This is a genomic window from Streptomyces sp. NPDC046727, assembly GCF_040645635.1.
In the GTDB taxonomy this organism is placed as follows: Bacteria; Actinomycetota; Actinomycetes; order Streptomycetales; family Streptomycetaceae; genus Streptomyces.
In genome coordinates, this window is sequence record NZ_JBEYYR010000012.1 from 57,672 (window position 1) to 170,095 (window position 112,424).

The 112,424-nt window shown below is 72.5% G+C and carries 106 protein-coding genes, 6 tRNA genes and 2 pseudogenes (2 of these 114 cut by a window edge); 75 read left to right on the forward strand and 39 right to left on the reverse strand.

Annotation, left to right across the window (positions count from 1 at the left end):
• The 3 genes in view from ABZ937_RS17180 to ABZ937_RS17190 are tightly spaced (at most 29 nt apart) and all read left to right on the forward strand, a layout consistent with a single transcriptional unit that may run on beyond the window.
• A protein-coding gene (locus ABZ937_RS17180; protein ID WP_361692464.1) for a DUF742 domain-containing protein crosses the window boundary here: on the forward strand, positions 1-209 show its final stretch. It extends 217 nt beyond the left edge of the window; the window shows 209 of its 426 coding nt (coding positions 218-426); its start codon lies off the left edge, out of view; it ends in the stop codon at positions 207-209.
• Positions 190-810 carry an ATP/GTP-binding protein gene (locus tag ABZ937_RS17185; protein WP_361692467.1) on the forward strand — a complete coding sequence of 207 codons (621 nt, stop codon included), beginning with the start codon at positions 190-192 and terminating at the stop codon, positions 808-810. Before ABZ937_RS17180 ends, ABZ937_RS17185 begins: the two co-directional genes overlap by 20 nt.
• 29 nt (positions 811-839) lie before the next feature.
• Positions 840-2,339, forward strand: coding sequence for a cytochrome P450 (locus ABZ937_RS17190; protein WP_361692470.1), 1,500 nt, complete (start codon positions 840-842; stop codon positions 2,337-2,339).
• 19 nt (positions 2,340-2,358) lie between these two features.
• Here the strand turns inward: ABZ937_RS17190 and ABZ937_RS17195 are convergent, their stop codons facing one another.
• Positions 2,359-3,330, reverse strand: a complete 972-nt coding sequence (locus ABZ937_RS17195) for an RluA family pseudouridine synthase (RefSeq protein ID WP_361692473.1) — start codon at positions 3,328-3,330, stop codon at positions 2,359-2,361.
• An 86-nt stretch (positions 3,331-3,416) separates the two neighbouring features.
• Here ABZ937_RS17195 and ABZ937_RS17200 point away from each other — a divergent pair, with 86 nt between their 5' ends.
• Positions 3,417-3,998, forward strand: coding sequence for a GNAT family N-acetyltransferase (locus ABZ937_RS17200; protein WP_361692476.1), 582 nt, complete (start codon positions 3,417-3,419; stop codon positions 3,996-3,998).
• A 978-nt stretch (positions 3,999-4,976) separates the two neighbouring features.
• Here the strand turns inward: ABZ937_RS17200 and ABZ937_RS17205 are convergent.
• Entirely contained in the window at positions 4,977-5,828 is an 852-nt protein-coding gene (locus ABZ937_RS17205) for a siderophore-interacting protein (protein WP_361692479.1), read from the reverse strand.
• 114 nt (positions 5,829-5,942) lie between these two features.
• Positions 5,943-6,863: a 5'-3' exonuclease gene (locus ABZ937_RS17210; RefSeq protein ID WP_361692482.1), complete on the reverse strand. Its 921-nt coding sequence runs from the start codon at positions 6,861-6,863 to the stop codon at positions 5,943-5,945.
• Between the two features lie 154 nt (positions 6,864-7,017).
• On the opposite strand from ABZ937_RS17210, the gene ABZ937_RS17215 reads away from it, so the two are divergent.
• The 4 genes from ABZ937_RS17215 (at position 7,018) to ABZ937_RS17230 (ending at position 11,576) form a co-directional block, all read left to right on the forward strand.
• On the forward strand, positions 7,018-8,091 hold the full coding sequence (locus ABZ937_RS17215; protein ID WP_361692485.1) for a glycine betaine/L-proline ABC transporter ATP-binding protein: 1,074 nt from the start codon (positions 7,018-7,020) through the stop codon (positions 8,089-8,091).
• Complete coding sequence (locus ABZ937_RS17220) at positions 8,084-9,898, forward strand: ABC transporter permease/substrate binding protein (protein ID WP_361692488.1); 1,815 nt, start codon at positions 8,084-8,086, stop codon at positions 9,896-9,898. The genes ABZ937_RS17215 and ABZ937_RS17220 overlap by 8 nt, the downstream gene beginning before the upstream one ends.
• 384 nt (positions 9,899-10,282) lie before the next feature.
• Positions 10,283-10,855, forward strand: a complete 573-nt coding sequence (locus ABZ937_RS17225; protein ID WP_361692491.1) for an XRE family transcriptional regulator — start codon at positions 10,283-10,285, stop codon at positions 10,853-10,855.
• Between the two features lies 1 nt (position 10,856).
• Positions 10,857-11,576: a helical backbone metal receptor gene (locus ABZ937_RS17230; protein WP_361692494.1), complete on the forward strand. Its 720-nt coding sequence runs from the start codon at positions 10,857-10,859 to the stop codon at positions 11,574-11,576.
• On the opposite strand, the gene ABZ937_RS17235 is transcribed toward ABZ937_RS17230, so the two are convergent.
• A complete protein-coding gene (locus tag ABZ937_RS17235) occupies positions 11,488-12,645 on the reverse strand; it encodes a TDT family transporter (protein ID WP_361692497.1) in 1,158 nt (385 codons plus the stop codon). The two genes, ABZ937_RS17230 and ABZ937_RS17235, sit on opposite strands and share 89 nt — an antisense overlap.
• Before the next feature lie 70 nt (positions 12,646-12,715).
• On the opposite strand from ABZ937_RS17235, the gene ABZ937_RS17240 reads away from it, so the two are divergent.
• Positions 12,716-13,639: a LysR family transcriptional regulator gene (locus ABZ937_RS17240; protein ID WP_361692500.1), complete on the forward strand. Its 924-nt coding sequence runs from the start codon at positions 12,716-12,718 to the stop codon at positions 13,637-13,639.
• Between the two features lie 73 nt (positions 13,640-13,712).
• Positions 13,713-14,666 carry an aminoglycoside phosphotransferase family protein gene (locus tag ABZ937_RS17245; RefSeq protein WP_361692503.1) on the forward strand — a complete coding sequence of 318 codons (954 nt, stop codon included), beginning with the start codon at positions 13,713-13,715 and terminating at the stop codon, positions 14,664-14,666.
• On the opposite strand, the gene ABZ937_RS17250 is transcribed toward ABZ937_RS17245, so the two are convergent.
• Together ABZ937_RS17250 and ABZ937_RS17255 are read right to left on the reverse strand one after the other, a co-directional pair.
• Positions 14,650-15,336 (reverse strand): gamma-glutamyl-gamma-aminobutyrate hydrolase family protein, encoded by a 687-nt coding sequence (locus tag ABZ937_RS17250; protein WP_361692506.1) that lies wholly within the window; start codon positions 15,334-15,336, stop codon positions 14,650-14,652. The genes ABZ937_RS17245 and ABZ937_RS17250 overlap by 17 nt on opposite strands.
• Positions 15,337-15,445: 109 nt before the next feature.
• Entirely contained in the window at positions 15,446-16,183 is a 738-nt protein-coding gene (locus ABZ937_RS17255) for an FCD domain-containing protein (RefSeq protein WP_361692509.1), read from the reverse strand.
• A 95-nt stretch (positions 16,184-16,278) separates the two neighbouring features.
• On the opposite strand from ABZ937_RS17255, the gene ABZ937_RS17260 reads away from it, so the two are divergent.
• From ABZ937_RS17260 to ABZ937_RS17270, 3 genes are read left to right on the forward strand one after another with little or no spacing between them, the layout of a single operon-like run.
• Positions 16,279-17,643, forward strand: a complete 1,365-nt coding sequence (locus ABZ937_RS17260; protein WP_361692512.1) for a glutamine synthetase family protein — start codon at positions 16,279-16,281, stop codon at positions 17,641-17,643.
• Between the two features lie 8 nt (positions 17,644-17,651).
• Positions 17,652-19,025, forward strand: a complete 1,374-nt coding sequence (locus ABZ937_RS17265) for an aldehyde dehydrogenase family protein (RefSeq protein WP_361692515.1) — start codon at positions 17,652-17,654, stop codon at positions 19,023-19,025.
• Positions 19,022-19,804 (forward strand): 3-oxoacyl-ACP reductase, encoded by a 783-nt coding sequence (locus tag ABZ937_RS17270; RefSeq protein WP_361692518.1) that lies wholly within the window; start codon positions 19,022-19,024, stop codon positions 19,802-19,804. The genes ABZ937_RS17265 and ABZ937_RS17270 overlap by 4 nt, the downstream gene beginning before the upstream one ends.
• Positions 19,805-19,811: 7 nt before the next feature.
• Here ABZ937_RS17270 and ABZ937_RS17275 read toward each other — a convergent pair whose 3' ends face one another.
• The gene (locus ABZ937_RS17275) at positions 19,812-21,014 is read right to left on the reverse strand and encodes an amino acid deaminase/aldolase (protein ID WP_361692521.1); all 1,203 of its coding nucleotides are present in this window, start codon (positions 21,012-21,014) and stop codon (positions 19,812-19,814) included.
• A gap of 1,486 nt (positions 21,015-22,500) precedes the next feature.
• Between ABZ937_RS17275 and ABZ937_RS17280 the strand changes: the two genes are divergently transcribed.
• Together ABZ937_RS17280 and mycP are read left to right on the forward strand one after the other, a co-directional pair.
• Positions 22,501-23,439, forward strand: coding sequence for a hypothetical protein (locus ABZ937_RS17280; RefSeq protein ID WP_361692524.1), 939 nt, complete (start codon positions 22,501-22,503; stop codon positions 23,437-23,439).
• Positions 23,436-24,602 (forward strand): type VII secretion-associated serine protease mycosin, encoded by a 1,167-nt coding sequence (gene mycP / locus ABZ937_RS17285; RefSeq protein ID WP_361692527.1) that lies wholly within the window; start codon positions 23,436-23,438, stop codon positions 24,600-24,602. Before ABZ937_RS17280 ends, mycP begins: the two co-directional genes overlap by 4 nt.
• 345 nt (positions 24,603-24,947) lie before the next feature.
• On the opposite strand, the gene ABZ937_RS17290 is transcribed toward mycP, so the two are convergent.
• The gene (locus tag ABZ937_RS17290; RefSeq protein ID WP_361692530.1) at positions 24,948-25,895 is read right to left on the reverse strand and encodes a serine hydrolase; all 948 of its coding nucleotides are present in this window, start codon (positions 25,893-25,895) and stop codon (positions 24,948-24,950) included.
• Between the two features lie 129 nt (positions 25,896-26,024).
• On the opposite strand from ABZ937_RS17290, the gene ABZ937_RS17295 reads away from it, so the two are divergent.
• Entirely contained in the window at positions 26,025-26,756 is a 732-nt protein-coding gene (locus ABZ937_RS17295; RefSeq protein ID WP_361692533.1) for an SseB family protein, read from the forward strand.
• A gap of 1 nt (position 26,757) precedes the next feature.
• Here ABZ937_RS17295 and ABZ937_RS17300 read toward each other — a convergent pair whose 3' ends face one another.
• Positions 26,758-27,114 carry a DUF1844 domain-containing protein gene (locus tag ABZ937_RS17300; RefSeq protein WP_361692536.1) on the reverse strand — a complete coding sequence of 119 codons (357 nt, stop codon included), beginning with the start codon at positions 27,112-27,114 and terminating at the stop codon, positions 26,758-26,760.
• A gap of 373 nt (positions 27,115-27,487) precedes the next feature.
• On the opposite strand from ABZ937_RS17300, the gene infC reads away from it, so the two are divergent.
• The 10 genes from infC to ABZ937_RS17350 all read left to right on the forward strand — a co-directional run bounded on the left by infC (position 27,488) and on the right by ABZ937_RS17350 (position 38,463).
• Positions 27,488-28,150, forward strand: coding sequence for a translation initiation factor IF-3 (gene infC / locus ABZ937_RS17305; protein ID WP_041667362.1), 663 nt, complete (start codon positions 27,488-27,490; stop codon positions 28,148-28,150).
• A 112-nt stretch (positions 28,151-28,262) separates the two neighbouring features.
• Positions 28,263-28,457, forward strand: coding sequence for a 50S ribosomal protein L35 (gene rpmI / locus ABZ937_RS17310; protein ID WP_004933563.1), 195 nt, complete (start codon positions 28,263-28,265; stop codon positions 28,455-28,457).
• A 109-nt stretch (positions 28,458-28,566) separates the two neighbouring features.
• A complete protein-coding gene (gene rplT / locus ABZ937_RS17315; RefSeq protein ID WP_006141703.1) occupies positions 28,567-28,950 on the forward strand; it encodes a 50S ribosomal protein L20 in 384 nt (127 codons plus the stop codon).
• Positions 28,951-29,157: 207 nt separating this feature from the next.
• The gene (locus ABZ937_RS17320) at positions 29,158-30,021 is read left to right on the forward strand and encodes an RNA methyltransferase (RefSeq protein ID WP_361692539.1); all 864 of its coding nucleotides are present in this window, start codon (positions 29,158-29,160) and stop codon (positions 30,019-30,021) included.
• A gap of 44 nt (positions 30,022-30,065) precedes the next feature.
• Entirely contained in the window at positions 30,066-31,199 is a 1,134-nt protein-coding gene (locus tag ABZ937_RS17325) for an ATP-binding protein (protein ID WP_361692542.1), read from the forward strand.
• A gap of 146 nt (positions 31,200-31,345) precedes the next feature.
• Positions 31,346-32,467: a phenylalanine--tRNA ligase subunit alpha gene (gene pheS, locus ABZ937_RS17330; RefSeq protein WP_361692545.1), complete on the forward strand. Its 1,122-nt coding sequence runs from the start codon at positions 31,346-31,348 to the stop codon at positions 32,465-32,467.
• Positions 32,467-34,980, forward strand: coding sequence for a phenylalanine--tRNA ligase subunit beta (gene pheT / locus ABZ937_RS17335; protein ID WP_361692548.1), 2,514 nt, complete (start codon positions 32,467-32,469; stop codon positions 34,978-34,980). The genes pheS and pheT overlap by 1 nt, the downstream gene beginning before the upstream one ends.
• Positions 34,981-35,255: 275 nt before the next feature.
• The gene (locus ABZ937_RS17340; protein WP_361692551.1) at positions 35,256-36,332 is read left to right on the forward strand and encodes a PP2C family protein-serine/threonine phosphatase; all 1,077 of its coding nucleotides are present in this window, start codon (positions 35,256-35,258) and stop codon (positions 36,330-36,332) included.
• A gap of 188 nt (positions 36,333-36,520) precedes the next feature.
• Positions 36,521-37,861 carry a transcriptional regulator gene (locus tag ABZ937_RS17345; RefSeq protein ID WP_361692554.1) on the forward strand — a complete coding sequence of 447 codons (1,341 nt, stop codon included), beginning with the start codon at positions 36,521-36,523 and terminating at the stop codon, positions 37,859-37,861.
• Positions 37,862-37,926: 65 nt separating this feature from the next.
• Positions 37,927-38,463: an NUDIX hydrolase gene (locus tag ABZ937_RS17350; RefSeq protein ID WP_189397287.1), complete on the forward strand. Its 537-nt coding sequence runs from the start codon at positions 37,927-37,929 to the stop codon at positions 38,461-38,463.
• Here the strand turns inward: ABZ937_RS17350 and ABZ937_RS17355 are convergent.
• Together ABZ937_RS17355 and ABZ937_RS17360 are read right to left on the reverse strand one after the other, a co-directional pair.
• Positions 38,460-38,720, reverse strand: coding sequence for a hypothetical protein (locus ABZ937_RS17355; protein ID WP_361692557.1), 261 nt, complete (start codon positions 38,718-38,720; stop codon positions 38,460-38,462). The genes ABZ937_RS17350 and ABZ937_RS17355 overlap by 4 nt on opposite strands.
• A gap of 194 nt (positions 38,721-38,914) precedes the next feature.
• Entirely contained in the window at positions 38,915-39,790 is an 876-nt protein-coding gene (locus ABZ937_RS17360) for a 3-hydroxybutyryl-CoA dehydrogenase (RefSeq protein ID WP_361692560.1), read from the reverse strand.
• Positions 39,791-39,955: 165 nt separating this feature from the next.
• Between ABZ937_RS17360 and ABZ937_RS17365 the strand changes: the two genes are divergently transcribed.
• Entirely contained in the window at positions 39,956-41,317 is a 1,362-nt protein-coding gene (locus ABZ937_RS17365) for a family 10 glycosylhydrolase (protein ID WP_361692563.1), read from the forward strand.
• Here ABZ937_RS17365 and ABZ937_RS17370 read toward each other — a convergent pair whose 3' ends face one another.
• Both ABZ937_RS17370 and ABZ937_RS17375 read right to left on the reverse strand, forming a co-directional pair.
• Positions 41,318-41,515 carry a DUF1918 domain-containing protein gene (locus ABZ937_RS17370; protein WP_361692566.1) on the reverse strand — a complete coding sequence of 66 codons (198 nt, stop codon included), beginning with the start codon at positions 41,513-41,515 and terminating at the stop codon, positions 41,318-41,320.
• Between the two features lie 19 nt (positions 41,516-41,534).
• Positions 41,535-42,446: a DMT family transporter gene (locus tag ABZ937_RS17375; RefSeq protein WP_361692569.1), complete on the reverse strand. Its 912-nt coding sequence runs from the start codon at positions 42,444-42,446 to the stop codon at positions 41,535-41,537.
• On the opposite strand from ABZ937_RS17375, the gene ABZ937_RS17380 reads away from it, so the two are divergent.
• From ABZ937_RS17380 to ABZ937_RS17390, 3 genes are all read left to right on the forward strand, one after another.
• The gene (locus tag ABZ937_RS17380) at positions 42,445-43,911 is read left to right on the forward strand and encodes a PLP-dependent aminotransferase family protein (RefSeq protein ID WP_361692572.1); all 1,467 of its coding nucleotides are present in this window, start codon (positions 42,445-42,447) and stop codon (positions 43,909-43,911) included. The two genes, ABZ937_RS17375 and ABZ937_RS17380, sit on opposite strands and share 2 nt — an antisense overlap.
• A 10-nt stretch (positions 43,912-43,921) precedes the next feature.
• The gene (locus ABZ937_RS17385; protein WP_361692575.1) at positions 43,922-44,359 is read left to right on the forward strand and encodes a GNAT family N-acetyltransferase; all 438 of its coding nucleotides are present in this window, start codon (positions 43,922-43,924) and stop codon (positions 44,357-44,359) included.
• Between the two features lie 73 nt (positions 44,360-44,432).
• Complete coding sequence (locus ABZ937_RS17390) at positions 44,433-45,026, forward strand: histidine phosphatase family protein (protein ID WP_361692578.1); 594 nt, start codon at positions 44,433-44,435, stop codon at positions 45,024-45,026.
• On the opposite strand, the gene ABZ937_RS17395 is transcribed toward ABZ937_RS17390, so the two are convergent.
• Positions 45,008-45,454, reverse strand: coding sequence for a DUF6314 family protein (locus ABZ937_RS17395; protein ID WP_361692879.1), 447 nt, complete (start codon positions 45,452-45,454; stop codon positions 45,008-45,010). The genes ABZ937_RS17390 and ABZ937_RS17395 overlap by 19 nt on opposite strands.
• Before the next feature lie 109 nt (positions 45,455-45,563).
• On the opposite strand from ABZ937_RS17395, the gene ABZ937_RS17400 reads away from it, so the two are divergent.
• Positions 45,564-48,044 (forward strand): alpha-L-arabinofuranosidase C-terminal domain-containing protein, encoded by a 2,481-nt coding sequence (locus ABZ937_RS17400; protein ID WP_361692581.1) that lies wholly within the window; start codon positions 45,564-45,566, stop codon positions 48,042-48,044.
• On the opposite strand, the gene ABZ937_RS17405 is transcribed toward ABZ937_RS17400, so the two are convergent.
• Positions 48,031-48,471, reverse strand: a complete 441-nt coding sequence (locus tag ABZ937_RS17405) for a carboxymuconolactone decarboxylase family protein (protein WP_361692584.1) — start codon at positions 48,469-48,471, stop codon at positions 48,031-48,033. The genes ABZ937_RS17400 and ABZ937_RS17405 overlap by 14 nt on opposite strands.
• A 279-nt stretch (positions 48,472-48,750) precedes the next feature.
• Between ABZ937_RS17405 and ABZ937_RS17410 the strand changes: the two genes are divergently transcribed.
• The 10 genes from ABZ937_RS17410 (at position 48,751) to ABZ937_RS17455 (ending at position 59,019) form a co-directional block, all read left to right on the forward strand.
• Entirely contained in the window at positions 48,751-51,324 is a 2,574-nt protein-coding gene (locus ABZ937_RS17410; protein WP_361692587.1) for a YfhO family protein, read from the forward strand.
• A gap of 22 nt (positions 51,325-51,346) precedes the next feature.
• Positions 51,347-52,297, forward strand: coding sequence for a glycosyltransferase family 2 protein (locus ABZ937_RS17415; protein ID WP_361692590.1), 951 nt, complete (start codon positions 51,347-51,349; stop codon positions 52,295-52,297).
• Positions 52,297-52,683, forward strand: a complete 387-nt coding sequence (locus tag ABZ937_RS17420) for a GtrA family protein (protein ID WP_361692593.1) — start codon at positions 52,297-52,299, stop codon at positions 52,681-52,683. Before ABZ937_RS17415 ends, ABZ937_RS17420 begins: the two co-directional genes overlap by 1 nt.
• Before the next feature lie 45 nt (positions 52,684-52,728).
• Positions 52,729-53,757, forward strand: a complete 1,029-nt coding sequence (gene argC, locus ABZ937_RS17425) for an N-acetyl-gamma-glutamyl-phosphate reductase (RefSeq protein ID WP_361692596.1) — start codon at positions 52,729-52,731, stop codon at positions 53,755-53,757.
• Complete coding sequence (argJ, locus tag ABZ937_RS17430) at positions 53,754-54,905, forward strand: bifunctional glutamate N-acetyltransferase/amino-acid acetyltransferase ArgJ (RefSeq protein WP_361692599.1); 1,152 nt, start codon at positions 53,754-53,756, stop codon at positions 54,903-54,905. The genes argC and argJ overlap by 4 nt, the downstream gene beginning before the upstream one ends.
• Positions 54,902-55,807 carry an acetylglutamate kinase gene (gene argB / locus ABZ937_RS17435; RefSeq protein WP_361692602.1) on the forward strand — a complete coding sequence of 302 codons (906 nt, stop codon included), beginning with the start codon at positions 54,902-54,904 and terminating at the stop codon, positions 55,805-55,807. The genes argJ and argB overlap by 4 nt, the downstream gene beginning before the upstream one ends.
• The gene (locus ABZ937_RS17440; protein WP_361692605.1) at positions 55,804-57,009 is read left to right on the forward strand and encodes an acetylornithine transaminase; all 1,206 of its coding nucleotides are present in this window, start codon (positions 55,804-55,806) and stop codon (positions 57,007-57,009) included. The genes argB and ABZ937_RS17440 overlap by 4 nt, the downstream gene beginning before the upstream one ends.
• Before the next feature lie 7 nt (positions 57,010-57,016).
• Positions 57,017-57,562, forward strand: coding sequence for an arginine repressor (locus tag ABZ937_RS17445; protein ID WP_361692608.1), 546 nt, complete (start codon positions 57,017-57,019; stop codon positions 57,560-57,562).
• A gap of 109 nt (positions 57,563-57,671) precedes the next feature.
• On the forward strand, positions 57,672-58,259 hold the full coding sequence (locus ABZ937_RS17450) for a sigma-70 family RNA polymerase sigma factor (protein WP_361692611.1): 588 nt from the start codon (positions 57,672-57,674) through the stop codon (positions 58,257-58,259).
• Positions 58,249-59,019 (forward strand): hypothetical protein, encoded by a 771-nt coding sequence (locus ABZ937_RS17455; protein WP_361692614.1) that lies wholly within the window; start codon positions 58,249-58,251, stop codon positions 59,017-59,019. The genes ABZ937_RS17450 and ABZ937_RS17455 overlap by 11 nt, the downstream gene beginning before the upstream one ends.
• Here ABZ937_RS17455 and ABZ937_RS17460 read toward each other — a convergent pair.
• The 9 genes from ABZ937_RS17460 to ABZ937_RS17500 form a co-directional block, all read right to left on the reverse strand.
• Entirely contained in the window at positions 59,003-59,929 is a 927-nt protein-coding gene (locus ABZ937_RS17460; RefSeq protein WP_361692617.1) for a serine/threonine-protein kinase, read from the reverse strand. The two genes, ABZ937_RS17455 and ABZ937_RS17460, sit on opposite strands and share 17 nt — an antisense overlap.
• A complete protein-coding gene (locus tag ABZ937_RS17465) occupies positions 59,926-61,740 on the reverse strand; it encodes an ABC transporter ATP-binding protein (RefSeq protein WP_361692620.1) in 1,815 nt (604 codons plus the stop codon). The genes ABZ937_RS17460 and ABZ937_RS17465 overlap by 4 nt, the downstream gene beginning before the upstream one ends.
• 90 nt (positions 61,741-61,830) lie before the next feature.
• Entirely contained in the window at positions 61,831-62,010 is a 180-nt protein-coding gene (locus ABZ937_RS17470; protein ID WP_361692623.1) for a hypothetical protein, read from the reverse strand.
• 140 nt (positions 62,011-62,150) lie between these two features.
• Positions 62,151-62,942, reverse strand: a complete 792-nt coding sequence (locus ABZ937_RS17475; protein WP_361692881.1) for an FAD:protein FMN transferase — start codon at positions 62,940-62,942, stop codon at positions 62,151-62,153.
• Positions 62,943-62,946: 4 nt separating this feature from the next.
• Positions 62,947-63,717, reverse strand: a complete 771-nt coding sequence (locus ABZ937_RS17480) for an FMN-binding protein (protein ID WP_361692626.1) — start codon at positions 63,715-63,717, stop codon at positions 62,947-62,949.
• Positions 63,718-63,733: 16 nt separating this feature from the next.
• Positions 63,734-65,116, reverse strand: a complete 1,383-nt coding sequence (locus ABZ937_RS17485) for a ferredoxin reductase family protein (protein WP_361692629.1) — start codon at positions 65,114-65,116, stop codon at positions 63,734-63,736.
• Positions 65,117-65,267: 151 nt separating this feature from the next.
• Positions 65,268-65,972, reverse strand: coding sequence for a L,D-transpeptidase family protein (locus tag ABZ937_RS17490; RefSeq protein ID WP_361692632.1), 705 nt, complete (start codon positions 65,970-65,972; stop codon positions 65,268-65,270).
• A gap of 3 nt (positions 65,973-65,975) precedes the next feature.
• Positions 65,976-66,563: a pyridoxamine 5'-phosphate oxidase family protein gene (locus tag ABZ937_RS17495; protein ID WP_361692635.1), complete on the reverse strand. Its 588-nt coding sequence runs from the start codon at positions 66,561-66,563 to the stop codon at positions 65,976-65,978.
• A gap of 102 nt (positions 66,564-66,665) precedes the next feature.
• Complete coding sequence (locus ABZ937_RS17500; RefSeq protein WP_361692637.1) at positions 66,666-67,514, reverse strand: hypothetical protein; 849 nt, start codon at positions 67,512-67,514, stop codon at positions 66,666-66,668.
• A 213-nt stretch (positions 67,515-67,727) separates the two neighbouring features.
• On the opposite strand from ABZ937_RS17500, the gene ABZ937_RS17505 reads away from it, so the two are divergent.
• The 5 genes from ABZ937_RS17505 to ABZ937_RS17525 all read left to right on the forward strand — a co-directional run bounded on the left by ABZ937_RS17505 (position 67,728) and on the right by ABZ937_RS17525 (position 73,740).
• Positions 67,728-68,921, forward strand: a complete 1,194-nt coding sequence (locus tag ABZ937_RS17505; protein WP_361692640.1) for an argininosuccinate synthase — start codon at positions 67,728-67,730, stop codon at positions 68,919-68,921.
• Positions 68,922-69,022: 101 nt separating this feature from the next.
• On the forward strand, positions 69,023-70,456 hold the full coding sequence (gene argH, locus ABZ937_RS17510) for an argininosuccinate lyase (protein ID WP_361692643.1): 1,434 nt from the start codon (positions 69,023-69,025) through the stop codon (positions 70,454-70,456).
• A 160-nt stretch (positions 70,457-70,616) separates the two neighbouring features.
• A complete protein-coding gene (locus tag ABZ937_RS17515; protein ID WP_361692646.1) occupies positions 70,617-71,588 on the forward strand; it encodes an aldo/keto reductase in 972 nt (323 codons plus the stop codon).
• An 80-nt stretch (positions 71,589-71,668) separates the two neighbouring features.
• Positions 71,669-72,220: a helix-turn-helix domain-containing protein gene (locus ABZ937_RS17520; protein ID WP_361692649.1), complete on the forward strand. Its 552-nt coding sequence runs from the start codon at positions 71,669-71,671 to the stop codon at positions 72,218-72,220.
• Positions 72,217-73,740 (forward strand): MFS transporter, encoded by a 1,524-nt coding sequence (locus ABZ937_RS17525; protein ID WP_361692652.1) that lies wholly within the window; start codon positions 72,217-72,219, stop codon positions 73,738-73,740. The genes ABZ937_RS17520 and ABZ937_RS17525 overlap by 4 nt, the downstream gene beginning before the upstream one ends.
• 32 nt (positions 73,741-73,772) lie before the next feature.
• Here the strand turns inward: ABZ937_RS17525 and ABZ937_RS17530 are convergent, their stop codons facing one another.
• Positions 73,773-75,419 (reverse strand): multicopper oxidase family protein, encoded by a 1,647-nt coding sequence (locus ABZ937_RS17530; protein WP_361692655.1) that lies wholly within the window; start codon positions 75,417-75,419, stop codon positions 73,773-73,775.
• Between the two features lie 124 nt (positions 75,420-75,543).
• Entirely contained in the window at positions 75,544-76,233 is a 690-nt protein-coding gene (locus ABZ937_RS17535; RefSeq protein ID WP_361692658.1) for a lysophospholipid acyltransferase family protein, read from the reverse strand.
• A 330-nt stretch (positions 76,234-76,563) separates the two neighbouring features.
• On the opposite strand from ABZ937_RS17535, the gene ABZ937_RS17540 reads away from it, so the two are divergent.
• The 3 genes from ABZ937_RS17540 (at position 76,564) to ABZ937_RS17550 (ending at position 78,892) form a co-directional block, all read left to right on the forward strand.
• Positions 76,564-77,739 carry a glycerophosphodiester phosphodiesterase gene (locus ABZ937_RS17540; RefSeq protein WP_361692661.1) on the forward strand — a complete coding sequence of 392 codons (1,176 nt, stop codon included), beginning with the start codon at positions 76,564-76,566 and terminating at the stop codon, positions 77,737-77,739.
• Positions 77,740-77,842: 103 nt separating this feature from the next.
• Positions 77,843-78,349 carry a sigma-70 family RNA polymerase sigma factor gene (locus ABZ937_RS17545; RefSeq protein WP_361692664.1) on the forward strand — a complete coding sequence of 169 codons (507 nt, stop codon included), beginning with the start codon at positions 77,843-77,845 and terminating at the stop codon, positions 78,347-78,349.
• 45 nt (positions 78,350-78,394) lie between these two features.
• A complete protein-coding gene (locus tag ABZ937_RS17550) occupies positions 78,395-78,892 on the forward strand; it encodes a GNAT family N-acetyltransferase (protein WP_361692667.1) in 498 nt (165 codons plus the stop codon).
• A 71-nt stretch (positions 78,893-78,963) separates the two neighbouring features.
• Here the strand turns inward: ABZ937_RS17550 and ABZ937_RS17555 are convergent, their stop codons facing one another.
• Both ABZ937_RS17555 and ABZ937_RS17560 read right to left on the reverse strand, forming a co-directional pair.
• The gene (locus ABZ937_RS17555; protein WP_361692670.1) at positions 78,964-79,404 is read right to left on the reverse strand and encodes a hypothetical protein; all 441 of its coding nucleotides are present in this window, start codon (positions 79,402-79,404) and stop codon (positions 78,964-78,966) included.
• Positions 79,385-79,744: a hypothetical protein gene (locus ABZ937_RS17560; RefSeq protein ID WP_361692673.1), complete on the reverse strand. Its 360-nt coding sequence runs from the start codon at positions 79,742-79,744 to the stop codon at positions 79,385-79,387. Before ABZ937_RS17560 ends, ABZ937_RS17555 begins: the two co-directional genes overlap by 20 nt.
• 69 nt (positions 79,745-79,813) lie before the next feature.
• On the opposite strand from ABZ937_RS17560, the gene ABZ937_RS17565 reads away from it, so the two are divergent.
• The 10 genes from ABZ937_RS17565 to ABZ937_RS17610 all read left to right on the forward strand — a co-directional run bounded on the left by ABZ937_RS17565 (position 79,814) and on the right by ABZ937_RS17610 (position 93,170).
• Positions 79,814-80,464 (forward strand): HAD family hydrolase, encoded by a 651-nt coding sequence (locus ABZ937_RS17565; protein ID WP_361692676.1) that lies wholly within the window; start codon positions 79,814-79,816, stop codon positions 80,462-80,464.
• A gap of 287 nt (positions 80,465-80,751) precedes the next feature.
• Positions 80,752-81,852, forward strand: a complete 1,101-nt coding sequence (locus tag ABZ937_RS17570; RefSeq protein WP_361692679.1) for an ATP-binding cassette domain-containing protein — start codon at positions 80,752-80,754, stop codon at positions 81,850-81,852.
• Complete coding sequence (locus tag ABZ937_RS17575) at positions 81,849-82,592, forward strand: methionine ABC transporter permease (protein ID WP_361692682.1); 744 nt, start codon at positions 81,849-81,851, stop codon at positions 82,590-82,592. Before ABZ937_RS17570 ends, ABZ937_RS17575 begins: the two co-directional genes overlap by 4 nt.
• Before the next feature lie 67 nt (positions 82,593-82,659).
• Entirely contained in the window at positions 82,660-83,490 is an 831-nt protein-coding gene (locus ABZ937_RS17580) for a MetQ/NlpA family ABC transporter substrate-binding protein (RefSeq protein ID WP_361692685.1), read from the forward strand.
• 22 nt (positions 83,491-83,512) lie between these two features.
• Positions 83,513-84,337, forward strand: coding sequence for a MetQ/NlpA family ABC transporter substrate-binding protein (locus ABZ937_RS17585; RefSeq protein WP_361692688.1), 825 nt, complete (start codon positions 83,513-83,515; stop codon positions 84,335-84,337).
• Between the two features lie 161 nt (positions 84,338-84,498).
• Entirely contained in the window at positions 84,499-85,137 is a 639-nt protein-coding gene (locus ABZ937_RS17590) for a GNAT family N-acetyltransferase (protein ID WP_361692692.1), read from the forward strand.
• Positions 85,138-85,226: 89 nt separating this feature from the next.
• Complete coding sequence (gene cbiE, locus ABZ937_RS17595) at positions 85,227-86,447, forward strand: precorrin-6y C5,15-methyltransferase (decarboxylating) subunit CbiE (RefSeq protein WP_361692695.1); 1,221 nt, start codon at positions 85,227-85,229, stop codon at positions 86,445-86,447.
• Between the two features lie 344 nt (positions 86,448-86,791).
• Positions 86,792-90,889 carry a nicotinate-nucleotide--dimethylbenzimidazole phosphoribosyltransferase gene (gene cobT / locus ABZ937_RS17600; protein WP_361692698.1) on the forward strand — a complete coding sequence of 1,366 codons (4,098 nt, stop codon included), beginning with the start codon at positions 86,792-86,794 and terminating at the stop codon, positions 90,887-90,889.
• A 141-nt stretch (positions 90,890-91,030) separates the two neighbouring features.
• Entirely contained in the window at positions 91,031-92,263 is a 1,233-nt protein-coding gene (gene cobA / locus ABZ937_RS17605) for a uroporphyrinogen-III C-methyltransferase (RefSeq protein ID WP_361692701.1), read from the forward strand.
• An 88-nt stretch (positions 92,264-92,351) separates the two neighbouring features.
• Positions 92,352-93,170: an RNA methyltransferase gene (locus ABZ937_RS17610; RefSeq protein ID WP_361692704.1), complete on the forward strand. Its 819-nt coding sequence runs from the start codon at positions 92,352-92,354 to the stop codon at positions 93,168-93,170.
• Positions 93,171-93,204: 34 nt separating this feature from the next.
• Here the strand turns inward: ABZ937_RS17610 and ABZ937_RS17615 are convergent, their stop codons facing one another.
• A complete protein-coding gene (locus ABZ937_RS17615) occupies positions 93,205-94,662 on the reverse strand; it encodes a serine/threonine-protein kinase (RefSeq protein WP_361692707.1) in 1,458 nt (485 codons plus the stop codon).
• Positions 94,663-95,266: 604 nt separating this feature from the next.
• Here ABZ937_RS17615 and ABZ937_RS17620 point away from each other — a divergent pair.
• The 3 genes from ABZ937_RS17620 to ABZ937_RS17630 all read left to right on the forward strand — a co-directional run bounded on the left by ABZ937_RS17620 (position 95,267) and on the right by ABZ937_RS17630 (position 97,064).
• Positions 95,267-95,443: a hypothetical protein gene (locus ABZ937_RS17620; protein ID WP_014671580.1), complete on the forward strand. Its 177-nt coding sequence runs from the start codon at positions 95,267-95,269 to the stop codon at positions 95,441-95,443.
• A gap of 269 nt (positions 95,444-95,712) precedes the next feature.
• Complete coding sequence (locus ABZ937_RS17625; RefSeq protein ID WP_361692711.1) at positions 95,713-96,684, forward strand: aminoglycoside phosphotransferase family protein; 972 nt, start codon at positions 95,713-95,715, stop codon at positions 96,682-96,684.
• Positions 96,685-96,764: 80 nt separating this feature from the next.
• Positions 96,765-97,064, forward strand: a complete 300-nt coding sequence (locus ABZ937_RS17630) for a zf-TFIIB domain-containing protein (protein ID WP_361692714.1) — start codon at positions 96,765-96,767, stop codon at positions 97,062-97,064.
• Between the two features lie 52 nt (positions 97,065-97,116).
• Here the strand turns inward: ABZ937_RS17630 and ABZ937_RS17635 are convergent.
• The 5 genes from ABZ937_RS17635 to ABZ937_RS17655 all read right to left on the reverse strand — a co-directional run bounded on the left by ABZ937_RS17635 (position 97,117) and on the right by ABZ937_RS17655 (position 97,586).
• Positions 97,117-97,188, reverse strand: a tRNA-Val gene (locus ABZ937_RS17635).
• A 29-nt stretch (positions 97,189-97,217) separates the two neighbouring features.
• A tRNA-Val gene (locus ABZ937_RS17640) sits at positions 97,218-97,289 on the reverse strand.
• Positions 97,290-97,328: 39 nt separating this feature from the next.
• Positions 97,329-97,400 (reverse strand) — tRNA-Val (locus tag ABZ937_RS17645).
• Between the two features lies 1 nt (position 97,401).
• Positions 97,402-97,475 (reverse strand) — tRNA-Cys (locus ABZ937_RS17650).
• Between the two features lie 38 nt (positions 97,476-97,513).
• A tRNA-Gly gene (locus ABZ937_RS17655) sits at positions 97,514-97,586 on the reverse strand.
• 178 nt (positions 97,587-97,764) lie between these two features.
• On the opposite strand from ABZ937_RS17655, the gene ABZ937_RS17660 reads away from it, so the two are divergent.
• The 4 genes and pseudogenes from ABZ937_RS17660 to ABZ937_RS17675 all read left to right on the forward strand — a co-directional run.
• Positions 97,765-98,808 (forward strand): chorismate-binding protein, encoded by a 1,044-nt coding sequence (locus ABZ937_RS17660; protein ID WP_361692717.1) that lies wholly within the window; start codon positions 97,765-97,767, stop codon positions 98,806-98,808.
• Positions 98,805-99,626 (forward strand): aminodeoxychorismate lyase, encoded by an 822-nt coding sequence (locus ABZ937_RS17665; protein ID WP_361692720.1) that lies wholly within the window; start codon positions 98,805-98,807, stop codon positions 99,624-99,626. The genes ABZ937_RS17660 and ABZ937_RS17665 overlap by 4 nt, the downstream gene beginning before the upstream one ends.
• 73 nt (positions 99,627-99,699) lie before the next feature.
• On the forward strand, positions 99,700-100,524 hold the full coding sequence (locus tag ABZ937_RS17670; protein WP_361692723.1) for a GNAT family N-acetyltransferase: 825 nt from the start codon (positions 99,700-99,702) through the stop codon (positions 100,522-100,524).
• A gap of 26 nt (positions 100,525-100,550) precedes the next feature.
• Positions 100,551-100,699, forward strand: a pseudogene (locus tag ABZ937_RS17675) (cation transporter); the annotation flags it as partial.
• Between the two features lie 4 nt (positions 100,700-100,703).
• Here ABZ937_RS17675 and ABZ937_RS17680 read toward each other — a convergent pair.
• A complete protein-coding gene (locus tag ABZ937_RS17680; protein ID WP_361692726.1) occupies positions 100,704-101,237 on the reverse strand; it encodes a DsbA family protein in 534 nt (177 codons plus the stop codon).
• Between the two features lie 187 nt (positions 101,238-101,424).
• Between ABZ937_RS17680 and ABZ937_RS17685 the strand changes: the two genes are divergently transcribed.
• Together ABZ937_RS17685 and ABZ937_RS17690 are read left to right on the forward strand one after the other, a co-directional pair.
• The gene (locus tag ABZ937_RS17685; RefSeq protein ID WP_361692729.1) at positions 101,425-101,883 is read left to right on the forward strand and encodes a hypothetical protein; all 459 of its coding nucleotides are present in this window, start codon (positions 101,425-101,427) and stop codon (positions 101,881-101,883) included.
• A gap of 155 nt (positions 101,884-102,038) precedes the next feature.
• Positions 102,039-102,191 (forward strand): hypothetical protein, encoded by a 153-nt coding sequence (locus ABZ937_RS17690; protein ID WP_361692733.1) that lies wholly within the window; start codon positions 102,039-102,041, stop codon positions 102,189-102,191.
• A gap of 72 nt (positions 102,192-102,263) precedes the next feature.
• Here ABZ937_RS17690 and ABZ937_RS17695 read toward each other — a convergent pair whose 3' ends face one another.
• Both ABZ937_RS17695 and ABZ937_RS17700 read right to left on the reverse strand, forming a co-directional pair.
• Entirely contained in the window at positions 102,264-102,824 is a 561-nt protein-coding gene (locus ABZ937_RS17695) for a CGNR zinc finger domain-containing protein (protein ID WP_361692736.1), read from the reverse strand.
• Positions 102,825-103,146: 322 nt separating this feature from the next.
• Complete coding sequence (locus tag ABZ937_RS17700; RefSeq protein ID WP_004002642.1) at positions 103,147-103,560, reverse strand: SsgA family sporulation/cell division regulator; 414 nt, start codon at positions 103,558-103,560, stop codon at positions 103,147-103,149.
• Between the two features lie 191 nt (positions 103,561-103,751).
• On the opposite strand from ABZ937_RS17700, the gene ABZ937_RS17705 reads away from it, so the two are divergent.
• On the forward strand, positions 103,752-104,216 hold the full coding sequence (locus tag ABZ937_RS17705; RefSeq protein ID WP_361692739.1) for a TIGR02611 family protein: 465 nt from the start codon (positions 103,752-103,754) through the stop codon (positions 104,214-104,216).
• Positions 104,217-104,301: 85 nt separating this feature from the next.
• Positions 104,302-104,373, forward strand: a tRNA-Val gene (locus ABZ937_RS17710).
• Positions 104,374-105,797: 1,424 nt separating this feature from the next.
• Here the strand turns inward: ABZ937_RS17710 and ABZ937_RS17715 are convergent.
• Together ABZ937_RS17715 and ABZ937_RS17720 are read right to left on the reverse strand one after the other, a co-directional pair.
• A pseudogene (locus ABZ937_RS17715) lies at positions 105,798-105,970 on the reverse strand (alpha/beta hydrolase); the annotation flags it as partial.
• A complete protein-coding gene (locus tag ABZ937_RS17720; RefSeq protein ID WP_361692742.1) occupies positions 105,963-106,109 on the reverse strand; it encodes a hypothetical protein in 147 nt (48 codons plus the stop codon). The gene ABZ937_RS17720 and the pseudogene ABZ937_RS17715, both read right to left, overlap by 8 nt.
• Positions 106,110-106,283: 174 nt before the next feature.
• On the opposite strand from ABZ937_RS17720, the gene ABZ937_RS17725 reads away from it, so the two are divergent.
• The 5 genes from ABZ937_RS17725 to ABZ937_RS17745 form a co-directional block, all read left to right on the forward strand.
• Positions 106,284-107,567 carry an extracellular solute-binding protein gene (locus ABZ937_RS17725; protein WP_361692745.1) on the forward strand — a complete coding sequence of 428 codons (1,284 nt, stop codon included), beginning with the start codon at positions 106,284-106,286 and terminating at the stop codon, positions 107,565-107,567.
• An 11-nt stretch (positions 107,568-107,578) separates the two neighbouring features.
• Entirely contained in the window at positions 107,579-108,538 is a 960-nt protein-coding gene (locus tag ABZ937_RS17730; RefSeq protein ID WP_361692748.1) for a sugar ABC transporter permease, read from the forward strand.
• Positions 108,535-109,407: a carbohydrate ABC transporter permease gene (locus ABZ937_RS17735; RefSeq protein ID WP_361692751.1), complete on the forward strand. Its 873-nt coding sequence runs from the start codon at positions 108,535-108,537 to the stop codon at positions 109,405-109,407. The genes ABZ937_RS17730 and ABZ937_RS17735 overlap by 4 nt, the downstream gene beginning before the upstream one ends.
• A gap of 3 nt (positions 109,408-109,410) precedes the next feature.
• Positions 109,411-110,001, forward strand: coding sequence for a hypothetical protein (locus ABZ937_RS17740; RefSeq protein WP_361692754.1), 591 nt, complete (start codon positions 109,411-109,413; stop codon positions 109,999-110,001).
• A gap of 131 nt (positions 110,002-110,132) precedes the next feature.
• On the forward strand, positions 110,133-112,424 hold the 5' portion of the coding sequence (locus tag ABZ937_RS17745; RefSeq protein ID WP_361692757.1) for a Tat pathway signal sequence domain protein. 453 nt of this gene lie beyond the right edge of the window; only the first 2,292 of its 2,745 coding nucleotides appear in the window; it begins with the start codon at positions 110,133-110,135; its stop codon lies beyond the right edge, outside the window.

Sequence of the window (112,424 nt, forward strand, 5' to 3'; positions counted from 1 at the left end):
AGGAGGCGTCAGTGCTCCGGCTCTGCCTCGCCCCGCTGTCCGTGGCCGAGCTGTCGGCCTACCTCCAGCTGCCGTTCAGCGCGATGACCGTACTGATCACCGAGCTGATCGAAGCCGAGCTGGTCCAGGCGCGCGCCCCGATCGTCCGCCAGGCGGTTCCCGACCGTTCACTCCTCGAAGCGGTGATGCATGGACTTCAAAAGCTCTGACACGATCCCCGGCCCACGCACCGAGGACCATCTGCCGCACACGGCCCAGGCCGCGGTGAAGATCGTGATCGTGGGCGGGTTCGGTGTCGGCAAGACCACCATGGTCGGCTCCGTCAGCGAGATCAGGCCGCTGACCACCGAGGAGACCATGACCCAGGCCGGCATCGGCGTGGACGACAACTACGGCTCCGAGTCCAAGACGGCCACCACCGTGGCCATGGACTTCGGCCGCATCAGCATCACCGACAGGCTGGTGCTCTACCTCTTCGGCACCCCCGGCCAGGAGCGCTTCTGGTTCCTGTGGAACGGCCTGTTCGAAGGCGCGCTCGGCGCGGTCGTACTGGTCGACACCCGGCGTCTGGAAGTCAGCTTCGACGTCATGGGGCGGCTGGAGGAGCGCGGCGTGCCCTTCGTCGTCGCCGTCAACTCCTTCCCGGACGCGCCCCGTTACCCGATCGAGGAACTGCGCACCGCGCTGGACCTGGCCCCGGACATCCCGATCATGGAGTGCGATGTGCGCCGCCGGGCCTCCAGCAAGGACGTGCTGATGACCCTCACGCGTTTCCTGCACTCCCTCGCGCTCTCCGGCGCCCTCACCTGAGTCCCCACCATCCGTTCCGGAGCGACACCGTGACGTCAGAATCCCCCTCCCTCCCCGGCACAGACCCCACGTCCGGCCCGCCGCCGGGCTGCCCGGCGCACGGCCTCGGCGCCGGGGGAGCGCAGCGGCTGTACGGCCCCGACGCCGAGGACCTCGACAGCCTCTACGAGCGCCTGCGCGAACAGCACGGCCCCATCGCCCCCGTGCTGCTCCACGACGACGTACCGATGTGGGTGGTGCTCGGCCACGCCGAGAACCTGCAGCTGGTACGCAGCCCCTCGCAGTACACCCGGGACAGCCGGCTCTGGACCCCGCTGCGGGAGGGCATGGTCAAGCCCGACCACCCGCTCATGCCGCACATCGCCTGGCAGCCCATCTGCTCGCACGCCGAGGGCGACGAGCACGAGCGGCTGCGCGACGCGGTCACCGCGGCCATGGCCACCATCGACCAGCGCAGCGTGCGCCGGCACATCGGCCGCCACACCCAGGGCCTGGTCAACGGCTTCTGCGAGCGGGGCCGGGCCGACCTGGTCTCCCAGTTCGCCGAGCATCTGCCGATGGCCGTGATGTGCGAGGTCCTCGGCATGCCCGAGGAGTACAACGACCGGATGGTGCAGGCCGCTCGGGACGCCCTCAAGGGCACCGAGACCGCCATCCAGAGCCATGCCTACGTCATGGACGCGCTCAGCCGGCTCACCACCCGGCGGCGGGACCGGCCCGACGACGACTTCACCAGTCATCTCATCACCCACCCGGCCGGACTCACCGACGACGAGGTCCGCGAACACCTGCGGCTCGTCCTCTTCGCGGCCTACGAGGCCACCGCGAACCTCCTCGCCAACGCGCTGCGCATGGTCCTCACCGAGCCGGGCTTCCGCGCCCAGCTCAACGGCGGGCAGATGACCGTGCCGGAGGCGATCGAGCAGTCCCTGTGGGACGAGCCGCCGTTCAGCACGGTCTTCGGCTACTTCGCCAAGCAGGACACCGAGCTGGCCGGCCGGCGCATCGCCAAGGGCGACGGACTGCTCTTCGCGCCCGCCCCGGGCAACGTCGACCCGCGGGTGCGGCCCGACCTGTCCGCGAGCATGCAGGGCAACCGCTCCCATCTCGCGTTCGGCGGCGGCCCGCACGAGTGCCCCGGCCAGGACATCGGCCGTGCCATCGCGGACGTCGGCGTCGACGCGCTGCTGACCCGGCTGTCCGACATCCAGCTGGACTGCGCCGAGGAGGATCTGCGCTGGCGGTCCTCCATCGCCTCCCGGCACCTGGTGTCCCTGCCGGTGCGGTTCGAACCGAAGCCGCAGCAGGACGTCGGCCTGCCGCCGCGGGCCATGCCCGTCCCGGCGCAGCGGTCCAACTGGCAGGTCGGCACCCTGAGCAGCGATCCGGCCCCGGCGCCCGAACCGCAGCCGGTGCCGGCCCGCTCGGCGCCCCTCCCGCAGGCCGTCCCACCGGCTCTGCCCGACCCGGAACCGACCCGGCCCCGGGGCCTGTGGCGCCGGCTGACGCGCTGGTGGCGAGGCGACTGACCCACCCGCCACTGGTGGTTCAGCCGTCCCCGGGGACGTCCGTCATGCCGTCGGCCCAGTCGGCGTAGGACGTCCAGGACCCCAGTCGGCGCCCGCTGACGAGCTTGTGCCGCGTGCCGGTGACCGGATCGGTGAACTCCAGGTGCCGTGCGAGCAGTTGCAGCGGGCGCCGGAAGTCACCGGCCGGCACCGGGTCGGTCACCTCGGGGTACAGCGGATCGCCGAGGATGGGCACGCCCAGCGCGGTCAGATGCACGCGCAGCTGGTGGGTCTGCCCGGTCGCCGGCGTGAGCCGGTAGCGGCCCAGCCCGGCCCGGTGCTCGATCAGCTCCACGCGGGTCTCGGCGTTCGGCTCGCCCTCCACCTCCCGGGCGGCCGGCACGCCACGCTCCTTCACGATCCGGCTGCGTACGGTCCGGGGCAGGGCGAGCGAGGGGTCGTACGGCGCGATCGCCTCGTACTCCTTGCGTACCCGCCGGTCCCGGAACAGCGTCTGGTACGCGCCGCGCTCCTCGGGCCGCACCGTGAACAGCACCAGCCCGGCGGTGAGCCGGTCCAGGCGGTGGGCCGCCGTGAGCGTCGGGATGCCCAGCTCGCTCCGGAGACGGGCCAGCGCGGTCTGCGCGACATGCGTGCCGCGCGGGGTCGTGGCCAGGAAGTGCGGCTTGTCGGCCACCACGATGTGCTCGTCCCGGTACACCACCTCCACCGGGAACGGCACCGGCACCTCGGCGGGCAGCTCGCGGTGGAACCAGACGAACATCCCCGCCCGGTACGGCGCGTCGGGCGCCACGGGCCGCCCGTCGGCGCCGACCACCAGCCCGTCGGCGAACATCGACTCGACCGTCCCGGGCCCGGCCCCCGTGAGCCGCTCCACCAGATGCTCCCGCACGGTGGCCCACGCCCCGCCGAGGGGCAGCCGTACCCGTACGGGGTCGACCCCGTGGCGCTGGGGGAGCGGGGCGGGCGGGGGCGGCGTACGGCGTCTCATCGGGGTCCAGGGTACGGGGGTGCGGGCACCCGGTGGTGGCCGAAAACGGGTGGGCGGCCGGGCGTGCGCTCGGCAGGATGTGGATCATGCCGTATCTCACCAGCCCGGTCCTGACCCCCGGCAGCCTCGCCCGTGTCCCCCAGCCCTCTCTCCCCGCCGGTGACGCCCTGCTCCTGCGCCCTTGGCGGGCCGGGGACGCGCCCGCGCTGCACGCCGCGTTCCAGGACCCGGTGATGCACCAGTGGCACATCAGGTCCTCCGACTCCGTCGAGGAGGCCGCCGGCTGGATAGCCGGGTGGCAGAAGGGGTGGGAGGGCGAGCGCGAGGCCCAGTGGGCCGTCGTGGACGACGCCACCGACGAGCTGCTGGGCCGGGTCGCGCTGCGCCAGATCCTGCTCGGGGACGGCGTCGCGGAGGTCGCCTACTGGACGGTGGCGCGGGCGCGGGGGCGGGGAGTCGCCGTGCGCGCCACGACGGCTCTGGCCGACTGGGCCTTGGAGGAGATCGGCTTCCACCGCCTGGAACTCACGCACTCCACCGCCAACGAAGCGTCCTGCCGGGTCGCCGCCAAGGCCGGCTTCGCCCTGGAGGGCACCAAGCGCAGCGCCCTCCTCCACCCGGACGGCTGGCACGACATGCACCTGCACGCGCGCGTACACACCGACTGAGCCGGCCGCCCGGCACCTACGAGAACGGCGCCGCCCTTGCCTGCCGGCGGCTGCCGTTGCTGTGCCGCCCTCGGCTTGTCCGGGCCGCCGCCGGGCCGCCCCCGGCCCGCTCAGGCCGCTGCCACTGCCGTGCCGCCCTGAGCCTGTTCGGGCCGTTGCCGCTGCTGTTGCCGTGGCGCCCTCGGTCTGTGCGGGCTGCTGCCGTTGCCGTGGCGCTCTCGGCCTGCCCGGGCCGCTGCCGGGCCGCCCGCCGCCGCGCCGTTGGACTGCTCAGGCCCCTGCCGCCGCGCCGGCCCCGGTCCGTTCAGGCCGCTGCCGTTGCTGTGCCGCCCTGAGCCAGTTCGGGCCGTTGCCGTGCTGCTGTGCCGCCTCTGCCCGCTCGGCCTGCTGGCGCCGTCGTGCTGCCCTTGGCCTGCTCGGGCCATTGCCGACGCCATGCCGCCCTCGGTCCGCTCAGGCCGCTGCTGCCGCTGCCTCTGCCCAGTCGCTCTGAGCTTCTTCGGGCTGTTGCCGCGCTGCCTCTGCCTGCCCGGGCCGCTGCCGCGCCGTTCCCCTCTCGGCCTGCCGCCGCGGCCTGCCGCCCCCGGCCGGCTCGGGCCGCCGTGCGCTGGCCCGCTCAGGCCCCTGCCGCCGCCGCGCCGAACCCGTTTCGGGCTGTTGCTGCGCTGCTGTGCCGCCCTCGGCCTGCCGCCGCCGCCGTGCCGCTGGCCTGCTCAGGCCGCTGCCGCCGCCGCGCCGCCCCCGGTCCGCTCGGGCCGCTGCCACTGCCGTGCCGGCCTGAGCTTGTTTCGGGCTGTTGCCGCGCTGCCGTGGCGCCTCTGGCCCGTTCGGGCGCCGCCGCTGTTGTGCCGCCCTCGGCCTGCCGCCGTCGTCGTCCCGCGCCCGGCCTGCTCAGGCCCCCGCCCGTCGCGCCGCCGCTGGTCCGCTCAGGCCCCTACGTCCCCGGCCGCTGCCGCCGCCGCGCCGGCCCGGGTCCGCTCAGGCCGCTGCCGCCGACGTGTTGCCCTCCTGTTCGGCCTCGATGCGGGCGTTCCAGTCGCGCTTGGCGGCCTGCCAGCCGTCCTCGTTGTGGCCGAGGCGCCAGTAGCCGGAGATCGACAGGTCCTCGCGGGGGATCTGCCGTTCGACCCGCAGCAGTCGGCGCAGCTCCTTCACGAAGCCCGCCTCGCCGTGCACGAACGCGTGCAGTCGGCCCTCGGGGAACTCCAGCCCGCGCACGGCCTCCAGCAGCGCCTCGCCGACCGGCCGGTCCCCGCGGTGCAGCCAGGTGACCCGCACCTCGGTGTCGATCTTCTGCTCCTCCTCGGGGCCGGACACCTCGACGAAGGCGTGCGCGGTGGCGCCGGCGGGCAGCGTCTCCAGGGCGCGGGCGATCGCGGGCAGCGCGCTCTCGTCACCGGCGAGCAGATGCCAGTCCGCCTCCGGGTCGGGCGCGTACGCGCCGCCGGGGCCCATGAAGCGGACCGTTTCGCCGGGCTGGGCCCGGACGGCCCACGGCCCGGCCAGGCCCTCGTCGCCGTGGACGACGAAGTCCAGGGTCAGCTCCTGCTGTGCCGGGTCCCAGGCGCGCACGGTGTACGTCCGGGTCACCGGCCACTGCTCGCGCGGGAACTCGGCGCGGATCCGCTCGATGTCGAAGGGCTCCGGGTAGGTGACACCGTCGGCGCCGAACAGCAGCTTCACGTAGTGGTCGGTGCAGCTGTCCGCGGAGAATCCGGCCAGGCCCTCGCCGCCGAGCACCACGCGCTGCATATGCGGAGACAGCCGTTCGGTGCGCACCACCTGGGCGGTATAGGGCTTGCGCGGCTTTCGTCCCGGACGCTCTGCCATCACGGCCTCCTGCGGGGGTTGGTTAGGTTTACCTAAGTTAGCATCCCACTCCGTGTCAACACCGCTTCCCCGAGCCGTCGATGAGACTCTTTTGCCGGAACATTCCCCTCAAGGTCACTCCGCGAGCGTGGTCAGCAGCCGCTCCAGGGAACCGCCGAGACCCCAGCGGCGCGCCAGCTCCTCCAGTCCCGCCGGATCGCGCGGGGCGTGCGGCAGGCCGGTGTCGACATCCGGCAGCGGCACGTCACCGGCCACCCGCACCACCTTCGGCGCGACCGCGACATACGGCCGGGCCTCGGTGAGCCGCTTGCGCTGCGACGGCGTGAGCTTCGCCCCCGGGTCGTCGACCGCCGCCATGATCCCGGCCAGGTCGCCGAACTCGGCGAGCAGCTTGGCGGCCGTCTTCTCGCCGATGCCGGCCACGCCCGGCAGGCCGTCGCTCGGGTCGCCGCGCAGCAGCGCCAGATCCGCGTACCCCCGCCCGTCGACGCCATACTTCTCGCGCAGCACCGCCTCGTCCGTCAGCTGCAGCGTGCCGACGCCCTTCAGTGGATACAGCACGCGGATCCCGCGCCCGTCGTCCACCAGCTGGTACAGGTCGCGGTCGCCGGTGACGATGTCCACCGGGCCCTTCGCATGCGCGGTGAACGTGCCGATCACGTCGTCCGCCTCGTACCCCGCGACCCCGACGCGCGCGATGCCGATCGCGTCCAGCACGTCCTCGATCACCGGCACCTGCGGTGCGAGGGTGTCCGGCACCTCCTCCTCGTCCGGCGCGCCCTCGTGCTCCTCGGCGACCCGGTGGGCCTTGTAGGTGGGGATGAGGTCCACCCGCCACTGCGGGCGCCAGTCGGCGTCCATGCAGGCCACGAGCCGGTCCGGCCGGTGGTCCCGGACCAGCCGGTCGATGAAGTCCAGCAGCCCGCGAACCGCGTTGACGGGCGTGCCGTCCGGCGCCTTCACGGAGTCCGGGACGCCGAAGTAGGCGCGGAAGTACAGCGAAGCGGTGTCGAGGAGCATCAGTCGTCCGGTCACGTTCGCATCATGCCGTACGGCACCGACAGCGCCCCTCCGCCCCGGAACGCGTTGCGTGCTGCGCATCGCCGTGAGTCCGGCCACTCGTGAGTTTGCCCCGGCTTGACCTGGGGAGGCGCGGCCTCTGTCCTGTTCCCGGAGACGAGAGGTGCGCGTGTCACCCAGGCTTGAGGCAGAGCATCTGTTCAAGGTGTTCGGAAGACGACCGGCCGAGGCGGTGGAGCGGCTGCGGCAGGGGGCCGACCGGGCGGAGCTGCGTGCCGACGGCACCACCGCCGCCGTGATCGACGCCTCCTTCCGCGTCGAGGCCGGCGAGATCTTCGTCGTCATGGGGCTGTCCGGCTCCGGCAAGTCCACCCTGCTGCGCACGCTCAACGGTCTGCTGGAGCCGACCGCGGGCAGTGTGCGCTTCGACGGGCAGGATCTGACCGACCTCACCGACCGGGCGCTGCGCGAGCTGCGCTCGAAGAAGATCAGCATGGTCTTCCAGCACTTCGCGCTGTTCCCGCACCGCAGCGTCCGCGACAACGCCGCCTACGGCCTGGAAGTGCAGGGCGTGCCCCGCGCCGAGCGCGAGCGCCGCGCCGACGAGGCGCTCGCCCTGTGCGGCCTGGCCGGCTGGGAGACGTCGTGGCCCGACGAGCTGTCCGGCGGCATGCAGCAGCGCGTCGGCCTCGCCCGTGCCCTCGCCACCGATGCCGACGTGCTGCTGATGGACGAGTCCTTCAGCGCCCTGGACCCGCTGATCCGGCGCGACATGCAGGACCAGCTGCTGGAGCTGCAGAAGACGCTGAAGAAGACCATCGTCTTCATTACCCACGACCTCAACGAGGCGATGCGGCTCGGCGACCGCATCGCCGTCATGCGCGACGGCCGCATCGTCCAGACCGGCACCGCCGAGGACATCCTGCTGCGCCCCGCGAACGACTACGTGGCCTCCTTCATCCAGGACGTCGACCGCGCGCGCGTGCTCACCGCCGCCGCCGTGATGGACACCGAGCTGCGGGGCGACGAGGCCGACTGCGGCTGCGAGACCGCGGCCCCCGACACGCCGTTCACCGAGCTGTGCGCGATCAGCGCCCGGCTGTCCCACCCGGTCGCCGTCCTGGACGAGGGCCGGGCCCTCGTCGGGGTCGTGCCCCGGCAGCGGCTGGTCGGCTTCCTCGGCGACGAGCAGAGTGAGCCGGCCGCCTGCGGCAATCCGAGGAAGGTGATCGGCCGTGCCTAGGATCCACCTCGGCGACTGGGTCGACTCCGGCGTCGCCTGGCTGGTCGACCACCTCTCCTGGCTCTTCGACGCCATCAAGGCGGTCGTGGAGGGCATGTACGACGGCATCGACGCCGTACTGGCCGCGCCCGAGCCGCTCCTCATGGCCGGCATCCTCGCCGTCGTCGCCTGGTGGCTGCGCGGCCTGCTCGCGGGTGTCCTGGCGTTCGCCGGATTCGCGCTGGTGGACTCGCTCGACCTGTGGGACCGGGCCATGTCCACGCTCGCCCTGGTCCTCGTGGCGACCGTGATCGCGCTGGTGATCTCGATCCCGCTGGGCATCCGGGCCGCCCGCTCCAAGGCGGTCAGCGCCGCCGTACGTCCGGTCCTGGACCTGCTCCAGACCATGCCGTCGATGGTGCTGCTGATCCCGGCCATGCTCTTCTTCGGCCTGGGCACCGCCGCCGGTGTCGTCGCCACCCTGATCTTCGCGCTCGCCCCCGGCGTCCGCATGACCGAGCTGGGCATCCGGCAGGTCGACGCCGACCTGGTCGAGGCCGCGGAGGCCTTCGGCACCAGCCCGCGCGACATCCTGTGGCGGGTCCAGCTGCCGCTCGCCCTGCCGACCATCATGGCCGGCGTCAACCAGGTGATCATGCTGGGCCTGTCCATGGTCGTCATCGCCGGCATGGTCGGCACCGGCGGCCTCGGCGGCGCGGTCAACGAGGCGATCGGCCGGCTCGACATCGGCTACGGCTTCGAGGCGGGCGTCGGCATCGTCGTCCTCGCCATCTACCTGGACCGCGTCACCGGCGCGCTCGGCACCCAGCTCTCCCCGCTGGGCCGCAGGGCCGCCGCGAAGGCCCCCACGCGCGCGTGGTCGTACCGTCCGCGCCCGGCCGTCGCCGTGGCCGGCGTGGCCGTCCTCGCCCTCGTCGCGGGCGGACTCGGCGTCTTCGGCCCCACCGCCGGCACCTCCGAGGCCTCCGGCACGGACGTCGGCAAGGGCAAGGAGATCAGGATCGGCTACATCCCCTGGGACGAGGGCATCGCCTCCACCTTCCTCTGGCAGGAGATCCTCCAGGAGCGCGGCTTCAAGGTCACCGCGACCCAGTACACGGCCGGCCCGCTCTACACCGGCCTCGCCACCGGCCAGCTCGACTTCCAGACCGACTCCTGGCTGCCCACCACCCACGCCGAGTACTGGGCGAAGTACGGCGAGCAGCTGGACGACCTCGGCACGTGGTACGGGCCCACCTCCCTGGAGCTGACCGTCCCCTCCTATGTGAAGAACGTGAACTCCCTGGCGGACCTCAAGGACCACGCGGACGACTTCGACGGGAAGATCATCGGCATCGAGCCCAGCGCCGGCATGATGGGCCTGCTCAAGAGCAAGGTCCTCAAGGAGTACGGCCTGGAGGGCACGTACGACGTGGTCGACGGCTCCACGCCGGCCATGCTCGCCGAGCTGAAGCGCGCCTACGCCCGCAAGCAGCCGGTCGTCGTCACCCTGTGGTCCCCGCACTGGGCCTACAGCGACTACGGCCTGAAGAAGCTCAAGGACCCCGAGGGCGCCTGGGGCAAGGGCGACGGGGTGCACACCCTGGCCCGCAAGGGCTTCGCCGCCGACAACCCGCAGGTCGGCCAGTGGCTGAAGGACTTCTCGATGACCGAGGAGCAGCTCACCGGCCTGGAGGCGCAGATCCAGAAGGCGGGCGAGGGCAAGGAGCAGGACGCCGTCCGCGCCTGGCTGCGGCAGCACCCCGGGCTGGTCGACAAGTGGGCCCCCGTCGCCAAGGACGACGCCCGCAGCCGGGCGGCCGGGTGACCTGACCGGCCCGGACCGCCTCCCGAGGGGCGGGCGCCGCCGTACGCCGCCGCGCGTCCGACGGCGCCCGCCCCTCGCGGCACGGCGCTTACGGCAAGGATCAGGCCAAACACTCTCCGTGACGAGCGATGGTCAGTGCGGCGGCACCCGGCCCAGCTGGTCGGCATATTCATCCGGCGGGGGGGCCCGGTCCCGGAGGGGTCCGCGCCCCCGGGGCACTGGCGTGAACTGTGAGGTGAGGGAGCACGGACATGTCGTGGATGTGACAGGCACGTGAAACGGTTTGCCGAACATGCGTAGGGTGCAGAGAAGTCATCAGAGGAGGAGTGCCCCGCGGCGGGCACCCGGACAGCGGCACGACGAGCGAGGGAGGGAGCCGGAGCGATGGGCGACCACAAAGAGCAGCAGCCCGTGCGGGTGGGCGCGGCCGTCCGCCGGCGCCGCCGCGCGCTGGAACTGACGCTTGCCGCCGTGGCCGAGCGCAGCGGCCTCTCCGTGCCCTTCCTCAGCCAGGTCGAGAACGACAAGGCCCGCCCGAGCCGTACGTCCCTGGAGAAGCTGGCCGACGCCCTGCGCACCACGGCCGTCGAACTCCTCGCCGCCGCCGACCCGGCGGCCAGCGTGGACGTCGTCCGCGCCGAGCCCGTCGCCGAGGGCGACTTCGACCCGCGGACCCGCTCCCTGGTGCGCGGCCACCACCAGCTGCACGCCTCCGAGTTCACCGGCGACCACGACGCCGGCCGCGAGTTCCAGCACCGCAACGACGAGTTGATGTACGTCGCCGACGGCGCGGTGGAGATAGAGGCCGAGGGGCGCGCCTACCGCCTCGGCCGCGGCGACACCCTCTACCTGACCGGCGGGGTGCGGCACCGCTGGCGGGCCACGGTCCCGGACACCCGGGTCATCGTGGTGGCGGTCGCCGAGCACATCGAGGCCGTCCAGGACCGGTCGCGCTAGCGTGCGGGTCGTCTCGCTGGTCCCGTCGCTGACCGAGGCGGTCGCGGTGACCCTGCCCGGAGTGCTGGCCGGTGCCACGGACTGGTGCGTCCGTCCGGCGGACCTGGACGTCACCCGGATCGGCGGTACGAAGAACCCGAAGGTGGACCGGATCGTCTCCCTGGCTCCCGACCTGGTGATCGCCAACGAGGAGGAGAACCGCACCGCCGACCTGGACGTCCTGCGGGCCGCGGGCCTCGACGTGCTGGTCACCGAGGTGCGGACCGTGCCGGACGCCTTCACCGAGCTGGACCGGGTGCTCACCGCGTGCGGCGCGCCGGCCCGGCCCGCGTGGCTGGCCGAGGCGGAGGCGGTCTGGGCGGCCCTGCCCGAGCCGGCGGAGCGCATGACGGCGGTCGTACCGATCTGGCGCCGGCCCTGGATGGTGCTGGGGCGGGACACCTTCGCGGGCGACGTCCTGGCCCGCCTGGGCGTGGCCCATGTGTACGCCGCCCACCCCGAGCGCTACCCCCGCGTCCCGCTGGACGAGCTGCGGGCGGCGCACCCGGACGTGGTGGTCCTGCCCGACGAGCCGTACCGCTTCACCGCGGACGACGGCCCGGAGGCGTTCCCCGGCCTGCCCTGCGCCCTGGTCAGCGGACGGCACCTGACCTGGTACGGCCCGTCCCTGACACAAGCGCCACGGGTGCTGGCCGGGGCCCTGCGAGCAGCTCGCCGCTGAGCAGGCCGCGCACGGTACCGCGGGCCGCCGCGAGCCAGGCCGCCACGAGGACGCCGTACAGACCGAGGGCCAGCGCGTCGTACACCGCGAGACCGGTGTGCCGGGCGAGGGCCGCGGTGCCGGTGACACAGGTGCCCACCGGGAAGGTGAACGCCCACCAGGCCAGCGTGAACCGCATGCCCTGCCGCCGGGCCCGCACCACGTGCGCGGTGGCGAGCCCCAGCCAGAGCAGCGCGAACCCCATGACCGGCACCCCGTACAGCACGGCGAGGATCCCGAGGCCACGGTCGTACGGGGCCGGTACCACCCCGGGAGCCTCGTCCGCGATCAGGCCGAGCGCGGTGACGGACTGCCCGAGCGGGCCGAGGACCAGGAACAGGGTCGGGGTGAGCGCGAGCGGCAGCGGCCCGGAGGTGATGACGCGGGCGAAGACCAGCGACAGCATCAGCAGCACGGCCAGCAGGCTCAGCCCGAACAGCGCGAAGCAGGCCAGCAGCAGGGTCTCCCGGGGCTGCCCCGGCGGCAGGTGCGGCACCAGCAGCGGGCCGAGCGCGGCCGACACCATGGGCGCGACCAGCGGCAGCAGCCACACCGGGGTGGCCTCGGCGGGCCGCACACGATGCCGTACGGCCATCAGGTACGGCACGGCCACGGCCGCCGCGAGCCCCACGGCCGTGCCGGCGGTGAACAGGACGGTGTCCAGGGCGACCGCCGCGCGCTCCCCGATCAGGTCCCGTCCCACGACCACGGCGCCGCCGCCCACCGCCAGCAGGGCCATGGCGAGCGCGCCGTAGAAGGGGGCCACGGCCGGGTCGAGGAGGTCGGCGCGGGCCCGGTCGCGGTGGTGGGCCCAGTGCAGGGCGCGGGCGGCCAGGAGCGTCACGAGCAGGACCAGGGAAAGCGCCCAGACGGCCACGAGGGCACCGCGCAGCCCCGGCGCGTGTCCGGGCAGCGCGGCGCCGGCCGAGCCGACGATGGCGGTGCCCATGACGGGGGTGTACCAGTTGGGGCCGAGGGTCCGGATCCGGGAGGCGCGGGGGAGGGGGAGGGGCTGGGCTGCGGTGACCATGTCTTCACAGTGCCGTCGCAGATCCCGCCTGACCAGGGAGTTCCTCTCTATGAGGGCATAAGCTGGTCTTATGAGCGAGGCGGAGGGTCGGCAGGAACGCACGGAGTCGCTGGCGCATCGGGTGCCGGACCTCGCCGCGCTGGAGCTGCTGCTCGCGGTGGCGCGGCTGGGCAGTCTCGGCGCGGCGGCGCGCGAGGTCGGCATCACCCAGCCGGCCGCCAGCAGCCGGCTGCGCTCCATGGAACGGCAGCTGGGCGTGGCCCTGGTCGACCGCTCGCCGCGCGGCTCCCGGCTCACCGACGCGGGTGCCCTGGTCACGGACTGGGCCCGCCGGGTGGTGGAGGCGGCGGCGGCCTTCGACGCGGGCGCCCAGGCACTGCGGGACCGGCGGGACTCGCGGCTCAGGGTCGCGGCGAGCATGACCATCGCCGAGTACCTGCTGCCCGGCTGGCTGCTCGCGCTGCACGCCGAGCGGCCCGACACGGCCGTCTCGCTGCTCGCGGGCAACTCGGCGAAGGTCGCGGAACTCCTGCTGGCCGGCGAGGCGGACCTCGGCTTCGTGGAGGGCCTGACCGTGCCCACGGGCCTGGACTCGGCGGTGATCGCCCACGACCGGCTGATCGTGGTGACGGCCCCCGGCCATCCGTGGGCCCGGCGCAGGCGCCCCCTCACGGCGGAGGAACTGGCGGCGACCCCGCTGATCCTCCGCGAGCGCGGCTCCGGCACCCGCCAGGTCCTGGACACGGCGCTCGGCGGCCTGTCCCGGCCGCTGATCGAGCTGTCCTCGACGACGGCGGTGAAGGCCTCCGCGGTCAGCGGGGCCGGACCCTCGGTGCTGAGCGAGCTGGCGGTGGGGGAGGAGCTGGCGATGCGGCGCCTGGTGAGCATCCCGGTGGAGGGGGTGTCCCTGCACCGCGACCTCCGCGCGGTGTGGCCGACGGGCCACCGGCCGACGGGCCCGGCACGGGAGCTGCTGTCGCTGACGCGCGGCTGACGGTTCCCCGCCGGGGGCCACGGCCGGGAAAACCCTTGGTCAAGCGGCAGTTGCTCCCGGCACCATGGCCCGCATGACCCACACCGCCCCGCCCGCCACGGGCGTCCGCACCCCTTGGGAAGACCTCCCGCGTGCCGTGCGGGACGCCGTCGGTGACGTGCTGGGCGCGCCGGTCGTCCGGGCCGAGACCCAGAGCGGCGGCTTCTCGCCCGGCGTCGCCGCCCGCGTGCGCACGGCGACCGGCGGCACCGGCTTCGTCAAGGCGGTGAGCGCCGAGACCAACCCGCACAGCCCCGGCCTGCACCGCAAGGAGGCGCGGCACGCCGCCGCGCTGCCGGCCACCGTGCCCGCGCCCCGGCTGCTCGGGTCCTACGACGACGGCACCTGGGTGGCGCTGGTCTTCGAGGAGGTGCCCGGACGCCAGCCGCACGTGCCCTGGCGGCCGGCCGAGCTGCGCCGGGTGCTCGACGCCGTCACCGTGCTCGCCCGCACCGGCACCCCGTCCCCGGTCGACGCCCCGCCCGTCGCCGAGGACCTGGCCGACGCCTTCGCCGGCTGGCGCCGGCTCCACGAGGGCGAGGCCGGTGACGTCCGGGGCAGCCTCGGCGCGTGGGTCGCCGACCGTCTGCCCGCACTCGCCGCGCTGGAGGCCGGATGGGCCGAGGGCGCCTCCGGCGACACCCTGGCCCACGGCGACCTGCGCGCGGACAACCTCCTGCTCACGGCCGACGGGGGCGTCGTCTTCGTGGACTGGCCGCACGCCCTGCGCGCCGCGCCCTGGTTCGACCTGCTGGTGCTGCTGCCGTGCGTGCGGGCACAGGGCGGACCGGATCCCGAAGAGGTCTTCACCGCCCATCCCCTGGGCCGGTCCGAGGACCCCGACGCCGTGACCGCGGCGCTGGCCGCCCTCACGGGCTACTTCCTGCGCGGCTCGCTGCAACCGGCGCCGCCGGGCCTGCCCACCCTGCGCCCCTTCCAGCGCGCCCAGGGCGAGGCCGCCCTGGCCTGGCTCAGGAAGCGGCTGTGACCAGGGCCCGCATCACCCGCTGGTCCTCGCCCATCTCCGGATGCCACTGCACGCCCAGCGCCCAGCCCCGGTCCGCCGGCAGCTCCACGGCCTCCACGGTGCCGTCCTCCGCGTGAGCCGACGGCACGAGCCCCTCGCCGAGCCGGTCCACCGCCTGGTGGTGATACGTCGGCACGGTCAGCTCCTCCGGGACGATGCCGGCGTACAGCGTCCCCGGCACCGGCTTCACCGGGTGCCCGCCGAACGCGCCGACCACCTCCCGGTGCCCGTCCAGGTGCTGGAGCAGCGTCCCGCCCAGGGCGACGTTCAGCAGCTGCATGCCCCGGCAGATGCCCAGCAGGGGCACGTCCGCCGCCAGCGCCGCGTCGATCAGCGCCAGCTCCCAGGCGTCGCGCTCCGGCGCGGGCGGCCCCGTACGGGGCGAGCGCTCGGCGTCGTACCGGGCCGGGTCGACGTCCGGGCCGCCCGCGATGACCAGCCCGTCGAGCCGGGCCACCGCGGCGGCGGCCCGCTCGGGGGCGTCCGGCGGCAGCAGGGACGCCAGTCCGCCGGCCCGCTGCACCAGCCGCGGATAGCCGGCCGGCAGCAGCACCGCCTCCAGGTCCCACACGCCCCAGCGCGCGCTGGACTCCAGATACGTGCTCACGCCGATCAGCGGCCGTTCGGTCATGCTGCCTCCCTGGACTTCAAAGGTGCTCGCTTCGAGGTGCCCGCATCAAGATGCTCGCTCGACCGGCGCCCGCTTCAAAGGTGTTCGGGGAAACCTTTACAGAGCCGACTCACGCCAGGAAGCCCCGCAGCAGGGCCGCCGTGCCCGCGCAGTGCTCGCGCATCATCTCCCGCGCCCCGTCCGCGTCCCCGTCCAGCACCGCCTCCACCAGCGCGGTGTGCTGCCGCTGGGAGTGCTCCAGGTTGCGCACCAGCAGCGGGATGCAGTCCAGCAGGTCGTTGACCGTGGCCCGGACCGCCGCGTACTGCGCGGTCAGCGACGGCGAACCGCACAGCTCGGCCAGCGTCAGGTGCAGCAGCGTGTCCGCCCGCCGGTAGTCCGCCAGCGGGGCCCCGTGGGTGCGGTCCAGCGCCTCCCGCAGCCGCTCCGCCTGCTCCGGTGCCAGTCCGTGCGCCGCGCACAGCCCGGCCGCGCCCACCTCAAGGACCTCGCGGAAGCGCAGTACGTCCTCGATGTCGACCTCGGAGATCCGGCGCCGCAGCTCGTCCTCGCCGCCCGCGTCCGGGCGCGGCAGAACAAAGGTTCCGCCGTACCGGCCGCGCCGCGCCTCCACCAGGCCCTGGTCCTGGAGCACCTTCAGCACCTCGCGCAGCGTCACCCGGCTGATCCCGAGCCGCTCGGCCAGCTCCCGCTCGGCCGGCAGCCGTTCGCCGCCCGGCACCAGGCCCAGCCGGACGATCTGCAGGATCTGCTCCAGCGCCTCCTCGAAGCCGTTGCCCGCCCGCACCGGCCGCAGCACCGGGGCGAGCCGGTCGCCCACCTCCTGCAACTCGACTTCCCGCGACATCCGCCGTACCCCCTTCCCAAGCAATGGTTCTCCGCAATACCTTATGGCTCCCGGCCCGGCCGCAAAAGCGCGATGGCGCCCAAGGAGGCTCTCCCGTGGCAGACCGCACACCCCCGCTCAGTGTCGAGGAACTGCACGCCCTCGTCGCGAGCGGTGAGATCGACACTGTCGTCCTGGCCTTCCCCGACATGCAAGGGCGGCTCCAGGGCAAGCGGTTCGCCGCCCGCTTCTTCCTCGACGAGGTCCTCCACCACGGCACCGAGGGCTGCAACTACCTGCTCGCCGTGGACACCGAGATGAACACCGTCGACGGCTACGCGATGTCCTCCTGGGAGCGCGGCTACGGCGACTTCGCCATGCACCCCGACCTCGCCACCCTGCGCCGCGTCCCCTGGCACCCCGGCACCGCGCTGCTCGTCGCCGACCTCGCCTGGAACGACGGCTCCCCGGTCGTCGCCGCGCCCCGCCAGATCCTGCGCCGCCAGCTGGAGCGGCTCGCCGCACTCGGCTACACCGCCCAGGTCGGCACCGAGCTGGAGTTCATCGTCTTCAAGGACAGCTACGAACAGGCCTGGGACGCGAACTACCGCGGCCTCACCCCGGCCAACCAGTACAACATCGACTACTCCATCCTGGGCACCGGCCGCATCGAGCCCCTGCTGCGCCGGCTGCGCAACGACATGGCCGGCGCCGGCCTCACCGTCGAGTCCGCCAAGGGCGAGTGCAACCCGGGCCAGCACGAGATCGCCTTCCGCTACGACGAGGCACTGCGGACCTGCGACCAGCACGCCCTCTACAAGACCGGCGCCAAGGAGATCGCCGCCCAGGAGGGCGTCTCGATCACCTTCATGGCCAAGTACAACGAGCGCGAGGGCAACTCCTGCCACATCCACCTCTCGCTCGCCGACGCCGACGGCACCAACGCCATGGCGGGCGACCTGGAAGGGGGCATGTCCGAGGTCATGCGGCACTTCCTCGCCGGACAGCTCGCCGCCCTGCGGGACTTCTCGTTGTTGTACGCGCCCAACATCAACTCCTACAAGCGGTTCCAGCCGGGCTCCTTCGCGCCCACCGCCGTCGCCTGGGGCCACGACAACCGCACCTGCGCCCTGCGCGTGGTCGGCCACGGCCGCTCCCTGCGCTTCGAGAACCGCCTCCCCGGCGGCGACGTCAACCCGCACCTCGCCGTCGCCGGCCTGGTCGCGGCCGGCCTGTACGGCGTCGAGCAGAAGCTCGAACTCCCCGAACCGTGCCCCGGCAACGCCTACACCGCCGGCTTCGCGCACGTCCCGACCACCCTCCGCGAGGCCGCCGACCTCTGGGAGAACAGCCCGATCGCCAAGGCCGCCTTCGGCGACGAGGTCGTGGCCCACTACCGCAACATGGCGCGCGTCGAGCTGGACGCCTTCGACGCCGCGGTCACCGACTGGGAGCTGCGCCGCTCCTTCGAACGCCTGTGAGGCATCACGTGTCCGAGCTGTACGAACTCGAAGTTCTCAACCCCGCCACGGAAGAGGTCGTCGCGACCGTGCCGGGCGCCGGCGAGCAGGACGTGGACGCCGCGGTCCGCCGGGCCGAACGGGCACAGCGGGCCTGGGCCGCCCTCGCGCCCGCCGACCGGGCCCGGCTGCTGCGCCGCTTCGCCGCCGTCGTCGACGAACACCGCGAAGAACTCGCCCGGCTGGAGGTCAGGCAGGCCGGCCACACCCTCGGCAACGCCCGCTGGGAGGCGGGCAACGTCCGCGACCTGCTGGACTACGCGGCCGGCGGAGTGGAACGCCTCGCGGGCCGGCAGATCCCGGTGCCCGGCGGCTGGAACGTCACCTTCCAGGAACCCCTGGGCGTGATCGGCGTGATCGCCCCCTGGAACTTCCCCCTGCCGATCGCCGCCTGGGGCACCGCACCGGCCCTCGCGGCCGGGAACGCCGTCGTCCTCAAGCCCGCCGAGACGACCCCGCTCACCTCCCTGCGGCTGGCCGAACTCGCACTGGAGGCCGGGCTCCCGGAACACCTCTTCCAGGTCCTGCCCGGGCGCGGTGACATCGCCGGCGACGCACTCGTACGGCACCCCGGCGTCGCCAAGATCGTCTTCACCGGCTCCACCAGGGTCGGGAAGCGCGTCATGGCGCTCTGCTCCGACCTGGTCAAGCCGGTCACCCTCGAACTCGGCGGCAAGAGCCCCAACGTCGTCTTCGCCGACGCCGACCTCAAGGCCGCCCTCGACCCCTTCTCCTTCCTCGACAACTCCGGCCAGGACTGCTGCGCCCGCACCCGCATCCTGGTCCAGGAGGCGGTGCTGGACGAGGCCCGCGAGTTCCTCGCCGACGCGCTGGCCGCCGTGGTCGTGGGCGACCCTGCCGACGAGAAGACCCAGATGGGCCCGCTGATCAGCCGTCAACAGCTGGACCGCGTACGGTCGTACGTCCCCGCCGACGCCCCCGCCCTGCGCGGCAGCGCCCCGGACGGGCCCGGCTTCTGGTTCCCGCCGACCGTCCTCACCGGGGAGCGGCCGGGCAGCGCGGCGGCCACCGAGGAGATCTTCGGCCCGGTCGCCGTCCTCCTCCCCTTCACCGACGAGGAGGACGCCGTCCGCCTCGCCAACGACACCCCCTACGGCCTCTCCGGCTCCGTCTGGACCCGGGACGTGGGCCGTGCCCTGCGCGTCTCGCAGGCCGTCCGCGCGGGCAACCTGTCCGTCAACTCCCACTCCAGCGTCCGCTACTGGACCCCGTTCGGCGGCTTCAAGCAGTCCGGCCTCGGCCGCGAACTCGGCCCCGACGCCCTGACCGCCTTCACCGAAACCAAGAACGTCTTCATCAGCACGGAGGGCCCCGCACAGTGACCGAGAACATCGTCTGCCGCCGCCTGGCCGGCCGTACCGCCGTCGTGACCGGAGCCGGCAGCGGCATCGGGCTCGCCAGCGCCCGCCGGCTCGCCTCCGAGGGCGCCCACGTCGTGTGCGCGGACGTCGACGAGGTCCGCGGCAAGGCCGCCGCCGACGAGGTCGGCGGGCTCTTCGTGAAGACCGACGTCACCGACCCCGAGCAGGTCGAGGCGCTGTTCCAGGCGGCGTACGACACCTACGGCAGCGTCGACATCGCCTTCAACAACGCCGGCATCTCCCCGCCGGACGACGACTCCATCCTGGAGACCGGCCTGGACGCCTGGAAGCGCGTCCAGGAGGTCAACCTCACCTCCGTCTACCTGTGCTGCAAGGCCGCCATCCCCTACATGCGCCGCCAGGGCAAGGGCTCCATCATCAACACCGCGTCCTTCGTGGCGCGGATGGGAGCGGCCACCTCCCAGATCTCGTACACGGCCTCCAAGGGCGGCGTCCTCGCCATGTCCCGCGAACTGGGCGTGCAGTTCGCCCGCGAGGGCATCCGGGTCAACGCCCTGTGCCCCGGCCCGGTCAACACCCCGCTGCTCCAGGAGCTGTTCGCCAAGGACCCCGAGCGGGCCGCCCGCCGTCTCGTCCACATCCCGCTCGGCCGGTTCGCCGAGGCCGAGGAGATCGCCGCCGCCGTCGCCTTCCTGGCCAGCGACGACTCCTCGTTCGTCAACGCCACGGACTTCCTGGTGGACGGCGGAATCGCGGGCGCGTACGTCACGCCCCTGTAGGGGGCGGTCAGAGGAACGTCCGGCCCTCGCCACGATAGGTGGGCACGGTCGCCGTGACCGCGTCCCCCTCGACGAGGTGCAGCTTCTCGAACCGCTCGCACAGCTCGCCCGCCTTGGCGTGCCGGAACCACACCTTGTCGCCGACGAGGAGGTCGTCGGCGGGCGAGCCGAGCAGCGGGGTCTGCACCTCCCCGGGGCCCTCCTGCGGGTCGTACGACAGTCCCTCCGGCAGGTACGGCACCGGCAGCCGGTCGCGGCCGGCGGCGCCGGAGGCCGGATAGCCGCCGCCGAGCACGGTGACGACACCCACGCCGGGCCGCCGGACCACGGGCTGCGCGAACAGGGCCGCCGGACGCCCGCTGAAGGACGTGTAGTTGTCGAAGAGCCGAGGCACGTACAGCCCCGAGCCGGCCGCGATCTCGGTCACCGCGTCCTCGGCGGCGGTGTGCTGCACGCTGCCGGTGCCGCCGCCGTTGACGAACTCCAGGTCCGGGACGACGGCCCGGACCGCCCGGACGACCGCGGCCCGCCGCTCGGCCAGCTCCCGCCGGGCGGCGGACTGCATCAGCCGGATCGCCCGCGAGCGCAGCGGCCGGCCGGCGACCGCGTCCCCGACCCCGGCGACATGCCCCTCGTACGCCATGATCCCGACCAGCCGGAAGCCCGGCCGCCGGGCCACGGCCCGGGCCAGGTCGGCGAGTTGGGCGGGCGAGTGCAGCGGCGAGCGCCGCGCCCCGACCCGCACCCGGCCGCCCAGCAGCTTCAGCGAGGTGTCCAACTCCAGGCAGACCCGGACGAGTTCGCGTCCGCCGTCACGGGCGGCGTCGATGAGATCGAGGTGCGCCGGGTCGTCGATCATCACGGTCACGGCACCGGCCAGCTTGGGATCGGCGGCCAGCTCGGCGAATCCCGTCCGGTCGGCCGAGGGGTAGGCCAGCAGGATGTCGTCGAACCCCGACCGGGCGAGCCACAGCGACTCGGCCAGGGTGTACGACATGATGCCCTGGAAACCGTCCCGGTCCAGGACCCGTTCCAGCAGGGCCCGGCAGCGCACCGACTTGCTGGCGACCCGGACGGGCTTCCCGGCGGCGCGGCGGACCAGATCGGCCGCGTTGGCGTCGAAGGCATCCAGGTCCACGATCGCGAGAGGGGCGTCGAGATGGGCGGTGGCCCGGTCGTAACGGGCCCGGTCGGCGGCAGGCGCAGTCATGACGGAAGCCTGCCAGACAGGATTACCGCAGGGTAGGGGGACGTTCCGGGCAGATGCCCCGGCCCCGTGGACTGGTTCTGTTTCTCTCCCCGACAACCCGTAGAGTGACGCGCACGTACGGCGGAAACGCACCCGGCGCTCCAGGTGAACCGGGATGCCCGTCCGGCCGTACGGGTATGCGTGCCCGGGAGAGCTTGCAGGAGCCCTCGGGCGCGGCCGAGCAGCAGGACGGCCCGCGTACGAGGAAGCGGCCCGGGCACGAGGAAACGGGGGGTGCATGAGCACGGAAGCGCGGCACGCCCCCGTCCCGCCCCGCCCCTCGTCTCCGCCGGCCCGCCCCACCGACGCCGCGGCCGAGCCGCCGCTGCGGGGCACGGTCCCGCGCCCGGCCGGCAAGGCGCCGGTCGACGACCTCGACGACGAGCCGTCGGTCTTCAGCCCGCGCGGCGTACGGCCGGCCGGCCCGACCGCGCGTGCCGAGGGCGCCGGAGCCGGTGGGACCGACCAGGGGGCGGGGGACCCCCGGCGCGCCGACCGGTCCGGAGCGGCGAACGGTCCCGTTCCGGGGCGGGTGCCGGCGTCCCGGCCCTCGGCGGTACCCGAGATCACCGATCCCGTGAGCCCACCGCCGCCCCCCGCCTCGGCCAGGTTTCCCGACGCACCGCCGGCCACGGGTCGCGCGGCCCGCAACGGCGGCGCTGGTCCGACGCGCCCCGGCGACCGATTCGCCCGACCGACGAACCCGGGGACCTCGCCGAACATGACGGTCCCGGGGAGCCAGGCGGCACCTTCAGCCCCGCCCAGGCCGGGAGCGCGGCCGGCCCCGCCGAGGCCGGGGGCATCGGCAGTCCCGTCAAGCCCTCCGGCCCCTTCTGCCCCGCCGATCCCGGCGAGCTGGCCGAAGCAGGCAGCCCCGACCTCCGACGCTTCGGCAGTCCCGGCTAGCCCGGAAGCGCCGTCAGTCCCGCGAAGCCCGGAAGCGTCGGCAGGCCCGCAGACCCCGGCGGGCCCGACAGGCCCGCTGAGCCCTTCTGCCTCTTTTGCTCCCCCTGTCTCAGCTCCTCCGCATGCCCCGGCGACCCCGCCGACCCCGGCAGCGGCGGCAGCCCCGCCGAGGCCTGCTGCGCCTCCTGCCTCTGCTCCGCCAGTCCCGTCGACCCCGCCGGCCTCGCCGAACCCGGCCGGCCGGTCATCGCAGGCAGACCCGGGAAGGGCGCCTGCCTCGTCGACCCACGAGAGGCGGGCAACGCAGGCCGCGACGGCTGTCCCGCCGAGCCCTACTGCTCCGCCGGCCCCGGCCGGCCGGGTGTCCCAGGCGGACCCGGGGAGCCCGGCAACCCCGTCAGCGCAGGCCGCCTCCGGTGGGATCGGCGCGGAGACCACCGCCCGGCTGCGGCCCGGCAGGACGTCAGGGCGGGAGGCCGTCCCGGCGGAGACGCCGTCGGAGACGACCGCGCGGCTCCGCCCGATTCGGTCTGCGGCCTCAGTGTCCTCGCCTCCGTCGGCGCCGGGTCCCGGGTCCTCCGCCGCCGTCGGCCGTACCCGTCCGGGGGCCGGTGCGCGTGCCTGGAGTCCGCTGGGGTCCGTCCATCCCGACCCGGCGTACTCCTGGAGCGCCGCGGCGGACGGCCGGCCCGTCCTGTCGTTCGTGGAACCCGAGCGCGCGTGGCCCCGGGTGGGGCCGCGTACCGTCGCCGTCGCCGCCTGTCTCGTGCTCGGTCTCGGGCTCATCGGCGGGGCCGTGACCGGGAGTTGGCTCACCGGCGACGGCGGGGACGGCGGCGCCGGGAACGCGTTCAGCACCGCCGGGACGCTCTGGCACAACGTGCCCGTGGACGACCTGTTCCCGCCCACCGTGCAGGGCACGGGCGCCGGACCCGGCGGTGCCGACCGCACCTGGACCCGGATCGCCGTGGCCCCGGACAGCGGCTGCGACCACGCCTTCGACCCGTTGCTGCACAAGGCCCTCGCCCCCGTCGGCTGCCGACGCCTGCTGCGCGCCACCTACACCGACGCCACCCAGAGCTACGTCACCACCGTCGGCCTGCTGTTCACCAAGGCCGACCCCGCCGCCATGTCCGCGCTCGCCGCCCGCTTCCGCGACGAGCACCTGGACCGGCGCGCCGACCTGATGCCCCGGCCGTACGCCGCCGCCGGCACGCCCGCCGCCGCCTTCGGCGACCGGCAGCGGGCCTCCTGGACCATCTCCGTCCTCACCGACGCCCCCGTCGTCGCCTACGCCGTCTCCGGCTGGGCCGACGGCCGCACCGTCGACGCGCCCCAGCCCACCGCGGACGCCGTCCGCTCCGGTGCCACCACGGCCCCGGCCCAGGCCGGACTCGGCAACGAGGCCCAGGGCCTGGCCGACCGCATCGAACGGCGCCTGCGCAAGACCGTCGGCACGGCCACGGAGAAGCCTTCATGAGCCGATCGAAGGCTGCCTCCGCGGTGAGCCTGCTGCTCGCCGGTGCCCTCGCCCTGCTGCCCGCCACCGCCGCCCACGCCGACGGCATCCGCGACCAGCAGTGGGCCCTGTCCGCCCTCGACCTGGACGAGGCCTGGCAGACCACCAAGGGCCGGGGCGTCACCGTCGCCGTCCTGGACACCGGTGTGGAGGCCGACCACCCCGACCTCGCCGGCAACGTCCTGACCGCCAAGGACATGATCGGCTTCGGCGCCGGACCCGGCGACCGGAACTGGGCCCGGCACGGCACCGCGATGGCCGGGATCATCGCCGGGCACGGCCACGGCCCCGGCGGCACCGACGGCGTCATGGGTGTCGCCCCCGAGGCGAAGATCCTGCCGGTCCGGGTGATCCTGGAGGACGGCGACTCCGCCCGCGCCAAGGCCCGTACCACCCGTGGCAGCGCCCTCGCCGACGGCATCCGCTGGGCCGCCGACCACGGCGCCGACGTCATCAACCTCTCCCTCGGCGACGACTCCGACTCCGCGCACCCCGAGCCGAGCGAGGACGAGGCCGTGCAGTACGCCCTGAAGAAGGGCGTGGTCGTCGTCGCCTCCGCGGGCAACGGCGGCGACAAGGGCGACCACGTCTCCTACCCGGCCGCCTACCCGGGCGTCATCGCCGCCACCGCCGTGGACAAGTACGGCACCCGCGCCGCCTTCTCCACCCGCCGCTGGTACGCGGCCGTCAGCGCGCCCGGCGTCGACGTCGTCATCGCCGACCCCGACCACAAGTACTACGCGGGCTGGGGCACGAGCGCGGCCTCCGCCTTCGTCTCCGGCGCCGCGGCGCTGATCAAGGCGGCCCACCCCGGCCTCGCCCCGGCCCAGATCAAGAAGCTCCTGGAGGACACCGCGCGGGACGCCCCGGTGGGCGGCCGGGACGACTCCCGGGGCTTCGGCATGATCGACCCGGTGGCGGCCCTGAAGGCGGCCGACCGCCTCAAGCCCCGAAGCCGCCCGGGCGCGGGCTCGTACGGCGAGAAGTACTTCGGCGCCGGACCGGACACCCCCAGGGCCACGAGCGGCGCCTCCGACTGGGCGGCCCCGCTCGCCGGCGGCGCGGGCGGGGTCCTCCTGGTGGCCGGGGTGATGCTCTGGCGGGGCCGCCGCCGGTCGGCCTGAGCCGCTACCCGGCGATGTACCCGATCTCCGGGGCGTCCGCGCAGCTGGAGATCGAAGAAGGCCCGCACGGTGGCCCGTACGGCCGCCACCGCCCGGTCGGCGGGGATCGTGCCGACCAGCAGGCGCAGCCGCTCCCGGAACGGCGGCCAGGTCGGGTCCATGACGGCCGCCGCGGCACCGCCCCGCGAGTGCCCGAGGGCGCCGGCCCGCGTGAGGTCCAGGGTCCCGCACAGCCCGCGGGGGACCGTCCGCCGCTCCGCGTCGGGGTTGCCGCCCCGGTTCAGGACGGCCGGCTGATCCAGTACGAAGCGCAGGCCGACGGCGCGCACCGCGACCGCCGCCGCATCAGCCGGTGCCGAACGCCGACACCGCCGCCCGCGCCGCCGCCTCCACCAGGGAGACCCCCTTCGCCTGCGTCGCCGTGCCGTTCGACAGCACCGCCACCAGATAGTCCGTCCCGTCCACCGTCACCCGGCCGATGCTGTTGACGATCCAGAGGCCCGTCGTACTGCGCGCCAGCCAACCGTTCTTCAGGGCCCAGGAGTTGCCCTCGGCGGCGGCCGACACCCCCCACTGCTGATCCGCCTCGACGGACTTCATCAGCGCCTGGAGGTACGTCCGAGAGGCCGCGCTCAGCTTCGAGTCCGCCCCGAACACCTGCTGGAGCAGCACCAGTTGGTCCGCCGCGGTGGTCCGGGTCAGCCCCCACAGCTCACCGTCCCCGCCCGAGGTCCCGGTCAGCCCGAAGCGCTTGTTCGCCGCGTCCAGCCCGGCCGCCCGCCCGATCGTGTGCCACAGCTCCGTCGCGGACGCGTTGTCGCTGTTGTCGATCATCTTCGTGGCGTACGCCCGCTCGGCCGCCGTCAGCCGCCGGCCCGCGTCCTGGGCCTGGAGCAACAGCGCGGCCAGGATGTCGACCTTGACGATGCTCGCCGTGTCGAAGACCGCGTCGCCGTACACGGCGCTCTCGCCCGAGTCCACTGCCAGGACCGCCGCCGACACCTTCGCGCCCGACGGCACCGTGACCTTCGCCATCGCCGCGCTCAGGCTCGCGTCCCGGTCCGGAACCGGCCCCGTCATCGATGCCTCCTCACCCGCCCCGGCCGCGGAGCCGGCCGACGGCGCCGGTGCCGACGATACGGCCGCCGTTCCCGAGTGCGCCCGCGCCCGCACACAGGCCGCGCCTCCGGCCGTGACCCCGCCCACGGCGACCACGGCGAGAGCGGCGTACAGCAGCGGACGGCGCCGGGGCGGGCGCGCACGGCGGCCACGGCGGGCTCCGGGGGACTCCATGCCCGCGATGCTCGGGGCGGCTCCTGTGCACCCCGTTGGACGGACCTGGGAGTCAGGTCAGGGAATGCCCGGATTCCTGTGAAGACTCCCGTGCGGCGGGCCGGTGACGTGCCTATAGGGTCGGTGACCGTGGCGAACAAGAACATTCCCGACCCCGGCTTCTCCGGCGACGACGGCTCCGCCGACCCCCGGCTGAGCGCCGCGCTCGCCGCCTGGGCCGAGGACCGCAGCGCCCTCGGGCCCGTCCTGGAGGCGCTCAAGGATGCCCGCCTGCTGGTCCCCGTCGTCGCCGTGCTCGGCGAGGTCGAGGAGGACGAGAACGGTCTGCGCCGCGAGAAGACCAGCGACATGGCCGTACCCACCCTGAAGGCAGGTCACCGCACCGCGCTGCCCGCCTTCACCTCCACCGACTCCCTCGCCCGCTGGGACCCCGAGGCCCGCCCGGTCGCCGTCCCCCTGCACCAGGCGCTCCAGGCCGCCGCGCACGAGAAGGCCGACACGGTCGTGCTCGACCTCGCCGGACCGGTGCCGTTCGAGCTGACGGGACAGGCGCTGCTCGCCCTCGCCGAGGGCCGTACCAGCACCGACCCGCTCGCCGACCCGGCCGTGATCGAGGCCGTCCGTACGGCGGTGGCGGCGGAGCCCGCCGTGCTGCGCGCCCACCTCGGGCCCGGGCAGGCCGACGGCACCCTGGCCCTGGTCCTCGACCCGGCCGCGCCGCCCGCCGAGACCGCCCGCGCGGTCGCCGAACGGCTGGCCGCCGACGAAACACTGCGGGCCCGCCTGGTGCGGGGCCTCGACCTGGCACTGCTGCCGGCCGGGACCACGCCCCCGGGCGAGCCCTTGTACGTGAAGGGATAGATCAGCTGTAGACGGGGCCGGTGTACTTCTCGCCGGGGCCCTGGCCCGGGTCGTCCGGGACGACCGACGCCTCGCGGAACGCCAGCTGCAGCGACTTCAGGCCGTCGCGCAGCGGCGCCGCGTGGAAGGAGCTGACCTCGGTCGCGCTCGCGTCCAGCAGACCGGCGAGCGCGCTGATCAGCTTGCGGGCCTCGTCCAGGTCCTTGTACTTCTCGCCCTCCTCGCTCAGCCCGAGCTTCACGGCGGCGGCGCTCATCAGGTTGACGGCGACCGTCACGATCACCTCGACGGCGGGGACCTCGGCGATGTCCCGGGTCATCGCGTCGAAGTCGGGGGACTCAGGAGGGGTGTCACTCATGCCCCACACGATATGCGGTGCGCGGGCAAGCCCCGGCGCAGCCCTCGGACAGCCCCCGACAGGCCCCTCCGATTAGCTCTTGACCACCGTTGCTGGTAGCCTCGTGTAACGACCGGCTGGACATGTGCCAGCCCACAAGTGGAGGCTCCGATCTCCCACCTGACCGTCCCCCGGGACGGCGGGTCACCCGGTCAGGCGGCCACCATCGTTCCGTACGGACGATGGAGTCGCCCGAAAGTGCGCCCCGCGGTCACCGCGGCGGTGTTCCGGTAGTCATTGGAGCCCCGCCTGTGATCGTCCGGGGCATTTTTTGTGCGTCGGCGCGGTTAGGTCTTACGAATAAAGACGTTACGCGGCTGTCCGCCAGACCGCCGTGTGGTGCTACCGAGGAGGATCCATCAGCGCCGAGCCCCGCATCAACGACCGGATTCGCGTTCCCGAGGTGCGACTTGTCGGTCCCAGTGGCGAGCAGGTGGGCATCGTCCCGCTGGCCAAGGCACTGGAGCTTGCGCAGGAGTACGACCTGGACCTGGTCGAGGTCGCGGCGAACGCCCGTCCGCCCGTGTGCAAGCTCATGGACTACGGGAAGTTCAAGTACGAGTCGGCCATGAAGGCCCGTGAGGCGCGCAAGAACCAGGCGCACACGGTCATCAAGGAGATGAAGCTCCGGCCGAAGATCGACCCGCACGACTATGACACCAAGAAGGGTCACGTCGTCCGGTTCCTCAAGCAGGGCGACAAGGTCAAGATCACGATCATGTTCCGTGGTCGCGAGCAGTCCCGCCCCGAGCTGGGCTACCGACTGCTGCAGCGTCTCGCGGAGGACGTCCAGGACCTCGGTTTCGTCGAGTCGAACCCGAAGCAGGACGGCCGAAACATGATCATGGTCCTCGGTCCGCACAAGAAGAAGACCGAGGCGATGGCCGAGGCCCGTCAGGCGCAGGAGGCCCGCAAGGCCGACGCGAAGGCGAACCCCGGAAAGTCGCAGAACCCTGCCGAGGCTGAGGCACCGTCCGAGGAGCCCGCCGAGGCGTGATCCCGGGGGACGCGAGTCCCCGAGGATGTAACCGAAACAAGAGCGACGCTCCACCGTGCCCGGTTTTCACGGCCGGGCACCGGAGCGCCACCGACGAGGAGATAACGGCGCTATGCCGAAGAACAAGTCGCACAGCGGTGCCAGCAAGCGCTTCAAGGTCACCGGCTCCGGCAAGGTGCTCCGCGAGCGCGCCGGCAAGCGCCACCTGCTCGAGCACAAGTCGTCCCGCGTCACGCGTCGCCTCACCGGCAACGCCGAGATGGCCCCGGGCGACGCCGCGAAGATCAAGAAGCTTCTCGGCAAGTGACGTGAGCGGCGCTCGCACCGAGCGCCGTACGTCTGGACCGGGACCCAATCGTTTCCGGGTCGTGTGAGTCTGAGTCCACTCCACGGCCCCGCTACAAGGAGTTAAAAAAGTGGCACGCGTCAAGCGGGCAGTGAACGCCCACAAGAAGCGCCGGGCGATCCTCGAGCAGGCCTCCGGCTACCGCGGTCAGCGTTCGCGCCTGTACCGCAAGGCCAAGGAGCAGGTCACCCACTCGCTGGTCTACAACTACAACGACCGCAAGAAGCGCAAGGGCGACTTCCGTCAGCTGTGGATCCAGCGCATCAACGCCGCTGCCCGCGCCAACGGCATCACCTACAACCGCTTCATCCAGGGTCTGAAGGCCGCGAACGTCGAGGTCGACCGCAAGATCCTGGCCGAGCTGGCCGTGAACGACGCGAACGCCTTCGCGGCGCTCGTCGAGGTCGCGCAGAAGGCGCTGCCGTCGGACGTCAACGCGCCCAAGGCTGCGTGACGCTGCGCTGGCTCTGAGCCGACGTTCACTGTAGGACCCGCAGGCTTCCTGGCTTGCGGGTCCTGTTGTTGCGGGGCCTCAGCCGCTGGTTCTCGGCCGCGGGTCCGTTGTGGCTCGTCGCGCCCACGCGGCGGAGCCGCATATCGACACAGCCCCGCGCTCCTTCGGGGCGCAGAAGAAGAAGACTCTCTGAAGGTGAAGAAGAGGATGGCTCCCGTCAGCCCCGAGCTGATCTCTCCCCGGTCCGCCCGTGTGTCCGCCGCTCGGCGGCTCGCCAAGCGGAACTTCCGGGGCAAGGACCGGCTGTTCCTGGCCGAGGGGCCGCAGGCCGTCAGGGAGGCCGCCGGGCACCGGAACGCGGACGGGGCCGCGACGCTCGTCGAGCTGTTCGCCACCGTCGAGGCCGCGGAGCGGTACGCCGACATCGTCCAGGAGGCCCGCGACGCGGGCGCCCGGGTGCACCTCGCCTCCGAAGAGGTCATCGCCGAGATCTCCACCACCGTCACCCCGCAGGGGCTGGTCGGGGTCTGCCGGTTCCTGGACACCCCCTTCGAGGAGATCCTCAAGAGCCGGCCCCAGCTGGTCGCCGTCCTCGCACACGTACGCGACCCCGGCAACGCCGGCACCGTGCTGCGCTGTGCCGACGCCGCCGGCGCCGAGGCCGTGATCCTCACCGACGCCTCCGTCGACCTGTACAACCCCAAGGCCGTCCGCGCCTCCGTCGGCTCGCACTTCCACCTGCCCGTCGCCGTCGGCGTCCCCGTCGAGCAGGCCGTCGCCGGGCTGAAGGCGGCCGGGGTGCGCATCCTCGCCGCCGACGGGGCCGGCGACCGCGACCTGGACGAGGAGCTGGACAAGGGCACCATGGGCGGCCCCACCGCCTGGGTGTTCGGCAACGAGGCCTGGGGGCTGCCGGAGGAGACCCGCGCCCTCGCCGACGCCGTCGTCCGCGTCCCCATCCACGGGAAGGCCGAGAGCCTGAACCTCGCCACGGCCGCCGCCGTATGTCTCTACGCGTCGGCCCGTGCGCAGCGCGCCTCCGGAGGGTGCCGCACCGTCACCGAGAGCTAGTAGGGTGACCAGCTCGGGGCCCTGCGCCGTCTGAGAGGTGGGGGATGAGTGTGGCCGGCACGAGCACCGCGCCGGAGGGACGGGACGCGCGACGCGCATCCCTGCCCGGCCAGGGCGATCCTGTGGGTCTCGACCCCGACCAGCTGCCCGACGGCCTCGTCGTCGCCGACGAGCACGGCCGCGTGACCTGCTTCAACGCCGCCGCCGCGCGTATCACCGCGGTACGGCCCGCCGACGCCCTCGGGCAGTCCCTGGAGAAGGCGCTGCCGTTGGAGGACCTGGAGGGGCGCCGCTGGTGGCAGCTCACCGACCCCTACGGCGGGCTCGCGATCCGGGTACGGCAGCCGGAGCGCAACCTGCTGCTGCCGGGCGGCCGGGAGGTGCTCGTCTCCGCCCGCTATGTGCGCGACGCGCCGCTGGGCCCGGTGCGCCGCGTGGTCGTCTCCCTGCGGGACACCGAGGCCCGCCGCCGTACCGAGCGCAGCCACGCCGAGCTGATCGCCACCGTCGCCCACGAACTGCGCTCCCCGCTGACCTCCGTGAAGGGCTTCACGGCCACCCTGCTGGCCAAGTGGGAACGCTTCACCGACGACCAGAAGCGCCTGATGCTGGAGACCGTCGACGCCGACGCCGACCGCGTCACCCGGCTCATCGCCGAGCTGCTGGACATCTCCCGGATCGACTCCGGACGGCTGGAGCTGCGCCGCCAGCCCGTCGACATCGGCGCCGCCGTCTCCCGGCACATCCAGGCCTATGTCGCCGCCGGCCAGCCCGCCGACCGCTTCCTGCTCCGCATCGAACAGCCGCTGCCCGCCCTGTGGGCCGACCCCGACAAGATCGACCAGGTGCTCAGCAACCTCATCGAAAATGCCGTGCGGCACGGCGAGGGAACCGTCACCATGGACGTCACCCCCTGCGCATCCCCGCGCGAGGGCGAAGAAACCGGCACGTCGGTCACGGTGAGCGACGAGGGGCCCGGCATCCCGGAGGAATCCATGAACCGCGTCTTCACCCGCTTCTGGCGGGGCAGCAAGCGCGGTGGCACGGGTCTCGGGCTGTACATCGTCAAGGGCATCGTGGAGGCCCATGGCGGCACGATCACGGTCGGCCGCGCCCCCGGCGCCGGCGCCGAGTTCCGATTTACCCTGCCCGTGAGCGCGCCGGCGTATCTCGCCTGAGAACGCCCGAGCCGCCCGCGGGCGCATTCGTCTGCCTCCACCCCGTTAGACTCGGCCTTTGGCACCTTTGTGTCCTTCACACGGCCACATGGCCCAGCAGTCGGTGACGGGGACCATCCGCCAGCCAATCGGAAGCACGGGAAGAGATGTCGGCACCCAATAAGTCGTACGACCCTGTCGAGGTCGAGGCGTTGAAACCGGAAGAGATCGAGCGCATGCGGGACGAGGCGCTCGCCGCCTTCGCCGCCGCGGACTCCCTCGACGCGCTCCACGAGGCCAAGGTCGCCCACACCGGCCCCGCCTCCCCGCTGGCCCTCGCCAACCGCGAGATCGGCGCCCTGCCCCCGCACGCCAAGGCCGAGGCCGGCAAGCGCGTCGGTATGGCCCGCGGCGCCGTCAACAAGGGCCTCGCCGCCCGCCAGGGCGAGCTGGAGGCCGAGCGTGACGCCCGCGTCCTGGTCGAGGAGGATGTCGACGTCACCCTGCCCCACGACCGCGTACCGGCCGGCGCCCGGCACCCGCTGACCACGCTCTCGGAGCGCATCGAGGACATCTTCGTGGCCATGGGCTACGAGGTCGCCGAAGGCCCGCAGGTCGAGGCCGAGTGGTTCAACTTCGACGCCCTGAACATCGGTCCGGACCACCCGGCCCGCGGTGAGGCCGACACGTTCTTCGTGCAGGGCGAGGGCGGCGGCACCGAGTCCGGTGTCGTGCTGCGCACCCACACCTCGCCCGTCCAGGTCCGCTCGCTGCTCGACCGTGAGCTGCCGGTCTACGTGATCTGCCCGGGCCGCGTGTACCGCACCGACGAGCTGGACGCCACCCACACCCCGGTCTTCCACCAGGTCGAGCTGCTCGCCATCGACGAGGGCCTGACCATGGCCGACCTCAAGGGCACCCTGGACCACATGGTGCAGTCGCTGTTCGGCGAGGGCATGAAGACCCGGCTGCGGCCGAACTTCTTCCCCTTCACCGAGCCGAGCGCCGAGATGGACATGCTCTGCTACGTGTGCAAGGGCGAGTCCGTCGGCAACCCCGACCGGCCCTGCCGCACCTGTTCCAGCGAGGGCTGGATCGAGCTGGGCGGCTGCGGCATGGTCAACCCGCGGGTCCTCACGGCCTGCGGCGTCGACCCGGAGAAGTACAGCGGTTTCGCCTTCGGGTTCGGCATCGAGCGGATGCTGATGTTCCGCCACAACGTCGAAGACATGCGAGACATGGTCGAGGGTGACGTCCGGTTCACCCGGCCGTTCGGGATGGAGATCTGATGCGGGTCCCGCTTTCTTGGCTGCGGGAGTACGTCGACCTGCCGGCGACCGAGACCGGCCGTGACGTCCAGGCCAAGCTCATTTCGGCCGGTCTGGAGGTCGAGACCGTCGAGCAGCTCGGCGCCGACCTCAAGGGTCCGCTGGTCGTCGGCCAGGTGCTGACCATCGAGGAGCTGGAGGGCTTCAAGAAGCCGATCCGCTTCTGCACCGTCGACGTCGGCCAGGCCAACGGCACCGGCGAGCCCCAGGAGATCGTCTGCGGCGCCCGCAACTTCGCCGTCGGTGACAAGGTCGTCGTGGTCCTCCCGGGCGCCACGCTGCCGGGCGGTTTCTCCATCTCCGCCCGCAAGACCTACGGCAAGACCTCCCACGGCATGATCTGCTCCACCGACGAGCTGGGCATGGGCGACGACGGCACCCACGGCATCATCGTGCTGCCGCCGGAGACCGAGGTCGGCAAGGACGCCATCGAGCTGCTGGAGCTGGTCGACGAGGTCCTGGACATCGCCGTCACCGCCAACCGCGGCGACTGCCTGTCCATCCGCGGTGTCGCCCGCGAGACCGCCATCGCCTACGGCCTGCCGCTGCGCGACCCGGCCCTGATCGACGTACCGGCCCCGAACGCCTTCGGCTACCCGGTCCAGGTCTCCGACCCCGCGGGCTGCGACCGCTTCACCGCCCGCACGGTCACCGGCCTGAGCCCCGAGGCGCGCTCCCCGATCTGGCTGCAGCGCCGGCTGCAGAAGGTCGGCATGCGCCCGATCTCGCTCGCCGTCGACGTCACGAACTACGTGATGATGGAGCTGGGCCAGCCCCTGCACGCCTACGACCGCAAGCTGGTCCACGGCACCATCGGGGTGCGCCGGGCCGAGGAGGGCGAGAAGCTCGTCACCCTCGACGGCGTCGAGCGCACGCTGCACGCCGAGGACCTGGTCATCACCGACGAGCGCGGCCCGATCGGCCTGGCCGGTGTCATGGGCGGCGCCCACACGGAGATCGCAGACCACGCGGACGCCGCGAACGCGACCACCGACGTGGTCATCGAGTCGGCCCACTTCAACGCCGTGTCGATCGCTCGTACGGGCCGTCGCCACAAGCTGCTGTCCGAGGCGTCCCGCCGCTTCGAGCGCGGTGTCGACCCGCAGGCCGCCGCTGCCGCCGCGCAGCGCACGGTGGACCTGCTGGTGCTGCTCGCGGGCGGCACGGCCGAGGCCGGCGTCACCGAGGTCATCGCGCCCTCCGCGCCGCACACGATCACCGTCCCGGCCGACCACCCGGACAAGGTCGCGGGCGTCGACTACGGCCGCGAGACGGTGGTGCGCCGCCTCCAGGAGGTCGGCTGCGACGTCTACGGACAGGACGAGCTGATCGTCACCGTCCCCTCGTGGCGGCCCGACCTCGTCGACCCGAACGACCTCGCCGAGGAGGTCATCCGCCTGGAGGGCTACGAGAACCTGCCCTCCACGCTGCCCAGGCTTCCCTCGGGCCGCGGCCTGACCCACCGCCAGCGGCTGCACCGCCGGGTCGGCCGGGCGCTGGCCGGCGCGGGCTACGTCGAGGCCCCGAACTACCCGTTCCTCGGCGAGCAGGTCTTCGACCAGCTCGGCCTGGCGGCCGACGACCCGGCCCGCCGTGTCGTGAAGCTGGTCAACCCGCTCAACGACGAGGAGCCCGCGCTCCGTACGACGCTGCTGCCCGGCCTGCTGGGCGCGCTGCGCCGCAACGACGGCCGGGGCTCGCGCGATCTGGCCCTGTTCGAGACCGGGCTGGTGTTCCACCCCCGCGAGGAGCGGCGTGCCGCCACGCACCTGCCCGTCGACCGGCGCCCGACCGACGAGGAGATCGCCGCGCTGAACGCCGCGCTGCCCGAGCAGCCGCGGCACGTGGCCGTCGTCCTCGCGGGTGCCCGCGAGCAGGCCGGCTGGTGGGGCGGTGGCCGTCCGGCCGGATGGGCCGACGCGGTCGAGGCGGCGCGCGCCGTCGCCCGTGAGACCGGTGCCGACCTGGTCGTGCGCAAGGGCCAGTACGGTCCCTGGCACCCCGGCCGCTGCGCCGAGCTGGTGGTCGTCGCCGACGGCACGGAGCAGGTCCTGGGCCACGCGGGAGAGCTGCACCCGCGGGTCGTCAAGGCCCTGGGGCTGCCCGAGCGCACCTGCGCGATGGAGCTGAACCTGGACGCCCTGGAGGCGGTCGGCGACGGCATCCCGCAGGCGCCGCGCATCTCCGCGTTCCCGGTCGCCACGCAGGACGTCGCGCTCGTCGTCGACAGGCCGGTCCCCTCCGGCGAGGTCGAAGCGGCGCTGCGGGAGGGCGCGGGCGAGCTTCTTGAGTCCATCCGGCTGTTCGACGTGTACGAGAACGCCGAGCAGCTGGGGGACGGGAAGAAGTCGCTGGCGTACGCGCTCCGCTTCCGTGCGGGGGACCGCACGCTGACCGTCGACGAGGCTTCGGCGGCCCGGGACGCCGCGGTCGCCCTCGCGGGCGAGCGGACCGGGGCGGTGCTTCGGGGCTGATCGCCGTGGGGGTTCAGGTGCGCGGCCGGCTGCGGGTTGTGTGTGGCTGGTCGCGCCCACGCGGCGGAGCCGCATAGGAAACACAGCCTCGCGCCCCTTGGGTGTTGACCCCCTTCTCAGCTGCATAAATCCAGGTTGGTTGGGGCGTTCTCACTCGATCGGGTGGGAAACAGCGGCGATCTGACCCACCCAGGCCATGCCTGTCGACAGAATCGGACCGGCCTTTCGGGGTCGGTCCGTCTGCTCTGTCAGGGCCCACATGGGGGACCAGAGGCATGATCCGCATCAAGGCACGGGCGCCCACCGCGCGAGGAGCCGTACTGCCCACGCTCTGGGGAGCCGCCGCGGTCGGCTACAAGTTCGGCTGCCCGCTCGCCCAGCAGGACGGGCTCGGGGCGCGCATCGTCACCAGCGCCGTGTTCTTCGCCGTGGGCACCGGCCTCATATTCCATGTCCGCCGCGCCCTGCTGCGGGAGCTGCGGCTCGCCCGGCGGGCGGCGCGCGCCGCGCAGAACGTCGTCCTGCGTCCGCTGCCGCCGCGCCTCGACGAGATCGACGTCGCCGCCGCCCAGCTCTCCGCCGACCGGGGCGCGAGCGTCGGCGGCGATCTGTACGAGGCGATCGCCACCGAGCACGGGGTCCGGGTGGTGATGGGAGATGTCCGGGGGCACGGTCTGGCCGCCCTCGGCACCGTCGCCGCCCTCCTCGGCAGCTTCCGCGAGGCCGCCCACGACGAGCCCGAACTCGGCAGCGTGCTGCGCCGGCTGGACCGCGCCCTCGCCCGGCACCTGCGCGAACGGGCCCGTGCCGAACACCCCGCGAACGGCGCCGCGGATCCCGACAACCCGGTCGCCGAGGAGTTCGTCACCCTCCTGCTCCTGGAGATCGACCGGGACGGCGAGCTGCGCGCGCTCAACTGCGGCCATCCGTGGCCGTATCTGCTCAGCGGTACGACGGCCGAGCTGCTGTCGTGCACCGATCCGCTCCCGCCGCTGGGCCCGTTCCCGCTGCCGGCGGAGCTGGAGTCCCTGCCCTGTCGCAGGCTGCTGCCGGGGGAGTCCCTGGTCCTCTTCACGGACGGCGCGGAGGACGCGCGCGACAGCCGGGGGCGGTTCTTCTCCCTGCCGCACGTGTTGCGCGAGGTCGTGCATGATCATCCGGTGTCCCCGCAGACGGTTCTGCGCATGGTCTTCGGCGCCCTCCTGCACCACACGGGCGGACGGCCCACGGACGACATCGCGGTCCTGGTCCTGCGCAACGGCCGGAAGGAGGCGCAGCTGTCCGGGGCGCGGAGCGGCTCCACCGCGCGGGCTCGATCTGCGAGGCACCCGTGGCCGACGACGCGTCACTAGGCCCGTGGTCGCCCGGCCAAGCCACCGCTTTTCGAGGGGGAGCCGGCGGCTTGGCCGGCACCTCAGTCAACCGGCGGGCCACGCTGAGCGACAGTGCGCGCACAGCCCGGATACGGGCACTCCGTTCACACCCCGTGTGAAGACGAACCCACTACGCTGACCGCACCAGGCCACTCGGGGGGCATCCCATGCAGCCCAACACTCTGCTCGACGCCATCCTGGACGAGGCGGGAATCTCGCACGCCGGTCTCGCCGCCCATGTCAACCAGGCCGGCCGCGCCCGCGGTCTCGCCCTGCGCTACGAACACACCGCCGTGGCACGGTGGTTGAAGGGCCAGCGGCCACGCGGCCAGGTACCCGACCTGATCTGCGAGGTGCTCGCCGCCCGCCTCCACCGTCCCGTCACCCTCGACGACATCGGCCTGGGACTGCCCGGCGAGCCCGGCACCTCGCACACCGGCTCGCTGAACGGCTTCGTGGAGCGGGCCACCGCGCTGTGGCGGTCGGACGAACAGCAGCGGCCCCATGTGCTGGGCGCCCCCGCCGTCACCGGCACCCCGGCCGTGATGCCGGTGTGGGAGTGGGAGAACCCGCCCGAGGACGTCGACGTCTCCCGGGGCGGCCGGCACCCGGTCACCGCGGCCGACATCGAGATGCTGCGCGCCGCCCGGACGCACTACGAGCAGATGTACCGCAAGGCCGGCGGGGTCGCGACCCGGACCCGGATCGTCGGCTTCCTCAACGCCGAGGCCGCGCCGCTGCTGCGCGGCGGCTACACCGACGCGACCGGGCGTCAACTGCACAGGGCGACGGGCGGGCTGGTCGCCATCGCGGGGATCTGCGCGTACGACTCCGACGCCCACGGACTCGCCCAGCGCTACTTCCACCAGGCGCTGCGGCTGGCCAAGGCCAGCGGGGACCGGGGGCTCGGCGCCTACGTGATCGCTCTGCTGGTCAACCAGTCGCTGTTCATGCGGGAGTACCGGCAGGCCGTCGCCTTCGCCGAGGCCGCGCTGCGCGCCGCCGGCAGACACATCACCCCGGCGCTCGCCTCCGACCTGTACGCGATGCAGGCCAAGGCGTACGCCCATCTCGGCGACGGCGGCAGCGCGTTGTCCTGCATCCGGCGCGCGGAGACGACGGCCGAGCGGATCCGCCGGGGCCACGAGCCCGACGAGACCGGGTACGTGCAGCCGGGACTGGTCAATGTGCAGGTGGCCGAGGCGCTGCTCAGCCTCGGGGAACTCGCCGCCGCCCGGGAGCACGCGGCGGCGGCCGTCGACAACCCCGCCCACGACCGGGGGCGGGTGCACCGGCTGGCCATGCTCAGCACCATCGAACTGCGCCAGGGCAACGCCGACAAGGCCGTGGCCACCGCCGTGCAGATGGCGGAGCAGGCCCGGGGAATGGAGTCCCAGCGGCTGCGCGACAGACTCCGCGCGGTACGCGAGCATCTGGTGCGCTGCGGCTCGGCCGGCACCGCCGAGGCCGCCGAACTCATCGACGGAGCGCTGCGCGTACCGCTGTAGGCCCACTGTGGGTGCGCCGTCCCTGCTGCGATATTGCCACTTACTCGGCGGAAGGTGGCAGAACCGTGCAGTGGACGAAACAGAACGAACAAACTGTGTATGAAAACCGCTGGTTCAGCGTCAATCTCGCAGATGTCGAGCTGCCGGACGGCCGGCACCTGGACCACTTCCTGATCCGGCTGCGCCCGGTGGCCGTCGCCACGGTGGTCAACGAGGCGAACGAGGTGCTGCTGCTGTGGCGGCACCGCTTCATCACCGACAGCTGGGGATGGGAGCTGGCCGCGGGTGTCGTCGAGGACGGCGAGGACATCGCGAGCGCGGCGGCCAGGGAACTGGAGGAGGAGACCGGCTGGCGGCCGGGGCCCCTGCACCACCTGATGAGCGTGGAGCCGTCCAACGGCCTCACCGACGCCCGGCATCACATCTACTGGTCCGACCGGGGCGAGTACGTCGGACACCCCGTGGACGACTTCGAGTCGGACCGGCGGGAATGGGTTCCCCTCAAACTCGTCCCCGACCTGATCGCCCGTGGGGAGGTCCCGGCCGCCAACATGGCGGCGGCGTTACTGCTGCTGCACCACCTCAGGCTCGCCGAGGGCTAGTGGGCGGCCAGCGCCTGCCAGATCGTCACCACGAGCGCGCCGAGCGCGGTCAGCGCGGCGAGCGAGGGCAGCGGCCAGCGTGCGTGTTCCAGCGAGGCCATCCGGGAGTTCAGCTCGTCCAGTTCCTTGGCGGTCTCCTCGGTGCGGTGACGCAGCAGCGCCAGCCCTCCCTCGACACGGGCGTAGGCCACGTCGAGGCGGCGCCGTAACTCTGCGAGTTCTCCATGGACCACGGGATGCTCCGGTTCGGCGGTCACGGGTCCGCTCCTTTCGGTAGTCGAAATGGGTGGTTCCGCATCCCTTGCATGCGCATGCAGAGTCAACTCGCCTGGTGGGCGCGTGGGGAGCGTGTGTGGCGGGCATATGCGGGCCCGGCGCGCACACGGTGTGTGAAACAGATGGGCCCGGCACCGAGATCCGGTGCCGGGCCCACGGCCGTCGCCGTCCGTAGTCAGCTGTAGGTGTAGAAGCCCGAGCCGGTCTTCCGGCCGAGCCGGCCCGCCTCCACCATGCGCTGGAGCAGCGGGGGAGCGGCGTACAGCGGCTCCTTGTACTCGGCGTACATCGAGTTGGCGATGGAGACGATGGTGTCCAGGCCGATCAGGTCGGACAGCTTGAGCGGGCCCATCGGGTGGGCGCAGCCCATCTCCATGCCGTTGTCGATGTCCTCGCGGCTCGCGATGCCCGACTCGAACATCCGGATCGCGGACAGCAGGTAGGGCACGAGCAGCGCGTTGACCACGAAGCCGGAGCGGTCCTGGGCGCGGATGGCGTGCTTGCCGAGCACCTTCTCGGCGAACATCTGGGCGCGGCTGAGGGTGCCCTCGGAGGTGGTGAGCGCCGGGATCAGCTCGACCAGCTTCTGCACCGGGGCCGGGTTGAAGAAGTGGATGCCGACGACGTGGTCGGGGCGGGAGGTGGCGACCGCCAGCTTCACCAGCGGGATCGAGGAGGTGTTGGAGGCCAGGATGGCGTCCGGCCGGGTCACCACCTGGTCGAGCACCTGGAAGATCTCGGTCTTCACCGGCTCGCTCTCCACGACGGCCTCGATCACCAGGTCACGGTCGGCGAACTCGCCGAGGTCCGTGGTGAAGCCGAGCCGCCCCTGCGTGTCGTCCCGCTCCTCCTCCGTGATCTTGCCGCGCTCGGCGGCCTTGGCCAGGGAGTTGAGCAGCCGGGTACGGCCGATCTCCAGGGCCTCGCCGGTGGTCTCGGCGACCTTCACGTCCAGTCCCGCGCGGGCGCACACCTCGGCGATGCCCGCGCCCATCTGGCCGCAGCCCACGACTCCGACGCGCGCGATATCTCCCGATGGGAAGCCTGTCACATCGACCCCTTCGCTGGTTCTCCGGCTCGCTGGCAGGACCTCCGGGTTCGGCGCCTGCTCCGATCGTGCACGTTACCGCCAAGTATCGATGATCGATCGCCCGGGTGGGGGCATCCTGAAGCCCGGAACGATCCGTGACGGAGCGGATCCGGAGCGTATGGGGGTGTGCAGATGGAGCGCATGTCGCGGCGGGCCTTCGCACGTGCCGCGCTGTCCACGCTGGCCACGGCACCGGGCGTGGCGGCCTCGGGTGCCCGGGTCCCGGTTCCCGGCGCGGCGGGCGAGGCCGTCCTGATCCCGGCTCCCGGCGCGACGACCGAGCGTGTCGCCGTTCCGGGCCGGAGCGCGTCGGTCGCCGAGGGAGCCGCGGCCTTCGGGCCGTACGGCCGGCCGCGCGAGACCTCCGAGCTGCGGGGCGTGTGGATCGCGACCGTCGTCAACCGGGACTGGCCCTCGCGGCCCGGCCGCACGGCGGCCGAGCAGCGGGCGGAGCTGATCGCCCACCTCGACCGGGCGGTCCGCGACCGGCTCAACACGGTGATCCTCCAGGTACGGCCCACGGCCGACGCGCTGTGGCCGTCCCCGTACGAGCCCTGGTCGGAGTACCTCACCGGCACCCAGGGCAGGAACCCGGGCTGGGACCCGCTGGGCACGGCCGTGACGGAGGCGCACGCCCGGGGCCTGGAGCTGCACGCCTGGTTCAACCCGTACCGGATCGCGAACCACACCGACCCCGCCCGGCTGGCCGCCTCGCACCCGGCCCGCGAGCACCCCGACTGGGCGGTGCGCTACGGCGGCCGGCTCTACTACAACCCCGGCCTGCCCGCGGTCCGCGCCTTCGTGCAGCAGGCCATGCTCGACGCGGTCGCCCGGTACCCCGTCGACGCCGTCCACTTCGACGACTACTTCTACCCCTATCCGGTCGCCGGACAGACCTTCGACGACGACGAGGCCTACGACCGCCACGGCGGAGCCTTCCCCAGCCGGGCCGCCTGGCGCCGGGACAACATCGACACGCTGGTGCGGGAGATGGCCGCCGGCATCAAGCGCGTCCGGCCCGGCACCCGGTTCGGGATCAGCCCCTTCGGGGTGTGGCGCAACGCGACGAGCGACACGCGCGGCTCCGACACCCGGGCGGGCATCGAGACGTACGACGACCTGCACGCGGACACCCGCGCATGGGTGCGCAACCAGTGGATCGACTACATCGTCCCGCAGCTGTACTGGCACATCGGCAACGCCGACGCCGACTACGCCGAGCTGGTCAGGTGGTGGGCGGAGGTCGCCAAGGGCACCAAGACGCACCTGTACGTCGGCGAGGCCCTGTACAAGGCGGGTGCCGCGGGGCAGCCGTCGGCCTGGCAGGATCCGGTCGAGCTGTCCCGGCACCTCACCCTCACCGCGAGGTACCCGCAGGTGCGCGGGCACGCGTTCTTCGCCGCCAGGGACGTGGCGGCCGATCCGATCGGGGCGATGGCGCGGGTGGTCGCCGACCACTACCGGGGGCCGGCGAAACCACCGCGGTGACTACTTCGGCTGTTCGTCCTTGTGCTTGACCTGGCAGTCGGGCCCCGGAGACATGATCGACTCGTGTCCGTTCTCGGCCCGGACGCGGTAGGGCGGGTTGCCCTCGGGGCCGAGTACTTCGACGACTTCCACGACATGGTCGTGCTGGCCGACCACCCTGCCGTGCCTGACAAGCCGGTCGCCCTTGGATGCGTGCATGTGACAGGCCTCCTCACGATCACGACCGCTGGGTGACGGCGATGCACACGAGCACAGCCACGGCTGTCAGGGGAGCAGCCGCCGTGAAGTGCTCGCCGAGCAGCAGCGCCGACCACACCAGTGTGAGCAGGGGCTGAGCCAACTGCAACTGGCTGGCCCGGGGGATGCCGATGGCCGCCATTCCCCGGTACCAGACGAGCAACCCCAGGAACGTCGAGCCGACCGCCACCCACGCCAGGCCCACGACTCCGTGGACGCTCAGGCGCACCGGCTCGTACGACAGCGCCAGCGCCGCGGCCGGGACGGTCAGCGGCAGGCACAGCACCAGCGCCCAGCCGATGACCTGCCAGCCCGGCATGACCCGGGCCAGCCGGCCGCCCTCGGTGTACCCGGCCGCGCACACCAGCAGCGCCCCGAACAGACAGCCGTCGGCCGCGGTGAGCGCGCCGCCGCTCTGGCCGACGGTGAAGGCGAGCACGGCCACCGCGCCCGCCACCGCCGCCAGCCAGAACCGGCGGGAGGGCCGGGCGCCGGTGCGCAGGGCCGAGAACACGGCGGTGGTCAGCGGGAGCAGCCCCACCACGACGGCCGCGTGGGCGGTGGTGGACGTCTGCAGGGCGAGCGTGGTCAGCATCGGGAAGCCCAGCACCACTCCGGCGGCGACCACCGCCAGGGGGCCGAGATGACGCCGGGCCGGGAGTCGCACCCCCATCGCGAGCAGACAGCCGCCGGCGACGAGCGCGGCGAGGACTCCGCGCACCGCCACCAGCGACCAGGGGCCGAAGCTCTCCAGGCCCCAGGCGGTCGAGGGGAAGGTCAGCGAGAAGGCGGTCACGCCGAGGGCGGCCTGGACGGTGCCGAGGCCCTGAGGCTCCCGGGGAGCGATGACTGCTATCGGACTCGCGGTAGTAGCGCTACTCTGTGCTCTCATGGAACAGCGTAGCAGCGTGGCTGAACTGGCACAGCAGCTTCGGGGTGAGCTCGACCGCTACTCGCCTGGTGGAAAGCTGCCGTCGAGTCGGGCGCTGGTCGAGCGGTTCCGGGTGAGCCCGGTGACCGTCTCGCGGGCCCTGGCCCAGCTCGCCGCCGAGGGGCTGGTGGTCACCCGGCCGGGCGCCGGCGCCTTCCGGGCCCGGCCGCACACGCCTCAGACCCCGGCCGGGGACACCTCCTGGCAGGAGGTCGCGCTGAGCGCCGCCGGCGCCGCCGAGCTGGTGCCGCGCACGGTGGACGCCTCGGGCGTCACGGTCTCGCTGGCCGCCCCGCCTCCCGGGGTGCTGGAGTTCAGCGGCGGCTATCTGCATCCCTCCCTGCAACCGGAGCGGGCCATGGCGGCGGCCCTGGCCCGGGCCGGGCGGCGGCCCGGCGCCTGGGGGAGACCGCCGCTGGAGGGGCTGCCGGAGCTGCGGGAATGGTTCGCGCGCGGGATCGGGGGCGCCGTCACGGCCGCCGAGGTGCTGATCGCGGCGGGCGGCCAGGCCGCCCTGGCCACCGCCCTGCGCGCGCTCGCCCCGCCCGGCGCCCCGGTGCTCGTGGAGTCGCCCACCTACCCGGGCATGCTCGCCCTCGCCCGCGCGGCCGGCCTCAGGCCCTTCCCGGTGCCCGTGGACCCCGACGGGGTGCGCCCCGACCTGCTCGCGGACGCCTTCCAGGCCACCGGCGCCCGCGTCTTCGTCTGCCAGCCGCTGTTCCAGAACCCGACCGGCGCCGTACTGGCGCCCGCCCGGCGCGCCGAGGTGCTGCGCATCGCCCGCGAGGCCGGTGCGTTCGTCGTCGAGGACGACTTCGTCCGCCGGCTGGTGCACGCCGACGCGGGCCCGCTGCCCCGCCCGCTGGCCGCCGAGGACCCGGACGGCGTGGTCGTCCACGTCGGCTCGCTGACCAAGGCGACCTCGCCCAGCTTCCGGGTGTGCGCCCTGGCCGCGCACGGGCCGGTGCTGGAACGCCTGCGCGCCATCCAGGTCGTGGACAGCTTCTTCGTCCCCCGGCCGCTCCAGGAGGCCGCCCTGGAACTGGTCGGCTCCCCGGCCTGGCCCCGCCACCTGCGGGCGCTGTCGGCCGAGCTGAAGTCCCGCCGCGACGCCATGACGGGCGCGCTCGCCCGGCACCTGCCCGAAATCGCCCTGCCGCACATCCCGTCCGGCGGCTACCAGCTGTGGGTGCGGCTCCCCGAGGGCACCGACGAGACGGCACTCCAGTCCGCCGGCCTGCGTGCGGGCGTCGCCCTCACCCCCGGCCGCCCCTACTTCAGCGCCGAACCCCCCGCCGCCCACCTCCGCCTGAGCTTCGCGGCGGTGGCCGGTACCGGGGAGATCACGGAGGGGGTACGACGGCTCCGGGCGGCGTACGACGAGGTGCTGCGAAATCCACTCGTCACGGCGCAGCCGGGCCTGTGATGATCAGCGCATGAGCGACACACCCGGCCTCCCCGAGGGCTACGAGTTCTCCGCCGACACCGCCCGCGTCGACGTCGACCGTGTGCACGGCTGGCTGTCGTCCGACGCGTACTGGGCGATCGGCCGCCCCCGCGAGAAGCACGAGCGGGCGATGGCGTCCTCGCTGAACTTCGGGGTGTACGCGACGGCGTCGGGGGAGCAGGTGGCGTACGCGCGCGTGGTCACCGACCACGCGCTGTTCGCCTGGCTCGCCGATGTCTACGTCGACCCGTCCGTGCGCGGCAAGGGCGTCGGCACGGCGTTCGTCGGCCGTATCCGCGACCACCTGGCGCCCTTCGGTCTGCGCCGGCTGCTGCTGGCGACGGAGGACGCGCACGGGGTGTACGAGAAGCTCGGCTTCCGGCCGCTGGACCACCCGGACCAGTGGATGGTGCACTCCTTCCGCTAAGAGTGCGCATACCTCTGGTAACTCCGGGGTCACGGCTCTTGACCTGCACCTCTCGGCGGCTCACCATCACCGCATGCCACTGAGGGTGTCGTTCGTCGCCGCCGCGCGCAGCGCCCCGCTGCTCGCGGAGCGCTTCGAGGACGACCGGCCGCTGGACCAGGCCGGCTGGGACGAGGTGCAGCGCGTCGCCGGGGAGCTGCTGCCGCTGGCGGCGGCCGAGCTGCGCTACTGCTCCCCGACCCCGCGCAGCCGGGCCACCGGCGACGCCCTGGGGTACGCCCCGCTGGTCCAGCTCGCGCTGCGGGACTGCGACATGGGCCGCTGGCGCGGGCTGACGCTGGGCGAGGCGATGGCCCGCGAGCCGCAGGCGGTGGACTCCTGGCTCGCCGACGCGCGGTCCACCCCGCACGGCGGCGAGTCCCTGCTGGCGTTCATCTCCCGGGTCGGCGGCTGGCTGGACACCCGGCCGGTGGAGGACGGCGGCCGGATCGTCGCGGTGGCTGAGCCGTCCGTGATCCGCGCGGCCCTGGTCTACGTCCTGAAGGCGCCTCCCGCGACGTACTGGAACATCGACGTCCGCCCGCTGTCCACGACCACGGTCACGGGTCGCGCCGGCCGCTGGAACCTCCGCTTCGACGGGGTGCCGGCTCAGCCCTCGCGGACGTAGTCGGTGGTCAGGACGAGGTCCTTCGCCGGTCCGCCGACCCGCCACACCGTGCGCCAGTGGTCGGCGTCCCGGACGGTGAACTCGCCCCGGTAGAGGTCGGCCGAGCAGGGGTGGTCGGCGACATACCGCCCCTCGGTCAGGTCCAGCTCGTGGAAGGGCCGCCCGTCCGCGAACCGCACGTCCGCACTGCCCGGCACGGTCCCCGGCAGGAACCGCAGCGTCCGCGTGGCCGGCCGCGCCACGCCCTGCCAGGTGAACGTGCCGGACTCCTCGTGCAGCAGCCCGCCGCCGTCCGGCAGCGCGCTGAAGACGGTCACCCCCGTGAAGTGCCCCTCGGCCCCGCTCGCCAGGTCCCGCACGGTGCGCTCCACCCGCCAGCGTCCGGCCAGGTGGGCCAGGACGTCGGCCACGGGCCAGAACTCGCCCATCATCATCCCTGTCTGCTCGCCCCATTGACGTGCTCATACCCCTTCTCTATCTTGCCGTTCGAAGTGCTGACCAATGTCTGATATTTCGAACACGAGCCGCGGAGTATCCATGTCACGCACCACCCGCTGGAGACTCGGCCTGGGCACGAGCGCAGTCCTGCTCGCCACGGCCGCCCTCCCCGCCCCCGCCCACGCCGAGGACGTCACCGACTACGCGATCACCGTCGACCCCGCCGCCACCGGGCCGAAGATCGGCAAGACGATGTACGGCGTCTTCTTCGAGGACATCAACCGCGCCGCCGACGGCGGCCTGTACGCCGAACTCGTGCAGAACCGGTCCTTCGAGTACTCCGCCGACGACAACAAGGCGTACACCCCGCTGACCGCCTGGACGGTCTCCGGCACCGCACAGGTCCTGAACGACGCGGGCCGCCTCAACGACCGCAACCGCGACTACCTCTGGCTGGGCGCCGGTTCGTCCGTCACCAACGCCGGCTACAACACCGGCATCGCCGTCCAGGACGGCAAGACGTACGACTTCTCGGTGTGGGCCCGCGCCGAGTCCGGCAGCACCCTCACCGTCACCCTCCAGGACGCCGGCGGCGCGCTCGCGACCGCCCGGCCGATCGTCGTGAGGAAGAGCGGCTGGGCCCGGTACAAGGCCACCTTCACCGCCACCCGCACCAGCGCCGCCGGCCGGCTCACCGTGGCCTCCAGTGCCGCCGCGGCACTCGACATGGTGTCCCTCTTCCCGCGCGACCCCTACAAGCACGAGCCCAACGGCCTGCGCAAGGACCTCGCCGAGAAGGTCGCCGCCCTGCACCCCGGCTTCGTCCGCTTCCCCGGCGGCTGCCTGGTCAACACCGGCTCCATGCAGGACTACAGCGAGGCCTCCGGCTGGCAGCGCAAGCGCTCCTACCAGTGGAAGGACACCGTCGGCCCGGTCGAGCAGCGGGCGACGAACGCCAACTTCTGGGGGTACAACCAGTCGTACGGCCTCGGCTACTACGAGTACTTCCGGTTCGCCGAGGACATCGGCGCCATGCCGCTGCCCGTCGTACCGGCCCTGGTGACCGGCTGCGGCCAGAACAAGGCCGTCGCCGACGACGCCCTGCTCAAGCGGCACATCCAGGACACCCTCGACCTCATCGAGTTCGCCAACGGCCCGGCGACCTCGAAGTGGGGCAAGCTGCGCGCCGGCATGGGCCACCCCGAGCCCTTCCACCTCACCCACATCGAGGTCGGCAACGAGGAGAACCTGCCGGACGAGTTCTTCGCCCGCTTCACGCAGTTCCGCGCGGCGATCCAGGCGAAGTACCCGTACATGCGGGTGATCTCCAACGCCGGCCCGGACGACTCCGGTCCGACCTTCGACACCGCCTGGAAGCTCAACCGGGACGCCAAGGTCGACCTGGTCGACGAGCACTACTACAACAGCCCGCAGTGGTTCCTGCAGAACAACGACCGCTACGACTCCTACGACCGCTCCGGCCCGAAGGTCTTCCTCGGCGAGTACGCCTCCCAGGGCAACGCCTTCAAGAACGGCCTCGCCGAGGCGGCCTACATGACCGGCCTGGAGCGCAACGCGGACGTCGTCCAGCTCGCCTCGTACGCCCCCCTGTTCGCCAACGAGGACTACGTCCAGTGGCGCCCGGACCTGGTGTGGTTCAACAACCACGCCTCCTGGGGCTCGGCCAACTACGAGGTCCAGAAGCTGTTCATGACCAACGTGGGCGACCGGGTGGTGCCGAGCACGGCCACCGGCACGCCGAGCCTCAGCGGGCCGATCACCGGCGGGGTCGGCCTGTCCACCTGGAACACCAGCGCCTCCTACGACGACGTGAAGGTCACCGCCGCCGACGGGAGCACCCTGCTCAGCGACGACTTCTCCGGTGACGCCTCGAAGTGGACGCACACCGGCGGCGGCAGCTGGAGCATCCAGGACGGGCAGTACGTCGAGACGTCCGACACCGCCGAGAACACCATGGTCCAGGCCGGTGACGCGGGCTGGCACGACTACGACCTGCACGTGAAGGCCACCAAGAAGTCCGGCAAGGAGGGCTTCCTCGTCGCCTTCGGCGTCAAGGACACCGGGAACTACTACTGGTGGAACATCGGCGGCTGGAACAACACCCAGTCGGCGGTCGAGCAGGCCGTGGACGGCGGCAAGTCCACGCTGATCTCCAAGGCCGGGTCGGTCGAGACCGGCCGCGCCTACGACATCGCCGTCAAGGTACGGGGCCGCCAGGTCACCCTCTACCTGGACGGCAAGGAGTGGGGCAGCTTCACCGACGACAAGCCGGCCGAGCCGTTCCGCCAGGTCGTCACCCGGGACGCGAAGACCGGCGAGCTGATCGTCAAGGTCGTCAACGCCCAGTCCGCCGCGGCCCGCACGGCCATCGACCTCGGCGGTGCGAAGGTCGCGTCCAAGGCCGCCGTGACCACGCTCGCCGCCGCGCCGGACGCGGTGAACACCGAGACGTCCACGGCGGTCGCCCCCGAGACGTCCACGTTCGCCGGAGTGGCGGGGAAGTTCACGTACACCTTCCCGGCGAACTCGATCACGTTCCTCAGGATCAAGCAGAAGTAGGTTCCCGCGCGGGCTGCTGTCCGAGCGGCAGCAGCCCGCGCTCGGCGAAGACCTTCTTCGCCACGAACGTGGCGTTGAGCGCCTTCGGTATGCCGCAGTAGACGGCCGAGTGCAGCAGCGCCTCGGTGATCTGCTCCGGTGCGAGGCCCACGTTCAGGGCCGCGTTCACGTGCACGTCCAGCTGGGCCTCGCAGCCACCGAGCGCGGTGAGCATGCCCAGGGTGACCAGCTGGCGGTCGCGCGGGGCGAGCCCGGGCCGGTCGTAGATCTCCCCGAAGGCCCAGGCGACGATCTGATGGCCCAGCTCGGGGTTGATGTCCGCGAGCGAGTCCACGACCCGCTGCCCGGCCTCGCCGTCGACCCTCTTCAGAACGTCGAGCCCGTGCCCGAAACGCTCGTCACGCGTGGTGCTCTGTTCGTTGCTCATGACCGGAACCGTAGGAGTTGGAGCGCACTCCAACGCAAGCGGAGCCGGGGCCGCCCTGCGCGAGGCGCTGCGGACCCTCTTCGCGGCCCGCACGTCCGGTTCACCTTGAAAACACCTGCCGGAAATCCAAAGTTATCCGGCAGGACATGAAATTCACGCGGTGTTTCCCGTATTCGGAAGAAGTCGCCTCACTTTTGGGTGAGCGCACAACCATCCGGAATCACGCTCCGTCTAAGTCGGCGAATCGATGGGGCATACATTCTGTGAGGACCGCCGCAAATGCACCGCAGTCGACGGGGTGGGAAAGCGATATCCCGACCGAGGCAGGCCGCCGCCCTGCTCGCCGCGGCCGTCACGATCACCGCCTTCTGCGCCGGTGACGTCCTCGCGCGCAGCTACCCCTTCGGCCCCCGCACCCGGAACGTCAACGACCTCGGCAACCAGTACGTGCCCTTCCACGCCCATCTGTGGGACCTGCTGCACGGCAGGGCCGAGGGCGGTCTCCTCGTCAACTGGCAGTCCGGCTACGGCTCCAGCTTCCTGCCCGACCTCGGCACCTACCTGGGCAGCCCGTTCGCCCTGCTGGTCGCCCTCTTCCCCCGGGACCGGATCGACCTCGCGGTGTACGCGATCACCGTCCTGAAGATCGCCTCCGCCGCCGCGGCCATGGCCTGGCTGCTGCTCACCCTCCGCCCCGGCCGCTGGTGGGCCGCCGGCCTGCTCGGCGCCTCCTACGCGCTGTGCGGCTGGACCGTCGCCGACGCCGACTACAACCCGATGTGGCTCGACGGGCTGATCGCGCTGCCGCTGCTGTGCCTGGTCGGCGAACGGGCGCTCACCGGACGCCGGCGGCTGCCCGGCGTCCTGATCGTCGCCCTCGCCTGGGCCGCCAACTTCTACACCGCCTACATGGCCACCCTCGGCGCCGCCCTGGTCCTCCTGCTGCGCCTGCTGCTCGCCCGCCCGCCCCGCCGCGAGGCGCTCGCCACGGCAGGCCGCGCGGCCCTCACCACCGCTCTCGGCGTCGGCCTCGCCGCCCCGCTCGTGACGGTCATCTACGTCGGCACCAGGCACGCCTACCCGGGCCGCGTACGCCAGTTCGCCCCGGTACCGGCGGGGGACGTGGCCGCCCGCCTGCTCCCGGGAACGTACGGCTTCGGCTCCCCGGCCCTCTACGTCGGCATCACCGCCCTGCTCCTGGCCCTCGCGCTGCCCTTCCACCGGGCGGTCCCGGTCCGGATCCGCACCGGCTGGACCGCGCTGGTGCTCGCGGTGGCCCTGTCCCTCCAGTGGGGCCCCACCCACCTGGTCTGGCACGCCTTCGCCACCCCGCAGGGCAGCCCCTACCGGCAGGCGTTCGTGCTCTGCGGCCTGCTGGTCATCGCCGCCTGGCACGCCCTGGCGTACGGCGTCCCCGACCGGCGCGCCCTCGCCGCCGCGACCGCCCTGCTGGCCCTGGTCGTCGCCGTCGCCGGCCCCAGCACGCTGGTCCGCTGGTACACCTGGGCCGTCCTGCCGCTCGCCGTCGCGGGCGCCCTCGCCGGGCTGGCCCTGCTCGCCCGCGCCGGGCAGCGCACCCGGCTCGCCGCGCTGGCCGTCGTACTCCTGCTCGGCGCGCAGGTGGGCGAGACCGCCGCCACCTCCGCCGTGGCCACCCGGCTCCGCCTCGGGCACCTGGACGACTACGAGCCCTGGGGCGCGCGGCAGGACCGGCAGGCGGCGGCGATCGCCGGGGCCGACGACTGGCCCCGGTACCGCACCGAACCCGGCCGCGAGCAGACCGTCGGCAACGACCCGCTGCTGGTCGGCGGCGAAGGCGCCCAGTACTACAGCAGCCTGACCTCCGACGTCCTCAGCCGGACCCTCACCGCCCTCGGCGACGGCTGGACCTCGCGCGGCCGGAACGTCCAGAGCCTGGACAACGCCGTCACGGACGTCGTCTTCTCCGTCGGCGCCCGGGTGCACTCCCCGCCCGACCCGCACCAGAAGTACCTGTCCCCGGTCGCCGGCCCCGTGACCGTCACCCGGCGGGACGTGCCGCCCCTGGTCACGGTCCGGAGCGAGCCCGCGACCAGGCCCTTCGGCCCGTCGCCGTACCGCAACCAGGAGCTGCTGCTCGGCAGCCGCGTCTACACCGTGCCCCGCGTGGCCGTGCGCGACGACGCCGGGCGCCCGCTCCGGTCCCGCCGGGTCGGCACCGGGAACGCCCTGGCCCGGCCGGAAATCACCACCCGCTGCCCGGCCGGCACTCAGGTGTACCTGTGGGCCCCGCACTTCTCCGGCACCGCACGGCTCGCCGGCACCGGGGAATCCGCCCGGTTCCGGTTCGAGTTCCCGCGCAACCGCGCCGCCATGGAGCCGCTCGGCCCGGCTCCGGCCTCCGGACGCGTGGGCATCGAGCTGCGCCCGGACCGCCCGGGGCGCATCCCGGCCGGCGCCGTCGGCTGCCTGGACACCGCCCGGCTGGCCACCGCCGCCGCCCAGCTGAAGGCCGGCGGCGCCACCGAGGTGAGCGTCTCCGACGGCACCGTACGGGCCCGGCTGCCCGCCGGCAGCAAGGGGATCGCGGTGCTCGCGGCGCCCCGGATCGCCGGCTGGCGCTGCGCCACCGGCGACGGCCCCGAGCACCCCGCCGCCGACTACCACGGCCTGATCGCCGTCCCTCTCGACGGCACCTCGACCAGTCTGACCTGCACTTTCCATCCGCCGGGCCTGCGGCTGGGCGGGGCCGTGGGGGCCGCTTCGCTGCTCACCCTCGTCCTGCTCACCGCCCTCACCGCCATCCGCCGCAGGCGTGCCCCGGCGCCGCCCACGACCACATCACCGCGCGAGCACGTGACCACCGCTCTCTGACCGCGCCCAGGGGGGACCCAGCATGCTGATATCGATCGTCGCGCCCTGCTACAACGAGGAGGACGTTCTCGGCCGCTTCCACGAGGAGGTCCAGAAGGTCGCCGAGGAACTGCTGCCCCTCGGCCACGACATGGAGTTCCTGTACGTGGACGACGGCAGCCGCGACGGCACGCTCGCCGTCCTGGAACGGCTGGCGGACCAGGACTCCCGGGTGCGCTACGTCTCCTTCAGCCGCAACTTCGGCAAGGAGGCCGCCCTGCTCGCCGGGCTCCGGCACGCCTCCGGCGACTCGGTGATCGTCATGGACGCCGACCTGCAGCACCCGCCGGAGCTGATCAAGCGCATGGTCGAGCTGCGCGAACAGGGCCACGACCAGGTCATCGCCAAGCGCACCCGCACCGGCGACCGGCTCACCCGGACCCTCACCGCGCGCCTGTACTACCGGCTCGTCAACCGCCTGGTGGACGTCGAACTCGCCGACGGCGTAGGTGACTTCCGGCTCCTCTCGCGCCGGGTGGTGGACGCCCTGCTGGCCCTCACCGAGTACAACCGCTTCTCCAAGGGACTGTTCGCCTGGGTGGGCTTCCCGAGCGTCACCTTCGCGTACCGGAACGCCGCCCGCGAGGCCGGCCGCAGCTCCTGGAACCTGCGCGGCCTGCTCAACTACGGCCTCGACGGCCTGCTCTCCTTCAACAACCGCCCGCTGCGCGCCGCGCTCTGGCTGGGCGTCGGCCTGCTGCTGTGCGCGGGCCTCTACACCGCCTGGATCGTGGGCGCCGCGCTCGTCAACGGCGTCCAGACCCCCGGCTATGTGACCATCATCACCGCCGTGACCGCCCTCTCGGGCGTCCAGATGGTCATGCTGGGAGTCATCGGGGAGTACACCGGCCGCATCTACTACGAGGTGAAGGGGCGCCCGCACTTCCTGGTGAAGGCGACCAACGTGGAACGGACGAAAGACCTCATCCCCTGATGCCGAATCCTGCGATGTCGCGGCAGATTCTCACCTTCGCCGCGGTCGGTGTGATCAACACGGCCACCTACTACTGTCTTTACCTCTTGTTTCTGACCGCTTTTCCTTACCTGGCCGCGCACGTCCTGGCATTTGTGCTCAGCATGATCGGATCCTTTTTCCTGAACGCGCGCTTCACCTACCGGACCCGTCCCACCTGGCGGAAATTCCTGCTGTTCCCGCTGACCAACGTCACCAACTTCGTGATCACCACGGCCGGGGTGTACGTGATCGTCGACGTCCTGCACGCCGGCAGCCGGTTCGCCCCGCTGCTCGCCTCCGCCGCGGCCATCCCGGTCACCTTCGTCGTCTCCCGCTGGGTGATGCTCCCCAAGTCGATTGCATAAACGTGCAGCGATACGTATAGTCATGCCATCCAGAGGAGGATGGACATGGCAGTACGTGCGGCGGTGGCCGGAGCGAGCGGATACGCGGGCGGAGAGGTCCTGCGCCTGCTCCTCGCGCACCCCGAGGTCGAGATCGGTGCCCTGACCGGCAACTCCAACGCCGGGCAGCGGCTCGGCGCGCTCCAGCCGCATCTGCTGCCGCTGGCCGACCGCGTGCTGGCCGAGACCACGGCCGAGGCCCTCGCCGGGCATGACGTGGTCTTCCTCGCGCTGCCGCACGGGCAGTCCGCCGCCGTCGCCGAGCAGCTCGGCCCCGACGTCCTCGTGATCGACATGGGCGCCGACTTCCGCCTCAAGGACCCGGCCGACTGGGAGACCTTCTACGGCTCCCCGCACGCCGGCACCTGGCCCTACGGCCTCCCCGAACTTCCGGGCGCCCGCGCCGCACTGGAGGGGTCCAAGCGCGTCGCGGTGCCCGGTTGCTACCCGACCGCCGTCTCCCTGGCCCTGTTCCCGGCGTACGCGGCCGGTCTCGCCGAGCCCGAGGCGGTGATCGTCGCCGCGTCCGGCACCTCCGGCGCGGGCAAGGCACCCAAGCCGCATCTGCTCGGCAGCGAGGTCATGGGCTCCATGTCGCCGTACGGCGTCGGCGGCGGCCACCGGCACACCCCCGAGATGATCCAGAACCTCAGCGGGGTCGCGGGGGAGCGGGTCTCCGTCTCCTTCACACCGACCCTCGCGCCGATGCCGCGCGGGATCCTCGCCACGTGCAGTGCCAAGGCCGTCGCCGGGGTGACGGCGGACTCCGTCCGCGCCGCGTACGAGAAGGCGTACGCCGACGAGCCCTTCGTCCATCTGCTCCCCGAGGGCCAGTGGCCCGCCACGGCGTCCGTCCACGGTTCCAACGCCGTTCAGGTGCAGGTCGCCTACGACGCCGCCGTGGGCCGCGTCATCGCGATCAGCGCCATCGACAACCTGACCAAGGGCACCGCGGGCGGTGCCGTCCAGAGCATGAACATCGCCCTGGGTCTCGACGAGACCACGGGACTTTCCACGATCGGAGTCGCACCGTGAGCGTCACGGCAGCCAAGGGATTCACGGCGGCGGGCATCGCCGCCGGGATCAAGGAGAACGGCAACCCCGACCTGGCCCTCGTGGTCAACGACGGGCCCCGCCGTGCCGCCGCGGGCGTCTTCACCTCCAACCGTGTGAAGGCCGCGCCGGTGCTGTGGTCCGAGCAGGTCCTCAAGAGCGGCCAGATCTCGGCCGTGGTCCTCAACTCCGGCGGCGCCAACGCCTGCACGGGCCCCAAGGGCTTCCAGGACACCCACGCCACCGCCGAGAAGGTCGCCGAGGTGCTGGGCCGCGGCGCCATCGAGGTCGCCGTCTGCTCCACCGGCCTCATCGGCGTCCTGCTCCCCATGGACAAGCTGCTCCCGGGTGTCGAGACGGCCGCCGCCCAGCTGTCCGAACACGGCGGCGAGAAGGCCGCCATCGCCATCAAGACCACCGACACCGTCCACAAGACGTCCGTCGTCACCAAGGACGGCTGGACCGTCGGCGGCATGGCCAAGGGCGCCGGCATGCTCGCGCCGGGCCTCGCCACCATGCTGGTCGTCCTCACCACCGACGCCGAACTCGGCGACGAGGACCTGGACAAGGCCCTGCGCGCGGCCACCAAGGCCACCTTCGACCGGGTCGACTCCGACGGCTGCATGTCCACCAACGACACCGTCCTGCTGCTCGCCTCCGGGTCCTCCGGCATCACCCCCGAGTACGCGGAGTTCGCCGAGGCCGTACGGCAGGTCTGCGCCGACCTCGGCCGGCAGCTGATCGGCGACGCCGAGGGCGCCAGCAAGGACATCAAGGTCGAGGTGATCAACGCGGCGAGCGAGGAGGACGCCGTCGAGGTGGGCCGCTCCATCGCCCGCAACAACCTCCTCAAGTGCGCGATCCACGGCGAGGACCCCAACTGGGGCCGTGTGCTCTCCGCGATCGGCACCACCAAGGCCGCGTTCGAGCCCGACCAGCTCAACGTCGCCATCAACGGCGTCTGGGTGTGCAAGAACGGCTCCGTCGGCGAGGACCGCGAGCTGGTCGACATGCGCTACCGCGAGGTCCACATCGTCGCCGACCTCGCCGCCGGCACCGAGACCGCGACCATCTGGACCAACGACCTGACCGCCGACTACGTCCACGAGAACAGCGCCTACTCCTCATGACCACGACGCGGAAACACACGGCACTGCCCAAGGCCCAGATCCTCATCGAGGCGCTGCCCTGGCTGGTCAAGCACAACGGCAAGACGGTCGTCATCAAGTTCGGCGGCAACGCCATGATCGACGAGGACCTGAAGGCCGCCTTCGCGCAGGACGTCGTCTTCCTGCACCACGCAGGCCTCAAGCCCGTCGTGGTGCACGGCGGCGGCCCGCAGATCAGCGCCGCCCTCGACAGGCACGGCATCGTCAGCGAGTTCAAGGCCGGCCTGCGCGTCACCACCGAGGACGCCATGGACGTCGTACGGATGGTGCTCGCCGGGCAGGTGCAGCGCGAGCTGGTCGGCCTGCTCAACCAGCACGGCCCGCTGGCCGTCGGCCTCACCGGCGAGGACGCGCACACCATCACCGCCACCAAGCACACCCCCGAGATCGACGGCGAGCCGGTCGACATCGGGCGCGTCGGCGAGATCACCGCCATCGACACGGGCGCGATCGAGGCCCTGCTCGCCGACGGCCGTATCCCGGTCGTCTCCTCGATCGCCCGCTCCCAGGACGACGGACATGTCTACAACGTCAATGCTGATACGGCGGCTGCGGCACTCGCTGCGGCACTGGGCGCCGAAACCCTCATGGTCCTCACCGACGTCGAGGGCCTCTACGAGGACTGGCCGCACTCCGACGAGGTGATCAGCCGCCTCACCGCTTCCCAGCTGGAGAAGCTGCTGCCGGAGCTGAGTTCCGGCATGGTGCCGAAGATGGAGGGCTGCCTGCACGCCGTGCGCAACGGCGTGACCACCGCCCGGGTCATCGACGGCCGGGTCCAGCACTCGATCCTGCTGGAGATCTTCACCGACGAAGGCATCGGCACGATGGTCGTGCCCGACGAGACCGAGGGGGAGTCATGAGCAACCAGGAACTGACCGCGCGGTGGCAGGGCGCGCTCATGAACAACTACGGCACCCCGCGCCTGCCCCTCGTCCGCGGCGAGGGCACCAAGGTGTGGGACACCGACGGCCGGGAGTACCTCGACTTCGTCGGCGGCATCGCCACCAACGCGCTCGGCCACGCCCACCCCGCGATCGTCGAGGCCGTCAGCAAGCAGATCGCCTCCCTCGGCCACATCTCCAACTTCTTCATGGCCGAGCCCACCGTGGCCCTCGCCGAACGGCTCCTGACGCTGTTCGGCCGGGAGGGCCGGGTCTTCTTCTGCAACTCCGGCGCCGAGGCCAACGAGGCCGCCTTCAAGATCGGCCGGCTCACCGGGCGCACCCGCATGGTCGCCACCGACGGCGGCTTCCACGGCCGCACGATGGGAGCCCTCGCGCTCACCGGCCAGCCCGCCAAGCAGGACCCCTTCCTGCCGCTGCCCGGCGACGTCACCCACGTCCCCTACGGCGACGCGCAGGCGCTGGCCGCCGCGGTCACCGAGGACACCGCCCTCGTGATCATCGAGCCGATCCAGGGCGAGAACGGCGTGGTCGTGCCCCCCGCCGGCTACCTCAAGGCGGCCCGCGCGATCACCGCCGCCACCGGCGCGCTGCTGGTCCTGGACGAGGTGCAGACCGGCATCGGCCGGACCGGCACCTGGTTCGAGTACCAGGCCCACGAAGGCGTGCTGCCCGATGTCGTCACCCTCGCCAAGCAGCTGGGCGGCGGGCTGCCGCTCGGCGCGACCGTGGCCTTCGGCCGGGCCGCCGAACTGCTCCGGCCCGGCCACCACGGGACCACCTTCGGCGGCAACCCGGTCGCCTGCGCCGCCGGGCTCGCCGTCCTCGACACCATCGCCGACGCCGGCCTGCTCGACAACGTCAAGCGGCAGAGCGAGCGGTTGCGGGACGGAATCGAGGGCCTGAACCACCCGTTGATCGACCATGTCCGGGGCGCGGGCCTGCTCCTGGGTATCGTGCTCACCGGGCCGCGCGCGCCGCAGGTGCAGCAGGCGGCCCAGGAGGCCGGGTTCCTGGTGAACGCGCCCGCCCCGGACGTCGTACGGCTCATGCCGCCGCTGAATCTCCACGACGACGAGGTGGGCGCGCTGCTCCGGGCGCTCCCCGGCATCCTCGACGCAGCGAACCCTGACGACGGGGACGGACGAGCCGGAGAATGAGACGACGATGAGCGAGGCGCAGGACCACGAGCAGGCGGCCGGTGCCGGGCCCGCCGTGCCGCAGACCCGCACCGCACGGCACCGCCGGATCGTGGACATCCTCAACCGGCAGCCGGTGCGGTCGCAGAGCCAGCTGGCGAAGCTGCTCGCCGACGACGGGCTGAACGTCACGCAGGCGACGCTCAGCCGGGATCTCGACGAGCTGAACGCGGTGAAGATCCGCAACACCGACGGCGACCTCATCTACGCGGTGCCCAGCGAAGGCGGCTTCCGTACGCCGCGCGCCCCGCTGGGGGAGTCGGCGAAGGAGGAGCGGATGCGGCGCCTGTCCCAGGAGCTGCTGATCTCCGCGGAGGCCTCGGCCAACCTCGTGGTCCTGCGCACCCCGCCGGGCGCGGCCCAGTTCCTCGCCTCCGCCATCGACCAGGCGGAGCTGCACGACATCCTGGGCACCATCGCCGGGGACGACACGCTGCTGCTGATCAGCCGGGACCCGAGCGGCGGACAGGCCCTCGCGGACCACCTGCTGCGCCTGGCGCAGAACGGGCACTGACCCGCATGCGGGGCCCGGCCCGCCGACGGAGAATGAGCATGTGATCTTCCGCGGCGGGCGGGCAGGCGGGTGGGCAATCCCCTGGCGGCCGTCGCACGTATACAGAGGTGTGTCGGGCTCCAGGTCCCCCGTCGACCGCCTCCCGGACGAGGCTCTGCTGTCCGGGCTGGCCACCGGGGATCCGGAGCTGGCCGTGCTCTTCGTGCGGAGATTCCAGCACCGGGTCTTCGGAGTCGCCATGACCGTCACCCGGGACCGGCAGCTCGCCGAGGACGTCTCCCAGCAGACGTTCGAGCGCGCGTGGCGGCACGCCCAGATCTACGATCCGCGCCGCGGCTCGGTCATGACCTGGCTGACGACCATCGCGCACAACCTGGCCATCGACGCCGTCCGGGCGCGGCGGACGGAGCCGATGGCCCCCGCGGACCTGGAGGACCTCCTCGACGTCGTCACCGAGACCCCCGAGGAGTGGGCGCTGGCCGACGAGGCCTCCGCCCAGCTCCGCGCCGCCCTGGGACGCCTGCCGCGCGAACAGGCCCGGGCCCTGATGATGGCGGGCATCTACGGCATGACGGCCCAGCAGGTCGCCGACGCCGAGCGGATCCCGCTGGGCACGGCCAAGACGCGGATCAGGGCGGCGATGGCGAAACTGCGCACCACCGTCGCGGCTCCGAAGCGAGGCGACCATGTCCAGTGACGTGAACTGCGACAAGCTCCGGGAGATCGGCGCCGAGCTCGCGCTGGGCGTGCTGCCCGGCCGGGAGCGGGCCGAGGCGGTCGCCCATCTGGACCGGTGCGCCGACTGCCGGGAGTACGTCCGGCAACTGACGATGGCCGGCGACCGGCTGATCGGCCTGCTGCCCGGCAGCGAGCCGCCGCCGGGCTTCGAGACCCGGGTGGCGCGCCGGCTGGCCCAGCGGGCGACGGCGTCCGAGAGGCACCGGCCCGCACGCGCCTACGGCCGCTCCTGGCCGGGCCTGCGCGGCCACGCCCGGCGGGCCCGGCTGCGGCTCGCGGCGGTCGCCACCGCGCTCGCTGCCGTCGTCGGATTCGCCGGCTGGGCGATCGGCACCGCCGTCGAGGAGGTCACCGCCTCGCCGCCGCCCGCGGTCGAGTCCGAGCCCGTGCTGGTCGGCGACATGGACCCGGCCGGCGGCGGGCGGCCCGTCGGCGAGATCTACGCCCACCCCGGCACCCCTGGCTGGATCTTCGTCTCCGTCGCCCTCACCGGCCCCGGCACCCCGTACACCGGCCCCGCGTCCTGCCTCCTGGAGCGCGGCGACGGTACGACCGTCCGGGCCGGCGACTTCCACCTGCGCGACGGACGCGCCGACTGGGGGGTACCGGTCCCCGTCGACCTCCGGGACTTCTCCAGTGCCCGCCTGACGTCCCCGGACGGCACCGTCCTCGCCACCGCCGAGCTGCGGAAGGGCCAGGTCCTCACCCCGGAGGACTGAAGCCGCGGCGCGGGACGGGCAGCGCGGCCTCCAGGACGGCGGCCAGCGCGGCGACGCTCGGCCGGTCCGACGGATCGGCCCGCAGACAGCTGTCGACCGCCGCGGCGAGAGGGGGCGGCAACCGCCGCCGGGACACGACGGGCGGGGCACTCCGCTCCACCTGCGGACACCGGCCGCCCGCGCCACCGGTGCCGGTGCCGGCACAGGTCCCGGTCCGGGTCCCTTCCGTCCTCTCGCAGGTCCCCTCGCACGTCCCCTCGCAGTCGAACGGCCCCGCGCCACACGCCGTTTCGAACAGCGTGACGCCGATGCCCCACACATCGGCCGCGGCCGTGAGGGTCCCGCCACGGGCCTGCTCCGGGGCGAGGTAGCGGAAGGTGCCCACGCCCGCCGGCGCCAGCCCCGGAGGCCGCGCCACGCTCAGGTCCAGCACCTTCGCCCGACCGCACTCCACCACCACGTTGGACGGCTTGAGATCCAGGTGCAGCAGGCCCCGGCCGTGCAGATAGTGGACGGCGGAGCACAACTGCACACCGAGCAGCGCCACATCGGTCGCGGACGGCCGCCGCCGCAGCCGGTGGAGCAGATGGGACAGCGTCTCACCGGTGAGCGTCTCCAGGACCACGAGCGGCTCGGGCGCGGCGAAGACGTCGTAGCCGCGGACCAGATGGGGATGGGTGAAGTCGCGCAGCCACCGGCCCTCCCGCAGCAGCCGCTCACCCAGCCGCGCCTCGCCGCGCCGGTCGGGGCGCACCACCTTGATCACGCACCGGCAGTCCCGTTCCGTGCTCCAGGCGTCGTAGACGTCGAGCCAGCCGGTGCGGGTGAGCGGCGCCAGGATCGCGTAGCCCGGGACCGGTTCGGTGCCCGGGGCCAGCGGCGAGGGCCGCCGCGCGGCGGTGCCGCTCATGACGGCACCGCCCCCGCGTTCAGCCGGTGCAGCCGGGCGTACGTCCCGTCGTACCCGAGCAGGTCCTCATGGGCGCCGTGCTCGACGACCCGGCCGTGGTCGAGCACGACGATGCGGGTGGCGTCGCGGACGGTCAGCAGGTTGTGGGAGATGACGACGGTGGTGCGCCCGGCCATGAGCCGGCGCAGCGGGTCCATGATCCGCCGGCCCGACCGGACGTCGAGCCCGGCGGTGGGTTCGTCCAGCAGGAGAACGGGCGCGTCCCTGATCATCGCGCGGGCGATCGCCAGACGCTGGCACTGCCCGCCGGACAGCGTCCGGCCGCGCTGGCCGACCATCGTGTCGTAGCCCTCCGGGAGCCGCTCGACGAACTCGTGCGCGTCCGCCGCGCGCGCCGCCGCGACGATGTCCGCGTCCGTCGCCCCCGGCCGGCCGTACGCGATGTTGTCCCGCACGGTGCCGTGGAAGACGAGGGTCTCCTGCAGCACCACCGCGATGCTCTCCCGCACGTCGGACAGGGCGAGTTCGCGCAGATCGTGTCCGTCGAGGCGGACCGCGCCCCGGCCGGGGTCGTAGAAGCGCAACTGGAGCTTGGCGACCGTCGACTTGCCCGCGCCGCTCGCCCCGACCAGCGCCAGCGTCTCCCCGGGCGCCACATGGAAGGACACGTCCGACAGCGCCCAGGCCACGCCGCCGGGGTAGCGGAACCACACCCCGTCGAACTCCACCTCACCCCGCGCGCGGCCGATCCGCCGGGCGGGCGCGGCCTCGGCCACCTGGGGCCGCTGGTCCAGCAGCTCGATGACGCGCTCCGCCGCGGCGGAGGCCGCGTAGAAGGTGGTGCCGAGGTGGGACAGGCCGCGGACCGGGCTGTACAGCTTGCCGATCAGGGCGAGGAAGACCAGCAGCCCGCCGAGCGTGAGCTGCCCCTGCGCCAGCTTCCAGGTGCCCAGACCCATCACCGCCAGGCCGCCGGTCACCTCGATGATCTCGACCACGGGCCCGTAGACGGCACCGACGCGGACCGAGGCCATCGCCGCCCGGAACCGGCCGAGGTTCTCCCGCTCGAACCGGCGTTCCTCCCACGCCTGCCGGTTGTACGCCTGCACCAGGACGACATTGCCCAGCGACTCCTCGGCGATCGCGCTGAGCGAGCCGCTGCGGCGCCTGCGCTCCCGCGACGCGTCCTTGACCAGCCGGGCGAAGTGCCGGGCGGCGCCCCAGAACAGGGGCACGATGACCAGGGCGAGCAGGGTCAGGTCCCAGCGCAGGGAGAACAGCAGGGTGAGGAAGACGGCCAGGCGGATCACGTAGTAGAGGGCGTCCGCCACGCCCGAGAGCAGGAACGTCTCCACCGCGTCGACATCGCCGGTGACCCGGGACAGCACGTCCCCGAGCCGCCGGCGCTCGAAGAAGCCGAGCGACAGCCCCTGGACGTGCCGGAACACATCGGAGCGCAGAGCGAGCAGGAAGCGTTCGCCGACCCAGGCGGACGTCACGTCGTCGGCGTAGCCCAGCAGGCCGGAGCAGACGACCAGCCCCAGATAGGCGGGGGCGATCCACAGGAAGGGACGCAGATCGCGGGGGACGAGGACGTCGTCGACCACGATCTTGAAGAGCCAGATCTCCGCGGCGTCGACGGCGGGACCGGCCAGACTGAGCAGCGCGAGCGGCACGAGCCAGCGCCGTCCGCCGCGCGTGTACGGCCAGAACCGCCGGAACACCTCGCGCGGGGCCACCGGGGGCGCGGCCTCGACCACGGCGTCGGAGGCGTCGCCCACCGACAGCAGTCGCCGCAGGACGTGCGCCATGGCATGCGTTCCTCAGGTGCGGGGCACGGGTGGAGCGGACCGGGGCCTCCTGTCCCCGGTCCGCTCGGCCTCGTGTGCGATCAGCGGCTGCTACCAGTGGCGGCCGTGACCGTGGCTGCCGCCGTGGCCGTGGCCGTGACGGTCGCCGTGATCGTGGCCGTGCCCGTGGTCGTGGTCGTGACGGTGCCCGTGCCGCGAGCGGTCGTGCTTCGACGTGCTGTCGTCGCGGTCCCGGTGTTTCGCCGGCATCAGGCTGCTGAAGATGGCCATCCGGTTCCTCCTGAAACTCGCCTCACAAGGGGGTACGTCTCAGGGCGGACGCCGGATGGCGTTCCGGGTGAAAAATTGAAAAACGCTTCTTTTGGCGCCCGGTCCGGCCTTGCGGCCCTCGGTCCGGCCTGGGACGACGCTCAGCCCAGCCGCGCCGCCAGCCCCCCGGTGCACCGCACCTCGTCGCCCGCCGTGATCAGCAGCCCCTCCACGTCCGGCAGCGACTCCAGCCACGCGAGGCCCGCCCGCGACCCCATCGCGAACGCCGCGGTGGCCCAGCAGTCCGCCCAGGTCAGGCACGGTCCCACCACCGTCACCGCCACCAGGTCGGTCACGGCCGGCCGCCCCGTGCGCGGGTCGATGATGTGCGCCCCCCGCTCCGCCGTACCGGACGTGGCCACCGCCAGCTCCGCCGTACCCGCCGCCGAGACCACCGCCGCGAGACCGCCGGGCCGGAGCGGATCGGCCACCCCCACCCGCCAGGCCCGCTGCGGCTCCGGCGCGCCCAGGAGCTGGACGTCCCCGCCCCCGTTGACGCTCACCCCGAGCACCCCCTCGACCGCGCCGAGCAGCCGCGCGGCCCGCTCGGCCGCCCAGCCCTTGACGATGCCGGTGGGGTCGAGCGAGCCCTGGTAGCGCGTGCTGAACCAGCCCTCGCTCACCCGCTCCGCCTCGGCCGCAAGCTCCAGCACCTCGGCCATCTCGGGCGCGCACCCGTCGACGCTCAGCTCACCCCGGGCCAGCCGGGAGACCTCGCTGTCCTCGCGGTACGTGCTGAAGACCGCGTCCGCCCGGTGCAGCCCGGCGACCGCCTCGGCCAGTGCCGTCCGCACCGCGGCCGGGTCCCCGCCGCGGACGTCGAAGGAGAAGACCGTCCCCATGACCTCCTCCGCGTGACGCACCGCGGCGGGCGCCTTCGCCGGCTCGGCCACCGTGTCAGCCACCGGCCTGGTCCAGGGCCGACTGCAGGGACTCCTTGTAGCCGGTGCTGGTGTAGGTGGCTCCGGAGACGGCGTCGATGTCCGCGGTTCCGGCCGCTACCGCCTCCTGGTTGAGCTTGGGGACGGCGAGCTGGGTCTTCTGGTCGCTGAGGCCGCCCTTGGGTGCCTGGACCGCCTCGGCTTTGGTGATCTTCCCGCCGCTGACGGTGATCCGTACCTGGACCGGCCCGTACTGGGTCTGTGCCGCCTTCCCGGTGACGGTCCGGGCCTGCGCCGCACCCGAGGAGGCGGACCCGGAGGTCTTCATCCTGTCCAGCGCGGACTGCAGCGACTTCTTGTAGCCGTCGCTGGTGTAGGTGGCTCCGGAGACGGCGTCGATGTCCGCGGTTCCGGCCGCTACCGCCTCCTGGTTGAGCTTGGGGACGGCGAGCTGGGTCTTCTGGTCGCTGAGGCCGCCCTTGGGTGCCTGGACCGCCTCGGCCTTGGTGATCTTCCCGCCGCTGACGGTCAGCCGTACCTGCACGGCCCCGTACTGCGTCTGCGCCGCGTCACCGGTCACCGTGCCGGAACCGGCGGCCGCCTGGCCCCCGGCCGCCGAGCCGCCCTGCGGCGCCTCCTGCCCCGCCGCCGTCTGCTGCGGGGCCGCGCCCGCCGCCGACGCCGCGGCCGGATCCGACGCCGGCTTCAGCGACAGCAGCAGCACGACACCGGACACGGTCGCGGCGGTGGCCAGCACGACCCGCCGAAGGGGGTGGCTCTTCCTCATCGCTTCGCAGCTCCGCTCACATCTCGAACGACTCGTGGTGGATACGGCGGGCGGGAACCCCCGCCCCGCGCAGTGCCTCGAACACCGACTGCGCGAACCCGGGCGGACCGCACATGAAGACGTCGTGCGTCTCGATGTCCGGGATCTTCCGCTGGAGGTTCTCCGCGGAGATGTCCGGCCGCTCGCCCTCCGGGCTGTTCACGGCGTACATCAGCCGGGCGCCACGCTCCTTGGCGATGGCCGCCAGCTCGTCCCACAGCGCCAGGTCCTGGGTGGTGTTGGCCCGGTAGAGCAGGGTGATGTCCCCGGCGGCGCCCGGCAGCGTCTCGAACAGCGCGCGCATCGGGGTGATGCCCACCCCGCCCGCGACCAGCAGCACCTTGCCGCGGCTGCGGCGCTGCGCGGTGAGCGCTCCGTACGGGCCCTCCGCCCACACCCGGGTGCCCGGCGTCAGCTCCCGCAGCCGGGCGCTGTGGTCGCCGATCGCCTTCACCGTGATCCGCAGCATGTCGGGGCGCGGGGCGGCCGACAGGGAGTACGGGTGCGAGCTGAAGCGCATCCCCGGGGCGAGGAACCGCCAGCGGAAGAACTGGCCCGCCTCCGCGCCCATCCGGTGCAGCCTGCGCCCGCCGATCAGCACCGACACGATGCCGGGCGTCTCCTCGATGACCGCCTCCACACGCATCCGGTGCCGCAGGTTCAGCCGGATCGGGGTGAGGACGCGGTACCAGACCACCAGCGCGGTGACCGCGCCGTACAGGGCGTACCAGAAGGTCTTGGCGGTGGGCTCCACCGCGAAGTCGTTGCCGGTGGTGATCTGGTGCCAGAACGTCAGGAACACCGCCGCGTACGTCAGCAGGTGGACGTGGTACCAGGCGTCGTACGGCAGCCGGCGCCGGACCGGGCCGATCGACGTCAGCCCGATGACCACGAACAGGCCCATGCCGATGGCCGCCTTGCCCATGTCCGGCAGTTGGTTGATGGAGTCGATGGTCTGCTGCACGATGTCGCCGAGCGACTTGCCGGCCTGGCGCGCGTACCCCCACATGGTGAGGAAGACGTGCGCGACGATCAGGCAGAGCGTGTACCGGCCGGTCATCGCGTGCCAGCGGGCCACCCGGTCGGAGCCGACCCGGCGCTCCAGCGCCGGGACGCGCGCCATCTGGAGCACGACCAGCGCCATCAGATAGCCGGCGAGCAGGCCGGTGATCCGGCCCGCGCCGAGGATCCGGCCGGTGTCGTCGGCGATGGAGGGGGTGTTGTGCCACCAGAGCCACAGCACGGCCGCCGCGCCCGCCCAGAGGGCGAGCAGCAGCGGGACGGCCGGGGAGCGGCGCGGGCGGATGCGGCGCATCGTCTGTCGGCGGGCGGCACGTCCGCCTGCGAGCGTGGTGGTCACGGTTCCTCCGTGGGGACTTGACCCTTGGCCCACAGATACGTGCCGCATGCGCTGAGTGTTCAGAGGCCCGCGGAGTCCGGCGCGGGCCGGAGCGCCGACGCCCGGGACGGGGGTCGGTACCGGGCCGGGGCGCCGACGTCCGGGACGCGGGTCAGTACCGGGTGAGGGCCGTGGCGCCGCTCGCGGTCCCGATGGCCATGTGAGGCTTCTTCCCGGGCACCGCCCACCGCAGGATCCGCTGCATCGCGTCCTCCGGCACCGACACACAACCGGCGGTCGCGCCCTTCCCGTTGACGTGCAGGAAGATGCCGGCCCCGCGTCCGCGGACCGGCCGGTCGTAGTTGAAGCCGATGACCAGGCCGTACGCGTACTGGCCCTGGTAGTCGATCAGATGCTCGGACTCCGCGGCGCGGCAGTCGGCCGGCAGCGGGTCGACCCACCGGTTGTACGCGGCCGAGTCGTTGTCCTGGCACCAATAGGAAGTCTCCCGCACCGGGCGGTACGGCACGCTCGTCCCGGCCGGCGCCGCCTTGATGCCGAAGCCGAAGGGGAGGTCGTACAGCCCGGTCGGGGTCGTGTTCGTGCCCTGCTTGCGGGTGCTGCCCTCCGTCAGCCCGCCCGCGCCGAACCGGGCCGGCGCGGACCCTGCCTGGACCCACTGCCCGTCCCGCAGGTCCCACCAGCTGACCGTGCCCTCCGTGGCGCCGGTGTCCGGGGCCTGAGCGAGGATCAGCTGGCTGCCGCCGCCGGTGTCCGCCAGCTGGGCGGGCAGCGGCACCGGGTCGGCGCCGGGAGCGGCGCCGAGCAGGGCGAGTGCGGAGACGGAGACGAGGGCGAGGACCAGCCGGGGGTGCATGGCTCAGACGGTAGACGGCGGCAGCGGCAACGGCAGCCCGGGCAGTCCGTCCAGGCTGGTCGCGATGTGCTCCTTCTTGGTGAAGTACGCGCTCAGCGAGGCGTCGTCCTCGCGCGCGAAGCGCCGCCCGTGCAGATCGCGGTCCTCCTCGTACGCCATGTAGGGGACGGCGTACCCGCAGCTGTCCCGGACCAGTTCGGCGTGGACGACGATGACCGCGCGCAGCCCGTGCGCGCTCGGGTCGATGTCCGGGAAGCGGGCGAGGAGTTCCGGGAAGCGTGGGTCGTCGCGGAAGACCGGCTCGCCCCGGCCGTGCACGCGCACGATGTTCGGCGGGCCCTGGAAGGCGCACCACATCAGCGTGATACGCCCGTTCTCCCGGAGGTGGGCGATGGTCTCGGCGGTGGACCCGGCGAAGTCCAGGTAGGCGACGGACAGCTCGTCGAGCACGACGAAGGAGCCCTTGAGGCCCTTGGGGGAGAGGTTGACCGTGCCGTCGCCGGAGAGCGGGGCGGTCGCGGTGAAGAAGAGGGGCTGCTCCTCGATGAAGGTGCGAAGCCTGCCGTCTATGCGCTCATACGTCTTTCCCATGTCCGCCGAGTATCGCACCCAACTCTTTCGTTTGTCTGACGAACTGTTTGTCGTGGCCGCCCCGGTCGGCGTTCGGCGGGGCGGCCACGATGGCCCGCTACCTCACTTCGTGAGCGTGCAGGCGGCCAGGGAGTCCAGGCCGGTCGGCTTGGTGCCGGTGCGGCCGATGGAGAGGGCGATGCGGTCGATGGTGGAGGCGCGCTTGTCCTTGAGCGGGCCGAGGATCGCGTTGTTGACGAAGTTGGGGCCGCCCTGGCCGACGGTGTCCTTCAGTCGCTTGTTCGCTTCCTGGATCTGGGTCTGGAGGAGGGCGAGGTTGCGGTCGACCTCGGCCTTCGCGGAGGCGGGCACGGCGGGCAGCTTCGAGGCGACGTCCGGGCAGCTGATCGTGCCGGCCCCGGTGTTCCCGCCGGCCGCCGTGCCGGCGCCCGTGCCCGACTGCTGGGTCGCGGCTGTGCTCGGGGCGGTGGTGGCGGGCGCCTGGCCGCCGCCCGTGTTCGCGCCCCCGCTCAGGGTGCAGGGTGCCAGCGCGTCCAGTCCGGTCGGCTTGGCCGCCGTACGCCCGATCGCCGTGGCGATGCGGTTGACGGTCGACACCCGCTTGTCCTTGAGCGGGCCGAGGATCGCGTTGTTGACGAAGTTGGGGCCGCCCTGGCCGACGGTGTCCTTCAGTCGCTTGTTCGCCTCCTGGATCTGGGTCTGCAGGAGGGCGAGGTTGCGGTCGACCTCGGCCTTCGCGGAGGCGGGCACGGCGGGCAGCTTCGAGGCGACGTCCGGGCAGCTGATCGTGCCGGGGTCGGCGAGGGTACGGGCGTCGGTGGCGCCGCTGCTCTTCGCGGGGGTGCCGGCGAGTGCGGAGCCCGCGATCACCGCGCCGGACAGCACCACGGCGGCGGCGCCGCCGATGACCGCCACGCGACGCTTGTTGTACTTCGGAAGAGCCCTGGACATGCGGAAGCCTCACTTGGGTCGGAAGGGTCCTGAGTCGTCGACGCGGCGCCTGCGTCGGCGGGATATACGGGAAAGCGGTTTCCCGCGTTCAAAGGTCTCCGGGATTCCGATCACTCACCGGCTGATGGACGACCGATCCTCGGGTCGATTGACGAATCATGCAGAACCCTGCATACTCATGCATGTCAGCGAATGCACTGTGAGGAGAAACCCGTGACCGAGCGCGTCGTACTCGCCTACTCAGGCGGTCTGGACACCTCCGTCGCCATCGGCTGGATCGCCGAGGAGACGGGCGCCGAGGTCATCGCCGTTGCGGTCGACGTCGGCCAGGGCGGCGAGGACCTGGACGTCATCCGTAAGCGCGCCCTCGCGTGCGGCGCCGTCGAGGCCGAGGTCGCGGACGCCAAGGACGAGTTCGCCGACGAGTACTGCCTCCCGGCGATCAAGGCCAACGCCCTCTACATGGACCGCTACCCGCTGGTCTCCGCCCTCTCCCGGCCGACGATCGTCAAGCACCTGGTCGCCGCCGCCAAGAAGCACGGCGCCACCACGGTCGCCCACGGCTGCACCGGCAAGGGCAACGACCAGGTCCGCTTCGAGGCCGGCATCGTCGCCCTCGCCCCCGACCTGAAGTGCATCGCCCCGGTCCGCGACTACGCGATGACCCGGGACAAGGCGATCGCCTTCTGCGAGGCGAAGAACCTCCCGATCGCCACCACCAAGAAGTCCCCGTACTCCATCGACCAGAACGTCTTCGGGCGCGCCGTCGAGACGGGCTTCCTGGAGGACATCTGGAACGCCCCGATCGAGGACATCTACGAGTACACCTCCAACCCGGCCCTCCCGCGGGAGGCCGACGAGGTGATCATCTCCTTCAAGGAGGGCGTCCCGGTCGCCGTCGACGGCAAGCCCGTCACCGTCCTCCAGGCCATCCAGCAGCTCAACGAGCGCGCCGGCGCCCAGGGTATCGGCCGGATCGACATGGTCGAGGACCGCCTCGTCGGCATCAAGTCCCGCGAGGTGTACGAGGCCCCGGGCGCGATCGCGCTCATCACGGCCCACCAGGAGCTGGAGAACGTCACCGTCGAGCGCGAGCTGGCCCGCTACAAGCGGCAGGTCGAGCAGCGCTGGGGCGAACTGGTCTACGACGGCCAGTGGTTCTCCCCGCTCAAGCGCGCCCTGGACGGCTTCATCGACGAGGCCAACCAGCACGTCACCGGCGACGTCCGGATGACCCTGCACGGCGGCCGCGCGGTCGTCACCGGCCGGCGCTCGGAGGAGTCGCTGTACGACTTCAACCTCGCCACCTACGACACCGGCGACACGTTCGACCAGTCGGCGGCCAAGGGCTTCATCGACATCTACAGCCTGTCGTCGAAGATCGCCGCCAAGCGGGACCTGGCGTAACACGCAGGGGTTCACCTCGCCCGCATCAGCCTGACAGCCGCCTCCCCGCCTGGAAGGGTGGGGAGGCGGTGGCACACCAAGAGCTTCGAGGAGCAACGCAAGTGAGCAGCAACAGCGGTGACGTACGGCTCTGGGGCGGCCGTTTCGCCGACGGTCCCGCCGAGGCCCTGGCGAAGCTGTCCGCGTCCGTCCACTTCGACTGGCGGCTCGCGCCGTACGACATCGCCGGTTCGCGTGCCCACGCGCGCGTGCTGCACAAGGCGGGCCTCCTCACCGCGGACGAGCTGGAGCGGATGATCGCCGGGCTCGACCGGCTGGAGGCGGACGTCACCGCCGGCACCTTCGTGGGCACCATCGCCGACGAGGACGTCCACACCGCCCTGGAGCGCGGCCTCCTGGAGCGCCTCGGCCCCGACCTCGGCGGCAAACTGCGCGCCGGCCGGTCCCGCAACGACCAGGTCGCCACCCTCTTCCGGATGTACCTGCGCGACCACGCCCGGATCATCGGCGGACTGATCGCCGGCCTCCAGGACGCGCTGATCGGCCTGGCCGAGGCCCACCCGGACGTGGCGATGCCCGGCCGCACCCACCTCCAGCACGCCCAGCCGGTGCTCTTCGCCCACCATGTCCTGGCCCACGTCCAGTCCCTCTCCCGGGACGCCGAGCGGCTGCGCCAGTGGGACGAGCGGACGGCCGTTTCGCCCTACGGCTCGGGCGCCCTCGCGGGCTCCTCCCTCGGCCTGGACCCGGAGGCGGTGGCCAAGGACCTCGGCTTCGAACACGGCAGCGTCGGCAACTCCATCGACGGCACGGCCTCCCGTGACTTCGTGGCGGAGTTCGCCTTCATCACCGCGATGATCGGCGTGAACCTCTCCCGGATCGCCGAGGAGATCATCATCTGGAACACGAAGGAGTTCTCCTTCGTCACCCTCCACGACGCGTTCTCCACGGGCTCGTCGATCATGCCGCAGAAGAAGAACCCGGACATCGCGGAGCTGGCCCGGGGCAAGTCCGGCCGCCTGATCGGCAACCTGACGGGCCTGCTGGCCACCCTCAAGGCCCTGCCGCTGGCCTACAACCGCGACCTCCAGGAGGACAAGGAGCCGGTCTTCGACTCCTGCGACCAGCTGGAGGTGCTGCTCCCGGCCTTCACCGGCATGATCGCCACGCTCACCGTCAACCGCGAGCGCATGACGGAACTGGCCCCGGCCGGCTTCTCGCTCGCCACCGACATCGCCGAGTGGCTGGTCAAGCAGGGCGTGCCGTTCCGGGTGGCGCACGAGGTCGCGGGGGAGTGCGTCAAGGTCGCCGAGGCCGAGGGCAAGGAACTGGACGACCTCACGGACGAGCAGTTCGCGAAGATCTCCCCGCATCTCACCCCCGAGGTGCGGTCGGTCCTCAACGTCCCCGGCGCCCTGGCCTCCCGCAACGGACGGGGCGGTACGGCGCCGAGCGCGGTGGCCGTACAGCTGACGGAGGTCAAGGCGGACGTAGCCGCTCAGCACGAGTGGGCGGAAGCGAAGAAGAAGAGCTGAGGCGGGGCGCCCCGTCAGGGGCGCGGGGAACTGCGCGACAAGCCACGATGAACCCGCGGCCGCCACGACGCCGCACGAACCGAGTTGTCAGGCGGACCCGAAGGTCATCACGGGTTACGTTGGTCGAAGCCCTCACGGAGCCGACCCGACGGAGCCCGCGATGCCCTTCGCCCGACTGGCAACAGCAACCACGCCCACCTGCCACATCGGCCTGGGCCTCGCCGCGGTGGGCCGCCCCGGCTACATCAACCTCGGCCGCGACGAAGACCTCGGAGAGAACCGCAGCGCCGAAGCCCTCCGCGCCCGTACCCACGAACTCCTCGACGCCGCCTACGCCCAGGGCGTCCGCTACTTCGACGCCGCCCGCTCCTACGGCCGCTCCGAGGAGTTCCTCGCCGACTGGCTCGACGCAAACCCCGGCATCGACGACGTGGTCATCGGCAGCAAATGGGGCTACACCTACACCGCGGGCTGGTCGGCGGACGCCGAGACGCACGAGGTCAAGGACCACAGCCTCGCCGCCTACGACCGGCAGCGCGCCGAGACCGACGCCCTGCTCGGCGACCGGCTCGACCTCTACCAGATCCACTCGGTGACCCCGGACAGCCCGGCCCTCACCGACAAGGACCTCCACGCCAGGCTGGCTCAGGCCGCCGCCGGCGGTCTGACCATCGGCTTCTCCACCAGCGGCCCCGCCCAGGCCGACGCGATCCGCGCCGCCCTGGCCGTCACGGTCGACGGCGAGCCCCTGTTCCGTACCGTCCAGTCGACGTACAACGCCCTGGAGGCCTCGGCCGGCCCCGCTCTCGCCGAGGCGCACGACGCCGGGCTCACCGTGATCGTCAAGGAGGGCATGGCGAACGGCCGGCTGGCCGAACCGCACGCCCCCGACGCGCTGAAGGCCGTGGCCGCCGCGACGGGACTCGGCTGTGACGCCGTCGCCCTCGCCTGGATCCTGCGCCAGCCCTGGGTCGGTGTCGTCCTCTCCGGCGCCGCGACCGTCCCGCAGCTCCTCTCCAACCTGCACGCCCCCGTCGTCGACCTCGACCTGGACCAGCTGACCCGGCTCGCCACGCTGAAGGAGGAGCCGCGCGCCTACTGGGAGCGGCGCGGGCAGCTGCCCTGGCACTGAGCACCCGCTCTGACCAGCACCGATGAGTCACGCATGCCTATGGTGAGACATTCATGTCTCACTTGGGCTATCTTTGTCTCATGGCCCTCGATCGTGACCAGGTGCTGCGCAGCGCAGCCGCCCTGCTGACCCGCAAATCCACCGCGACCATGGACGAGGTCGCCAAAGCCGCCGGGATCAGCCGGGCCACGCTGCACCGCCACTTCGCCGGCCGCGACGCGCTCGTCCGGGCGCTGGAGCAGCTCGGCATCGCGGAGTGCGAGGGGGCGCTGGACCGGGCCCGGCCGGAGGAGGGCTCCGCCGCCGAGGCCGTACGCCGGCTGGTCCGCGAGATCCAGCCGGCCGCCGGACTCCTCGCGTTCCTCTACGGCGAGAACCAGCTGTGGGAGGGCGACCGGCAGAACGAGGGCTGGCAGCGCCTGGACGCCCGGATCGGCGCCCTGTTCCAGCGCGGACAGCGCGACGGCGAGTTCCGCATCGACCTCAGCCCGGTCTGGCTCACCGAGGCCCTGTACGGGCTGATCGCCTCGTGCGCCTGGGCCACCCTGGACGGCCGCGTGGCCTCCCGGGACTTCCCGACCATGATCGCCGAGCTGTTGCTCGGCGGCGCTCTGCGAAGAGAGGAATCATGACCAGCACCCTGCAGCCGGCACGGACGACCGAGGCGGTGAAGCGCCCGGGCCGCTGGCTCGCGCTCTCCGTGCTCGTCCTGGCCGTGCTGCTGGTGGCCGTCGACGCCACCGTCCTCGGCCTGGCGACCCCCTACATCAGCGAAGACCTGGCCCCCACCGGCACCCAGCTGCTGTGGATCGGCGACGTCTACTCCTTCGTCATCGCCGGCCTGCTGGTCTCCATGGGCAGCCTCGGCGACCGCATCGGCCGCAAGCGGATCCTGCTGGGCGGCGCCACGGCGTTCGGCGCCCTGTCCGTCCTGAACGCCTACGCGACGACACCCGAGCTGATGATCCTGGCCCGGGCGCTGCTCGGCGTCGCGGGCGCCACCCTGATGCCCGCCACCCTGGCCCTGATCCGCAACATCTTCCACGACCCGCGCGAGCGCAGCCTCGCCGTCGGCATCTGGGGCGCCACCGCCTCCGCCGGTACGGCCGTCGGCCCGATCGCCGGCGGATTCCTCCTCGAACACTTCTGGTGGGGCTCGGTCTTCCTCATCAACCTGCCGGTGATGGCCGTCCTGGTCCTGGTCGGCATCCGCACCCTGCCCGAGTCCCGCAACCCGAACCCGGGCCCCTGGGACCTGGTCAGCGTCCTGATGTCCCTGGTCGGCATGATCGCCCTGGTCTACGCGGTCAAGGAGGCCGCCACCCACGGCTTCACCTGGACCACCCTCGGCACCGGCCTGCTGGGCGCGGCGGCCCTGTACGGCTTCGTGCACCGCCAGCTGACCATGCCGGTCCCGCTCCTCGACATGCGGCTGTTCAGGCGCCGGGGCTTCAGCGGGGCGGTCCTCGCCGACCTGCTGACCGTCCTCGGCATGTCCGGCCTGGTGTTCTTCCTCTCCCAGTACCTGCAACTCGTCCAGGACCGGCGCCCGTTCGAGGCCGGTCTGGCGGAACTGCCCGCCGCCGTCGGCGCGGTGGCGGCCGGTCTGGTGGCCGGCCGTACGGCCCGGCGCTTCTCGGTCCGCGCGGTGGTCTCGGGCGGCCTGGCCGCGGTCGGCATCGCCCTCGCCGCGCTGACCACCTTCGGCCAGTCCACCGGCTACCCGGTCCTCGGCGCCGCCCTGCTCGTCGTGGGCGTCGGCGCGGGCTTCTCCTTCACCGTGACCGCCGACGTGATCCTCTCCAGCGTCCCCAAGGACCAGGCGGGTGCCGCCTCCGCGGTCTCCGAGACGGCGTACGAACTGGGCGCGGCCCTGGGCATCGCCCTGCTCGGCTCGATCGTGACGGGCGCCTACCGCGGCTTCACCGGCCCGGCCGGCACCCCGGCCACGGCCCACGAGTCCCTGGGCGCGGCGGTGCAGTCCGCGGCGGACATGCCCCCGCACCGGGCGGGGGCCCTGCTCGACGCGGCGCGCGACTCCTTCGTCCACGGCCTCCACCTGGCCTCGGCGGCAGGAGCGGTGGTCCTGCTGGCGGCGTCGGCGGTGGCGTGGTTCCTGCTGAAGGACCAGAAGCTGGAAGGCGCCGGGTAGCCCACCCGGCCGGGTGCGAACGAACCGGAACGTCAGCGTTTGTACCCCAGCACCGTCATCATCCCGCTCTCCGAGTGGTACTGGTTGTGACAGTGCAGCATCCACAGCCCCGGATTGTCGGCATCGAAGTCGATCACCAGCTTCCGGTGCGGCAGCACGAGCGCGGTGTCCTTGCGCGCGCCCACGGAGTCCAGCCCGGTCACCGAGAAGGTGTGCCCGTGCAGGTGCATCGGGTGCCACATGTCCGTGGCGTTGACGAGGGTGAGCCGTACCCGTTCGCCCGCGCGGACCGCGTGGCGCTGGCGCGCGGAGTACGGCTTGTGGTCGAACCCCCAGTTGAACTTCTGCATGTTGCCGGTGATCCTGATGCGCAGCTCGCGGTCGGGGTCGCGGTCGCCCAGGGCCACGGAGTCGTCGGGCTCCAGGCGGCGCGCGGGCACGGTCTTCCCGTCGAGTTCGTCCGGGCGGGCGTCGGTCGAGGGAAGGTTCTTGTTCCCTTTGTCGGTGCGCAGGACGGCGAGGGCCTTGCCCTTCTTGCCCTCGGGGAGCGCGACCAGGGGGAAGACCCCGTCCCGGGCGGTGATCAGCACGTCGTACCGTTCCGCCATGCCGATGAGGAGGGCGTCGGTCTTCTCGTGCTTCACGGGATAGCCGTCGGTGTGGGTGACGGTCATCCTGTGGTCGCCGAGCGCGACGCGGAAGGCGGTCTCCGAACCGGCGTTGATGATGCGCAGCCGCACGCGGTCGCCGGGACGGCAGCGGAACACCGACGGATTGTCCGGCAGCCGCCCGTTCACCAGGTAGTGCGGGTAGGCGACGCTGCCGCCCTCCCCGTGGAGCAGCCGGCTGTGGGACTTGTGCAGCACCCGGTTGGGGCCTGTGGACTTCTTGGACGACTTCGGGTGCGTGCTCGCCGACCGGCCGGGGCCCGGGCTGTGGCTGTGGCTGTGGCTGTCGTGGCCGGGTCCCATGGCCATGCTCCCCATCTCCATGGAGCCGCCGGGCCTCAGCTGGCTCAGGACCCCGTCGGGGGTGGAGCCCTCCACGCCGTCGAGCCAGTCGTCCAGGATCACGACCCACTCCTTGTCGTAGGAGAGGCGCTCCTTGGGGTCCTCGACGATGAGCGGCGCGTACAGGGCCCGGTCGGGCTGCATGCCGACGTGGGAGTGCAGCAGGTACGTGCCCGGGTGTTCGACGGCGAAGCGGTACCGGAAATCGGCCCCGGGGCTGATGGCGCGCTGGGTCAGGTCCGGAACGCCGTCCATGTCGCAGCGCAGCCGTACCCCGTGGGAGTGCAGCGTGGTCGTGTCGGGCAGCCGGTTGGCGAGCGTCAGGTCGAGCACGTCCCCCGCGGTGATCCGCACCAGCGGGCCCGGCACCTCCTCGTTGTACGCCCAGGTGCGCACCGACCGGCCGCCCAGGTCCAGCTCGGCCTCGGCGGCGGTGAAGGTGAAGGCGCGCACGCGGCCCGCCCCGCGTTTCCGCTCGGCGGCAAGCACCTCCGGGTCCGACGGGTTGACGTACCCTCTGGGCCCGGCCGGGACGAACTTCTCCCCGCCGCTCGCGCGTTGGGGCCCGGAGCTGGGCTCGGAATCGGAGCTGGTGCAGGCTGCCAGGAATCCCGCGCCGGCGGCGGCGATCGGGGCGCGCAGCAGAGTACGCCGAGAAGGTTTGTACATGTCTGAATCAGACATGTTGTGTGGTCATATGGCCGCTTTCATACGGCCGAATGCCCGATGTGTCGGCGGTAGATTCCACCGGCAGGCGGACGGACGCCGACCTCGCGCGGGTCCGTCGGACGGCTCAGGCGGCCTTGGCCTTGGTGGCGTACATGTCCACGTACTCCTGACCCGACAGGCGCATGACCTCGGCCATGACGGAGTCGGTCACGGCCCGCAGCACGTACCGGTCCCGGTCCATGCCCTCGTACCGCGAGAACTCCATGGCCTCACCGAACCGGATGGTGACCCGGCCGGGCCGCGGGATGCCCCGGCCGCCCGGCTGCAGCTTGTCCGTGCCGATCATGGCGAACGGCACCACCGGCGCGCCCGTCATCAGCGTCAGCCGGGCGATACCGGTGCGGCCCCGGTACAGCCGGCCGTCGGGCGACCGGGTGCCCTCGGGGTAGATCCCGAAGATCTTGCCCTCCTCCAGGATCCGCCGACCGGTCATCAGCGCGGCCACACCGCCGTTCGCCCCGTCCCGGTCCACCGGGATCATGCCGACACCGGTGAAGAACCACGCCATCAGCCGGCCCTTGACGCCCTTGCCGGTGACGTACTCGTCCTTGCCGATGAAGTACACCTGCCGCTTGGTGACCAGCGGCAGCACGACCGAGTCGATGAACGTGAGGTGATTTCCCGCCAGAATCACCGGGCCGTCGCCCGGGATGTGCTCCACGCCCTCCACCTGTGGGCGGAACATCAGGCGGATGATCGGTGCGAGCACTGCCTTGATGAGCGCGAAGCGGGACAACGGGTCCTCCGATGTCAAGGGGGGCGATATGAGTCTGTGCAGGTGAGGACATTACTCGGGGCTCCGGGCCGTGCGCACATCGAGAAGCCCGGGTTCACCGAGGTCTTACGAAGTGTTGACGCGGGTTTACCTGCGGTGGCGTGCGGAGGACGGCGCGTAACAGGCTTGCGGCGATGTGACGGACATCGCGCGGACCAGGGCATCCCGGGCGGCCGACGGCCCGTCAGCGTCCGCCGTCCGCCGGACACGCGACATCACCCAGGTGTTCGAGCCAGAGCCTCCCCCCGGTCATGTGCGCGCCCCTACGATCGGCCCGCACTCATGAACGAAGGCGGCAGGAGGGCGCTCATGGACAGCGACCAGGTGAACGGGCAGACGCAGGGAACGGGACGGCGGGCGCTCCTCGGGGCCGCGATGCTCGGCGCGGGCGGAGCGGTCCTCGGACTCTCCGGCACGGCCCGGGCCGCCGAGGCCCCGGCGGCCGGACGCGGTGGCCGCGGGCTGAAGAGCCTGCCGGTCCCGACGGTCATCGGCCACCGGGGTGCCAGCGGCTACCGTCCCGAGCACACCTTCGGCTCGTACGACCTGGCCCTCGACCTCGGCGCCGACATCGTCGAGGCCGGCGACCTGGTGCCCACCAAGGACGGCCACCTCGTCTGCCGCCACGAGCCGGAGATCGGCGGCACCACGGACGTCGCCTCGCACCCCGAGTTCGCCGACCGGAAGACCACCAAGGTCCTCGACGGCGTCCCCACCACCGGCTGGTTCACCGAGGACTTCACGCTCGCCGAGCTGAAGACCCTGCGCGCCGTCGAGCGCATCCCCGCCAACCGTCCGCACAACACCCTCTACAACGGGCGCTGGGAGATCCCCACGTTCGAAGAGGTCCTGAAATGGCAGGACGAGGAGACCCGCAAGCGCGGCAAGCAGGTCTGGATCTACCCGGAGACCAAGCACCCCACCTACTTCCGCAAGCTGGGCCTCGGCCTGGAGGAGCGGGTGGCGAAGCTGCTGCGCAAGTACCACAAGGACAGCCGGAACTCCCCGGTCATCCTGCAGTCCTTCGAACCGACCAGCATCCAGAAGCTCAACCAGCTGGTCGACAACCCGCTCGTCGTCCTGCTCTCCTCGGCCACCAGCCGCCCCTACGACTTCGTCGAGGCGGGCGACCCGCGCACGGTCGCCGACCTCGTCACGCCCAAGGGTCTGCGCGAGATCGCCGGCTACGCGCAGGGCATCGGCCCCACGCTGGACCTGGTCATACCGAAGAACGCGGACGGCACCCTCGGCAGGCCGACCACGCTGGTCACGGACGCGCACAAGGTCGGTCTGATCCTGCACCCGTACACCCTGCGCAACGAGAACCCCTTCCTGCCGGCCGAGTACCGCAAGGGCAGCGGGGCCGACGCCTACGGCGATGTCTTCGGCGCCTTCAGGACGTACTTCGCCACCGGCATCGACGGCGTCTTCACCGACAACGCCGACACCGGTCTGCTCGCCCGCGCCGACTTCCTCAAGGGCTGAGCCCCCCTCAGGGGGCGTCAACCGGCGCCCCGGCCGCACCCCGTTCGAGGTGACTGTGCGCCGCCCCGGCAACCCGCCGCCGGGGCGGCTCGTCGTTCCGCGTATGACGCACGACCTGGTAGCCGCCCTGCACCCCCTGCTCATCGCCGAGGCCTCCGCGGAGGCCCACTCCTCCGGAAGCGAGCCGGGCGACCTGGAGCAGGCCGTCTGGCTGCGGCTTCTGGAGCGGCTGGAGACCGACGGACCACCGCCGGACCCACCCGGCTGGCTGCGCCGGGCCGTCCGCGCCGAGGCCCGCCGCACCCGCCGGACCACCCGCCTCGAACGGCCCTACGACGGTGAACCGGCCGACGACACCCGCCCCGGGCCCGAACAGCACGTCCTGACCGCCGCCCGGTACCGCGCCCTGCGGGACGCGGTCCGCCGCCTGCCCGGCCGCTGCCCCCGCCTCATGGAGGCGCTGCTCTCGCCGGAGGACCTGACCTACCGGGAGATCGCGGGGGAGTTGGGTATCTCACAGGGCAGTCTTGGCCCGGAACGCTCCAGATGTCTGGGATGTCTGCGTCGTTTGCTCGCGCCGGAGGTTGCGGCGTGCGAAGTGCGGGGATAGGAGTGGGGGACAACAGGTGATCAGGTGAGCGGGAGGCATGCGCACATGGGCACGAGCGTGACCATCTCGGTGGCGACCGAACAGGACACGGAGCAGATCTTCAGGCTCCAGTACCTGTGCTTCCAGAGCGAGGCGGCGCTGTACGGCAACTACCGCATCGACCCGCTCGTGCAGACCCTGGACTCCGTCCGCCAGGAGGTCGCCTCCGACTGTGTCTTCGTCGCCCGGCTCGGCGACGAGGTGGTCGGCTCGGTGCGCGGCAAGGTGACCGAGGACGGCGCGGCGGCCATCGGCAAGCTCTGCGTCCACCCGCGCCTGCAGGGCCACGGCATCGGCGCGCGCCTGCTGCGCGCGGCCGAGGCGGCCCTCGCCGAGGAGCGGGGCGCCAAGAGGTTCCGCCTCCACACCGGCCACCGCAGCGAGGGCAACCTCCGCCTCTACCGCCGCTCCGGCTACGAGACGGTCGGCAGGGCCAAGGGCGCCGACGGGGTAGAGATGATCATCCTGGAGAAGCCGGCCGGGGAGTACGCGCAGACGGCCTGAGGGCAAGCGCCCCGAAGGGGCGCGGGGAACCGCGCGGGAAACCCCCGCGCAGCCGCACCCGTGAACGCTCCTCAGCCACCCCTGCGGGCAGGCGCCTTCCGCAGCCAGTACATCGCGGTGAGCGGCAGCAGCACCGGAATGAAGACGTAGCCCATCCCGTACTTCGACCACACGGTCGCGTCGGGGAACGCCGAGGGCTCCACGAGCGTCCACGTGCCGACGACCAGCACGCCCACCAGCTCGGCGGCGCAGCACACCAGCGCCGCCCTGCGGGCCGTTTCCCCGCCCCGGACCAGCGTGTACGTGATGAACGCGTACACCAGGCCGGCCACGGCCGACAGGGAGTACGCGAGCGGCGCCCGGTCGAACTCCGTGGAGATCTGGTACGCCGAACGCGACACCGCGCCGACGACCATCACGCCGTAGAACCACACGAGCAGCATGCCCGGCCCGCTGATCAGCCGGGCCGGCTTGCCCTCCACCGCGGTCACCTCAGCCTCCCCAGATGTCATAGAGCCGCACCTGCAGCACGGCCAGCACCACACCGCCGGCGGCCACCGTCACCGAGCCCCAACGGGTCCGCTCGGCCAGCGACATGAGCCCCGCCGCCGGCACGCACGCGAACGCGCCCAGCAGATACGCCACGAAGATCGTCGTGCCCTGCTCCGGCTTCTCGCCCCGCGCCAGCTGTACGACCCCGACCACCAGCTGGACGACCGCCAGCAGCGACACCACGGCCATGCCGATGAAGTGCCAGTCCTTCGTCGGCTGGTCGCGATACGCGGCCCAGCCGCACCAGGCGGCGAGCAACAGCGCGGCGACCCCGGTCACCAGCGTCAGGGCATTGAGCATGCGGTGACCTTATTACGGCCGAAACGGGCGAGAGCCGCCGCCCCCGCCGTACGCCGTAGGGTCTAGACCATGACGATCCATGCGCACGCCCTTCTGTTCGACAACGACGGCACCCTCGTCTCCTCCCTCGACTCCGTCGAGCGCTGCTGGACCCGCTGGGCCCAGGAGTACGGGATCACCGCCGAGGAGTTCGGACGCGTGGAGCTGCACGGGCGGACGGCCGTCGAGATCGTCGCCGACCTGCTGCCCGCCCGCCTGGTGCCGGAGGCGGTCGCCCGGGTCGAGCAGTTGGAGGTCGAGGACGTGCCGAACGGGGGAGTGCGCCTGCTGCCCGGGACCCGGGAGTTCCTGGACGCCCTGCCCGCCGACCGCTGGGCCGTGGTCACCTCCGCCACCCGGCGCCTGGCCGAGGCCCGCCTGGGCGCCGTCGGGATCTCCCCGAAGGCGCTGGTCACGGCCGACGACGTCACCCGCGGCAAGCCCGACCCCGAGCCCTACCTGCTCGCCGCCCGGCAGCTCGGCGTCGACCCCGCCCACTGCGTCGTCTTCGAGGACGCCCCCGCCGGACTGCGGGCGGGCCGCGCGGCCGGCATGACCACCGTGGCGTTGGCCACAACCCATGGGGCCCAGGAGCTGGACGCCGACCTGGTGGTGCGGGACCTGTCGGCCTTGTCGGCACTGGTCACCGACGGGGGAGTCGAGATCGCCGTCCACGGCTGAGCCCCCGGCCACGGCTGTCCGCCGCTGTCCAGTATGCGGACAGCGGCGACCGGTCAGCACCGTCCGTCTGCTTTACTGATCGCATGACCACGACGAGCTGCCGCACCCTTGCGACCGAGGCGACCATGACGCCCGGTGCTCGTTGTATGTGTCGCCTGATGTCGCGAATGTGCGCCTTCTAGAGGGCCCCCGCATCAGCTGAGCCTCGCGCCCCGAAGCGAGAGCCGTGGCCGTCCGTGCGCCGCAGACCGTACGTGACGAAGCACCACCTTCCATGCCGGAACCGCATGCACCCGTGCCCGGGCACACCCACGCCCGCGCACTCGACAGTGACGGAAACCCACGTGATCACCACCTCGGGCCTGACCAAGGTCTACCGCTCCCGCGGCCGTGAGGTCACCGCCCTCGACGGCGTCGACCTCCACGTCCGCGAAGGCGAGGTCTACGGCGTCATCGGCCAGTCCGGCGCCGGCAAGTCCTCCCTCATCCGCTGCGTCAACCTGCTGGAGCGCCCCACCTCCGGCACCGTGACCGTCGCCGGGCAGGACCTCACCGCCCTGGCCGGCCGCGGACCGCGCGCCGGCAAGGAACTGCGCCGGGCCCGCGCCAGGATCGGCATGGTCTTCCAGCACTTCAACCTGCTGTCCTCGCGGACCGTGCAGGACAACATCGAGCTGCCGCTCGAAATCCTCGGCCGGTCCGGGAAGGACCGTTCCCGCAAGGCGCTCGAACTCCTCGACCTCGTCGGCCTCGCCGACAAGGCGGGCGCCTACCCCGCCCAGCTCTCCGGCGGCCAGAAGCAGCGCGTCGGCATCGCCCGCGCCCTGGCCGGCGACCCCAAGGTGCTGCTCTCCGACGAGGCCACCAGCGCCCTCGACCCGGAGACCACCCGCTCCATCCTCCAGCTGCTGCGCGACCTGAACCGGCAGCTGGGCCTGACCGTTCTGCTCATCACCCACGAGATGGACGTCGTGAAGTCGATCTGCGACTCCGCCGCCCTCATGGAGAAGGGCCGGATCGTGGAGTCCGGCACGGTCAGCGAGCTGCTGGCCACCCCCGGCTCGGAGCTCGCCGCCGCGCTGTTCCCGGTGGGCGGCGAGGCCTCCGGCGCCGACCGGACCGTCCTCGACGTCACCTTCCAGGGCGAGGCCGCCACCCAGCCGGTCATCTCCCAGCTCGCGCGCACCTACAACATCGACATCTCGATCCTCGGCGCCGCCATCGACACCGTCGGCGGACTCCAGGTCGGCCGTATGCGCATCGAACTGCCCGGCCGCTACGAGGACAACGTGGTGCCGGTCGGCTTCCTGCGCGAACAGGGCCTGCAGATCGACGTCGTCGGCCAAGAGGGCCAGGAGCCCCTGCTCGTGAAGGATGGTGCCAAGTGACCTGGTCCGAGATGCAGCCCCTGCTGGAGCAGGCGTGTTGGGACACCCTCTACATGGTCGGCTGGTCCACGGTCATCGCCGTCGTCGCCGGGCTTCCGCTCGGCATCCTGCTCGTCCTGACGGACAAGGGCGGGCTGCTGCAGAACGTCGTCGTGAACAAGGTCATCGGGCAGATCGTGAACATCGCCCGCTCGATGCCGTTCATCATCCTCATGGTCGCCCTGATGACCTTCACCCGCTGGATCACCGGCACCACCATCGGCCGCGAGGCCGCCATCGTGCCGCTCGCCATCGGCGCCATCCCGTTCTTCGCCCGCCTGGTGGAGATGTCCGTCCGGGAAGTGGACGGCGGTCTCGTCGAGGCCGTGCAGTCCATGGGCGGCAGCACCTGGAAGGTCGTCCGCAGCGTGCTCGTGCCCGAGGCGCTCCCGTCGCTCATCTCGGGCACCACCACCACGATCATCGCCCTCATCGGCTACTCGGCCATGGCGGGCACGGTCGGCGCCGGCGGCCTCGGCGACGTGGCCGTCCGCTACGGCTACCAGCGCTTCGAGACCGGAATGATGTGGATCACGGTGGCCATCCTGGCCGTCGTCATCTCCCTGCTCCAGCTCGTCGGCGACTTCGCGGCCCGCTCGCTGCACCGCCGTACCGGCCGGACCGGCGGCCTGCTCCTGTTCCGTCCGCTGCGCGGGATCTTCGCCGGCACGGTCGCCACCGAAGCCGTCAAGAAGAGCTGACCCACCCCCTGAACTCCCCGTTCACCCATACACGGGGTCGCACCACCCTTAAGGAAAGGCACTTTTCGTGCGTAACACCGCCAAGCTCACCACCGCCGTCCTCGCCGCCGGAGCCCTCACCCTCGGGCTGACCGCCTGCGGCTCCGGCAAGGACTCCGGCTCCTCCGACAGCAACGGCCCGCTGGTCGTCGCCGCGAGCCCGACCCCGCACGCCGAGATCCTCGACTTCGTCAAGGACAAGCTGGCGAAGAAGGCGGGCCTCGACCTCGAGGTCAAGGAGTTCACCGACTACATCACGCCGAACACGGCGACCGAGGACGGCTCGGTGGACGCCAACTACTTCCAGAACCAGCCGTACCTCGACGACTTCAACAAGAAGCGCGGCACCCACATCGTGCCCGTCGTCACGGTGCACCTGGAGCCGCTCGGCCTGTACTCCCACAAGGTCAAGAAGGCCGACGCCCTCAAGAGCGGTGCGACCGTCGCCGTCCCGAACGACGCCGTCAACGAGGCCCGCGCGCTGAAGCTGCTCGCCGCCAACGGGCTCATCACCCTCAAGGACGGCGTCGGCAACGAGGCCACCCCGCAGGACATCACCAAGAACCCCAAGAAGCTCACGTTCAAGGAGGTCGAGGCGGCCCAGACCCCGCGCTCCCTGGACGACGTGGACGCGGCCGTGGTCAACGGCAACTACGCCATCTCCGCGGGCCTGAAGCCCGCCAAGGACGCCCTCGTCCTGGAGTCCCCGAAGAACAACCCCTACGGCAACTTCCTGGCCGTGAAGAAGGGCGAGGAGAAGGACCCGCGGGTCAAGAAGCTCGCCAAGCTCCTGACCTCGCCCGAGGTCAAGAAGTTCATCGAGGACAAGTACCAGGGCTCGGTCATCCCGTCCTTCTGAGCCGTCAGGGGGGACTGACATCATGCGCAAGTCCGTCATCGCCGTGGCGGCCCTGGCCCTCGGCCTCACCGCCTGCGGCTCCGGCACGGACTCCGGCAAGGGCGGTGGCAAGGACGACGACACCCTCGTCGTCGGCGCCACCGCCGTCCCGGCCGGCGAGGTGCTCACCTACGTCAAGGACCACCTCGCCGCCAAGGCCGGCCTGAAGCTGGAGATCAAGGAGTTCACGGACTACGTCCTGCCGAACACCGCCCTCCAGGAGGGCGAGCTGGACGCCAACCTCTACCAGAACCAGCCCTACCTGGACGACTTCAACAAGTCCAAGGGCACGGACCTGGTCTCGGTGGTGAAGCCCTACCTGCCGCCCATGGGCGTCTACTCCAAGAAGGCCAGGAGCGTCACCAGGCTCGCCGACGGAGCCACCGTCGCCGTGCCGAACGACACCACCAACGAGGGCCGCGCCCTCAAGCTGCTGGCCGCCGGCGGCGTCATCGAGCTGAAGGCCGGAGCAGGCCCGGACGCGTCCCCCGCGGACGTCACGGCCAACCCCCGGCACCTGAAGTTCAAGGAGCTGGAAGCGGCCCAGCTGCCCCGCTCCCTCGACGACGTGGACGCCGCGGTCATCAACAACAACTACGCCCAGGACGCGGGCCTCAGCCCCACCGAGGACGCGATCCTCCTGGAGTCGGCGAAGAACAACCCGTACGCCAACCTCCTCGCCGTCAAACGCGGCAACGAGAACGACCCACGGGTGAAGAAGCTCGCCGAACTGCTCGTCTCGTCGAAGACGCGGAAGTTCATCCAGGACAAGTACCACGGGTCCGTCCTGCCGGTGACCGGCGGCTGACGGCACGTATACGGCGTTTCGCGACGCACGGGGTCCACTCCCTCACCGGGTGTGGACCCCGTCGTGCGGTTCGGTGGTTTCATGCTGCATGCTGGGCAGTTCAGCAGGCCTGACGGTCCTGACGGTCTTTCGAGGAATTTCCGAACGTTACGGAGCGGCGCATGACGAGCACCTTCCCCAACATCTCCATCAGCACGGAGCGGTTGGTGCTGCGTCCCCTCGACGAGGACGACGTGCCCGCACTGGCCGAGATGATGAACGACGAGCAGGTCGTCGCCTGGACCACCGTGTCCCACCCGTACACCGAGGCCGACGCCCGCCAGTGGATCACCCGGCTCGCCCCGGACGAACGCACCGAGGGCCGCGGCATCGTCCTCGCCGTCACCGAGTTCCTCACCCAGCGGCTCGTCGGCATCGTGCACCTGAGGAACACGGACTGGCGCGTCCGCTCCAGCGAGATCGCCTACGTCATCGCCCCCTGGGCGCGCGGCGAGGGCTACGCCTCCGAAGCCGCCCTCGCCACCGCCCAGTGGCTCTTCCACGACCGGAAGTTCGAGCGGCTGGAACTGCGCACCGCCGCCGACAACACCGCCTCCCAGCAGGTCGCCCAGAAGATCGGCTGCATCAGCGAGGGCGTGCTCCGAGGCGCCTGGATAGCCCGCGCCAGGACCGGAGACGGTGCCTGGACCGAGGTACGCACGGACGTCATCGTCTGGAGCCTGCTGCCGGAGGACCTCGCCGGGGTCAGCGAGCAGCTCGCGGACACGGGGGGCTTCACCTCGTACTCGGACTGGAACTGAGCCCCGGGCTTCACCAGGTACTCTCACGGAGCCCGCCCCGGGCTCCCTCCGCCCGAAGACCCGCGCAGAACCACTGGAGACTGACGACCATGGCCGACCGGGTCACGGTGATCGGCTGGGACGGCTCGCCGCTGACCGACGCGGCACGTGCCGCCCTCGGCGCCGCCACGCTCGTGGCGGGCGCGCCCCACCACCTGGCGCTCCCCGAGATCCCGCCCACGGCCGAGCGCATCCGCCTCGGCAGCCTCGCCCTGGCCGCCCGCCGCATCGCCGCCCACCGCGGCACCGCGGTCGTGCTCGCCGACGGCGACCCCGGCTTCTTCGGCGTCGTACGGGCCCTGCGCGCGCCCGAGTTCGGCCTGGAGGTGGAGGTCGTCGCCGCCGTCTCCTCGGTGGCCGCCGCCTTCGCCCGCGCCGGCATGCCCTGGGACGACGCCCAGGTCGTCGTCGCCCACCCGCGCACCCTGCGCCGGGCCGTGAACGTCTGCCGCGCCCACACCAAGGTCGCCGTCCTCACCGCACCGGGCGCCGGCCCCGCCGAACTCGGTCTCCTCCTGGACGGCGTCCACCGCACCTTCGTCATCTGCGAGGAACTGGGCACCGCACGCGAACAGGTCTCCGTCGTCACCTCCGACAACGCCGCCGACCACACCTGGCGCGACCCCAACGTCGTCATCGTCATCGGCGGCCCGGCCGGCGCGGGGGAGGGCGGCGGCTGGATCGCCGGCCGCGATCCGGGCGCCGGCCCGCGCGGCTGGGTGCAGCCCGACGAGACGTACGGCGGACCGGGCGGCGCTCTCGGCGAGGGGGAGACGGAACTGCTGCGCGCCGCCCAACTCGCCCGCCTCGGCCCCCGGATCGGCGACCTCGTCTGGGACATCGGCTGCGGCGCCGGCGCGTTCGCCACCGAGGCCGCGCGCGCCGGCGCGGCCGTCATCGCCGTCGACCACGACCCGGCCGCCTGTGCCCGCACCGAGGGGATCGCGCGCCGCTTCGGCGTCCAGCTCCAGGTCGTCCACGGCAGCGCCCCGCACGTCCTCGAAAACCTGCCCGAACCGGACATCGTACGGGTCGGCGGCGGGGGACCGGCCGTCGTCTCCGCGGTCGCCGACCGGCGTCCGCAGCGCATCGTCACGCACGCCGCGACCCGGGACGCCGCCGAACGCGTCGGCCGCGACCTGACCGAGCACGGGTACCGGGTCGAGTGCGCCCTGCTCCAGTCCGTCGAGCTCGACACCCGGGCCTGGACCGAGACCGAGCGGAACGTTGCGTTCCTGCTCAGCGGGGTACTGCCGGATCGCGCCCCGTGATCCTGTTGTCGTACTGCGCGGGGTAGGCTGGCCGATCGTTGTACCGCACCGGTGGCCCGAACTTCGTTCGCCAATGTCCGGAACGCACGCCCGTTTTGGGGTGGGTGTGGTACTGCGGAACCGGAGGACGCGCAACGTGGCGCAGTCCACAGCGGGCTGTCGCGGATCATGCTGTCGCGACGGCGCAACGGCCGGGACAATGCCACTGAATGGCTTTGTCGCCTTTTCCGGCGGGTCGTTCGTGCCGCTGGGCACGGACGCTCGTTCTTCACTGCGGGGCGGTCGGTACGCCGTTCCGGGTGAGCTGGTCGTAGGAGCACGAAACCGATGGGCGAGGGGTACGCATGACCGACACCGGCCAGGTCCCGGGCGAGGGGCAGCCGGAGAGCGCAGGCATGGTGGAGCAGCCGGGCGTCCCCCCGCACGGCGCGTACACCTACCTCTCCGAGGCTCCCGCCGAGGACGAAGACCTGCTGCTGCCGGGTGCCCAGGGCGCGTGGGGCAACGAAGTGCCGCCACCCCCTCCGGAACCGGTGGTGGAAGCCGTCCATGAACCGGGCCCGCACGAGACGGCGGGCCGCGACAGCGGTTCGGTCGACCTCAGCGGTGTCCGCCTGCCGGGCCCGGCGTCGGTACCGCCGTCGCCGATCCTCTCGGCGCCGCAGGACGCGCCGGCCGCCCAGCAGCCGCCGCGGCGCCCGCTGCATCTCGGCCCGCCGATCCCCGACGCCTCCGCGAGCCCGGTCCGCTCCCTGGCCGACCGCGGCCCTGCCGGAGCGCCGGTACGCCAGCCCGGGGCGCCGGCCGCGGGCCCCGAGTACCTCGACGTCCAGCCGCTGCGCGAGATGACCCCGCAGAGCGCGGCCCCCTGGGGCGCGGCCCCGGCGCAGGTCGCCGCACAGGCCCCGGCTGCGGAAACGGTCAGTCCGCCGATGCCCGCGCCCGCCGAGCCGGCCGACGCCGCCCAGGCGGCGATGGCCCGCCTCGCCCACCAGGCAGCGACCCAGAGCCCGACGGGTGACACCGGCCAGGTGCAGCTCGTGCACGGCCATGACGGCGTACAGCCGGTGCACGGGCACGACGGGGTGTACACCGCGCCGACGGCCGCTGTCGCCGAGGGCGCTCCGGCGGCGGTGCAGGGGGCCGAGGGCGTCCAGGCGCCGGTGGTCCAGGGCGCCGACGGTGTCCAAGCGCCGGTGGCTCAGGCTGCTGAGGGCGTTCAGGTGCCGGTGGCCCAGGGCCCCGAGGGCGTTCAGGTGCCGGTGGCTCAGGCTGCTGACGGTGTCCAGGTGCCGGTGGCGCCGGGCGGTGTGACCGCCGAGGGTGCGCCGGTCGTGGCGGGTGCCGGCGCCGAGGGTGTCCAGGTCGCCGACGGTGCGCAGGCGGTCCCCGCGGAGGTGCCTGCCGGTGACGGCGGCGCCGTCGCCGACGGTGCCGTCGTGGCCGAGGCGGCCCCGGCCGTGGCCGAGGTGGCCCCCGCCGAGCAGGCCGTACCGGCCGCCGAGGGTGTCGTACCCGAGGGCGTCGTGCCCGGGCCCGAGGGCGGGGAGCCAGGACCGGCGCCCGCCGAGGTGCCGAGCGGTGCCGAGAGCCCGGTGCCCACGCAGGGCGTGGACGCACAGGTGCCCCCGGTGACAGAGGCGCCCGTGGACCCGGCGCAGCAGGCCGCCCCGGCCGAGACGCCGGACGGCGCGCAGGCTGTCGTCGTCGCGGGCGCCGCGGAGACCGGCCCGGTGGCCGAGCCGGCCCCGGTCGAGACGCAGGCGGCCGAAGCGGCCCGGCCCGCCGCACCCGCCGAGCCGACCGAGGCCGCCGTACAGCCCGCCGAGGACACGCAGCCGGTTGAAGCCCCGCAGACCGTTCCTCCCGCGCCCGACACCGCCCACCCCACGGACGCCGCGCAGGCTCCCGACGCCGTACACGTCGTCGACGTCCCGCAGCCTCCCGCCGACGCCCAGGGCCCGGTCGAGCCCGCCGATCCGGCTGCCGTCGTAGAGGCGGCTCCCACGTCCGAAGCGGCTGCCGCACAGGCGCCGGAAGCGGCCGTCCAGGCCGCCGGGCCGGTCACCCCTGTCGGCGCGACCGCCGCCGCCCAGCCGGATCCGGCGGACGCCCCCGGTGCCGTTCCGGTCGCCGAGCCCGCCGCGGCGCAGGTCCCGGAGGCCGACGCGGCACAGCCCGCCGTACCCGTATCCGCCGTGCCGGAGCCGATGGAGCCGGCCGTGCTCCAGGCCCAGGGCCCGCAGCTCGCCGAGAACGTCCCGCCGACCACCGGCGCCGACGCCCCGGCCGGGCCCGTCGTACCGCAGCAGCCGCAGGCGGCGGACACCGCCGACCCGGCCACCGCACCCGCCGGCCCGCAGGTCCAGCCGCAGGCGCCGGAGGCCGCCGTGGCCGACCCCGCGACGGCCCCGCAGGCGCAGCAGCCGGAGCAGACGCTCGGGCAGTTCGTGCCGGTGGAGGGCCAGGTGCCCACCACCCCGCACCTGGCGCCCACCCCGCCGCAGCCGCTCGTCCTGCCCGCGGAGGGCGCGCAGGAGCAGCCGGAGCCGGTGGCCATGGTGCCCGCGCCCCGGGAGGGCGAACCGGCCGCCGTGCCGGATGCCGAGCCCACCCCCGATGTCGTACAGAACGCGGAGGACCTGCAGACCAGGGCCGCCGACCAGGAAGAGAGCACGGCCGCAGTGGCGGAAGCACGACAGTCCACCGGCCCGGCCGCCCCCGGATACGCCGACGCCGAGCGCGAGGCCGTCCTGAAGGTGATGCGCGAGCGCCGCGACATCCGCAACGGCTTCCGCAGCGACCCCATCCCGCACGAGGTGCTGCTCAGGGTCCTGGAGGCCGCGCACACCGCGCCTTCCGTGGGCCACTCGCAGCCCTGGGACTTCGTCGTCATCAGATCCGCCGAAACCCGGCGCACGATGCACGAACTGGCGACGCGTCAGCGCGAGGCCTACGCCAAGTCGCTGCCGAAGGGCCGGGCGAAGCAGTTCAAGGAACTGAAGATCGAGGCCATCCTCGACACCCCGGTCAACATCGTCGTCACCGCCGACCCCACCCGCGGCGGCCGGCACACGCTCGGCCGTCACACCCAGCCGCAGATGGCGCCCTACTCCTCGGCGCTCGCGGTGGAGAACCTCTGGCTCGCCGCCCGCGCCGAAGGCCTCGGCGTCGGCTGGGTCAGCTTCTTCGACGAGCGGGAGATGGTCCGCGCGCTCGGCCTGCCCGAGCACCTGGAGGTCGTCGCCTACCTGTGTGTCGGGTACGTCGACGAGTTCCCGGACGAGCCCGAGCTGATGCAGGCCGGCTGGTCCAAGCGACGCCCCCTGTCCTGGGTGGTGCACGAGGAGACGTACGGCCGCCGCGCCCTGCCCGGAGAGGAACCCCACGACCTGCTCGCCGAGACCGTCGCACAGATCCGCCCGCTCGACGCCAAGGCGCTCGGCGAGGCATGGGAGCGCCAGAAGCGCATGACCAAGCCGGCCGGCGCGCTCGGCATGCTGGAGATCATCTCCGCGCAGCTGTCCGGGCTGTCCCGGCAGTGCCCGCCGCCGATCCCGGAGCCCGCCGCCGTCGCCATCTTCGCCGGTGACCACGGCGTGCACGCCCAGGGCGTCACCCCCTGGCCGCAGGAGGTCACCGCCCAGATGGTGGCCAACTTCCTGGGCGGCGGAGCCGTCTGCAACGCCTTCGCCACCCAGGTCGGTGCCGAGGTGTGCGTCGTGGACGTGGGCGTGGCCGCCGACCTGCCGGCCACCCCGGGCCTGCTGCCGCGCAAGATCCGCGGTGGCACGTCCGACATGACCACCGGCCCCGCGATGACCCGCGAGGAGGCCAAGGCGGCCATCGAGGTGGGCATCGAGACCGCCCGCGACCTGGTGGCGGCCGGCAACAAGGCGCTGCTCACCGGTGAGATGGGCATCGCCAACACCACCGCGTCCGCCGCGCTGATCTCCGTCTTCACCGGCGCCGACCCGGCCGAGGTCACCGGCCGCGGCACGGGCATCAACGACGAGACGCTGGCCCGCAAGACCGAGGTGGTCCGCCGCGCGCTGGAACTCCACCAGCCGGACCCGGCCGACCCGATCGGCGTCCTCGCGGCGATCGGCGGCTTCGAGCACGCGGCCATGGTCGGCCTGCTCCTCGGCGGCGCCTCCCTGCGCACCCCGGTGATCCTGGACGGCGTCAGCGCCGGCGCCGCGGCCCTCGTCGCCCGCGCCATCGCGCCGGAGGTCCTCGCGGCCTGCATCGCCGGCCACCGCAGCGCCGAGCCCGGCCATGTGGCCGCCCTGAACAAGCTCGGCCTGCGTCCCCTGGTCGACCTCGACCTGCGCCTGGGAGAGGGCACCGGCGCGCTGCTGGCGCTGCCGCTGGTCCAGAGCACCGCCCGGGCGATGCACGAGGTGGCGACGTTCGACTCCGCGGGAGTCACCGAGAAGTAGGCGTCACCCCAGGGGTGGTCCGGTGTTCGACTGCCGGACCACCCGTGCGGTCGCCCGCGCGCACACCTTAAAATCCGCACGTCAGGGCCGCTCCGGAGCCGCAGCGCGCCCACCGCACAGCTGTCCGAGGAGCCGTCCCTCATGGCCGAACACCCCGCTTACCCCGTAGGCCTCCGTCTCTCCGGCCGCCGTGTGGTCGTCCTCGGCGGCGGCCAGGTCGCCCAGCGCCGTCTCCCGGCACTGATCGCGGCCGGCGCGGACATCCGCCTGGTGTCCCCCGAGGCGACCCCCTCCGTGGAGGCGATGGCGGACGCGGGCGAGATCACCTGGGTGAGGCGCGGGTACGAGGACGGCGACCTCGCCGACGCCTGGTACGCCCTCATCGCCACCAGCGACCCCGAGGCCAACACCCGGGCCTCCGCCGAGGCGGAACGGCACCGGGTCTGGTGCGTCCGCTCCGACGACGCCGACCGGGCGACGGCGTGGACCCCGGCCACCGGCCACAGCGAGGGCGTCACGATCGCCGTCCTCACCACGGACGCCAAGGGCCGCGACCCCCGCCACACCGCCGCCATCCGGGACGCGGTCGTCGAGGGCCTGCGCGACGGCACCCTCGTCGCCCCGCACCACCGCACCCGCACCCCCGGCGTGGCCCTCGTCGGCGGCGGACCCGGCGACCCCGACCTGATCACGGTCCGCGGCCGGCGCCTGCTCGCCGAGGCGGACGTCGTCATCGCCGACCGGCTCGGCCCCCGCGACCTGCTCGCCGAGCTGCCCTCGCACGTCGAGGTGATCGACGCGGCGAAGATCCCGTACGGCCGCTACATGGCCCAGGAGGCCATCAACAACGCGCTCGTCGAGCACGCCCGGCAGGGCAAGGCGGTCGTCCGGCTCAAGGGCGGCGACCCGTTCGTCTTCGGCCGGGGCATGGAGGAGGTCCAGGCGCTCGCCGAGGCCGGCATCCCGTGCACGGTGGTCCCGGGCATCTCCAGCTCGATCTCGGTGCCGGGCGCGGCCGGCATCCCGGTCACGCACCGCGGGGTCGCCCATGAGTTCACCGTGGTCAGCGGCCATGTGGCGCCCGACGACGAGCGCTCCCTGGTCGACTGGCCCTCGCTGGCCAGGCTCACCGGCACCCTGGTGGTCCTGATGGGCGTCGACAAGATCGGGAAGATCGCCGAGACGCTCGTCGCGCACGGCAGGTCCCCGAAGACGCCGGTCGCCCTGGTCCAGGAGGGGACGACGGCCGCCCAGCGCCGCGTGGACGCCACCCTGGCCACGGTCGCCGAGACGGTGGCGGCCGAGGACGTGAAGCCCCCGGCGGTCATCGTCATCGGCGAGGTCGTGACGGTCGGCCCGGAGCCCGCCGCGTGACCACGAGCCGCTTGATCACGCGTAACCCGGGGTAACCCACCCCTTCCCAGCCGTTGGCACCACACCCAGGACAAGGCAGTATCACCCTGTGGCCGATCTCATCACCGTCGAGGATCCCGACGACCCGCGCCTGGCCGACTACACGGGCCTGACCGACGTCGAGCTGCGCCGCAAGCGCGAGCCCGCCGAGGGCCTGTTCATCGCCGAGGGCGAGAAGGTCATCCGCAGGGCCAAGGAAGCGGGCTACGAGATGCGGTCGATGCTGCTCTCGGCCAAGTGGATCGACGTCATGCGTGACGTCATCGACGAACTCCCGGCCCCGGTGTACGCCGTCAGCCCGGAAGTCGCCGAACGCGTCACCGGCTACCACGTGCACCGCGGCGCCCTCGCCTCCATGCAGCGCAAGCCGCTGCCGACGGCCGGCGAACTGCTCCGCTCTGCCCGCCGGGTCGTGGTCATGGAGTCCGTGAACGACCACACCAACATCGGGGCGATCTTCCGGTCGGCCGCGGCGCTCGGCATGGACGCGGTGCTGCTGTCGCCCGACTGCGCCGACCCGCTGTACCGGCGGAGCGTCAAGGTCTCCATGGGCGCGGTGTTCTCGGTGCCGTACGCCCGTCTGGAGACCTGGCCGAAGGGCCTGGACTCGGTCCGCGAGGCCGGCTTCACCCTGCTCGCGCTCACCCCGGACGAGAAGGCCCGCAGCCTGGACGAGGCCGCCCCGCACCGGATGGGCCGGGTGGCGCTCATGCTCGGCGCCGAGGGCGACGGACTGTCCACCCAGGCGCTGGTCGCCGCCGACGAGTGGGTCCGCATCCCGATGGCCCACGGCGTCGACTCGCTCAACGTGGGTGCCGCGGCGGCGGTGGCGTTCTACGCGGTGGCGACGGGCCGGCCGGAGTCCTGAGGCGGCCCGCGCCCCGGTCTTCGGGGCGCGGCGCTCAGTTCCCGGCGTCGCGGCTCACCGACGAGCCGTGCTGGTCCGAGGGGGGCCTGCCGTCGCTCGACGGCGCATAGCTCGGCTGCGCGTTCCCCTGCCGGTCGCCGCCCCCGTCGTCGCCCAGCCCGCGTGCCGGGCCCTGGCAGCCCTGGGCCACCGCGATACCGAGCGCCACCAGCAGCGTCACCACCACGAACACGAACAGCCGCTGCCTGAGCAGCCGCGGATTGGCCGGCCGCCGCCCGATCCGCGCGGGACGCTGCCCCGGCCGCCCGGAGCCGCCCCGCGCGGCGGGCCGGCCGCCACCGGAGCGCTGGCCGCCGCCGCGCGGCGGCGGGGTGGGGCGCGACGCACCCGGCCGCCCGGAGGGGGTGCCACCGCGCGCTCCGCTGCCGCCGCGCGAGGCCGCGCCACCCCGGGACGGCACATCGCCGCGCGCGGAGCCCCCGCCCCTGGACGGCACACCGCCCCGGGCCCCGGTGCCCCCGCGCGGCAACGGCGTACCGGGTGCGGTACGCCGCTGGCCGCGCTGCTGCTCCGGGTAGGTCTCGGGGTAGGCGTCGACGAGCCGTCCGGTGGGCCGGTCCACCTCGCCGCCCCGCGGCGCCGGCGGCCGTACGCCGTCCAGGCCCTGCGCCTCCCGGGCGGCGATCTCCTTGAGCCGCAGCGACAGCTGCAGGGTGCTGGGCCGCTCGTCGGGGTCCTTCGCCAGACAGGCCCGGATCAGCGGGGCCAGCGCGTCCGGTACGCCGTACAGCTGCGGCTCCTCGTGCACCACCCGGTACAGCATCACCTCGGAACTGCCGTGCCCGAAGGGCGAGTCACCGGTCGACGTGTACGCCAGGGTCGCGCCCAGGGAGAACACGTCGGTGGCCGGGGTGACCGCCGCGCCGCGCACCTGCTCGGGGGCGAGGAAGCCGGGGGAGCCGACCGCGGTGCCCACGTGGGTGAGCGTGGAGGCGCCGGTGGCCCAGGCGATGCCGAAGTCGATGATCCGCGGCCCCTTGGGGGACAGCAGGATGTTGGAGGGCTTCAGGTCCCGGTGGACGACACCGGCCTCGTGCACGGCGACCAGGCCCTCGGACAGGGCCGCGCCGATCGCCGCCGTGTCCGCCGCGCTGAGCGCGCCCTCGTCGGCGACCTTGTCGTGCAGGGAGGGGCCGGGCACGTACTGGGTGGCGAACCAGGGCCGCTCGGCCTCCAGGTCGGCGGCGACCAGCCGGGCCGTGCAGCCGCCGCGGATACGCCGGGCCGCCGACACCTCGCGCGCGAACCGCGACCGGAACTCCTGGTCCTCCGCCAGGTCGGGCCGGATCACCTTCAGCGCGACACGCTGCCCCTTCTTGTCGGAGCCGAGGTAGACCACACCCATGCCGCCCGCGCCGAGCCGTCGGTGAAGCCTGAACGAGCCGACGACGCGCGGGTCCTCGCGCCTCAGGCGCATCATCGCCATGTTCATCCCCGCTGCCCGGTCTCTGTGACGTGGCACAGCTTACGTTTCCACGGCCGCCTGCGCGCATAGGCCGCGCCCTCTCGCCCGGACGGATTGTGTGGGCCGTCCGGGGGAGGTGAAACGCGGTCAAGAAGCCCCGCCGCACGGCGACTTCGAGTCACCGCCGACGTCAACCGGCCGATACGGAAGGGAGGTTGGACCCGCTCGACTGCGCGGAGCGGGTCGCCGCACCCCTGTAGGCCACCCGTGGCCCCCAGCCCCCGGACCCGCCCGCACCCCGAACCGGGATCCGCCCCCGGCATCCGCCCCGAACCCACCCGAAGTGATCGAAGTCACTCCGCCCGGCCCGCGGGACGCTTCGGAAATGACCGGACAGAGGGGACGGCCCCCTCCGGGAAGACCCCGAGACCCTGGTCCGCGTCTCCACCCAGGGGAGTACTCCGCAGGTCATGGCTCATCCTCCGGGAGGCCCGGCAATCGGTACGAGGGCATGACGCCCGAGGCGTGCGGCGCGCCTAGATTTGAGGTCAAGCGGCGGGTGCAGCACTCGTCCCCCGAGGTCAGACACCCGCCGCTGCAGACGACAACCGAAACGGTCAGGAGAGGGACCATGGCCCACACGGCACCGCGACGCACGGCGTTCGCCCCCCGCCGCACGGGCCGCCGCCACCCCCTGGTGGCGACACTCATGGCCCTTCCCCTGGCGGCCCTGCTCCTACTCGTCTTCGACGGCTGGGAGACGGTGGCCACACAGGCGTCGTCCGTGGGTGCGATGCTGGGGCGCTGAGCGGCGACCCCAGGCCCGGAAGAGCGGTCCGGGCGGGGACATCCATCCATGAAACCCCGTGGGGACGGGGGTACGGCGGACGGCAACAATGCCGGCGCAGCTGGGGAGCTGCGCCGGCATTAGCCGTTCCGGTGCCGTCGGCGCTGTGCGCAGTCGTGCCGCCGGGTCGGCGCCCGTCCTGAAGAAGGGCGCACTCCCCGACGGGGGCGAGTCACCCGGCCCCCGCCCCAGTACCCTCGGCCGGACAGCCCACCCCGCACGAGGCAGCCTTGACCGCAGACACAGACAGCCCCGCCCTCCTGTCCGCGCTGACCCTGAGAGCCAGGGCCGTCGCCCACCCCCGCACCCCCCGCGCCCCCTGCGCCTGCGGCAGTACCCCCCTCGCCGACCGTCAGGACGCCACGGTCGTCCGGCATGCCGGTGCCGTCGCCAAGGCGCACGCCCCGGACTCCGACCCCGCCGCGCTGGCCCTCCGCGTCACCACGGCCGCCCGCCTCCCGGACCTGCTCCTGCCGCCGCTCGTCCCCGCTCCCACCCCGCTGCACGACCGGCTCGTGACCTTCTGGCCGTACGGCGTCCCCGTGGACCCGGACGACCCGGACGCGGCCCCCTGGGAGGCCGCCGCCACCCTCCTGGCCCGTCTGCACCGCGCCCCCGTCCCGGACGGCCTCCCCCCGATGCGCGGCCCCGCGAAGGCCGCCCGGGCGATCGACCGGCTCCGCGCGGCCCTGCGCACCACACCCCACGCGGCCGCCCGCCCCGTCCTGGACGCGTGGGCCGCCCTGCCCGCCTGGGCCAGGGCGGCGGGCCCGATGCCCGGCCCGGCGGCCCTCTGCCACGGCGATCTGCACCTCGGCCAGCTCGTCCGGCACCCGGCGCCGGACGGGCCGTGGAGGCTGATCGACGTCGACGACCTCGGAGCCGGCGTCCCGGCCTGGGACCTCGCCCGCCCCGCCGCCTGGTACGCCTGCGGACTCCTCCCGCCCGACGAGTGGACCCGCTTCCTGACCGCCTACCGGCAGGCCGGCGGCCCGGCCGTACCCGCGGCCGGCGATCCGTGGCCCGCCCTGGACGTCCCGGCCCGCGCGCTGACCGTGCAGACGGCCGCCCTGGCGCTCACCAAGGCCCTCGCCGCGGACCGCCCGCTGGACGAGGTGGAGCAGGCCGTGGCCGACGCCTGCGCACGCATGGCGTCCGTCCCTTGCGGCCCCTCCCGGCCGGCGACCGGATTCCCGGACTAGGCTGCAACCGCCCGGGCCGAGACGGAGTCTGTCCTGGGGAAACACGAAGCACGACCGACCGGCGAGGAGTTGAGCCGACCATGCAGTGTCCGAAGTGCCATGCGCCGATGCACACCTACAACCGCAATGGCGTCCAGATCGAGCAGTGCAGCGGTTGCCGCGGCATCTTCCTCGACTACGGCGAGCTGGAGGCGCTGACCCGCCTGGAGTCCCAGTGGTCGCAGCCGGCCCCGCCCCCGCCCGCCGCCCCGCAGGCCTACCCCGCAGCCCCGCCCGCGCCCGCCTGGGGCGCCCCGCACGGCGGTGGCCACCACGGCGGTCACGGCCACTACGGCCACCAGCGCCACAAGAGCTTCGGCCACATGCTGTTCTCCAGCTGAGCACACGCAGAAGCCCCCGGCCGTACGAGACGGCCGGGGGCTTCTGGCTGTGTGGACGATACTGGGATTGAACCAGTGACCTCTTCCGTGTCAGGGAAGCGCTCTCCCGCTGAGCTAATCGTCCGGGAGCCGTGACCCGTGAGTCACAGACAGTGCGCGATACTGGGATTGAACCAGTGACCTCTTCCGTGTCAGGGAAGCGCTCTCCCGCTGAGCTAATCGCGCGGGTGTGATCTTCGAAAAGATCAGGATCAGAAGATCCAGTGGACGATACTGGGATTGAACCAGTGACCTCTTCCGTGTCAGGGAAGCGCTCTCCCGCTGAGCTAATCGTCCTTGGAGGTGGAGACGGGATTTGAACCCGTGTAGACGGCTTTGCAGGCCGTTGCCTCGCCTCTCGGCCACTCCACCAGGAGTGTAGGGGATCGGGATGACCCCTTCTTCCTTCGAGCGGACGACGAGGCTCGAACTCGCGACCTCAACCTTGGCAAGGTTGCGCTCTACCAACTGAGCTACGTCCGCTTGTCGTTTCGTTCCGCTTCCGCGTCCCGGCGACGTGTTGAACTCTAGCGGATTCCTGGGCCAGCACAAAAACGCGTTTGCGCAGCGTGCTGCGGTGGACCTGGCGGACCCGGTGGTCAGGACCCCCTCCGGGACATCCCGGGGTCACCTTCCGGACACCCGACCTAGACTCGACCACGTGCTCCTCCACCCTCCTCTCGCCCGCTTCGGCGACCGCGTCGCCACCGGCCTCCTCGACGTCACCAGCGATCCGGCCGCCCTGGACTCCACGGGCTTCTGGGCCGTGTGCGCGGACTTCGAGGGCCGGCTGACCTGCGCCCGCTTCGCGGACGTACGGGAGGAGCCGGTGCCCGCGCCGGTGCCCGGCGGATGGCGGGGCCCGGCGGCGGGGGACTGGACCTCCTCCCTGGACCGTGCCGCGTACACGGCGGCCGTCGGCCGGATACGCGAGCACATCGCGGCCGGCGAGGTCTACCAGGCCAACCTCTGCCGGGTGCTGAGCGCGCCCGTCGCCCCCGGCGCCGACGTGGACGCCCTGACCGCCCTGCTGGCCCGCGGCAACCCGGCGCCGTACGCGGGAACGATCCGGCTGCCGGAACACGGTGTGGAGATCGCCACCGCCTCGCCCGAGCTGTTCCTGCGCCGGGACGGCCGCACGGTCGAGTCGGGGCCGATCAAGGGCACGGGGCGTACCGAGGCGGACCTCCTGGAGAAGGACTACGCCGAGAACGTGATGATCGTGGACCTGGTCCGCAACGACATCGGGCGTGTCTGCACGACCGGCAGCGTGACCGTCCCCGACCTGTGCGCCGTGGAGAAGCATCCGGGTCTTGTCCATCTCGTCTCCACCGTCCGCGGCGAGCTGCGCGCGGACGCCGGCTGGCCTCAGCTGTTGGCCGCGGCCTTCCCGCCCGGCTCGGTGACCGGTGCCCCCAAGTCGAGCGCGCTGCGGATCATCGAGGCGCTGGAGCCGGCCCCGCGCGGCCCGTACTGCGGCGGCATCGGCTGGGTGGACGCCGACCGGGGCACCGCCGAGCTGGCCGTGGGCATCCGCACCTTCTGGATCGACCGCGCCGCGGGCGCCCTGCGCTTCGGCACCGGCGCCGGCATCACCTGGGGGTCCGACCCGGAGGGGGAGTGGCGGGAGACGGAGCTGAAGGCCTCCCGGCTGCTCGCGGTGGCGTCGGGGGCGTACGACGAGACCGAGGGGGCACTCACATGAGGATCTGGCTGGACGGCGGGCTGCGGGACCTGGAATCGGCCCGGGTCTCCGTCCTCGACCACGGGCTGACCGTCGGCGACGGTGTCTTCGAGACGGTGAAGGCGGTGGACGGCGAACCGTTCGCGCTCACCCGGCACCTCGACCGGCTGACCCGCTCGGCCCGCGGCCTCGGCCTGCCCGACCCGGACCACGACGAGGTCCGCCGCGCCTGTACGGCCGTACTGGAGGCCAACCCGATGCCGCTGGGCCGGTTGCGGATCACCTACACCGGCGGCCACGGCCCGCTCGGCGCCGGCCGCGGCGAGCACGGTACGACCCTCGTGGTCGCCGTCGGCGAGACCACCGGCCGCCCGGACTCCACCGCGGTGATCACCGTCCCGTGGACCCGCAACGAACGCGGCGCCCTCACCGGAGTGAAGACCACCTCGTACGCCGAGAACATCGTCGCCCTGGCCCGCGCCCACCAACACGGAGCCTCCGAGGCGCTGTTCGGCAACACGGTGGGGCAGCTGTGCGAGGGCACCGGGTCGAACGTCTTCGTCGTACTGGACGGCGAGATCCACACCCCGCCGCTCGCCTCCGGCTGCCTGCCCGGCATCACCCGGGACCTGGTCATCGAGTGGACGGACGCCCAGGAGACCGACCTGCCGCTGGACGTCCTGCGGCACGCCGACGAGATCTTCCTGACGTCCACCCTGCGGGACGTCCAGGCCGTGCACCGGGTCGACGACCGCGAACTGCCCGGCGCCCCGGGCCCGGTGACCGCCGAGGCCATGCTCCTCTTCGACGAGCGTTCCGGGCAGGACCTGGACCCCTGACCCGGGAGGAAGGGGACGACAGGGTGCCGCAAACGGGCTGACGCGGCCGGTCGTCGCGGGTAGAACACCTGTGATGACGACGACCCTGCGGCCGGCCGAGCCGCTCCAGCAGCACCCCGACGGAACCCGCTCCCGCCGCTACGCGGTGTGCGTGAACAGCCGCCCCGTCGGCGAGATCCACCTCGGCACCTCGCCGTCCCTCGGCGACTCGGTGGCCCGCATCGTCGACCTGCGGATCGCCGAGCCCGACCGGCGGCGCGGCCGGGGCACCGTGGCGGCGCTCGCCGCGGAGGAGGTGGCCCGAGGCTGGGGCTGCGTCCAGATGGAGGCCGTGGTGCCCGCCACGGCGCCGGCGGCGCAGCGCCTGTTCGCCGCCCTCGGCTACACCGTGCGCAACCGCGGCATGGAGAAACCCCTCGGCACCACTCCGCCCGCGCTGCCGCCGGGCAGTCACGCGCGGCCCATGACCGGGGCCGAGTTCGACGCCTGGGAGGCGACGGAGCGCGAGCGGTACGCGCGCATGTGGATGGACCAGGGCATCCCCGAGGCCGCGGCCCGCGCCAAGTCCCGCAACGACCACGCGCGACTGCTGCCGCACGGCCTCGCGACCGACGGCATGCTCTTCAGCGTGCTGGAGCACACGGGCGACCGGGTGGGCACCCTGTGGCTGGCCCTGGACGAGGCCAAGGCGTACGTGTTCGACGTGGAGACCGACGCGGCCCACCGCGGCCGGGGGCACGGCCGTACGCTCATGCTGCTGGCGGAACGCCAGGCGATCGAGGCCGGCCGGCCGCTCCTCGGCCTCAACGTGTTCGCGGGCAACACCCCGGCCGAGCGGCTGTACGCGTCACTCGGCTACGAGCCGGTGACCCACTCGCTGGCCAAACGCCTCCTCTAGGCCCCTGTGCGCCTCGGGGCCGCCCCATGGCCGTGCTCGGGGACACCATGCACAAGGCGGCCGACGCGCTGACCGCCGTCCCCTCGGCATCGCCTTCGTGCTGGGCCGGCGGGCGGCGACCCGCCGGTTCACCTACGGCTACGGCCGTGCCGAGGATCTCGCGGGGCCGGTCGTCGCCCTCAGGAATCCCCGGCCTCCCGGTCGGCCAGCAGCCGGTCCGCGATCTCCTCGATGCGTTCGCGCAGTCCCTCCTGGCTCTTGCCGCCGTCGAGGCGTTCCCCGCCGATGACGTACGTCGGGGTGCCCGTCACCCCGATCGCCTTGCCCTCGGCCTGGTCGGCGTCGACGACCAGGATGTGCCGGCCGTCGATCAGCGCGGTGTCGAACTCCTCGGCGTCCAGGCCGAGTTCCCGGGCCGTCTCGACCAGGAGGGGTTCTCCCTGACGGTCCAGGTCCGCCACCCGCTCCAGCACGGCCTCCACGTACGGCCAGCCCTTGCCCTGCTCCAGCGCCTCCTCGGCGGCCTGCGCGGCGGCGAAGGAGTGCTGGTGCTTCTCCAGCGGGAAGTGCCGCAGCCGCAGTTCCAGCCGGTCGCCGTAGCGGGCGCGCAGGGCGCGGATGTCGTCCAGGGCGCTGCGGCAGTCGGGGCACTGCAGTTCGCACCAGACGTCGAGGACCAGGGCATCGGTGCGTACGGGGGAGGAGTCGCTCATGCCCACCAGTCTTCCAGGCCGGGCGCGGCCGACCCAATCGGCACCGCGCCGCCCGGGGACGGCGCGGGACCGGCACTCCAGGAGGAGACGACCCGGAGATCTCCCTGATGTCCGGCCGGAGCATGGCATCGCGGGGATCAGGCGGTGCACGATGGAAGCGACGCACCGAGCCCGCCGGGAGGACCGCATGATCGCCGAGACAGTGTGCTCCGCCGTGTCCGCGGCGGGCCTGGGTATCGCGGTGGTCACGGCCTACCGCAAGCGTTTCCTGGCGGCGGCCCGCACGGCGGCCTACGCGCTGGTGCCGGTCGGCCTGGTGATGACCGGGGTCGTCGGCTGGCTCGCCGACACCGCGCTGAGCCCCACCGCCTGGGCGGGCTTCGGGGTGCTGGGTGCGGCCTGGCTCCTGTTCGCCGGCACGCGTGCCGTGGAGCGCCGGCGCGGAGGTGCCGGTGCCGGGCGCAAGGCGGCCCGACGCGCGGAGCGGGAAGCGGTGGCGCCCGCGGCCTCGGCGCCGTCCCTGGGCGAGGCGACCCGTCCCGCGGCCCGCCCGACCACCGCGCCCCGGGGCGGCACGTCCCGCTCCACCGGCCCGGCGGAGGACTTCAGCGACATCGAGGCCATCCTCAAGAAGCACGGCATATGACAGTCACATGACTCGCTGAAACGACACAGTGGGTCCCCGGGCGCCCGGAATCGTTCACCAGCCGAACGAGACCTCACGGTATTCGGCGAACTCCCGCAAGATCCCTGTGCGCTGATCGCGGGCGGGGCGCCGGGTGCGTCATGATCTGCCGCGAGATGCTGGACACGACAGAGAGCGAGGCCGCGCCGCCGAAGGACGAGCCGCGCGGGTGCCTCTTCGCCCTTTCCCAGCCACCGCTGATGATCTTCCTTGCGGTGATCGGGTGTCTACTCCTCACGGCGGCGCTGCACGATCTGCTGTTGCTGTGAGCCGTACACGTCCGTCCCGGCGCCACCCGCCGGGACCGACGTCGCATCCCGCTCGCACCCGGTGCGTACGCCTCAGCCGGCCGCCTCCTTGCGCCGCGCCCGGTAGGCGGCGACATGCAGCCGGTTCCCGCAGGTGCGGCTGTCGCAGTAGCGGCGCGAGCGATTGCGGGACAGATCCACGAAGGCGCGCCGGCAGTCGGGTGCCTCGCAGCGCCGCAGCCGTTCCTGCTCCCCGGCCACCACGAAGAAGGCGAGCGCCATCCCGCAGTCGGCGGCGAGATGGTCGGCCACGGAGGCGCCCGGCGCGAAGTAGTGCACATGCCAGTCGTAGCCGTCGTGGTCCGTCAGGCGCGGGGTGGTGCCCGCCGCGGCCACCAGCTCATTGATCATCACGGCCGCGGACCGGGCGTCCGGGGCCGCGAAGATCGCCGCGAACCGCCCCCGGACCCTGCGCACCGCCGAGAGATCGAACTCCGACAGCGTGCCGACATCGCTCATCTTGTGGTTTCGCACGAAATCCGTGAGAGCCGGGACATCGGGCAGTCCGTCCGCCGCCGCCTCGTCCTCCGGCGCGGAGTTCACCAGATCCACCACGGTGTCGAGGGCGCACCGGGTGTCGTGGGTGATCAGCACGTTTCACTCCCTGGCCTGGGGGTCGGGCGGGCGCCCGCCGATGCTGGCCGATGGTAGCGACAACCGCGCCCGGCGCACCGGTCCGTGCCCACTCGGATTGCCGGGACAACGCCCGCGCGCCCCCAGGGGTTCCCGGCCGTCCCGGCCGGCCCGCCGGCGGACAGCGGCCGCCCCCTCACGGACCGCAGCGGTGCGCGCACAGTGCGACGCCGTCCCCGTGAAACGCTCACGGTGACGGCGCCGTTCTGTGCCGTATGCGGTTGTCTTGGCCCGAGCCGTCTCCCCGAGTGGACGGCGCCGGGCTGCTCCGAAGGGCCGCGACCTAGCTCTCCGCCAGGATGTGCGAGAGCTCCTGATCCAGATCGAAGTGCCGGTGTTCCGTGCCGGGGGGCACGGCGGCGTCGGTTCGCTTCAGGAAGGACTCCAGGGCCCGCGCCGGGGCCTCAAGCAGAGCCTCCCCCTCCGGGGAGCTGAGGGCGATGCACACGACGCCCTGACCATGACTGCGGGATGGCCAGACGCGGACGTCGCCGGTGCCGGTGGGCCGGTGCAGCCCCTCGGCGAGGAGGTCGCGGGCGAACACCCACTCGACGGTCTCCTCGGCTCCGGTGTGGAAGGTGGCGTGCACGGCGTAGGGGTCGGCCGTGTCGTACCGCAGGCCTGCGGGGACAGGCAGGGAGGACTCGCTCGACACAACGAGGCGCAGGTGCAGCTCGCAGCTGACCGTGGTGTTCATAAGCGCCAGGGCCTTTCGCTCAGTGTGCGCTCGGGGATTCGCACGTCGGCGAAATCGACATGCCACCTACGGTGCCGTTGTAAACCCCTCTGAGGGTTTTGCGTGCCTTTACGTAACTCTTCCGGCCGAGAACTCGTACCAGACCTACGACCATTCCGGTGACTGGATTCACTCCGGTAGGGTTTGTCTGTATGAATACGGGGAGTGACGTGCCGGGCGAGGTAGCCATGGCAACGGACAAGGCGAAGTCGGACCGGCCGGAGGCCGGACAAGAGGCGGCGCAGGGGCTCGGCTCACGGGCGCCGGAATTCATCAAGGCCCGCAGGCTCCTGCATCTGAGCTGGCAGGTCGGGGTCTTCGTGGTCGGCCTCGCGGTGGTCGCCGCGGGCATCGTCATGCTGCCGCTGCCCGGGCCCGGCTGGGTGGTGATCTTCGGGGGCATGGCGATCTGGGCGACAGAGTTCGTCTGGGCCCAGCTCGTGCTCCGCTGGACCAAACGGAAGGTCACCGAGGCGGCCCAGCGGGCCCTCGACCCCAGGGTGCGCCGCCGCAACATCACCCTGACCGTGATCGGACTGGTGATCATCGGCGTACTCGTCGGGACCTACCTGTGGAAGTTCGGCGTCGTCATGCCCTGGAAGATCAAGGACCAGTGACACGGCTCCCGGGGCCGACGGCGTCCGCCGCCCGGCCCCTGGTCGGAAGCACCTCCTGACATGGGGTAATGTTCTTCCTGCGCCCGGGCGATTAGCTCAGTGGGAGAGCGCTTCGTTCACACCGAAGAGGTCACTGGTTCGAACCCAGTATCGCCCACCCGGACCGACGGCCCACCTGCGACAAGCAGGTGGGCCGTCGGCGTATCGGTGCCTTCCGGAGCCGGGCCGCGGCCGAGACGTCTGTGCCACTCCCACACGAACCCCGGGTTCATTCACCGGATCCCTCGGTTACGTCCCCTCGGGCCGCGTCGGCGCGCCGGGCGGCCCGGGTCGCACAGCCGCGCGACCGCCGCGGGCCAGTCCAACGCGGTCTGACGGACCCGGCGAGCGAGTTTTCTCGAACCGGCAACAACCCTGGTCACCGCGGCGCCACCCACCGGATCATCGTCACACCCCCAGGACCGACACTCCTACCGCGCCCGCCGCCCGACCTCACCCACCTGCCGCACACACCCTCGACTGCCCAGCACCCCGGCCGTCGGCGATGCTGGTCGGGCCTTCCAGCGCCCGCCCACGTGTCGTGCAGATCCGGCCTTCCAGTGCGCCGGCCGCCTGCCGTGTACGTCCGACGTTCCGGTGCGCCGGTCGTCTGTCGTGCTGGTCGGGCCTTCCAGTGCCTGCCCACGTGTCGTGCAGATCCGGCCTTCCAGTGCGCCGGCCGTCTGTCGTGTACGTCCGACGTTCCGGTGCGCCGGTCGTCTGTCGTGCTGGTCGGGCCTTCCAGTGCCCGCCCACGTGTCGTGCAGATCCGGCCTTCCAGTGCGCCGGCCGCCTGCCGTGTACGTCCGACCGTCCAGCGCCCCGCCACCTGTTGTGCAGGCCCGACTTTCCAATGTCCCGCCCACTAGCCGCGGAGTCCGACCGTCCGGCCCCGTACCGCCCACCTCGCCGTCCGCGCCGCCATGACCAGCGGCTCACGCGCCCGCACGCACTGACCTGGCCGGACCGTACGCCCCATCCCCTCTTCGCCATGCCGGGCTGGCCTCGGCCCGGTCGTCCCAGCGTTCTGCCTCGATTCCGCTGCCTGGTCAGCCCCGGCTCAGCCACCCTGAGGGCTGTCCCGGCTCTTGCCGGCCCGCCGTCCCCGGGGGTCTCTGACCTGCCCGGACAGCACGCCGTTCCACCGCGCACAGCCCGCTTCGCCATCTCGGCCCACTCATCCCAGCTCCCTCCAGCTCAGCTCACCCGCCTCGTCCAGCCTCCCGCTCAGCTGCCCCACCGGTGACCTCTCGGCTCAGCCGCCTCGCGCAGCGTGAGCCCACTTCGTCCAGCCCCTCCAGCTCAGCTGCCCCGGCCCGAGCTCAGCCTCCTCAGCCCGGCCGCGCGGAGGCCGAGGTCGAGCCCGATGTGCGCGGCCGGCTCTCCGGCTTTCACGCGGCACTGTCCGCCGGCACCATGCCCGCGCCGGGCGCCCCCGACCCGCACTTCGTCGGCGCGGGCACCCTGCGCGAACACTTCCCTGCCGGCGTTCTCCCGGCGTGGCGGGGGAGCGGGACCTGGACGTCCACGGGTGTCCGCGCATGCCTCGATCGCGTCGGCCAGCCAGGCCAGGGAGACGTCCTGGGCGCCCCCGACGAACAGCGAGGGCTGCACGATCGGGGCACCTTCGTGACCGGCCAGATCGGCCCAGTCGCGGTCCGTGTTCCGGTACCGGTTCAGGCCCCGGTCGTCCCGGTCCGCTCGAACTCACCGGCGCCCGGCCTCCACAGCGCGCACGCCCTGGACCGATGCGGGCACTTCGTCCAGCAGGGACACCCGGACGAGACGAACCGGATCCCGCTCGACCGGCCGGCGGCCCTGCCCGGCTGATCCCTTGTTCGGCCTGTCGGTCATGCTCCCTCTCACCAGTGGGAACGGCCGGCAGGCCGGTCCACGGCCCCCGTCGGCCGGAAGAAAATCCTGTCCGAATCATTGACGCACCCCCGACCCCTCCGTACCTTGTGCCAGCAAGCGCTTACTTGAAACGATTCATGAGCACGGTGACGACGCTGCGGGGAGGGCCCGACTGTGGGAACCAGGAATCTTGACAGGCGTACGATGCTGAAGGCGGCGGGGGCGTCGGCGGCCACGCTCGGGCTCGCCGCGACCACCGGATGCGGCGGCGGCACCGGTTCCGGGGACGGCACGGTGACGATCCGTTACTCCTGGTGGGGTGCCGAGGAGCGGGCCAAGAAGATCAACCAGACCATCGCGCTCTTCGAGGACAAGTACCCGAAGATCAAGGTCAAGACCGACTTCCAGACGTACCAATCGTTCTGGGAGAAGTTCCAGACACAGGCCGCCGGCGGAAATCCCCCGGACGTTTTCCAAAACGCCGTCACTTTCCTTAGGAAGTACGACAAGCGAGGAATTCTCCTCGACCTCAGCTCTCAGGTGCAGGCCGGAAATCTGAGCCTGGATCACTTCCGCAAGGGCGTCACGAAGGTCGGCGAGGTCGACGGCAAGCAGCTCGGAATTCCGGTCGGGTCCAACACCATGGCACTCGTCATCGACAAGAAGGTCTTCCGGAAGGCGGGCGTCGAACCGCGGCCCGGCTGGACCTGGGACGAATACTTCAAGGCCCTGAAGACCATCCACGACAGGACGAAGGTCCCGGGGGACACCGGCTACTTCGCCATCATGTACCTGTACGACCTCTACCTGCGGCAGAACGGCAAGGCGTTTTTCACCGGGGACGGACTCGGCTTCGACAAGGCCGATCTGACGGAGTGGTGGGCCGACGGCTACAACCGGATCAAGGCAGGCGTCGTCACCGACCCCAAGGTCGTCTCCCAGGACTCCCCCAAGTCCTCGCTCTCCGCCGGTCACGCCGCCTCGGAGTTCACCTGGGACAACTTCACCGTCCGCTACCGGACGGAGGGGAACAGCGAATACGGCCTCGCCCCGATCCCCACCACGGACGGCAAGCAGACCGGCCAGTACCTGGCCTCCCTGATGCTCAGCGCGTCGGCCCGGACCTCGCATCCCAAGGAGGTCGCGCAGTTCATCGACTTCATGGTCCACGACCCCCGGGTCGGCAAGATCATGGGATACGACCGGGGCATCCTCGCGAGCACCGAGCAGTACGAGGCATACAAGCCGACCGACGCGGTCAACAAGGAGATCGCGCAGTACGAGGAGGACACCGCCAAGTCCGGCGTCCTCGGCACGATCACCCCGCACCCCTCCGGTGCCGACACCATCGAGGCCGCCTTCCTGCGCCTCGGCGGCGACCTCGGCCAGGGCAAGACCAAGGTCGCGGACGCGGTGAAGCAGTTCTTCACCGAGGCCGAGGCCGCCTTCCAGGCCTGATGGGGACCGCTGTGACGCTCGTCAAGGACTCCGTGCCCAGGACCCGCGCGGCACGCTCGGCCGCCACCGCGAGAACGGGGCGGCCGGGCCGGCGGCGGGAGAACCTCGCCGGGTACCTCTTCATGTCCCCGTGGATCGCCGGCTTCGTGCTGCTGACCGCGGGCCCGATGGTCGCCTCGCTGTACTTCGCGTTCACCGACTACAACCTCTTCACCGCCCCGAAGTGGGTCGGGTTCGACAACTTCACCAAGATGTTCGACGACCCGCGCTGGCAGAAGTCGGTGGAGGTGACGGCCAAGTACGTCGTCATCGGCACCCCGCTGAAACTGCTGCTCGCCCTCGGTGTGGCCCTGCTGCTCGCCCAGAGCCGCCGCGGCCAGGCCTTCTACCGGGCCGCGTTCTACGCCCCCTCGCTCATCGGCGCGAGCGTCTCGGTCGGCTTCGTCTGGCGGTCGCTGTTCTCCGACGACGCCGTCGTGGACCGCACACAGACCTTCCTCGGCTTCCCTGTCGGCGGCTGGGTCGGCAACGCCGACTGGGTGCTGTACTGCCTGGTCGCGCTGACCGTGTGGCAGTTCGGCGCGCCCATGGTCATCTTCCTGGCCGGGCTCAAGCAGGTGCCCAGGGAGTTGTACGAGGCGGCCGAGATGGACGGCGCCGGGCCGTTCCGGAAGTTCTGGAACATCACCCTGCCGATGATCTCCCCGGTGCTGTTCTTCAACGTGCTCCTGGAGACCATCCACTCCTTCCAGATCTTCGGCTCGGCCTACGTCGTCTCCAACACCTCCTGCGGTCCGGCCGACGCCACGCTCGTCTACACCTGCTACCTCTACCAGCAGGGCTTCAAGAACGCCCAGATGGGCTTCGCCTCCGCCATGGCCTGGATGCTGCTGCTCGCCGTGGCCCTGGTGACGGCCGTCCTCTTCTGGTCCCAGAAGAAGTGGGTGCACTACGAGGAGGGCGCCCGATGAGCGCGACCACCACCAAACCGTCCGCGCTCACCCGTCGGCGCACCGGCTCCCTCGCCTGGCACCTCGGCGCCCTGCTCATCCTGGCCGTCATCCTCTACCCGGTCGTCTGGGTGATCGGCGCCTCCTTCAAGCCCAGCAAGGACATCATCAACAGCCTCACGCTGATCCCGTCCCACCCGATCCTCGGCAACTTCAAGGGCCTCGCCGACGGCATAGCGGACATCGAGATCTGGACGTTCTTCCAGAACTCCCTCTTCTACGCGGTCGGCGCGGTCGTCGGTGTCCTGGTCTCCTGTTCGCTGACCGCCTACGCCTTCGCGCGCATCAGGTTCGCCGGGCGCAACCTGCTGTTCTCCCTCATGATCGGCACCCTCCTGCTGCCGTACCACGTGCTGCTGATCCCGCAGTACGTGATGTTCCAGAAGCTGGAGCTGGTCAACACCTATGTGCCGCTGCTGATCGGCAAGTACCTCGCCACCGAGGCCTTCTTCGTCTTCCTCATGGTGCAGTTCATGCGGAACCTGCCCCGCGAACTGGACGAGGCCGCCCGGCTCGACGGCTGCGGGCATCTGCGCATCTACTGGTCGATCGTGCTGCCTCTGTGCCGGCCCGCGCTCATCACCAGCGCGATCTTCACCTTCATCAACGCCTGGAACGACTTCATGGGCCCGCTGATCTACCTCAACGAGCCCGGCAAGTACACCGTCTCCCTGGGCCTGATGATGTTCCGCGACTCCGACGGCGTGGCCGCCAACTACGGCGGCATGATCGCCATGTCGCTGGTCGCGCTGCTGCCCGTGCTGCTGTTCTTCCTCGCCTTCCAGCGCTACCTGATCGACGGCATGGCGACCTCCGGACTGAAGGGCTGAGCCATGACTCAAGCACGGGTGAGGGCGCGCGGGGAGTCGGTCTTCGCGGACCGGTTCGGGATCTTCGCCGAGTGTCTGCTCACCGGGGTGTGGATCGCGGTGGCCTCCCTCGGAGTCGTCACCTACCCCGCCGCGTTCGCCGCCGGAGCCCGGCATCTGCGCCGGCGTACGGCCCATGAGGGCGGCGGATGGCGGGAGTTCGCCACGGACTTCCGGTCCGCGCTGCGCGGGGGATGGGCCGTCGGCGTCGCCGGGTGGGCCGCGGTGGCGTTCGCCTGGCTGGACGTCCAGGCCGTCCGTGCGGGGCTGCCCGGCGGGCCGCCGGCCGGGGCCGTGGGACTGTTCGCGCTGATCGGGCTCGCCGTGGCGGGGCTGCGGGCGGCGGCGGTCTGGGCGCCGGGGGAACGCTGGCGGGCGCTGCTCGCCGGTGCCGGGCGCCGTACCGTCCGCGACCCCGCCGGGTCCTTCCTCCTCATCGGCGGAGCCGTCCTGACCTGCTGCTCCGCCCTGCTCATCGCCCCGCTCGCGGTCCCGGTGCTGGGAGCCGTCGCCGCGGCGGCCGTCGCCGTCGAGGAGCGGTACCGGCGCCGCTGAGCCGCACCCGGGGTGCCGGTCCCGGCCGGTGCCTCGCGCGAAGGCGCCGGTGCGCGCCCCGCAGGCCCGCGCCCGTGAAGGCCACGCCTCTTTCTGTCATGCCCCTGACCAGCCGTACGGAAGGAAAGGTCATGTCCCCCATCCCCCGCAGGTCCCTCCTCAAGGCCGCCGCGGTCGCCGGAGCCGCCGCCCAGTTCAGCTGGGTCCCAGGGGCCAAGGACGCCCAGGCCGCACCCGGAGCCGCCGCCGACGGCGCCGACCCGGTCACCCTGGACTGGCTGGAGGACGGCGGCCTCGGCGCCGCGCCCGGCTCCACCGTCGGCGTGCCCTGGCCGATGGGCGCCCACCAGGAGGACCAGACCTTCGCCGTCAAGGACGCCGACGGCAAGGACGTCCCCGTGCAGACCTGGCCGCTCGCCTACTGGCCCGACGGCTCCCTGAAATGGACGGCCCACGCGGTCAGCTCCGGCACCGGCAGGCTGACGCTCACGACGGGCACCCCCAAGGCCCCCGACAAGAAGGTCACCGTCGACAGGACCGGCGGCACGATCGACGTCTCCACCGGCGTCATCACCGCGAAGATCGGCAAGAGCGGGTCCACGCTGATCAAGTCCGTCACCCGCGGCTCCACCGAGATCGCCAGGAACGGCCGGCTCGTCCTCCTCCGGCAGCCCGAGATCGAGGACGAGGACCAGGGCACGGCGAAGACCGAGCGGTTCGACGGCGCGATCGGCGAGGTCACCGTCGAGCAGGACGGACCGGTCCGCGCGGTGGTCCGCGTCGACGGCAAGCACCGCAAGGGCGACCGCGGCTGGCTGCCGTTCTCCGTCCGGCTGTACTTCTACGCCGGCTCCGACTCCTTCCGCATGGTGCACACGATCACCTACGACGGCACGCAGGAGCCCGGCAAGGCGTCCGGCGACTTCGTCCGCGGCCTCGGCGTCCGCTTCACCGTGCCGATGCGGGACGCCGCCTACGACCGGCACATCCGCATCGGCGGCGAGGGCACCGGCCTGCTGCGCGAGGCCGTCCAGGGCGTCACCGGGCTGCGCCGCGACCCGGGCGCGGCCGTCCAGGCCGCCCAGTACGAGGGCGGGAAGCTGCCCGACCCCGCCACCTGGGACCAGCGCGTCACCACCCGCCTGCAGTACATCCCGCACTGGGGCGACTACACCCTCGCCCAGCTCTCCGCCGACGGCTTCACCGTCCGCAAGCGCACCAAGAAGGGCCACGGCTGGATCGCCGCCGGCGGCGGCAGGCGGGCCTCCGGATTCGGCTGTGTCGGCGGCGCGAGCGGCGGATTCTCCTTCGGCCTCCGGGACTTCTGGGAGAAGTTCCCCGCCCAGCTCGACATCCGCGACGCCCACACCGACGAGGCCACCGTCACCCTCTGGCTCTGGTCGCCCGAGGCCCAGCCCATGGACCTGCGCTTCTACCACGACGGCATGGGCCAGGACACCTACGCCAAGCAGCTCGAAGGCCTCAACATCACCTACGAGGACTACGAGCCCGGGTTCGGCACCCCCTACGGCATCGCCCGCACCTCCGAACTCCTCTTCTGGGCCAACGAGTCGACACCCTCGGCGCAGACCCTGGCCCAGCAGGTGGCGGCCGTACGGGTGCTGCCCCAGCTCGCCGCCCCGCCCCGGCAGCTCATCAAGGCCAAGGTCTTCGGCCCCGGCCTCTTCTCCGAGCCGGACCGCTCCACCGCCGCCAGAGCGAAGATCGAGGACCATCTCGACTTCCTCTTCACCTACTACAAGGACCAGGTGGAGATGCGCCGTTGGTACGGCTTCTGGGACTACGGCGACATCATGCACACCTACGACTCGGCCCGGCACGTGTGGCGGTACGACATCGGCGGCTACGCCTGGGACAACTCCGAGCTGTCGCCCGACCTGTGGCTCTGGTACGCGTACCTCAGAAGCGGCCGGTCCGACATCTTCCGGTTCGCCGAGGCCATGACCCGGCACACCGGCGAGGTCGACGTCTACCACCTCGGCAAGTGGGCCGGCCTCGGCACCCGGCACGGCGTGCAGCACTTCGCCGACAGCGCCAAGCAGCAGCGCATCGCCAACACGACGTACCGGCGCTTCTACTACTTCCTCACCGCCGACGAGCGCGTCGGCGACCTCATGCGCGCCAACGTCGACTCCGACGAGACCTTCCTCGTCCTCGACCCGCAGCGCAAGGTCCGCACCGACCCCTACACCCCCGACCCGCACGCCCTGTCCATCGGCTTCGGCACCGACTGGAGCGGCCTGGTGTCGGCGTGGCTCACGGAGTGGGAGCGCAAGGGCCCGAAGTGGGAGAAGGCGAAGGCGCGGGTGCTGTCCACCATGGAGACCATCGCCGCCCAGCCCAACGGATTCGTGCAGGGCAGCGGCCTGTACGACATCGACACCGGGAAGTTCGCCGTCGCC

Bases quoted from the DNA above. Each gene is read 5' to 3' on its own strand.
- ABZ937_RS17185 (WP_361692467.1), top strand. From the start codon at position 190: ATGGACTTCAAAAGCTCTGACACGATCCCCGGCCCACGCACCGAGGAC.
- ABZ937_RS17195 (WP_361692473.1), bottom strand. From the start codon at position 3,330: ATGAGACGCCGTACGCCGCCCCCGCCCGCCCCGCTCCCCCAGCGCCAC.
- ABZ937_RS17200 (WP_361692476.1), top strand. From the start codon at position 3,417: ATGCCGTATCTCACCAGCCCGGTCCTGACCCCCGGCAGCCTCGCCCGT.
- ABZ937_RS17205 (WP_361692479.1), bottom strand. From the start codon at position 5,828: ATGGCAGAGCGTCCGGGACGAAAGCCGCGCAAGCCCTATACCGCCCAG.
- ABZ937_RS17225 (WP_361692491.1), top strand. From the start codon at position 10,283: ATGGGCGACCACAAAGAGCAGCAGCCCGTGCGGGTGGGCGCGGCCGTC.
- ABZ937_RS17235 (WP_361692497.1), bottom strand. From the start codon at position 12,645: ATGGTCACCGCAGCCCAGCCCCTCCCCCTCCCCCGCGCCTCCCGGATC.
- ABZ937_RS17240 (WP_361692500.1), top strand. From the start codon at position 12,716: ATGAGCGAGGCGGAGGGTCGGCAGGAACGCACGGAGTCGCTGGCGCAT.
- ABZ937_RS17245 (WP_361692503.1), top strand. From the start codon at position 13,713: ATGACCCACACCGCCCCGCCCGCCACGGGCGTCCGCACCCCTTGGGAA.
- ABZ937_RS17250 (WP_361692506.1), bottom strand. From the start codon at position 15,336: ATGACCGAACGGCCGCTGATCGGCGTGAGCACGTATCTGGAGTCCAGC.
- ABZ937_RS17255 (WP_361692509.1), bottom strand. From the start codon at position 16,183: ATGTCGCGGGAAGTCGAGTTGCAGGAGGTGGGCGACCGGCTCGCCCCG.
- ABZ937_RS17275 (WP_361692521.1), bottom strand. From the start codon at position 21,014: ATGACTGCGCCTGCCGCCGACCGGGCCCGTTACGACCGGGCCACCGCC.
- mycP (WP_361692527.1), top strand. From the start codon at position 23,436: ATGAGCCGATCGAAGGCTGCCTCCGCGGTGAGCCTGCTGCTCGCCGGT.
- ABZ937_RS17290 (WP_361692530.1), bottom strand. From the start codon at position 25,895: ATGGAGTCCCCCGGAGCCCGCCGTGGCCGCCGTGCGCGCCCGCCCCGG.
- ABZ937_RS17300 (WP_361692536.1), bottom strand. From the start codon at position 27,114: ATGAGTGACACCCCTCCTGAGTCCCCCGACTTCGACGCGATGACCCGG.
- rpmI (WP_004933563.1), top strand. From the start codon at position 28,263: ATGCCGAAGAACAAGTCGCACAGCGGTGCCAGCAAGCGCTTCAAGGTC.
- ABZ937_RS17320 (WP_361692539.1), top strand. From the start codon at position 29,158: ATGGCTCCCGTCAGCCCCGAGCTGATCTCTCCCCGGTCCGCCCGTGTG.
- ABZ937_RS17325 (WP_361692542.1), top strand. From the start codon at position 30,066: ATGAGTGTGGCCGGCACGAGCACCGCGCCGGAGGGACGGGACGCGCGA.
- pheS (WP_361692545.1), top strand. From the start codon at position 31,346: ATGTCGGCACCCAATAAGTCGTACGACCCTGTCGAGGTCGAGGCGTTG.
- pheT (WP_361692548.1), top strand. From the start codon at position 32,467: ATGCGGGTCCCGCTTTCTTGGCTGCGGGAGTACGTCGACCTGCCGGCG.
- ABZ937_RS17340 (WP_361692551.1), top strand. From the start codon at position 35,256: ATGATCCGCATCAAGGCACGGGCGCCCACCGCGCGAGGAGCCGTACTG.
- ABZ937_RS17345 (WP_361692554.1), top strand. From the start codon at position 36,521: ATGCAGCCCAACACTCTGCTCGACGCCATCCTGGACGAGGCGGGAATC.
- ABZ937_RS17370 (WP_361692566.1), bottom strand. From the start codon at position 41,515: ATGCACGCATCCAAGGGCGACCGGCTTGTCAGGCACGGCAGGGTGGTC.
- ABZ937_RS17380 (WP_361692572.1), top strand. From the start codon at position 42,445: ATGGAACAGCGTAGCAGCGTGGCTGAACTGGCACAGCAGCTTCGGGGT.
- ABZ937_RS17375 (WP_361692569.1), bottom strand. From the start codon at position 42,446: ATGAGAGCACAGAGTAGCGCTACTACCGCGAGTCCGATAGCAGTCATC.
- ABZ937_RS17385 (WP_361692575.1), top strand. From the start codon at position 43,922: ATGAGCGACACACCCGGCCTCCCCGAGGGCTACGAGTTCTCCGCCGAC.
- ABZ937_RS17390 (WP_361692578.1), top strand. From the start codon at position 44,433: ATGCCACTGAGGGTGTCGTTCGTCGCCGCCGCGCGCAGCGCCCCGCTG.
- ABZ937_RS17395 (WP_361692879.1), bottom strand. From the start codon at position 45,454: ATGGGCGAGTTCTGGCCCGTGGCCGACGTCCTGGCCCACCTGGCCGGA.
- ABZ937_RS17400 (WP_361692581.1), top strand. From the start codon at position 45,564: ATGTCACGCACCACCCGCTGGAGACTCGGCCTGGGCACGAGCGCAGTC.
- ABZ937_RS17405 (WP_361692584.1), bottom strand. From the start codon at position 48,471: ATGAGCAACGAACAGAGCACCACGCGTGACGAGCGTTTCGGGCACGGG.
- ABZ937_RS17410 (WP_361692587.1), top strand. From the start codon at position 48,751: ATGCACCGCAGTCGACGGGGTGGGAAAGCGATATCCCGACCGAGGCAG.
- ABZ937_RS17415 (WP_361692590.1), top strand. From the start codon at position 51,347: ATGCTGATATCGATCGTCGCGCCCTGCTACAACGAGGAGGACGTTCTC.
- ABZ937_RS17420 (WP_361692593.1), top strand. From the start codon at position 52,297: ATGCCGAATCCTGCGATGTCGCGGCAGATTCTCACCTTCGCCGCGGTC.
- argC (WP_361692596.1), top strand. From the start codon at position 52,729: ATGGCAGTACGTGCGGCGGTGGCCGGAGCGAGCGGATACGCGGGCGGA.
- argB (WP_361692602.1), top strand. From the start codon at position 54,902: ATGACCACGACGCGGAAACACACGGCACTGCCCAAGGCCCAGATCCTC.
- ABZ937_RS17440 (WP_361692605.1), top strand. From the start codon at position 55,804: ATGAGCAACCAGGAACTGACCGCGCGGTGGCAGGGCGCGCTCATGAAC.
- ABZ937_RS17445 (WP_361692608.1), top strand. From the start codon at position 57,017: ATGAGCGAGGCGCAGGACCACGAGCAGGCGGCCGGTGCCGGGCCCGCC.
- ABZ937_RS17455 (WP_361692614.1), top strand. From the start codon at position 58,249: ATGTCCAGTGACGTGAACTGCGACAAGCTCCGGGAGATCGGCGCCGAG.
- ABZ937_RS17460 (WP_361692617.1), bottom strand. From the start codon at position 59,929: ATGAGCGGCACCGCCGCGCGGCGGCCCTCGCCGCTGGCCCCGGGCACC.
- ABZ937_RS17465 (WP_361692620.1), bottom strand. From the start codon at position 61,740: ATGGCGCACGTCCTGCGGCGACTGCTGTCGGTGGGCGACGCCTCCGAC.
- ABZ937_RS17470 (WP_361692623.1), bottom strand. From the start codon at position 62,010: ATGGCCATCTTCAGCAGCCTGATGCCGGCGAAACACCGGGACCGCGAC.
- ABZ937_RS17480 (WP_361692626.1), bottom strand. From the start codon at position 63,717: ATGAGGAAGAGCCACCCCCTTCGGCGGGTCGTGCTGGCCACCGCCGCG.
- ABZ937_RS17490 (WP_361692632.1), bottom strand. From the start codon at position 65,972: ATGCACCCCCGGCTGGTCCTCGCCCTCGTCTCCGTCTCCGCACTCGCC.
- ABZ937_RS17495 (WP_361692635.1), bottom strand. From the start codon at position 66,563: ATGGGAAAGACGTATGAGCGCATAGACGGCAGGCTTCGCACCTTCATC.
- ABZ937_RS17500 (WP_361692637.1), bottom strand. From the start codon at position 67,514: ATGTCCAGGGCTCTTCCGAAGTACAACAAGCGTCGCGTGGCGGTCATC.
- ABZ937_RS17515 (WP_361692646.1), top strand. From the start codon at position 70,617: ATGCCCTTCGCCCGACTGGCAACAGCAACCACGCCCACCTGCCACATC.
- ABZ937_RS17520 (WP_361692649.1), top strand. From the start codon at position 71,669: ATGGCCCTCGATCGTGACCAGGTGCTGCGCAGCGCAGCCGCCCTGCTG.
- ABZ937_RS17525 (WP_361692652.1), top strand. From the start codon at position 72,217: ATGACCAGCACCCTGCAGCCGGCACGGACGACCGAGGCGGTGAAGCGC.
- ABZ937_RS17530 (WP_361692655.1), bottom strand. From the start codon at position 75,419: ATGTACAAACCTTCTCGGCGTACTCTGCTGCGCGCCCCGATCGCCGCC.
- ABZ937_RS17540 (WP_361692661.1), top strand. From the start codon at position 76,564: ATGGACAGCGACCAGGTGAACGGGCAGACGCAGGGAACGGGACGGCGG.
- ABZ937_RS17545 (WP_361692664.1), top strand. From the start codon at position 77,843: ATGACGCACGACCTGGTAGCCGCCCTGCACCCCCTGCTCATCGCCGAG.
- ABZ937_RS17550 (WP_361692667.1), top strand. From the start codon at position 78,395: ATGGGCACGAGCGTGACCATCTCGGTGGCGACCGAACAGGACACGGAG.
- ABZ937_RS17555 (WP_361692670.1), bottom strand. From the start codon at position 79,404: ATGACATCTGGGGAGGCTGAGGTGACCGCGGTGGAGGGCAAGCCGGCC.
- ABZ937_RS17560 (WP_361692673.1), bottom strand. From the start codon at position 79,744: ATGCTCAATGCCCTGACGCTGGTGACCGGGGTCGCCGCGCTGTTGCTC.
- ABZ937_RS17565 (WP_361692676.1), top strand. From the start codon at position 79,814: ATGACGATCCATGCGCACGCCCTTCTGTTCGACAACGACGGCACCCTC.
- ABZ937_RS17570 (WP_361692679.1), top strand. From the start codon at position 80,752: ATGCACCCGTGCCCGGGCACACCCACGCCCGCGCACTCGACAGTGACG.
- ABZ937_RS17585 (WP_361692688.1), top strand. From the start codon at position 83,513: ATGCGCAAGTCCGTCATCGCCGTGGCGGCCCTGGCCCTCGGCCTCACC.
- ABZ937_RS17590 (WP_361692692.1), top strand. From the start codon at position 84,499: ATGACGAGCACCTTCCCCAACATCTCCATCAGCACGGAGCGGTTGGTG.
- cbiE (WP_361692695.1), top strand. From the start codon at position 85,227: ATGGCCGACCGGGTCACGGTGATCGGCTGGGACGGCTCGCCGCTGACC.
- cobT (WP_361692698.1), top strand. From the start codon at position 86,792: ATGACCGACACCGGCCAGGTCCCGGGCGAGGGGCAGCCGGAGAGCGCA.
- cobA (WP_361692701.1), top strand. From the start codon at position 91,031: ATGGCCGAACACCCCGCTTACCCCGTAGGCCTCCGTCTCTCCGGCCGC.
- ABZ937_RS17615 (WP_361692707.1), bottom strand. From the start codon at position 94,662: ATGAACATGGCGATGATGCGCCTGAGGCGCGAGGACCCGCGCGTCGTC.
- ABZ937_RS17620 (WP_014671580.1), top strand. From the start codon at position 95,267: ATGGCCCACACGGCACCGCGACGCACGGCGTTCGCCCCCCGCCGCACG.
- ABZ937_RS17630 (WP_361692714.1), top strand. From the start codon at position 96,765: ATGCAGTGTCCGAAGTGCCATGCGCCGATGCACACCTACAACCGCAAT.
- ABZ937_RS17665 (WP_361692720.1), top strand. From the start codon at position 98,805: ATGAGGATCTGGCTGGACGGCGGGCTGCGGGACCTGGAATCGGCCCGG.
- ABZ937_RS17670 (WP_361692723.1), top strand. From the start codon at position 99,700: ATGACGACGACCCTGCGGCCGGCCGAGCCGCTCCAGCAGCACCCCGAC.
- ABZ937_RS17680 (WP_361692726.1), bottom strand. From the start codon at position 101,237: ATGAGCGACTCCTCCCCCGTACGCACCGATGCCCTGGTCCTCGACGTC.
- ABZ937_RS17685 (WP_361692729.1), top strand. From the start codon at position 101,425: ATGATCGCCGAGACAGTGTGCTCCGCCGTGTCCGCGGCGGGCCTGGGT.
- ABZ937_RS17690 (WP_361692733.1), top strand. From the start codon at position 102,039: ATGCTGGACACGACAGAGAGCGAGGCCGCGCCGCCGAAGGACGAGCCG.
- ABZ937_RS17700 (WP_004002642.1), bottom strand. From the start codon at position 103,560: ATGAACACCACGGTCAGCTGCGAGCTGCACCTGCGCCTCGTTGTGTCG.
- ABZ937_RS17705 (WP_361692739.1), top strand. From the start codon at position 103,752: ATGAATACGGGGAGTGACGTGCCGGGCGAGGTAGCCATGGCAACGGAC.
- ABZ937_RS17720 (WP_361692742.1), bottom strand. From the start codon at position 106,109: ATGACCGACAGGCCGAACAAGGGATCAGCCGGGCAGGGCCGCCGGCCG.
- ABZ937_RS17735 (WP_361692751.1), top strand. From the start codon at position 108,535: ATGAGCGCGACCACCACCAAACCGTCCGCGCTCACCCGTCGGCGCACC.
- ABZ937_RS17740 (WP_361692754.1), top strand. From the start codon at position 109,411: ATGACTCAAGCACGGGTGAGGGCGCGCGGGGAGTCGGTCTTCGCGGAC.